A 115343-nucleotide genomic window follows, 5' to 3' on the forward strand; every position below is an offset into this window, starting at 1 on the left:
GCTGAAGGAAACGCTCCAGACGAGCGCTGGAATGCTCCGGTCCTTGGCCTTCGTAGCCGTGAGGGAGAAGCATAACCAAGCTGGACTTCTGCTGCCACTTGGAGCGGCCGGCAGAGATGAATTGATCGATCAGCACTTGCGCTACGTTCGTGAAGTCGCCATATTGCGCTTCCCAGATAACGAGCGTTTCCGGTGCATGAACGTTATAGCCGTATTCGAAGCCAAGCACAGCAGCTTCAGACAGTGGGCTGTTGTGAATAGCGAATGAAGCTTTCGCTTGCGGCAATTGATGCAGCGGGCTGAACGTATTGCCGGTTTCAGCGTCATGCAGCACCAGGTTGCGGTGAGCGAAAGTAGCGCGCTCTACGTCCTGGCCGCTAATCCGGATCGGTTTGCCTTCGGCGAGAATCGTGGCGAAGGCAAGCGTCTCCGCATGGCCCCAATCCAGCTTCTCTCCATCGTTAAGCGCCGTTGCCCGGCGTTCCAATATACGCTGCAGCTTCGGATAGACCGTAAAGTTATCCGGCCAGCGAAGCAGCTCCGTATTAATTTCACGCAGCGTCTCAACGGAAACGGCTTGAACATCCTTGCCGAATTCCTGGTCGCGAGGCAGGGAAGGCGTTTGGTGGACAGGCTCTTTGCCGTCACGGGCCTTAACTTCCTCATAAGCGGCTTTCAGCGTATCGATAACGCTTTGTTTCAGAGCCTCTGCATCGGCTTCAGTAATAGCGCCTGCTGCTACCAGTTTGTCCGCGTAGATGCGGCTAACGGTAGGGTGGGCTTTCACTTTGCGGTAAATAAGCGGTTGAGTCGTTTCCGGATCATCCGTCTCATTATGTCCGTATTTGCGGTAGCCGACCAAGTCGATCAAGAAATCTTTCTTGAAGACCGTCCGGTACTCGGATGCCATCCGTGCCGCAGTGATAACAGCTTCCGGATCGTCGGCATTGACATGCACAATCGGAATTTCATAGCCTTTCGCAACGTCGCTCGCGTAATGCGTCGAGCGGGAGTCGTGGCTTTCCGTTGTGAAGCCGATACGGTTGTTGACGATAATATGAAGCGTACCGCCATGCGAATAGCCTTTCAACTGAGCGATGTTCAGCGTCTCCGCTACGATGCCTTCACCAGGGAAAGCGGCATCGCCGTGCATAATGATCGAAGCAGCCGCTTCGAGATTTTGCTGCGGGTAGCCAGGCTTGCTGCGGTCATCCTGCGCTGCGCGCGTGAAGCCTTCAACGACAGGGTTGACGAACTCCAGGTGACTCGGGTTGTTGGCAAGCGTAATGCGGGTTTCGACCGTCTCGCCGTTTTTGATCGAGCGGTTGGCGCCCAAGTGATATTTAACGTCGCCGGTCCAGCCGTAATTGATGCCGATGGAGCCTTCGGACGGAATAAGTTTTTTGTTAGGCGAATGGTGGAACTCCGAGAAAATTTTGCTGTAAGGCTTGCCAAGGACATGGGCCAGAATGTTCAAGCGGCCGCGATGCGCCATCCCCATCAGAATATGGCTGACACCGTCATTGGAAAGCTCATGAACCATTTCGTCCACGAGAGCAACCAGTACGTCGTTGCCTTCAACGGAGAACCGTTTTTGGCCGACGAAAGTACGCTGCAGGAAGTCTTCAAACTGCTCGGCTTCGTAAAGCTTTTTCAGCAGCTGCTTCTGTTCCTCTGCCTTCATGGAGAAGTCTGGAATTTCTTTCTCTACTTTTTGTTTCAGCCAAAGGCGTTCCTCTTCATTGTGAACGTGGCTGAATTCATAAGCGATGGTGCCGGTGTAGGCTTTGCGAAGCTTCTCAATCGCTTCCAGGCCGTTGGATACGTCGGAAGGAGCTTTCGTCCATACGAGCTCAGCAGGCAATTCTGCGAGATCAGCCGAGGTTAGGCCGTAAGTTGCCGCATCCAGCATATTGGTATTCGATTTCGGACTGATGCCGAGCGGATCTATGTCCGCAGCCAAATGGCCGAAGGCACGTATGTTCCATACGAATTTGCCTGCGGCTACGAGGTTTTGTAACACTTTAGCGTTAATGTTGGAAGTGCCTTGTGAAGCGGCTCCGATTGGAGCGCTTTGTTGTCCGGCGTATTGAGGCGGCTCGCCCCAGCGCGCGAACAGATCGCGGTATTCCGCTACGACCGATTCAGGATTTTGCTTGTACAATTCATATTGTTCTTGCACATAACCAAGATTGGGCCCGTAATAGGATGCCCATGGGTTTTGCGTCTGATCATTACCAGCTGACATCGTCAGATACCTCCGCCTTACGGATTTTGAAGTTCATGGGACGGAATTAGAACATTCATATAAAACCATTATATTATAAACATGCCACATAACTAAAATAACGATTATGTATCATTATTATATTGAAAATAGATTGATTACGCTACCATTCGACAATTCGTCATAGTTCGCGTATCCATTATACCCCAATCACAACCTTTTCTATACCGGCAACGATAGAAATTTACCCCATCTCGAAGGAAAAAGAGCCCCTGTCCGTTTTGGACAGAGGACTATAATGAAGGTGGGAACACAATGACTGCCGGGAGAGGTGACTGCTTATGAACATTTCAATTGGAGGCTATTCGTTCAACAACACGTATTTAGAAGGAAAGATGGACGTATTCGGTTATTTGGAAACGGTTAAATACCGCTATGGGCTGGACGTTGCCGACTTATGGAACGGTTTTTTCATTGACCGGAACAGCAAGCCGGTGATGAAGCTGGCGGATGAAGGATATATTCGGAAAATTAAAGAGGCGCTCGATGAGCGGGAGCTCAGAGTTGTGAATTTCGCGATCGACGGCGCACATTTATGGGACCCGGACCCGGAGATGAGAGAGCATTTGTATGAGAATGCGCTCGTTCATTTGCAGGCTGCAGTTATGCTGGGCGCAGAAACGGTCCGGATTGATACTGGCGGTTCTTATACCGATACCGAGCCGATGGGCGAGGAGCAATTCGAGTTTACCGTGCGGCGTTATCAGCAGTTCTCCGAATTTGCGTCGGATAACGGCTTCCGGATCGGTCCGGAAAATCATATGGGCGCATCGCTGCAGCCAAAGGAATTGAAGCGGCTGGCGGAGGCAGTGGGCCATCCGGCGTTTGGCTTCCTTGTCCATCTGGGACGTTGGCGTGCCGATCGCGAGGAGGGGGACCGGCTTGTTGCGCCTTGGGCGTATCACACGCATTTCGATGCGGAGACGGCAGCATCGCCTGAAGCGATTCAAACGATCCGCACGCTGCGGGAAGCGGGCTATAAAGGCTACTGGGGCATTGAGCATAATGCGCCGGCCGATCAATACGGGGAGACGGCAAGGCTGATCGGACTGGTCAAACAACATCTGGCGAATGAAGCGGATTCGCAAAAGGGAGAGGCTTAAACGATGGAACGGATACGGATCGGCATCATTGGCGTTGGACAAATTGGCAAAATGCATCTGCAGCAGTATCAGGCGATTCCAGGGGCGGAGCTGGTCGCTGTATGCGATGTCAATGAAACGGAAGCGCAGCGGGTTGCTGGCCAGTACGGCATTCCGCATGTATATTCGGACTATCGCAAGCTGCTGGAGCGGGATGATTTGGATGCCGTTGACGTCTGTCTTCATAACAACTTCCACGCCCCGGTAACGATTGATGCGCTGCGGGCAGGCAAGCACGTCTACTGCGAAAAGCCGATTGCCGGCACGTACTACGACGGACAGAGCATGATCGCCGCTGCGGAAGAGAGCGGGAAGAAGCTGCATATCCAATTGGGGCTGCTGTACCGGAAAGAGACGAAAGCGGCCAAGCAGCTTATTGACGGAGGCATGCTGGGCAAGCTGTATCATGCGCGCTCCACCGGCTTCCGCAGACGCAACCGGCCGTTTGTTGACGGCTATGGCACCCCGTATTTTACGAGAAAAGAAACGGCCGCCGGCGGAGCATTGCTGGATATGGGCGTCTATCATATTTCACAGCTGCTGTATCTGCTCGGCAATCCCGGCGTGGAACGTATCTCAGGCAAGCTGTATCAGGAAATGGATATGCTGGCTGAGCGGCAAGCGAGCAGCGGCTTTGACGTGGAGGAGCTGGCTTCCGGACTTATCCGCTTCCGGGACGGGCTGACACTGGATATTATCGAATCTTGGTCGATTCATCTTGGCGGCTTCGAAGGCAGCAGTATTGCGGGCAGCAAGGGCGGCATTCGTCTGCCGAATGAGGGATCGGGGGCAGCGGCGCAGCCGTTCAGCTTCCACAGCACCGTCTGCGATATCGATATGGACAGCACGATTGATCTCGACATGATGGATATCCGCTGGCACCGGCTGAGGGAGAACGAGGATGCTTACGACTCCTCGCAGCATCATTGGGTGGCCGCGCTTCAGGGCAGAGTGGAGCTGCTGCCAACGGCGCAGATCGCATTAAATACGATGCTGATTAGCGAGGGCATGTATAAGTCTGATGAGCTTGGCCGGGAAGTGACGGCAGAGGAAGTGGCGGAAGCGTCGCAGTCAACGGCTGTAAAGCTGTAAGGGCGGCGAGGGCATATGCATCCATCCGCTTCATTGACAGCCGTCAGCTCAGGCTACCGCTCCATAAAGGCGTTTAACTTTTTCGTATATGGAACAATTGCGGTTTACAGCACTTTTTTCGCTTTATATTTGCAGTCGCAAGGAATGTCTACGATTGAAATCGGAGCATTAATGGCTGGTGGCCCGGTCGTATCGCTTATTGCCAATCCGTTCTGGGGCTATCTGAGCGACCGGTTCCGCAACATCCGGCGGATTCTGATCATTATGCTGATCGGCAATTTGCTGGTTATGCAGCTCGTATTTCTCGTTCATACTTATACGCTTATTTATGCGTGCATGCTGTTCTTTTTCTTCTTTCAAATGCCGCTGTTCTCGCAAAGCAACAGCTTGATTCTGAATGCGATAGAAGGGACGGGTCATAAATTTGGCGCCTTTCGGCTGTGGGGATCGCTCGGCTGGGCGCTGCTGGCAGTGGCCTCTGGACCGGTCATTGGCGCAATGGGCATCGAGCGTTTATGGATCGTCTACAGTGTCATGATGCTGCTCGCGATCGGCCTTGCCTTTACGCTTCCGGCTGGCGGAGCGCCGGCTACGTCGTCTCTAGCGGGAACGGCGCCAGCCAGCCGCCGCTCTATGCTCCGCAACTGGCCGTTTGTATTGTTTCTTATCATCGGTCTTGTCCTGTCGATTCCAAACTCTATGAATACGACCTTCGTCGGGCTTTATATCGCAGATTTGGGAGGAAAGACGAGCATAATTGGCTGGTCAGCCTTTTTCTCTTCGATTTTCGAGATTCCGGTATTTTTGCTGCTGGACCGTTATTTGCGTAAAAATGTCCGTGTTATGATGTTGTGCCTTGCGGTAATCAGCGTGCTGTATGCGCTGCGCTGGTCGTTGATGGCGGTTGCCGAGAGTCCGCTGCATATCATTTTCATTCAAGCGCTCCATTGCCTGACCTTCGGAGGCTTCTACTACATCGGGACGCAGCTTACCGCTTTGCTAGTTCCAGCCGAGTTTCGGGCGTCAGGCCAAGCTTGGTATGCCTTAACCTGGGGCGGGCTGTCCGGCATCGTCGCAGGCTTCCTTGGCGGCTGGCTGTTCGACCGCTACGGCCCGCAGCCGATGTATGCCGCAAGCGGGATTATGGCGCTTGCCGGGGTACTTGGTTTTGCACTGCTCTATCGGTTTCTGCGGGAAAAAACCGCAGCACAATAAATGAAGCCGCAATCACCGTTGCCAGGTAACGACGGGGTTGCGGCTTTTTTTAGCTGGAACACCTTTCAATAAAACCGAGTCACTCCCGGGCATTCCATTGTATAATGGTCATATAGGTTTAAACTGGGAGAACGGAAGAAGAGAGGAACAGCGATGACATTAATTAAGCAATTAGCGAGTCAGGACGATTTTACCGGCTATTATTTGTTAAAGGAGCTTGAAGTGAAGCTCACGAATGGAGCGACGCCGAAGGATTATTTCGATATCGTGCTTTGCGACGGAAGCGGGCAAATGTCGGCCAAATTCTGGGACGTGTCGTCTACGGACAAGGAAACCTTTTTCCCGATGGGTCTTGTAAAGGTTCAAGGCGTTGTCCAGACTTACCGCGAGAAGCTGCAGATCAAAATCGTGCGCATGCGGCTTACGACAGAAGAAGACCAAGTAAATTTGACGGATTTCATCCGTTCGGCGCCAATTTCGCCTAATGATCTTATTCATTCCATAAAGCAAGTGCAAAACAGTATTGAGGACGAAGAGATTCGCCGGATCGTCGATTATTGCGTAGCGAAGGTCGATGACAAACTGAGCCATTACCCGGCTGCGAAAACGCATCATCACGCTTATTTTGCCGGCCTCGCCTATCATATTGTCCGAATGCTGGAAATCGGCGAGTTCATCTGCAAGCAAAGACCGTTCTTGAATCCGGATCTCATTAAAGCAGGCATTATTCTGCATGATATTGCGAAGCCTGAGGAAATGATCGCACAGCTTGGCATTGTATCGGACTACAGCCTGCAAGGAAAATTGCTTGGACATATTTCGCTGGCCTCCAATTGGATTACGGAAGCAGCTATTCATAACGGCATCGAGCTGGAATCCGAGAAAGTGATCGGACTGCAGCATCTGGTGCTGTCGCATCATAATTTGGGAGAATGGGGAAGCCCGGTTCAGCCGCAAACGGCAGAAGCGGTTGCGCTTCACCATATCGACGCGATGGATGCAAAGCTGCAAATGGTCGAGGATGCGCTGGATACGACACCGGAGTCCGAGCCATGGACGCCGTTTATCCGCGGCTTGGAGAATAAGCCGATTTACCGGATGAAACTGTAAAATTACGAATTCATGCTGAAATGATAAAAAATTGAGGGGAAGATAGCGGGCAGTAGGCAACAGGGGATTGCCCGGAGCAACCGATGGCAGATACCGAACAACCGACTTTGAAATATTGCGCTCATTGTCATGAGCCAAAGCCGATGAACGAGTTTTTGCGCCGTACCGGCCGGCGCTCCGGCGCACAATCGAGGAGGGGAGCTTGCCGCTCCTGCCGAAAAACACGCCGCGCCGCTGCAGCGCCAGGAGCAGCCGAAGGGAAAGCCGCGGATAAAGCGGCTTCTATTCAAGCTGCGTCAGCAGGGGCTGCTTCCACGGCAACAGCTGCTATAGCGGGACATTCGCCAGGGAAAACGGCCGCCGCTAAGCGAAAGCGAGCCAAAGCAGCAGCCCATACTGGCGAAGTTGTATCCGCAGCGGAAGGCCAAGGCGCAGCCGTACCAAACAACGGAGCTCATCTTAGCACAAGCGAGGGCAAAGCTGTTCCGGCTTCCAGCGGCGGCGCTGACCCGAAGCGCCGGCCGCGCACTAGACCGGCCGGACGCCAAACGAAGCAGCGCCAGCAGCCGAAGCCTTCGAATCATTCGCCCACGGATACGGCTTTTTTGCGGCCGACCCGGCAAGGGACGATCTGGATGCGCGGCAAAACCGATAAAGGCAGACGCTGGTATCAGGAGATCGATATTGAGCTTGCGGTTACACTCGTCAAGGAGCGGGCTGCTGTCGTCGTCAACCGGCATACGATTCGCAGGCTATTCAGCAACAAAGATTTCCGCAAGCATATTTTGACCCGGGATAACTATACCTGCTACTTCTGCGGAGATTACGGCGATACGATCGATCATATGCTGCCTCGGGCGAAAGGCGGGCACACGACGCCCGACAATTGTGTGTGCGCCTGCAATTTCTGCAATCAGTCCAAGGCGGATAAAGATCTCGAAGAATTTATGAAAGAAAACTGATCCGGATGTTGAAGCATTGCCTGATATAGCCGATTTGGCATAACAAAAAAACCGCGCCGCGCTCTTTCAGCAGAACCCCCCGTTCTGTAAAGAGCCGCAAATGGCGCGGTTTTTTTTCGTATCAATTTCCTAAATAGTTGCTGGCTACGTTATAGCTGTAATTGCTGTTGTCATAGCTGTCAACCGAGGCGAAAACGAGGACAAGGATAAGGATAAGGAAGATAAGGGCGTACATTGCCGTCCCAATGATGCTCGTCACAAGACCAGCTATAGCTAGCCCTTTCCCTTGCTCGCCTTTTTTCTTAATTTCGCCGAAGGCCAGCGTTGAAATAATCAAACCGACGATTCCGATAAAGAATCCAAGATAAGGCACGATAATTGAACAAATGCCTAGTACGAGCGCCGCAATTGATTTGCCGTTGGTGCGTGCCGGAGGCGTAGGCATCCAAGGCTGATTCGGATGAGGCGGCGGGTTATAATTTTGAAACTGCGGTCCATTATCAAAATTCGACAAAAGCGACTTCCTCCCAAAAGTTGGTATACCAACATTATACCTGCTGTTCTCCCCATTTTCTATGGAAAAATAAGCTGGAGGCTAGAACAGGCTCCAGTCCATTTGCCTGGATACCGTCTCCAGCAGCTGGACGCCTGCTATGCTGTTCCCTTTTGCATTGAGGGCAGGGCCAACAACGCCAATGCCGTAACGGCCAGGCACCATGGTCAGAATACCGCCGGACACGCCGCTTTTTGCAGGAAGGCCCACCTGAATGGCAAACTCTCCGGAAGCGTTGTACATGCCGCAGGTCGTCATGAACGTTTTGGCGATTTGTACATAACGCCTTGGGATGAGGCTCTCTCCCGTAATAGGATCAGTCCCGTCAAAAGCGAGCACGAGCGCCATGCGCGACAAATCGGCGCAAGTCGCATTAATGGAGCAGTGCTTGAAATAGACGTCGAGCACATCATCCACGCTGCCCTCAAGCACGCCGTTATCTTTAAGCAAATAGCCCATCGAACGGTTCAAATTCGCCGTATCCGACTCGGAGCGGTACACATCGTAATCATAATCAAGCGAATCATTGTGAGCCAGCTTTCGGAAAAATTGAAGCACACGCGACGATTTCTCGTCCGGACTGTCGCCGCCAATAATCGAGGAGACGGCAATCGCTCCGGCATTGATTAACGGATTGAACGGAATACCTGGCCGGACGAGCTCCAGCTTCAGCATGGAGTTGAAGTTGTCGCCAGTCGGCTCCATGCCGACTTTGCTGAACACCTTTTTCTCGCCATTGTCGATGAGTGCTAGTATTAATGTGAACACCTTGGAAATACTTTGCATCGTAAAAGAAAGACTGCTGTCGCCAGCCGTTAAGGCGTGTCCCTGTGCATCGATCAGGTGGATGCCAAGCGCCTCGGCGGGCGCTTTGGACAGCTCAGGAATATATGCGGCTACCCGGCCATGGGCCGAGCAAGGCTGGCTTGCTCTGACCCATTCCGGTAAATGCTGCTGTAATTGCTCGAATTCGAGGTCGCTCATCCTTTTAACCTTTTCAGAAACGCAACGATTGTCAGCAAGCCTTTATCAAAGTTCTCCAGATTGAAATGCTCGTTAGGAGCGTGCAAATTCTCATCTGGAAGACCAAAGCCCATCATTACAACCGGGGCGGACAGCACTCGCGAGAAGGTCTCAACAATCGGAATGGAGCCGCCGTCTTTCGTGAAGATCGCTCTCGTTCCATACACTTCTTCGTAGGCGTCGGCCGCAGTTTGCAGCATTGGATGGTTCGGGTCCATATTAAAGGCACGCGCTTTTTCCCCTGGCGTCACAGTCAGCTTCGCGCCTGTTGGCACATGGGTGTGAAGATGTGCGGAAATGCGCTCTAAAGTGGCGACAGGATCTTGATTGCCGACGAGACGACAGGTGATTTTTGCATGGGCTTCCTTCGGAATGACCGTTTTCGTACCTTCACCCTGAAAGCCGCCGTAAACGCCGTTCAGCTCCAGCGTCGGCCGTGCGCCGGTACGCTCTACGAAAGAATACCCTTCCTCGCCGTACAGCGCATCCAGCCCCAAATGATTTTGCAGCTTCTCTTCATTAAACTGCTGCTTGGCAAACTCTTCGCGCATCGCCGCGGACAGCTCGGGAACGCCCTCGTAGAAGCCTTCTACCGCTATCCGCCCTTTGTCATCATGCAAGGATGCGAGCAGCTCTACTAATGCATGAAGCGCATTCGGAACGCCGCCGCCGTACGTGCCGGAATGGAGATCGGTATTGGCCGTTTGAATGGCAACCTCCAGCGAGCAAAGGCCGCGAAGTCCGGTAGAGATCGCCGGCTTGCCCTTTTCAAGCAGGGAGGTGTCGGAGATAACGACGACGTCAGTCGCCAGTTTTTCCTCATTCGTCTTCATAAAGGCCGGCAGGCTTGGGCTGGAAATCTCCTCTTCGCCCTCGATGCAGAACTTCACATTGACCGGCAGCTCACCTTCTAGGCGAAGCAGCGCTTCAACGGCTTTAATATGTAGGAAAAGCTGTCCCTTGTCATCCGTAGCGCCGCGTGCGTAAAGCTTATCGCCGCGAATAGTCGGCTCGAACGGAGGCGTCTCCCATAGATGAAGCGGGTCAACCGGCTGAACGTCGTAATGTCCGTAGATGAGGACGGTTGGCTTGCCCGGCGCATGCAGATGCTCCGCATAGACAATGGGATGCCCGGACGTCGGATGCACCTCAACGATATCCATGCCGGCTTCCTTCAGCTTTTGCGCAACCCATTGCGCGGCTTCATTCATATCCTGCTTATGCTCGGAGAGAGCGGAAATGCTCGGAATGGTCAGAAATTGCTTCAACTGCTCCAGATGCTGCTCCCTTAATTGTTGAAAATAGCTTTCATAATTCATACAGAACGTACCTCCTCAAATCGTTAATTCTTCTCTATTGTACTACTTTTTCACCGATTTCTATAATCGGTTCTGGAGAAATAATCGGGCTCATTATTGTAATAATCAATAAGGCGAAATGATGCGCTATGCTGGACGAAAGACGGGGGCCTTACTGAACCTGAGACGGAAGCCACGGCGCTTATTATGGCCTATAATGAAGGAAATACAGGAATGAGTCCGGAAGGGGGAGCGCCAGATGCAGCAGATTTTACAGCCGCAGGTTGAAGAAGAGGGCAAGCGCCAGCGTGATGAAGAGGTTGTAAAGAAGAAGTTTTGGAGCAAAATGAAAAAATACGCAAGCAAGGTTCCGTTCGCGAGAGAAGCGGTATCGATGTATTTTTGCGCGATAGACGCCAAAACGCCTCTCTATGCCAAGGGCATCGCATTTGGCGCTCTCGCTTACTTTATCAGCCCGATAGATGCTATTCCCGATGCGCTGCTGGGGCTGGGGTTCACTGATGATGCAACGGTCATTGCGGCGGCAGTCACCGCCATTGGCAAGCATGTGAACGCTGTACACCGTGATAAAGCGGAACGTTTCTTCTACGGCGAGGTTCGAGAGAAGCAGCAGGCGGATGGTTTGGCCGTGTTGCGGACCGAAGGCTGAGCGGCAGGACGGAAATTGGAAAATAGGCGTGTACAGCCTCGGCTGTACGCGCTTTTTTGCGCAGATTAGACTTTGGCAGTTCCTGTTCAGCCGCCCCGCCTGCTTATTAAAATAGCAGGATAGTGTGACTTTTTAGCATCTTTCGGCATTCAACCGTCAAGCCTCCTTCTTTATACTGAAGTTGTCAGATCAACAGCTTACAGGATGAAGATAAATGAAGAAACAGGAGGCTAGCAGAAGATGACAAAATCATTACGCGTGCTTACAGAGGAACAACTGCAAGCGTTTAATACGGAAGGCTATTTAATAGTAAAAGGACTGTTTAATCCCGATCAGGTGGCCGAGATTGAAGAAGCGTTTGATAAAATCAGCCAGCAGGCGATTCCCGGCTATTTTGAGCCTGAGCTTGGAGGAGAAAGCACCGATCCGCTAAAGCGGTATCCGCGTGTTCTGCATCCGCATCGTATTGACGAAACGGCCAGAAAATACATGCTCCACGCTCCGGTGCTGGAAGTATTGGCCGATTTGTACGGCGAAGAGGCGCTGGCCGCCCAAAGCATGTTCTATTACAAGCCGCCGGGCTCGCGCGGTCAAGCGCTGCATCAGGATAACTTCTATCTGAAAGTGGAGCCGGGCAACTGCATTGCGGCATGGACAGCTATCGATGCGGCCGATGAGGAGAACGGCGGTATGCTGATTGTGCCGAAGACGAATACGTATGAGATCGTCTGCCCCGATGAGGCGGATGTCAAAGAATCGTTCTCCGCGCATTATGTGAAGCCTCCGAAAGAGGAGAAGCCGATTCCGGCTATTATGGATAAGGGTGATGTCTTGTTTTTCAACGGCAATCTCATTCACGGCTCATACCGCAACAAATCAAAGGACCGTTTCCGCCGCGCTTTTATTTGTCACTATGCGAATGAATCGGCGACGAAGATCAGCCATTTCTACCGGCCGCTGTACCGGGCTGACGGATCGCAGGTGGAGCTGGAGCTGAACATGGAAGGAGGCCCTTGCGGCATTGAACATGAACTCGTCTACCCGCACTGATACAAATGCTGCCAGTCCGGCGCCCGCGCTGGACGTTCAAATGTCCTGGTGGACGATGAGCGGCCTTGGAGAGGCCGGAAGGGAATGGAGTCTGGAAGAGCGGTTTGCCCGTATTGCCGAGGCTGGCTATGACGGCATTAACGGCTTCCTGCCTGCGAAGGAGGAGGCGGAGCGGTGGAATAGGCTGCTTGAGGAGTATGGTCTAAGCTTCAGCGTCAATGCCTATCCGAGAAACGCAGCGGACTTGCAGGCTTTTCTGCAAGAAGCAAAGGCATATGGGGCTGAGCGGATCCAGTATGTCAATGCGCAGGTGCTCACCCCATTCGTGACTGGAGAGTCTGCACTGGAGCTGCTGCGGGACATTCAAGGCTTGTCCGCCGAGGCTGGCATACCCGTGTTTGTCGAGACGCATCGCGGCACGATTACGCAGGATTTGATCCGTACTGCTGAGTATGTCGGGGCTATCGGCGACTTGAAGCTGACGATCGATTACTCACATTATGTAGTGGCGGGGGAAATGCATCACGTTCCCGATGAAGCGGAAGCGCTGCTGCAGCAGTTGCTGGTGCAGACCTCTAGTATCCATGCCCGGGTATCGAATGGCGAGCAGATCCAGGTCGATGTTGGAGCGCAAGGCGAGCATCCGATGCTGGATCACTACAAGCGCTGGTGGGCGGACGGCATGCGCCAATGGCTGCGGAAGGCAGCGCCGGGGCAAAAGTTCCCGTTCGTCTGCGAGCTGGGGCCGGCCTCCTATGCGATCACGACTGACGAGGCTGCAGGACGAACGAAGGAGATTAGCGACCGCTGGTCGCAATCGCTTTATTTTCAACAACTGGCCCGCAGGTTATGGAATGAGCTTCAGTAAGGAGTTTGTAGTGTTGAGGATCAACACACAGCTAAATCAATCTAACACAGATAAATAACAATTCTCCCGGCAACAACGAAAAGGCCGGAAGCTAGGCAGGAGCAGCGCTCCCCCCAGCTTCCGGCTTTTCTTATTATTTTGTGGAGAAGAGTGATTAGCGCCGAGGGTGATTGCGAATTGCGGATTGGACGCATTTTCCATTGCGAAAGAAGGGTATTGCAGCTGGTGCAGTTTAACCCGGGACGCCTTCCCGTTTGCGGAAGAATGATTTCAGCGCGTTGTAGACCTCGCCTTTTTCGCGGATAACGTAGTACATAAAATGCTGCATATTAATATGCTTGTAGGCAGACATAAGCGTGCTGGAGCGGTTGTACTGGTTAACTTCGCCGTAGCCGAAAAGGTTGGAGCGTTTGAGCAGCTCGCCGATCAGCTTCACGCAGCGCTCGTTGTCGGAAGTCAGGTTGTCGCCGTCGGAGAAATGGAACGGATAGATGTTGTATGCGCTTGGCGAGTAACGGCTGTCAATGATTTCAAGCGCCTTGATATAGGCCGACGAGCAGATCGTACCGCCGCTTTCGCCGCGGGTGAAAAACTCCTCCTCCGTTACTTCCTTAGCCTCGGTATGGTGCGCGATGAACACGATTTCGACCTTCTCGTACTGGTTGCGCAGGAAACGGGTCATCCAGAAGAAGAAGGAGCGCGCCACATACTTTTCGAATGAGCCCATACTTCCAGATGTGTCCATCATCGCGAGAATAACGGCGTTGGATTGCGGACGGACGATCTCTTCCCAGGTTTTATAGCGCAGATCGTCGGGGGAAATACGGTGGATGCCGGGCTGGCCGGAGGTGGCGTTGCGCCGGAGATTTTCCATGATCGTCCGCTTCTTATCGATGTTGGACATGATCCCTTTTTTACGGATGTCGTTAAACCTGATTTCCGTCGTCTCCAGCTGATCCCTGTCCTTTTGCCGGAGAAAAGGCAGCTCCAATTCCTCGAACAGCATGGATTCCAGCTCGGCCAGACTGATTTCTGCCTCTATGACGTCCTCGCCGGGCTGATCGCCAGCGCCTTCGCCTTTTCCGGGGCCTTTGGCCGCCTGCGGGTCGACCCCGAGCACGTCGCCAACCTGGCTGTCGCCGTCGCCTTGCCCGACATGTTTATTTTTATTGTAGTTGTACACGAAACGGAATTCGTCAAGGCTCCGAATCGGCACTTTAATGACCTGCTTGCCGTCTGACATGACGATGCTTTCCTCGGATACGAGATCAGGCAAGTTTTGCTTGATCGCTTCCCGTACTTTTTGCTGATGCCTGGCCTGGTCTTGATAGCCTTTACGATGCAGCGACCAATCCTCCTGAGAAACAACAAACATTCTATGATCCGCTGAACCCATTTCGGAGCACCTCCTTGCGAGAATGTATGGTTATTATTTAATGTATTCAAGTCCTCCCCGGATATGTGAAGCAAAAGTTGCCCAATTCTAGCAATCTCTTTGGCTGAGGAGGTAGACTTAAGAGTCAGTGTTGTGCTGGGACAGATATGCAGACGGACAGACGGATAAAGCGGGACAGGCGGTTTACGAAAACTGATCACACCTTTATTCTCCAAACATCGAAAATGGACTTTTTTATCTGGAGTTGATGAATTATAGGCTGGGATATGAGTGAGTAGTTATAATGACCGGATTGGAATGAGGAATGAGGAATGAGGAATGAGGGACCAGCCGAGAGATTATATCCCAGGCCAAATAAGTGATATTTTTTCTCTATACGGAATTTGTTTTCCCCTGCTATGAACTTTTTGACCTATTAAGGCCATTCAGTCGGAAAGTCAATGATTATAAGGAAAATTGTTCATTAAGAAGGAAAATTTCTTCTGATGGGTGGTATGATACGATGATACGGGTAGCTGCTTAAGGGAGTGAATTATAATAAGAAGATTACTTTTTATCTATTTGTTTATTTCTTTAGTTTTATTTTCTTCAGCTTGCGGAAATCAGAATTCAAATGATGAAACAAATAAGTAATAATGTTATTGAGCAAATCGAAAACAGTCCCTCAGATATCGATTTTAACGTTGATGAGAATTTCTATGGAAAGTGGAAAATAACTGAAGAAATAGCAAGCGGACGGTTACGTCATTAGATAATGAAGAAATAAATTCCTACATAAATTATGAAATAACTTATACGGCGAATGAAGTGAAGACAAAAGAGGCTGCTTTGCAAAATCCTTATTACCAAAAGGAATTAATATCCGCATCCCGATTTTTTCAAGAAAGCTATGTAGAGTTGACCGACCTTGGGGTTCATGAAGATTTCATTACCGTTGTGCATGTGTTTAGCGATGAGTTAAAGAAAAACTATTGGTTAAATGCAGGTGGCACTTTTCTTTTAACGGACGACAGGGATAAGTTAATATTATTTTTGGGAAATGTGTATTTTGCGATGGAGAGAAGTTTGGAGGCAGGTGGAACCTAATTGGACGAAGTAGTAAATCTTATATATAACTTTTTCCCAAAGGGAGTTCCATTCGATGATATAAAATATACAACGAGTGAGGAACATACAAGGTTATACAGGAAGAGAAGCGGGTTTGAGGGGAAAAGCAAGTTTCTAGCGGAGCTTCAGCGAGTTTTGCCTAACCATGCAATTGTTGATTGGACAAACCTAGATGAATATAATTGCATGCAATTTAAAATTTTGACTTTAGAAAATCAACAAATTATGGATGATGATTTAGAATTAATTAAAACTTTAGGCGGGAGTCGAATCGAGCTAGTGTTTTACGTGAGTGTTCTGGGTAATTTTTATTATTATAAATATGTTCAAACAAATTATGAAGATGGGGAATGGACATTCAATAATCCAATTGTATTAAATGATGCAATGATTAATATGAATAGCCGAATTGATTTATTAATGAGCGGCAATGCATATATAAAATTAGATCATAGTATCTGTAAATATGTAGTTTCAGATATAGAAACAGAATTATTGAATTTTGGCGAAGTGACAATTTTTAATTGTCTGTTTACAGAATTAGAGACAGCAGGAACAGCTTAATAGGTACGAGGGGGCCTGATTGAAAAATGAGTATTTCCCACGATTGTCGAAGGGGAGATAAAATTTATGTGATTGAGCAATTTATAGCCAAACCTTATTTTGATGAAGAAGATAATTTTGATATTATGGCCTCTACAAGGTTAGAAGTCGGAGATCCGGTTGAGTATAATGGATTGGTATGATGAATATGTTGGTGATCACTTATACAAAAAAATTCAATATAAACATCATTTAACTGGGGAAGTCCTATCTGCAATAGAAACTTATTTTGTGACGGAAGAAGTTTGGTACGGGCTGCTAGATTACTTTAAGAATAGTAAGGCTTAGCGACTTTTAGCCAAAAGCGTAGAAGGTGTTGCTCGTAAAGGACCGGCAGAGCGAAGCAGCTTCGCTATTTAACGAAGACAATTTCGCTGCAGGAACGCATGCGAGCCTCCACACTTCATATAGCGAACTTAGCTTCGCTGTTCGTGAACCTGAGTTCATGAGTAGCGAAGCCAAGTTCGCTATTTGCTATATAAGCTAGTTATCACTGGATATAGAGAAAGCAGGTTCGCTAATTAGCGAACCTGCTTCGTTATTGGGGAAGGAAGCTCGGATTCTCGCAGTCTCCCGCCCCTCACTAACTTAGCCGAAAATGCAGAAGGTACTGTAACGTACAGTAACGCTCAGTAACGCACAGCGAACCGGCTTCGCAAATTAACGAAGACAATTTCGCTGGAGGAACGCATGCGAGCTCTCACACTTCATAATAGCGAAGCCAGTTTCGCTGTTCGTGAACCTGGGTTCATGAGTAGCGAAGCTAGGTTCGCTATTTGCTATACTAGGCTAGTTTCTACTGGAAATAGAGAAAGCAGGTTCGTTAATCAGCGAACCTGCTTCGTTAACGGGACGGGGACGGAAGGACTAGCCTCCTAGCCCCTAGCCTCCCCTACAACAACTCTCCGCGCTTATTCATATACCGGTACAGCATGACAGCCACGACAGAGCATAGCAGCGCGCAGGCGGCGATAAACCCGTATCCCGCCTGAAGTCCGGCGGCTAGACCTGCATCCGGGCTTGAGCGGAAAAAGCCCTTGAACAGATCGGTGATCGCCCCGATCAGGAAGTTCCCGATGACGCTGGCGACGCCCATCATCGTGACGGTGAACGTGATCGCCGTCTCTGTTCCGTTCGCGTACCGTTTGGCGAGCAGCGCCATCACGGTCGGGTAGATGGGGGCGATGCCGACGCCGGCCAGCGCGAATAGGAAGGCGCCGGATTCGCCGGCAATAATAGCTCCTACTGAACAGAGGCCTGACACCGCTGATAGCACGATAATCGACCGGGTATAGCCGAAACGGTCGGTAAGCGGTCCAAGCAGCAGACGCGCCAGCATGAAGCAGAGGAAGAAGGCGGACAGCATAGCGGCGGAGGCGTCACTGCTCCAGCCGTATACTTTTTCCAAATAGTTGACCAGCCACCCTCCTACCGCTAGCTCTGACACGACCCCGAAGGACAGCATGCCGACAATGAGCCAAGCCGCGCGGTCTTTAATAAACGATTTGAGCGACAGCCGCTCCTCCGGCTGCATCTCGTCTCCCGGAACGCGTGCGAATAGAGCAGGAATCATAGGCAGCACAGACAGTGCAAGCACGAATGCGTACATCCCCCGCCAGCCCAGCTCGGAGCCAAACAGCTGTACGCCCATTAGCGATGCTGCGAGCAGCGGCGCAACCATGGAGCTAAGCCCGTAGAAGAAATGGGAGAGATTCATCATCATGCCGGTATTGCGGGTGAAAATCCGGGCCGCCAGTATCGCAAGCGCGATTTCCAGCAGGCCATTGCCGATGTACATGAAAAAGTAGGACAAGGACAACGCGGTATAGTTTGCCGCCCAGTAAATGAACAGTCCGGATAAAGCCATCGCTGCAAAGGCGATGATCGTTGTCATTTTGACACCGAACCGTTTGGCCAGCGCGCCTGTAAAGGTACAAGCCAGCAGATAGCCGAGCGAGTTGAGCGCCAGCAGCAGTCCGATTTGCATCTCGCTTAACGAGAAATCGGACTGCATGCGCGGGATGGCCGGGCCTTTAATATTTTCCGAGAAGCCGAATATGAGAAAACCGCCGAAAACGACGGCCAGCAGCAGCGAATAGTTGCTTAGAAGCCTGCTTCTGGATTTTGTCTTTGTTTGTTCCACCACCGTAACAATCCTCCGTTATGCGCCTTCATGCCGTCAACTTAATAGATTTGAAGCGTTGAATAATGACTTGAATAAATGTATCGCGGTTTAACGAATTAAGCAACCAATGGATGCAGGGGAAAATATTGCAGGGAGGAGTTGGGCAGCCGCGAGGCGAATAGTGTATTGTTTGAGGGCCGTCTGTGGCCTGGCTTACGGGAAGGATGATAGAATGAAGCTATTTCATACTGCTGACTGGCATTTAGGCAAGCTGGTGCAGGGTGTATATATGACGGAAGACCAGCGGTACGCGCTCCGGCAATTGACGGATGCAGTTGCTGAGGAGAGGCCGGATGCGGTTATCATTGCAGGCGACCTCTATGACCGGGGGGTGCCGCCTACGGAGGCGGTTGAGCTGCTCGATGAGCTGCTGAACAAGCTCGTGATTGAGCTGAATACGCCTGTTCTGGCGATTTCCGGCAATCACGACAGCCCGGACCGGATCGATTTTGGCACGGCAATGATGGCAAGCCGAGGCTTACATATTGCAGGACGCTTGAAGCCGGACATGAATCCGGTCATTATGCAGGACGCATATGGCGAGGTGCATTTTCATCTGGTGCCCTATGCCGATCCGGCGCAAGTCCGCCATGCTTTTGGCGACGAGTCGATTCGTACGCATGACGATGCCATGCGGGAGACGACCAAACGTATTGCGGAGCGAATGAATCCGGCAGCCAGACATGTACTAGTAGGACATGCTTTTGTGACGCCGGGAGGCACTGCTGAGCCGAATACGAGCGAATCGGAGCGTCCGCTGTCGATCGGCGGGGCGGAGCATGTGCGGGCGGATTATTTTGAGCCGTTTCATTATACGGCGCTCGGCCATTTGCACCAGGCGCATTTTGTCCAGCAGGAAAACATCCGCTACGCAGGCTCGCCATTGAAATATTCGATCTCTGAGGAGAACCACAAGAAAGGTTATCTCGTCATTGAATTGAACGAAGCAGGTGTCTGCTCGATTGAAAAAAGAGAGCTGAAGCCGCTTCGCGACATGCGGCGGGTCACCGGTACCATAGAGGAAATCGAATCGCATCCGGTATGCCAAGACTATGTTTTTGTCACGCTGTTGAACGACAACCCGGTGCTTTTCCCGATGGAGAAGGTGCGTGCTATCTATCCGAACGCGCTGCATGTAGAGCGGCGGGTAACCCGTACAGCCGATACTTTGGAGGATGAGGAAGCTTCGACTGCAGGCAAACGAAGAGAGGCAAATCCCGTTGAATTGTTTGCTTCCTTTTATTCGGAAGTGAAAGGCGTGCCGCTGGCAGAGGAGAAGAAGCAATTGTTCGCTGAGACGTTCGAGCAGCTTCTCCGTGAGGAAGGAGGTGCCGTATGAGACCGCTTAAGCTGACGATGACTGCTTTTGGACCTTACCGCGACGCAGAAACGATTGACTTCTCGCAGCTGGAGAATCATCGGCTATTCGTTATCTCGGGCAGTACGGGAGCGGGCAAAACTTCGATTTTTGACGCGATATGCTTCGCGTTATACGGCGCTGCAAGCGGTGAGGACCGCTCGGAGCCCCGCATGCTGCGCAGCCACTTTGCCGATGACGACACGCATACTGCTGTTGATTTCGAATTTGCTGTCGGCAAGCGCAGCTATCGGCTGTTCCGCCAGCTGCCGCACCGCAAGGGCGGCAATAAGAGCGAGACCGGGGGCAAAGCCGAGCTGTACGAAACGACGGAAGGCACGGATGTGCCGGTGGTCGACCGTTTTACAGTAGGCGATGTGAACGCAAAGGTAGAGCAAATTATCGGGCTGACGAAGGAGCAATTCAACCAGATCGTCATGCTGCCGCAAGGTGAATTCCGCAAGCTGCTGACCTCGGACACGGACAATAAAGAGGAAATATTGCGGCGGATTTTCCGGACGGAGCTGTACCAGCGGCTGGAAGGACGGTTTCAGCTGCGCAACCGGGAGCTGGGAGATTCCCTGAAGCAAGCGAAGCTGCGCGCGGAGCTGTATATGAAGCAAGCGGCAGAGACGCTGCCTGTCCGGGAGGAAAGCGTGCTGGCTGCTACGTTAGCCCAGCCTTTCTTCAACGGAGCGCAGCTGGCTGAAGCGCTGGGCCAAGAGCTGGCCTATTACCGCCAGACGGAGCTAGAAGGCGAAGCGGGCAAAGCATCGCTGCAGACAGCGCTGGATGCACAGGAGGCGCGGCTGCGCGATGCGCTTGCGCTTAATGCGCGATTTGCAGAGCTGGATCGCGAGCGCTTGAGCCGCGAACAGCTGGAAGCGCAGCGCGGCGAATATGCTCAGCGCGAGCAGCGGCTGCTGCTGGCCGAACGCGCGGCACAGATCGCTCCGTATGCGGAGCAAGCCGAGCGTGCAGGGCATGACGCAGCGGCGAAGCTTCAACTGCGCGACGGGCGCCGGGCAACCGCGGAAGCGGCGGCGGCAGCTGCAGCGGAAGCGGAAGAGCGATATCGCCGTGAGGAGCAGAGCGAGGCAGAGCGGGAAGCGGCGATGCGAGAGCTGCATACGCTGACAGAGCTTGTACCGGCGGTGCAATCGCTCGCCGAGCTGCGCAGGGCGTATGACCGTCTCCTTGCTGAGGAACGAGACGGGGCTGTTAAGCTGCAGCAAGCTGAAGCGCAAATTGCAGCCGCCAAGGAAATGAGGCAGTCGGCAAGTGCGCAGTTGAAGGAGCTGGAGAGCGAGACGGCGTCTCTGCCGGGCAAGCTGGAGCAGCTGCGGAGCATCGAGCAGCAAGGCAAGCATGTCTCCCGATTATTGGAGCTGGAGAAGGAGCTTGCACAGATTGCTGCGCTTGAAGCGGAACGCCAGCAAGCGTTAGAGGGGATCCGCAAGGAGCATGACCGGCTTGAGCATATATGGATTGAAGGACAAGCGGGCTTGCTCGCCGCTCATTTGCATGACGGCAAGCCTTGTCCGGTATGCGGCAGTCCCGATCATCCGGCCAAAGCGGAATCGTCCGAAACGCTGCCGTCGCGGGAGCAGCTGCAGCAGGCGAAGGAGCGGCTGAGCCACTTCGAGCGCGAGCTGAACGAGGCGAAGCTGCAAAGCGCCGCTACCCGCAGCAGCTGGGCGAGCAGCGCTGCCGAGCTTGCCGAGTTTGGCACGCCGGCCGAGCAATTGGGTGACCAGCAGGCTTCCTTGCGTGCACAGTGGCGGCAATTGAAAGAGGATGCCGACCGGCTGGAGCGGCAAGGCAAGCAAATGCAAGAGCTGAAGCGTACCAGTGAGCTGCTGGAAGAGAAACTGGAGCAGCAGCAGCAAACGAAGGACAAGCTGCAGCAGGAGCAGCAGCGGATTTCGGTCGAACGCGCGACGAAGCAGTCGGTATTGGAAAAGGAACTGGAACGCATCCCCGACTCGCTGCGGTCGCCGGAGCAGCTGCAGCAGCGGCTCAATACGCAGCGAATGTTGGCCGACTCGCTGTCCGCAGCCTGGAAGAAGGCTCAGGAGAATGTACAGCAGACGCGGACAAAAGCGGCCGAGGAGAAAGCTCATTTAGAGCAGCTGGAGCTTCAGCTGACAGAGGCGGAAACAAATGCTCTGCAAACCGCCGAGCGATTCCAGCAGCAGCAGGAGCTTGCAGGATTTTCTAATCCGGAGCAGTATCGCTCAGCCATTCTGAGCCAGCATGACCGCTCGATGCTGAAGGAGCAATTGGACCATTACAAAACCTCGCTGCTCGCGGCAGAGCGCCGTATTGTGGAGTTGGAGCTTGCTTTGTCCGGTATGGAGCCTGCGGATATACAGCGGGTCGAGGAGGAGAAGGCAGCGGTGCGGCAGCAACTGGAAGCTGTTGCTGCTGCGCTTCAGACGGCTTCCCGCTACGCAGCGGAGGCCGATCGGCTGCTGCGCTCGCTGGACGATGCCAATAGCAAGGTTAAGCAGCTGGAATCCGAGCTGGAGCAGGTGCTTGATCTGTATCAGATGCTGAAGGGCGACAACGCGCTGAAAATTTCGTTCGAACGCTACATTTTGATCGAATTTCTGGAACAAATTTTGCAGGCGGCCAACGTCAGATTGCGAAATTTATCCGGCGGTCAGTTCAATCTGCAGCGCAGCGACCGGCTGGAAGTACGGGGCAAACAAAGCGGGCTTGGGCTTGATATCTACGATGCCTATACGGGGCAAAACCGTGATGTCAAAACGATGTCAGGCGGGGAGAAATTCAATGCCTCGCTATGTCTAGCGCTTGGGATGACCGATGTCATCCAGGCTCATCAGGGCGGCGTATCGATCGAAATGATGTTTATTGACGAAGGCTTTGGCTCGCTGGATGAGGACTCGCTTAACAAGGCAGTCGAGGCGCTTATCGATCTGCAGCGGGCGGGACGGCTGATTGGCGTCATTTCGCACGTTCAAGAGCTGAAGCAAGCATTCCCTGCTGCGCTGGAGGTTCATAAGACGAAAGAGGGCTATAGCAAGACGGCAATCACCGTCAAATAACAAAAGCGTGCAGCCGAATGCGAATACACATCCGGCTGCACGCCTTTGCGCGCTGAGGGTTAGACACTGGATGCACCAATTACGACACCCAATACGGTCAAGGCGACGATGCCGACCACAATCAATCCGTTCAGGATGATACCGACGATCGCGAATACTTTGCGGCGGTTTTTGGCAAATGCGCCAACGATGCCAAGGATGAGGCCGACAAAAGCGATACCGGCTCCAGCAATCATGAGAAGACCTGCAATCATAACCGAAGCGAGGGTAGATGGATCATTGTTCTCCAGGTCGCGGATAAGCGCCTGCGGGTCCTCTGAGACACCGGCAGCGAAGGCGACGGATAGAATCATGCCGATAATGCCGAGCAGAATCGCGACCAGAGCAATAATGAAGGAAGCGATTCCGAGTCCGGATTGCTTGAGCTTTTCCGGCTGGGCAGGCAGATCGTGACCAAAGGCAGGCTGCGTTGCGTATGGATTTGTGTAAAATGGATCATTATGTAGCTGTTGCTGCTCGTTATGATCGACAACCTGTTCCCCCTCATTGACTGGTCTGGTTGAATCGTTACGGTTCTCTTCCAAGTGATCGACTCCTTAATTGTAAAGTAAAAGGATAGCAAGCAATGCTTATATAACCCATAATCATGTAAAAGTATACACAAACAGGGAAGGATTGAAAATCAAATGTTGAAAAAATATTTTGCTGTCGGCGCGTTTGGCGCCGCCTTGGCGGTCGCTCTTGGCGCGTTTGGCGCGCATGGATTGAAGGAAGTGCTGTCCGATCGTCTTCTGACCATTTTTGAGACAGGTGTACGCTATCATATGTATCATTCGCTTGGTCTTATGCTGGTTGCCTTGCTTGCGGACCGGCTTGGAGAGAGCAAGCTGCTGCGCACAGGCGCCAACCTGCTCATTGCCGGGGTCGTTATTTTCAGCGGAAGTCTCTATGCTTTGGCGCTTTCTGACGTTTCCGTTCTCGGAGCGATTACACCTGTCGGGGGAGTTGCCTTTTTAAGCGGATGGGGTTGCATTATCGCGGCTGCACTTCGTACTACCAAAAAATAATCCAGCATCCGACAAAATTCGATCTTCATCTACAAGATTCTTGCAATCCTTTAGTAAATATTTCTATACCATATCGTTTATTTCGTTTATAATAGTACCAACACACACTTGACCTGAGCAGAGGAAGGAAGTTGGTGCGTGACGAAACGAATGGATGACTTGCCAGTTAAACAAACGCGGTATGCGGTAGCGCAATCGCTTAATGAACCTTGGAAGGTTGGTTTACTCTTCCTGATCGCTTCGGCGGTCATTGTTATCCTATCGTTTATTTGGGTGTCCAATGCACCCCTTGAATGGGTATCCTCCATTCTATTCGCATGTACGCTAGCGATTACTTCTTTCCTCTACGTCAGGCGCGGACAAGCATCAAGCTTCCAAAACTATCATACCCCAATTGTGGAAACACTCCTTCGATCGGAAGCTGTTCCACTGGCGGTGCTGGACCGGCAAGGGATTATCATCGAGATGAATGAAGCATCAAGCCGGACGTTAGGCTACCACCGGGCTGAATTGCTTGGTAATTCACTTACGCCTCTGGTTGAGCCGAGCAGCCGCCAGCAATTGAATGAATTGCTGGAACAAGCGCTGAACGGCGAAGCCTGCCAAGTCAACGTCAACATTACGCACCGCTCGGGGTTTCCTTTGGAGCTGCAGGTCGTATGCGCGCCAATGATGAAAGGAAACGAAGCAATCGGTACAATTGTTGTGAGCCATGACTTAAGCGACCGCAAGCGCAATATCGAGCGTATTCGCTATATGGCCTATTACGATGATATGACTGGGTTGCCGAACCGGACGCTCTTTCATATCAAACTAAGCGAGAGTCTCGTTAAGGCGCAGGAGGAGAATAAGCTCATTGGCTTATGCTATCTGGATCTTGACCGGTTCAAGCTGGTGAACGCTTCCTTCGGCAGAGAGTTTGGCGACATGCTGCTCATGCAAGTAGCGGAGCGGTTAACCCGCGCAGTTGCGGAGCATGGTCTTGCAGCCCGGATGGAAGGCGATGAATTTGCCCTCCTGTTCACTGAAGCGGAGACGGAAGAGCAGCTTCTGGAGCTTGCACGGGGAATACTGGGCCTAATCGAGGAGCCGTTTGAACTGAAAGGTTTTCCGCTCCATATTACGGCGAGTATCGGTACCGTGACGAACAGAATTGCAGAGGATGACGGCTACACGCTTCTCAAGAAAGCGGACATGGCGCTCGTGCGCGTCAAGGAAAGCGGCAAGAACGATTGTATTCTTTATTCGGAGAGCTGGAGCAATTCCTCTTTGGAGCGTCTGACGCTTCAGCATGAAATGTACCGGGCGATACAGCGCAAGGAGTTCGTTCTTCATTATCAGCCGCAGTATGCTATCGGCTCAGGAACGATGGTTGGTGTAGAGGCTTTGGTAAGATGGAAGCATCCGATCCGGGGGATGATCCCGCCTGGAGAATTCATTCCTCTCGCCGAGGAAAGCGGAATGATCGTACAGATTGGCGATTGGGTATTAGAGGAAGCATGCCGCCAGAACAAAGCTTGGCAGGAAGCGGGCTTGCCGCCGATGCCGGTGTCAGTTAATCTATCGCTTCGTCAATTCGTACAGCATGATCTGGCAGGGAAAGTAGCGAAAGTGCTGGAGAAGACCGGACTAGAGCCGCAATATTTGGATCTGGAAATTACAGAATCGATGACGATGGACGTCGCCCACGTATCACGCTGCCTCATCGCCTTGACGGATATGGGCATCGGAATTAGCGTCGATGATTTCGGAACGGGATACAGCTCCTTTCATTACTTGAAAAACTTCCCGATCGACCGCTTGAAGATCGATCGCTCATTTGTGAGAGATATCCAACAAGATCCTAGCGACGCTGAGATTGTTGCGGCTATTATCGCTATGGCGCATAACTTGAATATTCAGGTCATCGCTGAAGGCGTAGAAACGGAAGGGCAAATGGAGTTTTTGCGCAAACACCGCTGCGATGAAATGCAAGGCTACTACTGGAGCCCTCCAGTACCGAGCACCAACATTGAGGAAATGCTAGGCTCTGCCTATATCCAATAAAAAACAAGCTCCCATCCAACCTGGATGGGAGCTCGTTTTTATGTATGTCTTATTTTCCACTGCATAAAAGCTATTCTTGAAAGTCTTCGATTTCATTTAATCGGAACGTATAGACCTGCTTCTCGTCGACATGGTAAATCGTGACCACGTTTGTCTGGTCGTCGAAATTAATAATCCGGCAAGGGATGCTGAGCTTAACGCCGAAGCCTTTGTTGACGATAAGCCGGATAAGCTTATTGGATTTCATATACTTGCGGATAGAATCAAATCCGTCGGATTGTTCTATTGCAGAGGATGAATCTGCGGCGCTGCCCGCTTGGACAGGTTCAGGGATGGCAACCGGAACAGAAACGAGAGTATCGGCTTCAGCTTTGCGTTCGTCAATAAGTTGTCCGAGCTGGATGCCGCTTAAAATCCGATAGTCCAGCAAAGGCGATTCATTAAGCGCATGTATGATTTTTTCCAGAGCTGCCCCGTTGCTGGAACCTTCAACAAGCAATTCGACCTGGAACACGTAGGATTTAGGAGCGATAGTTTGAGTGGGTTTCATAGTTCCTCCGGACTAGATATGGTGTTATCTCTAATATATCACTTATTCCGTTATCAATGTAGTCCCAATTCTCACTCGAAAATGTGTATCCATCCAGCCAGTTCGTAATTGCACTGCATATAATGATCGTGCAGCTTACTCATTTGTAAAGAGGCTGGCTTAAAGGGGGTGGAACTCGTATGATGCGAATGGTTCCAATTACGCTTGGCAATGGAGCAACGGTGCTGGGCGTGGAAGTGAAATTGCCTAAAACGACGCTTCTTGCCGTAACGACGGACACTGGTTATATAATGTGCGGTGCCCTTGATGTTGGTCTTCTTAATGATAGGCTGAAGGACCGCGGTATTGTAGCCGGGAGAGCAGTCGGCGTGAAAACGCTGGAGGAGCTGCTGGATGCGCCGCTTGAGTCTGTAACCACGACGGCAGAATCGCTAGGTATTGTGGTCGGAATGAGGGGCTGGGACGCTTTAGCCTTGATGGTATGAGGCAAGGCTGCGAGGAAGCCGCCACATCGCTTGCATCAACAGCAAATACAACTAAAAATGCCTGCTGGATGAGCCGTTCTATATCGGCGTCCAGCAGGCATTTTTAGATTAGGCAAACAGGTTTTTCAAGTTAACATCATAAGGCGCTTTGATAATGCCTTTTTCGGTAATGATTGCTGTGACGAGATCGTTTGGCGTCACATCGAAAGCCGGGTTAAATACTTTAATGCCTTGAGGAGCTGTACGTTTGCCGAAGCCTTCTGTAATCTCCTCTGCACTGCGTTCCTCGATCGGAATTTCCGCGCCGGTAGGCGTGTTCAGGTCGATCGTCGACATCGGACATGCGACATAGAACGGAATGCCATGTGCCTTTGCTAATACCGCAACGCTGTAGGTGCCGATTTTGTTCGCAACGTCGCCATTAGCAGCTACACGGTCCGTACCGACGATAACGGCGTCGATCCAGCCCTTCGACATGACCATTCCAGCCATGTTGTCGCAAATGAGCGTAACGTCTACGCCGGCCTGCTGCAGCTCGAATGCGGTCAAACGAGCGCCTTGAAGGACCGGACGGGTCTCGTCAGCAAAGACGCGAAGCGGAATGCCGCGTTCTTGCGCCAGATAGAATGGAGCCAGTGCCGTGCCATATTTCGCAGTAGCGAGGCCGCCGGCATTGCAGTGCGTAAGAACGCCATTGCCTGCTTCAAACAGCGTAAGCGCATGCTCGCCGATGGAACGGTTCGTTTCCTCGTCTTCATTCTGGATCGCAACAGCTTCGTCAAGAAGCGCTTGCTTGGCGGCTTCAAGCGGCAAACCGCTCTCTGCAATAGCTGCAGCGCGGGCCTTCATCCGGTCCAGCGCCCAGAACAAGTTGACGGCTGTCGGTCTTGAAGTAGCGAGATATTCCGCTTCCTTGCGAACCTGCTCCAGCCACTCATCGGTTGTCGAAGCATCGCGGCTGCCGAGGTAAACGCCGTAAGCGGCGGAGATGCCAATTGCCGGCGCACCGCGAACTTTCAGATGGCGGATCGCTTCCCATACATCCTCGGAGGTTGTCAGCGGCAAATATACAATTTCTTCTGGCAAAAGCCGTTGATCCAGCAGGTCGAGCTTATCTCCTGACCAAATTACGGATTGCAGCCCTACATAATCAGTTGTCATGATGCAAATTCCTTTCTGTTGAACCGAATTATTCTATTACTGCTTGGCGGCAGCGGACAATACGATATCGATGGCTTCCTCAATGGAGTCCGCCTTGCGGTTGAATTTAATGAGAGACGTACCAATTTCCAGTGCCAGTCTCTGTGCGCGCTCGCGGTCTACAGCGTCAGGAATCCGGTCGATGTCCGCTACATGGGACAAGCCGACGATACGGCGGACGACCTTGCAGCCTGCGAAGCCGATAGCATCTTGAAGCAAGGATTTCATATACAAATCTTTGTAGCCTGCAGCGGAGTTGAAGAGACGATCGACGCCGTGTTCATCCCATAGCGCACGGAATTTCAACTCGAACTTCGTCCAGATGTCGCGAACGGATTCGATCAGATAGCCGCGGAACTTAGCCAGCTCAGACGGTTCTTGAATCCAATGTCCCTGGCCTGCATAGTTCAGCATCAGGTTGGCGATAACGGCACCGACATCGAAGCCGATCGGGCCATAGTATGCAAATTCCGGATCGATAACCTTCGTCGAATCCTTCGTTACGAACACGCTGCCTGTATGAAGATCACCGTGCAGCAATGCCTGAGCGCTTGTCAGAAACTTTGCCCGGAGCAGAGCGACCTCCAGATGGAGCTCTCCGTCCTGGCGCAAAGCTGCTGCTGCATCCTCGATTGCCGCTTCATAGTTATTGTTGTCCGTTACCGTATACGGATCGTCAAATACGAGATCCTCGGTAATTTTGCACAGGTCCGGATTGACGTAATTTTTAACTAGCAGCTTTTTGTCCTGCTGGTTCATGCCCAGGTCGGAGGTAAAGAACAGCGTCTGTGCCATGAACGTCGTAATGTCCTCGGCAAATTGAGGATAGCTTTCACCCTTGATGAGGCCATGGCGCATAATAATATGATCGCTCAAATCCTCCATAATGGTCAGGGCTAGATCTGCATCGTATTTGTACACGGTTGGGACAAGTCCTGGCGCAAGCCCGTTTTGCAGGATGAGCGCCTCGCTCTCGATCCGGGCACGGTCCAGCGTGAGCGGCCAGGATTCGCCAACGACCTTGGCGTAAGGCACGGCTTGCTTCATTATTAAGCTTTTCCCGCTAGCAGGGTCTGTAATATGAAAAACAAGGTTCAAATTTCCGTCGCCGATCTCACGGGACTGAAGTTCAGCCCCTTCCGGAAAAATGCCTTCGACTGTCCGGGCAATTTCAATCGCTTCTTGCTCCGTTAAAGGATGATAAGCAGACATGGTTGTCCACCTCCGATAGTATAAGATTCATTTAGTCTATAATGCCTACTATTCTACTCCGCTTAGTATAACGGATAATTTTTCGCCTTGGAATACCTACAAATGATATAATGGAATAAGACAAAGGACAAGTTTAGTTTGGAGGGATATTGTTGTCAGAGGCAGCAGAGCGTTTTCCGGTCGCGCTGAAGGAGTGGGCGGTCACGGTTCAAGCGCTGAAAGAAGGCAAGCTGATGCTCGTCATGCGCAAAGGCGGCATTGTGGAGGAGACGAGAGACTTCAGTCTTCGCAGTCCCGGCTTTTATCTGATGCCCGCCTACGAGCATCAGAAGGAGCATCTGCTCAAGGAGGCTCATCAAGGGCAAATTGAGGGGACGCTTGAAGAATGGAAGCAGCATCCGGATACGATGAGGATCGAAGCTTACGCAGAAGCTGTAGAGGATATTGAAATAACCGATCAAGAGACGCTGAACCGGCTGCGTGATTTTCACATCTGGACGGATAATTTCGCTGAAGAGCGGTTGAAGTGGAAGCGTACGAAGCCGCTTCATCTGCTGCTGCTGCGCGTCTTCCAGCTTAATGAACCGATTGAGCTCCCGGTGCGTCCATCGTTTACGGGCTGCAAATCATGGGTACAGCTAGAGGAGGAGACAGCAGCAGCGGAAATTCCCGTACTTCCGGTGCCGTCAATGGAGCAGGTCATTCCAGAGCCGGAACTGCAGGCGAAAATTGCTGAAATCAAAGCGGCAATTGCCGGCTGATTCGACATTCGGCGCATATATTTTTAGCCCGCAGGCCTTCTCGGATTGCTTTATAACAAAACTTATAATAAAATGATTATTGAGAATCATTGAGAATCACTCTACAACTATATAACGTCTTACGAGCATCGTTTTTTGACTCGGCAATCGCTAGTATCTAGCGCTTGGAAGATAAGCGGTATAACCTGCGAAATCGCAGCTTTATCTTTTACTATAAGACCGTTGTTGTTGATTATAGAGTGGCACGAGCCGACTATACCAACCATGGAGGGATAAGCATATTATGGCAACGCAATTTGTCATCGACGGGCTGAAAGCAGCTATCGAAGGAAAAGAAATTTTAAAGGGAATCAACCTTGAGATCAAGGGCGGAGAAATTCACGCAATTATGGGACCAAACGGTACTGGTAAAAGTACGCTGGCGTCCGCACTGATGGGTCACCCGAAGTATGAAGTAACAGAAGGCTCCGCTGTATTGAACGGCGAGGACCTGCTCGAAATGGGCGTTGACGAGCGCGCTCGCGCCGGCCTGTTCCTGGCAATGCAATACCCGAGTGAAATTCCTGGCGTTACGAACTCCGACTTCCTGCGCAGTGCGATCAACGCCCGCCGCGAAGAAGGCAATGAAATTTCGCTGATCAAGTTCATTCGCCAAATGGAAGGCAAAATGAAAGAGTTGGAGATGAACCCTGAGTTCGCGCACCGTTACTTGAACGAAGGCTTCTCCGGCGGCGAGAAAAAACGGAATGAAATCTTGCAAATGACGATGCTGGACCCGAAAATCGTCGTACTTGACGAGATCGATTCCGGTCTTGACATCGACGCTCTGAAAATCGTATCGAACGGCGTTAACGCGATGCGTTCCGAAGATCGCGGTTTCTTGATCATCACTCACTATCAGCGTTTGCTGAACTATATTACGCCTGACTTCGTTCACGTTATGATGCAAGGCCGCATCGTGAAATCGGGCGGTCCTGAACTGGCACAGCGTTTGGAGAACGAAGGTTATGACTGGGTTAAAGAAGAACTGGGCATCGTAGACGAAACGGTCGGCCAGGCTTAAGCGGAGAAGGGGGCATAACGGATGAGTACACAATTATCGACTCCGACTGACCGTCAATCCGCAGAGGCGCTTGCTCGCAGCAAAGGCGAACCGCAATGGCTCGTTGACCTGCGCGGCGAAGCTGCTGAGCTTGCCGGGACGCTGGAATGGCCGAAGCCGGAAAAAATGCGCATTGACCGCTGGAATTTGACGGCGGTTGGCAATTATGAGCAAGGACAAGCGGCGGCATCGGTCGGCGACTTGCCGAGCGTTGTTACGGAACTGGTAGCAGAAGGAACGGAAAGCTTGATCGTACAGCAAAACTCCAGCATTGCCTGGAAGCAGCTGTCGGCCGAACTGGCGGCAAAAGGCGTTATTTTCACCGATCTGGAGACTGCATGCAAAGAGCATGCCGATCTGGTTCAGCCTTATTTGTTCAAAGCAATCGATAAAGGCGACAATAAACTGACCGCGCTTCACGCGGCGCTCTGGAACGGCGGCGTATTCGTATACGTGCCGCGCAACGTAGAGGTTGAACTCCCGCTGCAAGCGATCCTGTACAACAATAAGTCCGAAGCTGCTTTTGCGCCGCATATTCTGATCGTAGCGGAAAGCAACAGCAAAGTGACATACGTTGACTATGTGGTATCCGAGCCAGGTACAACTACAGAACCTTTTGTTCATCATTCGGTTGTGGAAGTGTTCGTGAAATCGGGTGCGCACGTACGTTTTGGCTCGATCCATCATATGGCTGACACAGGCGTTGATCTGACGCTTCGCCGTGCGATTATCGAGAATGACGGACGGATGGAATGGGTAATCGGCGACTTGAACGACGGCTCGACGCTGTCGGACACGACTTCCCACCTGAAGGGCAACGGCTCGAACTCCGACGCGAAAGTTATCAGCATCGGGCAGCATGAGCAAAAAATGAGCTTGACGACGCAAGCCGTTCACTTCGGGCGCAGCTCGGAGAGCGACATGGTTACCCGTGCTGTAATGAAAGACAGCGCAACTTCGATTATCAACGGCATTACGAAGATTGAGAAAGGCGCAACGAAAGCGAACGGCGTGCAGACAGAGAAAGTTCTGATGCTTAGCCCGAAAGCGCGCGGCGACGCCAACCCGATCCTTCTTATTGACGAAGATGATGTAAAAGCGGGTCACGCAGCAAGCGTTGGACAGGTTAACCCGGAGCAGGTTTACTACCTGATGTCCCGCGGTATTACCAAGCAAGACGCTGAACGATTGATTATTTACGGATTTTTGGCGCCTGTCGTATCGGAGATTCCGATTGATGCGGTACGCGAGCAGCTTCAGCGCTTGCTCGAAAGGAAGCTGGAAGGATGAATATAGAGGCGGTACGGGAGCATTTTCCGATACTGCATCAGGAGATAAACGGGCATCCGCTCGTTTATCTGGACAGCGCGGCGTCTTCCCAGAAGCCGCGTTCCGTCATTGATGCGGTAAGTCGTTATTATGAACAAGATCATGCGAACGTGCACCGCGGCGTTCATACGCTCGGTTCGCGCGCGACGGATGCCTATGAAGGGGCACGGGAAAAGGTTGCGAAGTTTCTGAACGCGGCTGCGCCGGAAGAAATTATTTTTACGCGCGGCACGACAACGGCTTTGAACCTGGTTGCTTCCAGCTACGCCCGCTCCGTGTGTAAGGAAGGCGATGAAATCGTCATTACGCCGATGGAGCACCATGCGAATCTTATTCCTTGGCAGCAGGCAGCCAAAGCAACTGGAGCGACATTGAAATATATTCCGCTTCAGCCTGACGGCACGATCTCGCTTGCCGACGTAGAAGCAACGGTAACAGCCAATACGAAAGTTGTCGCTGTTACTTACGTCTCCAACGTGCTGGGCGGTGTCAATCCGATTAAGGAAATTACGGCTATTGCTCATCGCAACGGCGCTGTAATGGTCGTTGACGGGGCGCAAAGCACGCCGCATAAGAAGGTCGACGTACAGGACATCGATTGCGATTTCTATGCGTTGTCCGGACATAAAATGTGCGGCCCGACCGGAATTGGCGCATTATATGGCAAAAAATCGCTGCTCTCCAACATGGAGCCGATCGAATTCGGCGGCGAAATGATTGATACGGTGGATCTCTACGAATCAACGTGGAAGGATATTCCGTACCGGTTCGAGGGCGGTACGCCGATTATTGCTGGCGCTGTCGGACTCGGTGCTGCTATCGATTTTCTGGAGCAGATCGGCATGGACGAAATCGATCAGCATGAGAAGCGGCTTGCCGCATATGCTTATGACAGATTGTCAACGATCGACGGCGTGACGATTTATGGCCCGAAAGAGAACCGGGTAGGCCTAATTACGTTTAACGTAGACGATATTCATCCTCATGACGTCTCGACGGTGTTGGACGCTGAAGGCATTGCGATTCGCGCGGGCCATCATTGCTGCCAGCCGCTGATGCGTTGGCTGAATGTATCCTCCACAGCACGAGCAAGCTTTTATCTATACAATACTGAGGAGGAAATAGACCGTTTGGTGGACGGCCTTCTCAAGACAAAGGAGTTCTTCGGCTATGCAATTGGATGATTTATACCGCAGAGTGATCATGGATCATTATAAAAATCCACGAAACCGCGGGACGCTTGATGCCGAAGCCGTTACGATCAATTTAAACAATCCGACGTGCGGCGATCGCATCTCGCTCCAGCTGCAAGTGGAAGACGGGAAAGTTGTCGACGCGAAGTTCAGCGGGGAAGGCTGCTCCATCAGCCTAAGCTCCGCATCGATGATGACGGAAGCCGTCAAGGGCAGAACGTATGAGGAAGCGATTGGCCTTGCTGAACGTTTCTCTGGCCTGATGAAGGGTGAGCCTGTCGAGTTTGTCGAGAATGAAGACATCGAAGCGTTGTCGGGTGTCAATAAATTTCCTGCCAGAATCAAGTGCGCAACGCTCGCCTGGAATGCTTTACGCAAAGGTATTGAGCAGCAGCACCAGCACGAATAACATCATTATGAATAAGGAGCGTGAATGCAATGGCTAAATCAATGCCCGAAATGGAAGAGTATAAGTATGGTTTCCGCGATGAGCACAAGTCCGTATTCCAATCCGGTAAAGGCCTGACAGAAGAAATCGTCCGCACGATTTCCGAAATGAAGGGCGAGCCGGAATGGATGCTGGAATTCCGCTTGAAATCGCTGGAGCAATTCAACAAAATGCCGATGCCGAAATGGGGCGGCGACCTGGAGGATCTGGATTTCAACGATATCCAGTACTATGTCAAGCCATCCGAGAAGCAAGGCAAAACATGGGAAGAAGTGCCGCAAGAAATCAAGGAAACCTTCGACAAGCTGGGTATTCCTGAGGCGGAGCAAAAGTTCCTTGCCGGCGTATCGGCACAATACGAGTCTGAGGTTGTCTACCACAGCATGCAGGAAGATCTGGAGAAGCAAGGTGTTATCTTTACCGATATGGATACCGCTCTTCGCGAATATCCGGATCTTGTGAAAGAATATTTCAGCACAATCATCCCGCGTACCGACAATAAATTCGCTGCTTTGAACAGCGCGGTGTGGTCGGGCGGCAGCTTTATCTATGTTCCTAAAGGTGTAAAATGCGAAGTTCCGCTGCAAGCTTACTTCCGTATCAACTCCGAGAACATGGGTCAATTCGAGCGTACGCTTATCGTTGCCGACGAAGACAGCTTCGTACATTATGTAGAAGGCTGTACGGCTCCGGTATACAGCACGAACTCGCTGCATAGCGCCGTTGTTGAGATTCTCGTTAAGAAAAACGCGCGTTGCCGTTATACAACAATCCAGAACTGGGCGCCAAACATCTACAACCTCGTTACAAAACGTGCAGTTGCAGAAGAAAACGCGACGATGGAATGGGTTGACGGCAACATCGGCTCCAAGCTGACGATGAAATACCCGGCTGTCGTTCTGAAAGGACGCGGCGCGAAAGGTATGGTATTGTCCATCGCAGTAGCGGGCAAAGGCCAGCATCAGGATGCAGGCGCTAAAATGCATCACCTTGCACCGGATACGACTTCGACAATCGTGTCGAAATCGATCAGTAAGCATGGCGGCAAAGTAACGTACCGCGGTGTTGCATCGTTCGGCCGTAACTCCGAAGGCTCGAAAGCTAACATCAAGTGCGATACGCTCATTCTCGATAACGAGTCGACTTCCGATACGATTCCGTACAATGAGATCATGAACGACAACATTACGCTCGAGCATGAAGCAACGGTATCGAAGGTATCCGAGGATCAGCTGTTCTACCTGATGAGCCGCGGCCTGAGCGAAGCTGAAGCGACGCAAATGATCGTTATGGGCTTCATCGAGCCGTTCACGAAAGAGCTTCCGATGGAATATGCAGTCGAAATGAACCGTCTCATCAAGTTCGAGATGGAAGGTTCGATCGGTTAAGAATTTGCAGATTAAAGTAAAAAAGCCCAATGACCTAAGTAAAAGCGGGTCATTGGGCTTTTTTTACTATTCTTTTGTCGGATCTATCCCGACTTTAGTCTTTGCTTCTAATAACGTTGCTGTACCTTTAAGAATAAAGGCTTGAGACATTTCGTGTTCTTCTTTAAAGTTTTGCATCAGGCTAGGCTGCTGTTCTTCCAGATATTCCATAGCAGACTTAAACGACTTTTCTCTGGTAAAATATCCTGTGGAAAAATTAGTTTTAACAGATTGCAATAATTTTCTAACGTCTTCATGAAGATCATCGTTTATTTTGATTTTACCAATATCAGTACTCATCATTTCTGCAGCTTTTTTAGCATCCGAAGCTGCCGTGTATGCATCCTCGATGCTTACTGTTCCATTTGATAGCCCGTCCATTGCTTTTTGATACCGATCCATTATAGGCTTTATGGACTCTTCAATGGAAAAAACTTCCTTCTCAAATTGAAGAACGGCTTCTTTGTTTTCTTTAGAGTCTAATTCATTATCTGTTGCTTCATTAATTTCTGTTGTATGATTTGAGTTTGCTGATACAGAAAAGTCTGAACTAGCAGAGGTTTGTGGTTCTTGAGTTAATGCTGTAATATTCCCCATTAAGTACATTAAAGAAAAAAAAGAATATACAGCTGCGAGAATTCTCGTTTTTTGACCTAATCTTTTCCACTGTATAAAAATCATTATATACGGGAAGAAAATCCAACCATAAAATTTAAAAAACAACAACAAAATCAACCTCCAAAATGAAATCACTAGCCAATACTATAATAATAGTTACAATTTGGCGAGTTAGATACATCATGCAAAATGAGCAGAACGAGGAAGGCAATTTAAAAAGGAGGCTCGGTTTAAAAAACCGAGGCCTCCTTTTTGCTAGATCAGCACTTCTTTAATCTCGTATTCGCGCTCGATCGTCAAATCGATGAATCGTTCGCCGATCTGGATGAGCGGGCGGAAAAATTCGGTTGGATGCGTCATGATGATGACACCGGTCTCGCCGGATTCCAGAATCGTCTTTTTGCCGATAAAGTTCGGGATCATATGCTTGATGAATGTATGCGTCGTATGGGCATCGAGCTCGGCGAAGCTGAGCTTGTACAGCTCTTTCAGCACGTAGAGCAAATCGCGTTTTTTCTGGTAAACCCGCTCGGATATCATCGCGCTGTAAATATCGACGACGGAAATGATTTTGGCCACGGGGTGAATGCTGTCGCCATCCAGTCCATGAGGATATCCGCTGCCGTCATTCCGTTCATGATGCTGAAGCGCACTAATCGCTAGATAAGGCTCTTCTGCAAACGACTCCAAAATAATGTCATGACCGTATTGGGCATGGTTTTTGATCTCGGCAAACTCTTCATCTGTCAGCCTGGAAGGCTTGTTCAGAATCGAATCCGGAATGCGGCTTTTGCCGATGTCATGCAAAAATCCGGCTTTGCCGATCTGCAGCGCTTCCTCAGCAGAATAGCCGAGCCATGTCGAAAGATAGTAGGACAACATTCCGACTTGTACAGAATGCTGGTATGTATAGTCATCTGTCGTATTAAGCAAAAGCAGCATCGAGACGACGTCGCGTTCCATTTGAAAGTTTTTGAGCAAAGGCTGGAAGGCGGCCTCTACTTCCTCTTCCTTGATAACGCCTTCATTAGTCGCCTTGCTGAACAATTGCTGGAATCCTTTGACAGCGTTTTCGTAATCTGGCTGCACAGTTGGAAGCCATTTCGGACTGACGATCGATTCAAGCGTGCGATCAGGAATAGCGTCCGATTGGCGGTCCTGAATATCAACGTAATCAATATGGTGCTGAAGCAGCTTGGAAATATCTTTATTGTGCAGTACAGTTCCTTTGGAAAGTACGTGTAGTCCGTAGGAATTGAAGGTATCTTTAAGCAGAAGATCGCCTTCTAGTAAATCAGTAACGTGAACCCTCATCACTGCACCCCAATTTGAGTATTTAGTCAACTTTAATAGTAGCAACGAATGATAAGATTGGCAATAAGAGTGTCGTAAAATTATGACTTTTTAACTAGTATTTCGGCATTAATCGCAAGTGGTTTTGTCGATTTTTGTCGTAATATGAAAACGAAAAAAATAGCGTACCGACAAGCTCTTTAATAGTCAGAGAGCGGCTCCGCAGGCTTCCATGGTCCGAGCTGATGGCCCTTCCATTCGGAGCCGTCTTCCCATATTTCTTTTTTCCAGATCGGGACGATTTGCTTTAACCGCTCAATCGCGTAGCGGCTTGCTTCGTAGCAGCTTTCCCGGTGCGGGGACGATACGGCGATGACGACGCTTGTCTCGGCAATGGCGACGCTGCCGATGCGATGGGTAATGGCGCATAGCGTACCAGGCCAGCGTTCAGCCAGCTCATCGCCGATTTGCTCCATCATTTTGACAGCCATAGGCTCATAAGCTTCATAATCCAAACGGACAGTCCGCTTTCCCTGTGTCCATTCACGCGTTGTCCCTACAAAAGCTATTGAGGCACCGTGGTCTGCAGTGATAACTTTGTGAAGCACCTCATCGCTTTGAATGGGTTCGGCTGTAATGACGTAACGCGGTGGAGCCGCTGTCCCCGCTGAGGACGCTTCCTCGCTTGGCTGTCCTCCGGACACCGGCGGCAGAAGCGCAAGCTCGTCTGAGCAGCTTACAGCCGTATCGTCGGATGCGTAAGTCTGGTTGCAGGCAACGAAGGAGATGCGCAGCAGGTCTGCATGATCCGGATAACGTTCGGCCAGCAGCTGTTTCAGCTGTCCGGCGGTCATTTGTTCTGATACAGATTCGAAGCTTATATTCGAAGCGCCAAAGCGCTCGGGAAGACCTGCAAAAAGTTTAATATTCCAGTCAAATTCCATCGATTTCTAACCTCGCAGCACTAGGATAACTACTGCTATAGCATATCATAATAGGGTGAAAAATGTTATGCTAAAGGGACCGGGAAAGGGAGTGAACGGCATGTCACAGTTAATCGATCGATTTGGTCGCATACATGATTATTTGCGGATTTCTGTAACGGACAGATGCAACTTGCGTTGTCTGTACTGCATGCCGGAGGAAGGGATGGAGTTTGCTCCATCTGAACAATTGTTAAGCTATGACCATATTGTCGAGGTAGTCGAAGCGGCAGCTTCTCTAGGTGTTACCAAGCTCCGCATTACGGGCGGCGAGCCTCTTGTCCGGCCGGGGCTGGATGGTCTTATCCGCAGGCTGGCTGCCATTCCGGGCATTGCCGATATTGCGCTAACGACGAATGGCATGCTTCTTGGCAAACAGGCTGAGGCTTTAAAGGCTGCCGGCTTGAACCGGGTCAACATCAGTTTGGATACGCTTGATGCCTCGCGATTCCGGCTTATTGCCCGCAGAGGCGAGCTGAAGCGCGTTATGGAAGGCATTGAGGCTGCTGTTGCTGCTGGTCTTACGCCGATAAAGCTGAACTGCGTATTGCTTAAGGGAATTAATGAAGATGAGATCGCACAATTTCTGAAGCTTGCTTATGAGCATCCGATGCATGTGCGTTTTATTGAATATATGCCGATCGGTCATGCGGACGATAATTGGCGCAGCCATTATTTGTCCTTGTCAAGGGTACTGGAAATTGCGGAGGCAGAAGGCTACCGGATCTCCCGGCGCATGAACGTGCAAGGAAACGGCCCGTCGGATGACTGGCAAATGGAAGGGGCAGCTGGCTCCTTTGGCCTTATTCATCCGATTAGCGACCATTTCTGCAAAAGCTGCAACCGGCTGCGTCTCACATCTGACGGTTCGATCAAGCCTTGTCTTTATTGGGTCGACGAACTGAATGCAAAGGAAGCGCTGGGCGATCCTGAGGCGATGAAGCGATTGCTGTACCGGGCGATGGATGTGAAGCCTGAAAACCATGAAATGGCCGCCAAGCTGGCAAATGAGGCACAGTCGCATGTGCCGACAGAGCGGAGAATGTCGCAGATCGGAGGGTAAGCGGTATGGACAGACAATATGTTGTAATCCTTCACAGCAATGATATTCACAGCCGGCTGGAGAACGCGGCCAAAATCGCAACTTACATCGAACTGGAGCGGGAGCGTCACGGCAGCGGCCGCTTGCTCGCAATCGACATCGGCGATCATATGGACCGGATACGGCTGGAGACAGAGGGCAGCGACGGGAAAGTTAACGTCGCCCTGCTGAACGCCGCAGGCTATGAGGCCATTGCGCTGGGCAACAACGAGGGGCTCACCTACGCCCGGGAAGAGTTGGCCGAAGCATATAGCGATGCTAAGTTTGCTGTTATTGGGGCCAATATGCCGGAGACGTATACGGGTAAGCTTCCTCCGTGGCTTGTGCCAAGCGTCATTATTGAAAAGAACGGAATAAAAATTGGGCTGATTGCCGTTACCGCCCGTTTTACAGACTTTTATTCGCTGCTGGGCTGGGATTTAACCGACCCGCTTGATGCGGTTCGCGAGCAGGCGAAGCTGCTGCGTGGAAAAGCAGATGTCGTTGCTGTTATGTCTCATCTCGGCATTACCCTCGACAAGCAGATGGCCGAGGAAGTAGACGGCATCGATCTCATCATGGGAGCACATACCCATCATTTGCTGGAGGAGCCGCTTGTCATCGGCGGAACAACCATTTGCGCTGCCGGCAAATTCGGCGAGCATGTGGGGCGCGTCGTCGTCGAGCTTGAGCCGGACGACAAGCGCCCGCGGTTCCACGCGGCATGCGTGCCTACGGCCGCATTCGCGGAGCACGCGGAGGCCGCCGCGATCATCGGCGGCTACCGCGAGGCGGGCATGCGCCGCCTGAGCCGGGTCATCGCCCGGCTCGAAGCGCCGCTGCCCGCGCTGGCCGAGCGAGAATCGCCGCTCGGCAACATGCTGGCCGCCGGCCTGCGCCGCCATGCCGATGCCGAGATCGGCATCGTCAATACGGGGCAGCTGCTTGGCGGCCTGCCGGAAGGCGACGTCACAGAGGGCCAGCTTCATGCCCTCTGTCCGTCGCCGATCAACCCTTGCCGGATGAAGCTGACCGGCAAGGCGATCCGCACAGCGCTGGAAGAGGCGCTGCTGCCCGAATTCACCTCGAAGCCGATCAAGGGCTACGGCTTCCGCGGGGAAGTGCTGGGGTCGCTTGCCGTCGATGGCATGACGATTGGGTACGATCCGGATAAGCCGCCATACGAGCGGCTTGTCTCGGTGCTCGTTGGCGGCGAGCCGCTAATTGACGAGCGGGACTATATCGTCGGCTGCATCGATATGTTCACCTTTCATATCGGCTATCTGACGCTGGGAGAAGGACGCGATATCGTCTACTATTTGCCGGAATTCATTCGTGATGTAATTGCAGCGGAGCTGACGGATGATAGAGCGGTGGCTGCGAGCCGCGTTGAACATTGGAGAATAGTGTCGAATAAATGAAAGAAAATGGTTGCGATAACGAATCATTTCCCTTACAGTTAATTTACGAGTGGTTTATTCCGATGTATATAGTAACTGGATATATGCAAATGAAATCGAAGCCATATAGCGCTGTGAGTGAAAATTAACGATAAGGGGAAGGATCGAGAAAATGCGGTTGGTGCCATTATCGCAATGTCAACCGGGTATGAGACTGGCAAAAAAGATTTTCTCCGGTGACGGTCTTGTACTCTTAGGTGAAAATGTTGAACTGACGAGCAGGTTGATTACCCGCTTGGAGCAATGCGGCATTTTTTATTTGTTTATCGTCGATCCAAGGACGGAAGATATCGTCATGCCCGAGCTCATCGGCGAAGAAACAATGCGCCATGCTCTGAAGGAAATCCGGACTAATTTCCGCTATATGATGGATCGGCCGAAGCGCAAGAAAGGGGTCACTTACCCTTATATTGCACAGCCCTTCAAACAGATGATGAGCAATATTATCGATGACTTGTCCAGTCATCAGGATGCGATGATCATGCTGATGAACATGGGCACAGTGGACGATTATTTATATCAGCATTCTTTGAATGTATGCGTCTATACGACGCTGCTCGGCACCGCGTACGGCTATTCCCGCGAAGAGCTTATGACGCTGGGAATGGGCGCGCTGCTGCATGATATAGGCAAGACGCAAATCTCGATGAATGTGCTGAAAAAACCGGATCAGCTTACGGCCGAAGAATTTGGCATGATGAAAAATCATGCGAAGATCGGTTTCGAGCTGCTGAAGGACGAGCCCAATTTGCCGCTCATTGTGGCGCATTGCGCGTTTCAGCATCATGAGCGCCTGGACGGAAGCGGTTATCCGCGCGGAATTAAGGGCAATGAGATTCACGATTATGCCAAGTGGATCGGCCTGGTCGATTCCTATGATGCGATGACGACAAATCGCGTGTACCGGTCGCCGATGCTGCCGCATCAGGCCATTGAGCTGCTGTATGCAGGCACGGGCACGTTGTATGAGCAGCATATGGTTCAGCTGTTCCGGGATAAAGTCGCCATCTATCCCATTGGCATTACGGTTACGCTGCATACGGGGGAGAGCGGTGTCGTAATTGACTTCAATACGGCATACCCGCACCGGCCGATTATTCGAATTCTTAACAACGAGGCCGGCGAAACATTGGCCGTCCCTTACGAGGTTGATTTGTCGAAGCAGCTTTCGACAATGATTGTCGGCGTAAACGGCGAAAAAACCGATGTACAGATTGCATCCGGCATTTGACCGGAAAGGAGGCCAGCAGGATCTAAATTCCGGGCCTTCTTTTTTTGTCTGGAAAATAGCAATCCCCATGGCTGTTTATATAATTTTCCGCTAAAAAATTGACTTCTCTCGTTTGCTTCCTTACTGCTCGGACATTACAATAGAAATAATCATGAAAATTGATAAATCAAGCTTAGTCAGGTGCTGATACGAATGAATACGATGGATTTGCAACATAGAAACGAAGTGCTGCCCGCTTTAACGCCGCAAAATGATCCTTGGGACCCTATACGCTCGCTGCAGAAGTATGGAAGACATAAGCTTACCAGCGTCGAAATGACGGTCTCCAATCTTTGCAATATGCGCTGCGAGCATTGCGCCGTTGGCGATACGCTGGTTATGGCAGAGCCCGCCAAACTGCCGCTGGAGCTTATGCTGAAGCGGCTGGACGAGGTCGAGCATCTGGAGACGATCAGCATTACGGGCGGCGAGCCTAGCTTCTCGGACAAGACAGTCAAAGAATATATGGTTCCGCTGCTGCAATATGCCAGGAGCCGGGGAATCCGCTCCCAGATCAATTCCAATGTAACGCTCCCTTACAGCCGATATGAGCAATTGGCGCCTTATCTTGACGTCATGCATATTTCTTTCAACTACACCAATGCCGACGATTTTCATCAAATCGGCTTTGCCAAAGCGGGACATTCCGTTCCTCGTGAAGCGGCAGTCCGCATGTACGACCGCATGATCGACAACGCACGCAGATTAAGCGATGCCGGCGTTTTGGTCTCGGCGGAGTCGATGATCAATTACCGGACGCATGACAAGATCGATGAAATTCATCGTCTCATTATCGATATGGGCTGCCAGCGACATGAGGTTCACCCGATGTACCCAAGCTCGTTCGCAAAAGATTTGCCGGCCATTACCCGCCTGCAGATGCGGCGCTCGATCGAGAAGCTGCTGGATGCCCGGGACCCGTCGGTCTGGATGCTGTTCGGCACGCTGCCGTTCTACCATTGCAGTGATGATACGGAGGAGCGGGCATTGCTGCAGCGTCTCTCCCGGGAGCCGAATGTAACGGTTCGCAACGATCCGGACGGCCGCAACCGGTTGAATGTTAATTTGTTTACCGGCGAAGTGTTCGTTACCGATTTCTCTGACGTGCCGGCTTTTGGCAATATCGGAGAAGAGAAGCTCGACGATTTGTTTGACAGATGGCTCGGGCACGAGCTTGCTACAAGCGTTAATTGCCATTGTCCTGCAGCATCCTGCTGCGGCCCGAATTTGCTCGTGAAAGATATGTACTATAACGAAGTTGATTTCCACCAGCGGCGAGCAGTGCTGTAAACATCTCAGCGCAACCTGCCATCGGCCAGGCAAAGGAGAGAACGATTCAGGGTGCATACGGAATTCGTATTTGGAGACATCGTGCTTAATTTGCTTCTCGTCTTGTTCCTTGTCCTGCTGAACGGTTTTTTCGTAGCGGCAGAATTTTCTTTCGTCAAAGTGAGGCAGACCCGGCTGACGCAGCTTGCCAATGAAGGCAATTCGCGTGCGGTCACTGCGCTTAAAGTAAACCGGAGACTCGACGCCTATTTATCGGCTACCCAGCTTGGCATCACCCTGGCTTCTCTTGGCCTCGGCTGGGTAGGCGAGCCTGCGATATCGGAGCTGATCGTCGAGCCTCTGCTGCATAAATCTGGTGTAACCGACCCGACGCTGATCTCTACGCTTTCGATCGCCGTCGGGTTTTGCGTCATTACATTTTTACATATCGTTCTAGGCGAATTGGCGCCAAAGTCGCTTGCGATTCAGAAGTCGGAGCAGGCGTCGCTATGGCTTTCCAAGCCGTTGTCATTGTTCTACAAGCTGTTCATGCCGGTTATCTGGCTGTTGAACGGAGCTGCCAATTCCATGCTTCGCTTTCTGCGTATCGAGCCGGCAAGCGAGCATGACGCCGCCCATACGGAAGAGGAGCTCCGGCTGCTCATGAACGAGAGTGCGAAGAGCGGCATTTTGGACAAAGACGAAATGGCGCTATTTGACAATGTTTTCGGATTTTCCGACCGGCTTGCCCGTGAGATCATGCTGCCAAGAACCGATATGGAATGCTTGTACAGCAACCGTTCCTTCGCGGACAATTTGAAGCTGGTCTATGCGACCAAGCATACCCGTTATCCTGTCGGCGTTATCGATAAAGACGAAATTATCGGGTTCGTCCATATTACCGACCTGCTGACGGCGGATCCGGATGAATCGCATGAGCTGGAAGCCTTTTTGCGTCCAATATTAACCGTGCCGGAGTCGATGGAAATTAGCGATGTGCTGAAGCTGATGCAGCTTCAGCACTCTCAGCTTGCGGTCGTTGTCGATGAATACGGAGGTACGGCCGGACTGCTGACGACGGAACGGATATTGGAAGAAATCGTCGGCGAAATTCATGGGGAATTTGATACGGCTCTTCCGAGTATTGTAGTAAAAGGGGACGTGACCTCTGTGGACGGACGGATGCTGATTGAGGAGGTCAACGACCTGCTCGGCACCGACCTTGAGGCAGATGAGATTGATTCCATCGGCGGGTGGATGTTCATCCGGCTGGAGGGCAATCCGGCGAAAGGAAAACGGCTGGAGCACGGCGGTTTTTCGTTCGAGGTGGCAGACTGCAAAAGGCTTCGCGTGACTCGCGTACATATTCGGAAATGCAAGACGAAGCAGCAGGGAGAGGAGGAGTAAGCTTGTCGATCAAAACGTTGGTGATGCTCGCGGTTGGCCTATTGCTGCTGTATTTGTTTTTTACCGCAGGCGCACCGTTTCTGCTGGCCTTGGTCGTAGCGATTTTCATGGAGCCGCTGACGAAGCTGTTCATCCGGAAATTCCGGGTGAACCGGCTCATCGCCTCTACGATTTCCAGCACGCTGTTTACGATTGTGTTGCTCGGTTTAATGGCATTGCTTGGCGTCAAAATCATTACTGAGCTGATCGCATTCGCCCAGCGGGTGCCGAATTATGTGGGAGATGCCAACAGCTATGTAACCCAGCTTATGGATGAAGCGGAGACGCTGTACAATCATCTGTCGCCGGAAGGCGTCGCCCAAGTAGAGAAATGGCTGACCGGACTTGGCAATACGGTAACGGGAATGGTCAAGACGTTATCAAGCTCGGTCATAGCATTCGCATCAGGTATTCCCGGCATGTTCATTTTCTTTATCGTGTTTTTGGTGGCGGTCTATATGTTCGGCTTTAGCTTGAATACGATGAAGGCTTCGGTATTGTCGCTGTTCGAGGAGAAGTCCCGGCCGCAAGTCAATCAAGTGCTGGACAATTTGAAGGGCTCGATCTTCGGCTTTCTCCGCTCGCAAATTATTTTAAGCGCATTAACCTATGCGATATCGATCGTTGGCCTGCTGATTCTGGACGTCAAATATCCGCTTGCAATCGCGCTATTGATCGTTGTCGTCGATATTATGCCGATATTGGGGACGGGCTCGGTGCTCGTGCCATGGGGCACTTATTTGCTCCTGACGGGCGATGTGCCGACCGGCATCGGGTTGTACATTTTATTTCTGTTCATTACCGTATTCCGCCGGATCATCGAGCCGAAAATTTTGGGCGACGCGGTCGGCATCGGTTCGCTTGCCGCCCTCATCAGCTTGTATGTCGGATTTAAGCTGGTCGGCGTCATCGGCGTATTTCTCGGGCCGCTCGTTATCATTATTTATATGGCGGCTCGTAAAGCAGGACTATTCAAAATCAGCATTAAGCTTTAAGGCAAGCGAAATGCAGGAAAAGGGGAAATTTCATCATGGCTACTACTTTCGATCGCCCGGAAGCGATTATTTTTGATATGGATGGCACGCTGTTCGAGACAGAGACTTTGCTGCGCTCGGTACATACAAGATTGTTCGATACCCTTCGCGAGGAGGGGCTTTACACCCTCGAAACGCCGCCAATCGAGAGCGTTCTTGCTTGTCTTGGTATGATACTGGACGATATATGGCGGAAGATTATGCCGGAGAGCACGGAGGCGGCGCGCAAGCGAGCGGATGAGCTGTTTCTGCAATATGAGGTTGAGGAATTGGCAGCGGGAAAAGGAAGGCTCTACCCGGAGACAGCCGAGACGCTGGCTGCGCTTAGGGCAAGCGGAATCAAGCTGTTCGTTGCCAGCAACGGTCTGGAAGCTTATGTGAAGGAAGTCGCCAGATACAAAGGGATCTCAGAGCTGTTCGATGGTCTGTACAGCGCAGGAGAGTACAAGACGGCGAGCAAAGTGGACTTAGTTGCCAAGCTGCTGTCGGATCACGAGCTGAAGTCGGCGTGGATGGTCGGCGACCGTTCCTCTGACGTGGAAGCGGGCAAGCGCAACGGGTTGATCGTAATCGGCTGCGCCTATGCCGGTTATGGCCGGGACGCAGAGCTGGATGGAAGCGATGCTTTGATTAGGAGCATGGCGGAGCTGCTAGGGTTGGCAATCGGATAATGGCAAGTGGCCTAGAAGCACTTCTAGCCGATGTCCTATTGGCCTGATGAGGGTTATCAAAATGCGAATGTGCATTTTGATAACCCCCAATGGCTACAAAATCGCGAACAACATGCAGAATTCGCCATTTCGAAGCATTTTTGAGCAATCAACCTGCATTTTTGCATGTTGATGCGAGAAATCGGCGATAAAAGGACGAACAGCCTGCACTTTTACATTTTGATTTGTACTTCACGCGAAAGTTAAAAAAAATGTCCCGAAGTCATCTGTGACTTCGGGACTGCCCTTATTACTAGGTCAACCTAACCTGCGGTTGGCCTTTTTATTGTCCAATCATGCTGGCTGCCGGGACTCGCTGTCCTCAATCACCGCTATGCTTGAGGCAGCTGGGCATCTGCCCTTAGAATCACAAGCGAAGCTGTGCCGAGGCAGCGTTCAGAGGCTTTTCAAGCCTCCCTCATGGGAGCGGCAGCGGGATTGCTGCCCTTTTCCTCCGCCGCAGCCGTTACAGCGCTGTTGCGCTTCGTTTTTCGCTGCTTCTTTTGCCCATGAAGCCATAATGCATACTCCAGCGGCCTGACGATCGCCTTCCGGTAAGTTTCTTTGTCTCCCGCCTGGACGAACACTTCTCTAGCCGGCTTCGGATTGACCTCCAGCATCCAGATACGGCCCTTCTGGTCGATGGCCAGATCGAGTGCAAGTTCGCATAGTCTGCCGTAACAAAGCTCGAGATATTGGGCGACGCCAACGCCAAACTGCTCGGCTTCGGCAATGACCTCCGTTACCCGCTCCTCGCTGCTCAGCCACTGCTTCAGCAGTGTTTCCATCGGTACGGCATGACCGCCGCCATGCAGATTGGAGGTCACGCTGCCCGCTGCTCCCACCCGGCCTGCGCAGCCAGTAACCTGCCACTGGCCCTCGCCATTCTTCTGCACGAGCATCCGGTAATCATGTACGCGGCCGGTGGGCAGCTTGAGCTGCAGTCCTTGCTGGGCCAGATAGCGATTTCCCTTCAAATCCCAGCCGGACAAATAGCCGCTCAAGGAGGCGGCAGAGATTCGTTTCGGGTTGATGATCCGGCGTGACAAATCCCGGCCTTGAATAAGCAAGCTGCCATCCCGCTTCCGTTCAATGCGCAGGATGCCGCGTCCCCCGGTTCCGTTAATTGGCTTCAGGTACAGGAGCGGGTATTTGCGAAGCATTTCAGAGACGTCCTGGACGCCGTCGACCATCCGGGAGACCGGGAGATAGCTTTTGAACCTGGCATCCTTGTTCAATATCCGGTGGATCGTCATTTTATTGCGCAGCGGTCGGTTTAGAAAGGTGAGATGTCCGTAGCTTTTACGGAATTGGCGCAATTGCTCGAAGCGGTACGTGCGCTGGATGCGGCAGCGGTCGAATATCATGGAGGGGAATGAGGTCCATTTACGCTTCCATTTCCGTTCCTCCGGCTCATAGACGAGCGAATGGATACGGTTTAGCTGATAATTGACGTCCTTAGGTGTAAATACGATGACATTGAGACCAAGCTTGCGCCCGGCGACCGTCATCTTCTGGTAGATATCCCGCTCTTCCAAATGACCATTTTCATTCATATAGAGCGTCAATATTCCGAGTACAGGCTGCGTCATCGTTGATTCTCCTTTCAAAGCGGAGCGTAGGCTTGCCTGTCGGGCCGGTATGCATGGATACAGCGGTCAGTCCTAGACGAAAACAAAGCGCCATACTCGGCACATTGTCGGTCGCGACGTTGCAAGTCAGCTTGCCGAGTCTATCGATCATAGCACGAAGCAGGGCAGAGCCGACTCCGCCGCTTCGCGCTTCCGGATGCACGACGATAAAGCAGCCTCGCTCACCGCCATCCGCTGCGAATGCGAGCCCCGCCAGGCGGCCGCCGCGCCTTGCAAGCACTACGACAGCACGCGGGTGTGCTGCATCCTTAGCGTCCAACATAAACGGATCTAACATCCGCAAGGCATGCAGGGCTGCAACCGTCAGCCGCTTCTCCCCGAACCGTACGGCAAATTCGAGCAGTCTTTTTTTCTCTGACACCCATTGCTCAGGGGTAAGCAGCTGCAGTTCCATCCTTATGCGCCTCCTGCTTTTTCTGACTTCAGTTTGGTTAAATACGAGCTGTATTGAAAAATACGCTCCAGCGATTTTTGCCGGATGTGCGGCTCATCGAATTTCATGGGCTTCGAATTGGCTTCAAAAAACCAGATGTTGCCGGAGCTGTCGATGCCAAGGTCCATGGACATTTCTCCAAGCAGCTGGCCGGAGCCCCGTTCGATCTGCCTGGCGATCATCAGCGAGGTCTGCTTCGTTTTTATTAGTATTTTACGCGCCAGGTCGGCATTAAAAGAACTGACGAGCAGCTTCTCGGGATCTTCAATCATTCCGCCGCGAGGGACGTGGGTCGTAATGCTGGAGGAGCCTGCCAGACGAGCACCGATGCCGGTGACCTCCCATTTGCCGCGCTCATTTTTTTGCACGAGCGCACGCAGATCGAAACGGCGGTCATTGTAAGAGGCGAGCTGGATGCCCTGCTGGGCGATATAGGCCTCGCCTGCACTTTGCTTCTGAATGCGGGTCCAAAGCTTGCCCAGCGTTGCACAGTGGTAAGTGGCGCTTTTGCGGTCCTCTTGTATTTTCAGCAAATAAGGCAGCTGCTTCTCCGGTTGAACCTTGATCGTCATAATGCCTTTTCCCGCTTTTCCGCTTTCCGGCTTCAAGTAAAGATAAGGATGCTTTTGCATCATTTTGCCAAGACCCGATACGGTCATCAGCTTGCGGGTCGTCGGAATGAACGGCTTCGTTGTTTTGGATTGACGGAGCCATTCGAACAAATGCCATTTGTTGAAGAAGGACGGATTAAACAGCTTTACTCGCGGGTCTTTCGTGCAGGCAATGATTTTACTCCGGACTGACTTTTGCATCTCATCCTCACGCAGCGGAATCCGGTTGTAGATAATGTCCGGGAAAGGCATGAGCCGCTGCTGCCAGGCCTCGCTCACCTCATCATATACGTAGCCTTTTAAGCTGGAGCGGCTTAAAAATAAATTTTTGGCAGTCAGCACATAGACGATAAATCCGGACTGCTGTCCGGTCCGGATTAAATCGGCGAAATTGCTGCGGTTGCCTCGAAACAGCTGCAAATCGTCGTCAATCGTCAAGATGGCGAGCACGGGCCGGCCGGCCCGGATTGCGGCTACGCCTTCTTGTTCCGCAGTCAAGCTCTCCATCAGTCATCCCCTCCTTGAAACTTGCTCAAGTACAGGCAGTGCTCAATGATATAGTCGACAGAGGCGCGTCCCTCGGAGCGGAGGGAAGGATGCTTGAAGATTGAGCGTCCCGGCTTGGCATTGGCCTCGAACATCCAGATCTCGCCGTCTTTGTCGATGCCGATGTCAAGGCCAAGCTCGCCCAGCCGATGCGGATAATTGCGCTCAATCGCTTCAGAGAGCCGGATCGCGACTTCTTTCGCCTTTTCCAGTACCTCGCCCGATTTATCGTTAAAGGTCCGATTGAGTGCATGCTCCGGCGTCATGAGCGAACCGCCGTTTTTGACGTGGGTTGTTACGCTGCCCCGGCCGGCTTTTTTGGCGCCGATGCCCACAGGCACCCATTCGTTTTTGCCGTTCTTATGCATATGAAACCGGAAGTCGATTGGACAGCCGTCAATTTCAATCAGCCGGATGCCCTGCTGAACGACGTAGCCGCTCAGTGAGCTGCCATGGCGGGCTTGCAGCATCCGCATTAAGCTGTGAAAGTGAGTAAAACGCAGCAGCACGTTGCGGTCGCCCTTCCGGTAACGGGCGAAATAACCGCGCTTCGGATGGTAGGTCAAGCGGTAAATTCCGATGCCAAGACTGCCGGCAGTAGGCTTGAAATAAAGAAAATGATGCTTCTCCAGCAAGCCTTTTATTTTATCCGAGGTGGGGGCGGAGATTGATTCGGGCAAATGCTGCAGCGCCTCGGGATCATTGTCGAGCAGCTTATAGACATCTGATTTGTTGAAAAAGCTCCAGTTGAAGAATGGGATTTTACGGCGGACGAACCGTTCTCTCAGCGAGCTGATCATCGATGACGTCTCCGCTTTCCGGCTTGGCAGCCGGTTGTATACGACATCCGGGAGCGGGACGGTTTTACGGTACCAGCCGCCCTGCGAGTTCAGAAAATAGCCGTAGACGGTTTCCTGCTGCCAATTGATATCATGGGGCGTAAAGCCGAACATATAGCCGTTCCGTTCGCCTGAGCGGATGACCTGCTTAATAAAACCGGTCCGGCTTCCAAACGGCATGCTGTCCGTGGAGGGGGGGCCGCCGTCGCTTAAGATGCCGACGAGCGGCCCGAGCTGAACTTCGTTCTCGCCGGAATTCAGGACGAGAATTTGCCCCGTCTTCGGAACCCGGATAGACTGCCGGACACCGGCTGACAAGTATATATGGTTGCCCTGACGTTTTACCGTCTTAATGGCTGCGGTTATGACTTCCTTTCCCAGCTTCAAATGGACGGTTTTTTTGCCTGAGAGCTTCAATTCTTTGAGCAGCGGATTGGACAAGTAAATCACTCTGTCCGATTGTTGTGAGAAATGCACGTTGCAAGTTGTCGAACTCATGGATGAACCTCCTGAACGTTGTCTGTCCGAAGCCTTTTATGTTGCTCATCGGTACGGCCTATTGCAGATGCATTGGTTATTAGGGTTGGATACAAGCGTCGCGAAAGTAAGCGCGCGTATTGGAGCGGCCGTTCGATGGACAGCCGTTCGGCCTCCTTGTCGCCCAGCAGCCTCAGCGATGCTCTTCCGGGTCTGGAGTTGACTTCCAGCAGCCAGATTCGCCCGTTAGGCTCGATACCGAAGTCAAAGCCCAGTTCGGCAAGCCTGCCAAATCGCTCTTCCAGCTTTGGGGCAGCGTGCAGGGAAAGCCGTCTAATCTCGTTAAGCAGCTGCTGCGCCTTCTGTTTCCCAAAACAATCGGTCAAATAAGCGGTGGCGTCTGAGGCGCTGCCGCCTCCGTGAAGATTGGAAGTAAGCGAACCGCTTTTCCCGACCCGGACGGCTGTTCCAGTCAAAGCCCAGTGGCCCATGTGATCCTTTTGGATGAGAGCTCTAACGTCGAATGCATGGCCGTTCCTGTCTCTTAGCGCCAGATAAGGCTGACTGATATATGCGGTTTGGCCAACAAATCGTTCTCCCCAGAGAGCAAGAGCGGACCAATCTTCGAATGATTTCGCTATAGGCAGGTTGCGCCTCGTTCTTCCGTCCGCCAGCCATTGCCCCGTCAGCGGGTGGCGCCTGATATGGAGTACACCTTTGCCCTGCATGCCGGCAGCCGGTTTGAGAAACAATCCTTTGCCCTGTGCCTCCAGCTGCGGGAGCAGCTGTTCCAGCCTGTCAATGGGCTGAGTGAGCGGCAAGTGTCCGGCAAGAACGGCGTCCTGTCTCAAATAGCTGTAGATCTCCCATTTCGAGGGCAGGCTGCCGTTTAGTGAAATATACCGTTTCAGCTGACGGATGGCCGACAGCGCCTTGCGGCATTCCATCTGTTCTTCAAAGCTCGCGCAATAGCTTCTGTCGTAGACAATGTCCGGCAAAGCGCATGGCTCTGCCACCCAACGCCTTCCGCTATACCGGAAGCCGGACAGTCTGCCTGTTCGTTCCTCGAATTGGGCGGGAGAGAAGACGAACAATGCAATCCCGATCCGGGCTGCGGCTTCGCTTAACCGTTCGTAGAATCGCCTTTCGGGCATGGCTGCTGCGGTACCGGAGCTGCTTGAGTGAGCGGGCAATCTGACTGCTGCTACCAATATGCCGAGCTGAACGAGCAATGGAATCATGGCGCCCTCCGTTAAAAGCCCGATAGAAACCGGGAATATTGAATAACCATACGCACAGACGGACGGATTTTGTTGTCGGTCAGCGGAGTATTATCGTTTTTCGAAGGCTTGGAGTTGACCTCCAGCAGCCACACGCGCCCGCCAGTGTCAAGCGCAAGATCGATGCCAAGCTCGCCGAAATGGGCAGGAATTTGATTTTCGATCCCTTTGGCGATCAGCAGCGCTGCTTGCTGGAGACGGCTGGAAGCATCCGCTTTGCCAGAGGTTAAATTTGACTTCGCAACCGCTTCGCCCACTTTGCTGAGTGTACCGCCGCGTGCCAGGTTGGAGACGAAATGCTGGCTGCCGGCTGTTCGAGCGACGATAGACGTAATAGACCATTTGCCTGCTTTGTTTTTTTGCACCAGCGCACGGAAGTCGACCGGCCGTTTCTGAATTTCAATCAATTGCAGCCCTTGCTGAATTTGGTAGCGGACCGTTTTCATTTTTGTCGAGATTGTTGCATAAAGCTTGAGTAGGTTCGGAAACTGCTGCCGCCGGGAACCTGCTGTCGTCGCGAATAGTGCTTGATAACCGCTGCCTTCTGCCCGTGAGACGCGAATAATGCCTTTGCCAAGACTTCCTCGGACGGGCTTGAGAAAGACGTTGTCATAACGGGAAGACATGGCTTTCAGCATCGTGTAATTGCGCAGCAGATGCGATTCAGGCAAATAGCGGCTTACTGCAGCGTCCTTTTTGAGCGCGTCGAATACTTCGGTTTTATCCAGAAATTTCTCGTTAAAGACGGTCGTTCCGTGCTTTTGCTTGATTTCTTTCAAAAAATGCTGAACGTTGGCTTTGTTCTCCAGCTTGCGTGAAGTAAGCCGGTTGTTGACGATATCAGGAGCAGGTACGGCCGTTCGCCTCCAGCCGTCTGCATAAACCCAGCCTTCCACAGAATCCGTATTGCTGCCTATATGGTTGGGCGTGAAAAAATAGACATACCCGCCCTGAGCAGCGCAGCCGTCAACGAGTTCCCGGCAAAACATCGTAATTGAGCCAAACGGTTTGTCTGGCGCTCCGGGATAGTCACGGCTGATCAGCACGCCAATCAGCGGGCCGAGCAATAATGACGATGAACTTGATTTGTACTGCAGCCTTAGCGGTGTATTGCCCAAAATGCCCATTTTTTTAGCCAAACCCTGGCTAATGCGCATGCCGTCGTATTTAGCGACAGCAATGACTTTCACATTCTGCCGAAACGCTCCGAATTTTAGAACGACCGGCTGGCCCTCCGGAATTTTCCATTGCTTCAGCCAGGATTCGCCTAGCATAAGCGTATCGTCCGTGAGCATGCCGGGGCTGATCACCTGAACGGCAACTTTCGATTTAAGCATTGTAAATCTCCTTCCAAGCAGGAGGATGGCAGGAAGAAAGCCTGGGTGTTTTACACGAATTCCTTCATCATATGAGGACATCTATTCCTTGGTGATTCGCCGCTGGGCTGAAAATGAAGCGATTGGTGCCTGCGGTCATAATAGCGGGCCGCTGTTCATACAATGGTAGTGCGGACAAGTACAGCGAATTTTTGGAAGCGAACAAGCCGGGGAGTGAGATGGATGAAGGGTAAAGGCCGTCATGTATTATATTTAATAGGCGCAATTGCGATGCTAGTCTACGCGCTGCCGAAGCTCGATTTGGGCGCCCCTTGGGGCTTAACGAGCGCTTTTGGCTTGATTTGGGTAGGTTTTGCACTGATCGTAATCGCCGCCCATTTCAATGCGCTGCTTCTGATCAATGAGGCTAAGCGCAAGGAATTGGAGCGGATCCGCAGAGCGAAGAAGCGGATGTGGGAGCGGCAGCTTCAAAGGGTTGTTATGGGGCGTTCCCGTGACAGAGTCAAGGGCTAATGCTGAAAGCTGACTGGAAACAAGAACGATTGAAAAAGGCATGGATGCTGCCCCCGTGGCGGAGCTGCATCCATGCCTTTTTCATTTTTTCTAACAGCCTTGCGGCGAACTTGACTTGCTATTCAATGTCTTTGAAATGAATCAATTGCTTGACCAGTTTGTAGACGGCTTCTTGTTCCTTAAGGGTAAGCCCGTTCATCTGGTGCGCGATTTTATCGGCATAACTGCTGCCGGCTTCCATCGCTTTGGGAGGCACGCTGTTGACGATAAGCTCAAGCGGGCAGTTCAGCGCTCCTGCGATTTTGCCGAGTACTTCGACCGTCGGGCTTTTTTCGCCGCGTTCAACCTGGCCCATATAAGATGCATTGATTTCGGCGCGAAGGGCGAGCTGCTCCTGGCTGAGTCCTCTTTCTTTACGTAGATTGCGAATGTTTTCTCCGATGTAATGAGCGAATTTGCTCAAAGTCGTCACCTCAGCCTTAAGATAGTCGTTTAAGTGAAGAGCGACAACGTTCTATAGAGTATATAAAAAATAATTACTATAGTCATTGACCAAATTATATGCTTTTTATTATAATTGTGTAAAAAGGTTCTTTCTATTATCATCATTTCCTTAACAGGAACATTTTACAAGGGGATTTCCGATATGGTAGATGAGTTTGAGTTTTTCCGGAAAGTACAAACTTATTATCAGCATGTACCTTTCAACGTTGAGTTTACATATCGCGTGCTGCATAAGACGCATAAGACGGCGCAGGCGCTTGGCCAATTTTGCTGTAGAGTTGATCCGCATCAGCAGATTGTGGAATATAACATCAGTTTGGAATCCGACTATATTTCCAGACCGTTCAGCGAAAAGGTTTCTTTTCTATTCCCGAGCCAATATGCAGAAATTCCGCCGCAGCGTATCGTTATCGACCAGGTGCCAATCTATCAGTTGAGTTATCCTGTACCGATTCTGTACGACTGGAAAACGTTCATCATAGAAGGAGCTAACGAAGCGATAAGCCCGAACCGGCTGCAGCCGATTTTTGACAAGTACAAGCTGACTGGTAAAGACGGGGAATCCGTTGATGCCATGCTTAAGGTCGCCCGAGTTACTATTGACTGGTATAATGTACAGGGATAAATGCCATTCATGAGGGAGGAAACGGGGCGTGGAATCCGGAACAGACACAGGAACGAAGCGAGAGCAAATCTTGCAGCATATACAGGAATTGAAAATCGGAACACGAATATCGGTTCGCGCCATCGCCAGAGAGCTAGGTGTAAGCGAGGGTACTGCCTATAAAGCAATCAAAGAGGCGGAGAACGCCGGACTGGTCAGCACGAAGGAACGGATCGGCACGGTGCGGATCGACCGCAAGCGCAGAGAGGCGCTCGATCAGCTGACCTTCGGTGAAGTGGCTGAAATTGTGGAAGGACATCTATTCGGAGGCGCTTCCGGTCTAGAGAAGACTTTGCATAAGTTTGTGATTGGCGCCATGGAGCTGGACGCCATGCTTCGATATATTGACGAGGGAAGCCTGCTAATCGTGGGCAACCGTTCCAGTGCTCATAAGCGTGCTCTGGAGCAAGGAGCAGGCGTACTGATTACCGGCGGCTTCGAGCCAAGCGACGAGGTGAAGCTGCTGGCTGATGAGAAGGAGCTTCCGATCATCGCTTCCAGGCATGATACGTATACAGTCGCTTCGATGATTAACCGGGCGATGTATGATCGGCTCATTAAGCGTAAAATTATGCTGATCGAGGATCTGATGACGTTCAGCAAGCCGGCAGATGTTATGCGCGCTGACAATACGCTGGCCGATTTCCAGCGGCTTGTCCGGGAGACCGGCTATTCGCGCTTTCCCGTCGTAGATGATCGCGGGCGGGTTATTGGCATGATGACGGCCAAGGATGCTTACGGTTCACCGGATACGTATACGGTGGACAAATTAATGACCCGCCACCCGATAACTGCGGCTCCCAACATTACGGTGACGTCCGCGGCGCATACGATGGCGGCGGAAGGCATTGATCTGCTGCCGGTTGTTGACCGGCATCGCAAGCTGCTCGGTGTCATTACGAGGCAGGAAGTGCTTGATGCGATGCGTTTCGCCGGCAAGCAGCCGGAATCGGGCGAGACGTTCGAGGATTTGATGTGGACCGGGTTTATTGCCGGTGAGGATGCGGAAGGCGTACCTCACTACCGCGGCGTCATTACGCCGCAAATGTCGGGGCCTCTCGGCATGGTGTCGGAGGGTGTACTTGTTACGCTTATGACACAGGCGGGACGCCGCATGATCCGGGATACCGGCAAGCGCGATTTTTTGGTCGACGCGATGACGGCATATTTCGTTCGGCCGGTGCCCATAGACGGCGAGATTACGATTGTGCCGAGCGCCATGGAGCTAAGCCGCAAGTCGACGAAGCTGGAAATCGAGGTGCTGGATGCGAACGGGCTCGCTGCTAAAGCGATGATGACGGCGCAGATGATTGATCCTTATTAGAGTGGTTGGGCTGCCGAGGTTTCTCGGCAGCTTTTTTGTTGTGCGTAGCCACCGGGTCCAGTCGAGGGCGAGGTCGGGGGCGGGGAGCTGCGCCGAAGCCCGGGGTCGCTGCGCGTGTTGGTTCGTACGCCGAAGCCCGGGAACGCTGCGCGTTTTGGTCCGTGCTGCCGTTCTTGATTCCACTGTTATATCGCTTTTACGATAGAATGGATAGAACCTGCGAAAAGTCATCCCGAACTCAAAACGCTCCGCTCTCCCTGATTGCGCGATGAAAGCAGAGACCCCGCTGAGTACAATACATCGGAGCAACCCCAGTAAAAAGAAACCTACCAACCCTCGAACCCGTACTAGTACCATCACCCGCATACTCAGCACAGTGAACGAGGGAATGGTACTTTCAAATAGCTGTGGCAGAAGGAAGCTGCATTTCCGGTTGAGAATGCTGTAGCTGAACGGATCAAAATGTAAAAGTGCAGTTTGTTTGATGATTTTTCGCCGATTTAGCCCGTCAAAATGTAAAAGTGCAGTTTGATTGGCTGGAAAAACATAAATATAGCGATTTAGAAGGTTTTCAAATGTACTTTTGCATTTTGAAGGCTGTTTTGGTTAGTTTTAGGCTTATCAAAATGCACTTTTGCATTTTGATTGTTACTTGGGCACGGAAAGCGAGCGTATGGCGATCATTTGGCAGCTAGGCGGGGCACTGCGAAATTCGAAGATCGCATTCAAAATGTAAAAGTGCAGTTTGTTTGATGATTTTTCGGCGATTTAGCCCGTCAAAATGCAAAAGTGCAGTTTGATTGGCTGGAAAAGCATAAATATAGCGATTTAGAAGGTTTTCAAATGTATTTTTGCATTTTGAAGGCTGTTTTGGTTAGTTTTGGGCTTATCAAAATGCACTTTTGCATTTTGATTGCTAGTGGGCGCGGAAAGAGAGCCTATGGAGTTCATTGGCAGCTATGCGTCACTGCGAGATTGCGAGATCGAAGTCAAAGTCAAAGTGTACGTTGATATAGCCTCAGCAGCAACCTGGCCGAAATCGTAGCATCGTTCTGCAGTAGTTTTTAAAAGTAAATTTTCTTCCCTGTACCGTGCTGAAAGTGCTGATTTTAGTGTTGGTGCTCGCGCTTTCAGATGTGTTCTTGAAGTGTGTTGCATTTAACGAACTGCCTTGTACTTTATCGCATAATTGAGGGAGAGCGGAGCGTTTTGAGTTCGGGCTGATTTTTCGCAGGTTCAATCCATTTTTCATCGTGAAAGCGATGATCACAATGGAATCAAGAATGGCAGCACGAACCAAAACGCGCAGCGACCCCGGGCTCAACAGCGACTGACTATACTAACCAAAATTCCAAGTCATCCTGAACCACCCAGCCGGAATCCGGCTGGGTGGTTCAGGATGACTATTGCTGCATCGTGCGGTAGATGCTGTGGTTGCGGAGGCCTGCGAATAGGTTGAACAGGCCGAGCACGAGGAAGATCGAGCCGATAACGATGCGGGCAGTTGATTCATTGGACAAAAACAGCTGAACGGCGGCGATGAATATGAGCATGATGCCCATGCTTATATTCATTCGGGAAGCGTTTAAGCCGCGTGCACGCGCATCCGGCGAGCGGCGCGAGCGAAAGCTGAACAGGACGGTTAGCGCAAGCGAGATAATGATGCAAGGCGCGAACACGAATTGAATAATGGAATTCATTGCGGCGAGACAGCTCCTTAACTGGTTATTGACGCTATTGTAGCATGAATTGCCAAATAAGGAGAAATGGGCTGTCCCCGGCTAACTGGGCGGCCGGTCATACAATCGCACCTTTACCCACACCTGGAGCACGTTGTCGACGACAAGCATCGTGTTGATTGTGACGGTATAGTTTTTTTCAAGCACGTCGGAATATATTTTTTGGCTAAGCAGCTTGCGGGCGAACTGAGCGTCTGAATCAATTTCATAGATGCTTTGTCCAATAAAGACGGACAAGTCCTTTTTAATCCGCAGCAGCAGCTCGGCCTCGGTCACTTTGTCGAGTACGGGCTTTTTTTTGTCCCCAGCCTCTTCCTCAATACGGGGCACGACGCTTTTGATGACGGTATGCTGCTTGCTCAGTTTTTTCCATTGCTTGATGTCGGATTCGTATTGATCCAGCTTCATTTCCAGATCGCTCTTCAAGCTGATGAGCGCTTCGAATTGAGCGTGATAGATGGAGCTGTAGACGGCAGCGCCAATGATCATCCCCGCCAGCAGCAAGCCAAGCCCCCGCATCGCACCTACATATTTATCGAACTGTGGAACGCGCATTCCTTATGTCGCTCCTTTGCATATCAGCTTAATCAGCTCCGTTCCGATATGCGCTCCGAGAAAAGCGGCACCGATGTAGCCGATTTGCAGGACGGCTGGGGACAGATGGCCCTCGACAAAGTTGCTTTCAATGACCCTCATCGGATCGATAGAGCCGCCGACGGCGGCGACGATTGCCCATATTTTCAAATTGACCGCGGTGTTGACCATCATTGTCGTCGGGGGTGTGAGTAAGAAAACCGAGCCGACGCCTGCCAGCATGGAGCCGCCAATGACGACGCCGAAGGCGATAAAGAAATCGAGTCCTGCTTTCGTTAAAAAGTAATTCAAGTGCGCACACCTGCCTTTTTCATATCAAACCGAAGTGATGCCTGTCCGGCCCTTTATCCCATTCTATGGGCGGTACTGCGGGTATTATGATAAAATAGAAGAATAGAATAGCGAGCGGTAGGGGAGGGTTCGGGATGAACGGCAACGAAAGCGGTCAACACTCATCATTTGTACACTTGCATGTCCATAGCGAATACAGCTTGCTCGACGGTGCCGCCCGTATCCGCGATTTGGCGGCCACTGCGGCCAGCCTGGGCATGAAGGCGCTCGCGCTGACGGATCACGGGGTTATGTACGGGGCTATTCCGTTTTACCGGGCATGCGTGGAGCGGGGAATCAAGCCGATTATCGGCTGCGAAATGTATTTTACAGCGGGCTCGCGTAAGGAAAAAGGAACCCGCAAGGAAAATCCGATTTATCATTTAATTTTGCTGGCCCGGAATGAGACCGGTTATAAAAATCTGATGAAGCTGTGTTCAATCGGCCATTTGGAGGGCTTTCACTATAAGCCGCGCATCGATCTGGAGACGCTTGCTGCCCATTCGGAGGGGCTGGTATGCCTGAGCTCCTGTCTGCATGGCGAAATCTCGCAGCATCTGCTGCATGACCGGACGGATGAGGCGCGCGCAGCAGCACTTCGCTATAGAGCCATATTTGGCGACGATTTCTATCTGGAGCTGCAGGATCACGGCATGCTGGAGCAAAAGAAAGTCGCAATGGCGATGATCGAGCTTGCACGGGATACCGGCATTAAGCTGGCAGCGACGAATGATGTCCATTATTTGACGCAAGCGGACGCCGAAGTGCAGGATGTGCTGCTCTGCATCGGAACCGGCAAAACGGTCGAGGATACAGACCGCATGCGGATGGGAACGAATCAGCTTTATATGAAAAGCGGAGAAGAGATGGAGCTCTTGTTCCGCCATGTGCCGGAGGCGATTGCCAACACAGCGGAAATCGCCGATAAATGCGGCTTTGAGCTGACGTTTGGACGTGCCGAGCTGCCGGTGTTCCGGCCGGTGCCAGGCGGCATGTCTTCTGCTGATTATTTGGCGAAGCTTTGCCAGGATGGTCTTCACGCCAGATACGCCGGTCTTCCGGAGTGGACAGACGGCTCGGATACTCGCAAGCAGGCCGAAGAGAGGCTCGCTTACGAGCTGTCCGTTATCGATAAAATGGGCTTTAACGATTACTTCCTGATCGTATGGGATTTCATCCGTTTTGCCCATGAGCAAGGTATCCGAACCGGCCCGGGCCGGGGCTCGTCAGCGGGCAGTCTCGTTGCATATACACTGCGTATTACCGACGTTGATCCGCTGAAATACAAGCTGTTGTTCGAGCGGTTTCTCAATCCGGAGCGGATTACGATGCCCGATATCGATATCGACTTCAACGATGAGCGGCGCGACGAGGTTATTGCTTATGTCACTGCCAAATATGGCGACGATCATGTCGCGCAGATTATTACGTTCGGTACGATGGCTGCTAAAGCTGCGGTTCGCGACGTCGGAAGAGCTATGAACGTGCCGTTCGGCGAGGTAGACCGCGCCGCCAAGCTGATCCCGAATCAGCTCGGCATTACGCTGGAGGAGGCGCTGCGGCAAAGCGACGGGCTGCGTGACGCATGTGAGCGCCAGCCGAAGACGGATGCGATGCTGAAAATGGCGCTGAAGGTGGAGGGGATGCCGCGGCATGCCTCTACTCATGCGGCCGGCGTTATACTGGCCGGCGGACCTTTAACCGATTATGTGCCTCTCCAGTCAGGCGGCGAGAATGCCGTGCTGACGCAATATTCAATGGAGCATCTGGAGGCGATCGGCCTTCTGAAAATGGATTTTCTCGGGCTGCGCACGCTGTCGATTTTGGAGCGTACGCTGGGCTGGGTTAAGCAGCAGTACGGCAAAAGCATCGATTTCCGTCACATCCGGGACGATGACCCGGCAACTTATGAGATGCTGGGGCGCGGCGAGACGATGGGGATTTTCCAATTGGAGTCCACTGGCGTCCGCCGGGTGCTGCGGGAGATGAAGCCGTCCGGGTTCGAGGATATGATCTCGGTGCTGGCGCTTTACCGTCCGGGTCCGATGGAATTCATTCCGAAATATATACAAGGCAAACACGGCACGGTAGAAGTGACGTATCCGCATCCTTCGCTGGAGCCGATTTTGGCCGATACGTACGGCATTATCGTTTATCAGGAGCAAATTATGCAGATCGCCTCAACGATGGCGGGCTTCTCGCTTGGTGAAGCGGATTTGCTGCGCCGCGCCGTATCGAAGAAGAAGCGCGAGGTGCTGGATGAGCAGCGCGCCCATTTCGTTCAAGGCAGTCTCGGACAGGGCTACTCCGAAGACGATGCGAACTTGGTCTACGATATGATCGTCCGTTTTGCCGACTATGGCTTTCCGCGCGCCCATGCGGCTGCGTATGGCGTTCTGGCCTTTCAGACGGCCTGGCTGAAAGCTAATTATCCGGTTCCGTTTATGGCGGCGATGCTGGCCTCGGTAACAGGTAATCAGCGGAAAACCGCAGAGTATGTGGATGAATGCCGCCGGATGGGCATTGGAGTGCTTCCGCCGGACGTCAACGAAAGCGGCGTTACCTTTACACCGGTAGAGGGAGCGGTCCGGTTCGGGCTGGCTGCCGTTAAGAACGTCGGCACGCAAGCGATCGAAGCGCTGGAGCGGGAACGTACCGGCCGGCCGTTCGAAAGCCTGCTGGATCTTTGCCGCCGAGTTGATTTGCGCGTCGTTAACAAACGGGTGCTGGAATCACTTATTCAAGCCGGAGCGCTTGATTCGGTGCCGGGCCACCGTGCGCAGCAGCTCGCCGTACTGGAAGAGACGGTAGAGGCGGCGTTGAAATGGCGCAAGGAGCGGGAAGAGCTGCAAATCGAGCTGTTCGGGTTCGACGAAGTGCAGAACTGGGATATCGAGATGCCGGATATTCGTCCTTACACAGCGGGAGAACAGCTGGAGCTGGAGCGTGAGCTGCTGGGACTGTATTTGTCCGGCCATCCGCTCGATGCTGTACAAGAACAGCTTGAACCGCTGGGACTGGAGCGCATGGTAGACTTGAGCGAATTAGCGGAGGGAGCATCTGCAATTGTAGGTGCCAGAATTGTTTCGCTGAAGCCGTTCATGAACAAGAAAGGCAATGCAATGGGTTTCCTGGAGTTGGAGGATCGCATCGTGCGGGTGGAGGCTGTCGTCTTTCCTGCGGTATGGAAACGATGCTCAGATCGGCTGGAAAAAGGCGGACTCGCTATCGTCTCAGCAACCGTACAGCATCAGGACGATGAAGTGAAGCTCATCGTCGAGGATGTTCTGCCGATTGAACGGGTCGGCGATCAGGCCCAAAGCATGGCTGAACAAGTGCGTGTCATGCGCCGTCAAGCGGCTTCCCGCGCATCTCGAATGGCCGCTGGGGCTGGCCGTGCGCCTGCTGCCCAGACTGCTCCGGCGCAGCAGGCGCGGCCAACTGCTGTCCAGACTGCTACGGTGCCGCAGGCAGCAACAAGGCAATCAGAAGGTAAGGCAGCTGCTCCGGTCGGGGAGCATCCGGCCGAGCCGGTCCGTACCTCAGCGGAGCCGCGCAAGCGCCAGCAGCAGCGCGTCTATATTAAAATCAGTGCAGCCAGTGAACAGACTGGAGCGCTGGGCAAGCTGCAAAGCTTGCTGGCAGGCCATAACGGGCCGCTGGACACGGTGCTTTTTTACGAGCGGAGCCAGAAGTCGATTGCACTAAACGACAGCTACCGGGTGAAGCCGTCTCCTCAGCTGTTCACCGCTATTGAACAGCTGCTTGGTCCGGGATCGGTGGCGGTTAAATAGACGGCCGCTCGTCCGAAATATTTTCGAGTACGGGCAATTCTCATGCACAACCGGCCGGCCTCCCGCATACATTTAGAGATACAAGCGGCAATAAGGGCGGGTGCAGCGTCAGGCGCCACTACTTGCGGTCCGGTGCTGAAACGCCTGCCTTTTTTGCCCGCAGCTTGCGTCGCGCCATGACGTACAAGCATTTGCGGGAGGAATCGACATGACATCCGGAATTGAGAATTGGCTATTGAAGCGCGGAGTAAGCGTGGACGACATTGCGGAAATCGTATATTCGCTGCAGCGCCCCTATAACCCGGATCTGAATATCGCGGAATGTGCGGAGAGCGTCCGGGCTGTGCTGGGCAAGCGGGAGGTGCAGTATGTGCTGTTTACAGGCATTGCGCTGGATGAGCTTGCCGAGCGGCGATTGCTGCCCGAGCCGTTGCAGGCAATTATGGAAACCGATGAATCTTTATATGGCGTTGATGAGACGCTGGCGCTCGGAATTACGAATGTTTATGGCATGATTGGCTTGACGAGCTTCGGATATTTGGATAAAGTAAAGCCCGGCATTATTCGCCAGCTCAACTTGAAAGGCGAGAAAATTCACGTCTTTCTTGACGATCTTGTGGCCGGACTTGCGGCCGCCGCATCGGCGAGAATTGCCCACCAGGACCCGAAGGCGCACCGATATGATTTGCCGGATTCCCCATGACTATGGTATCATTGTGACATCATATGGCCTGTTGCCGACGCTTGCAGGCAGGAGCTTACGTCTGAGAGGTCGGCGCAACGTTTTTCAGGGGGTACCATAATGTGGACGGTCATTTACATCGCACCCACCGCAAAAATCGCGGATAACATCAAGAAGCGGCTTACGGAAGAAGGATTTCTCGTAAAGGTCCGTCCTGTTAATCTGTCTAAACAGCAATATGAGATTTTGGTCCCGTCAGGCGAGCTGGAGGAAGTACAGGAAGTTTTTAATTCCATCATCCAGCCGTAATGGACAACCATATACTATTGCGCCTTGAGAGGTGTCACTACTGTGCAAATTAAGGACTTATTTTCGAAAAAGAAATACGCGACCATTCCTTCGGGATCGGCCTCGGCGCCTGAACGCCCGAAGCGTGACATTCCGGAAGGCCTAATGAATAAGTGCTCCAAATGCGGCAATATTCAGTATAGCAAAGAATTGGATAAAAATTTAAAAGTATGCTCGTCATGCGGGCATCATTACCGTCTGAGCGCTTGGGAACGGATCGGAATGACGCTTGATGACGGGCGTTTGCATGAGTACGATGCCGATATGGTATCGGTCGATCCGCTTGAATTTCCGGGTTATGCCGGCAAGCTTAAGCAGCAATATGAGAAAAATCCGAACTTAAATGAAGCCGTTGTCACGGGCGAAGGCACGATCGGCGGATTTCCAATCGTCGTCTGCGTCATGAGCTTCGACTTTTTCAGCGGCAGCATGGGCTCGGTCGTCGGGGAGAAGATTACCCGGGCGATTGAGACCGCACATGCCAAGCAGCTTCCGCTGCTCATTTTCTCCACCTCAGGCGGGGCACGGATGCAGGAAAGCATTCTCAGCCTGATGCAAATGGCCAAGACGAGCGCTGCGCTCTCCAAGTTCCAAGGAGCCGGCGGACTGTTCATCTCGGTGTTTACCGATCCGACGATGGGCGGGGTTTCGGCTAGTTTTGCGAGCCTTGGCGATTACAATTTGGCCGAGCCTGGAGCACTTGTCGGGTTTGCCGGCCGAATCGTAATTGAACAGACGATCCGCCAGAAGCTGCCTGACAACTTCCAAACGGCTGAATTCAATATGCAGCATGGCCAGCTTGATATGGTCGTGCACCGCAAGGATATGAAGCATACGTTAACGAAGCTGCTTGATATGCATATCGTAAGGGAGGACTTGTCACATGCCGAGTGAACAAAAGCTTCCGTTCGAGAAGCCGCTCAGTGATTTGCGGGACAAGATTGCGACGCTGAAGAAGCTTGCCGAGAATAACGGCATGGACTTCACGGAAGAAATCTTGCGGCTTGAAGAGAAATGCAAGCAGATGGAAGAAGAGCTGTACAGCGAAATGACGGCCGCGCAAAAAATGCATGTTGCCCGTCATCACCAGCGTCCAACCTCGCTTGATTTCATTCAGGCGATATTTACGGATTTCATGGAGCTGCACGGCGACCGTCTGTTTGCAGATGATCTTGCGATTGTCGGCGGTTTAGCCAAGCTTAACGGCTTGCCGGTAACGGTTGTCGGCCATCAGCGCGGCAAGGATACACGCGACAATATCGCACGTTTCTTCGGCAGTCCCCATCCGGAAGGCTTCCGCAAGGCGCTTCGTCTTATGCAGCAAGCGAATAAATTTAATCGCCCAATCATTACCTTTATTGATACGAAAGGCGCTTACCCCGGCAATACGGCGGAGGAGCGCGGCCAATCTGAAGCGATTGCGCGTAACTTGAGGGAAATGGCGGGCTTCGGCGTGCCGATTATTTGTGTTGTAATCGGCGAAGGCGGAAGCGGCGGCGCGCTGGCGCTTGGCGTCGGCAACCGGGTGATCATGCTGGAGAACGCGATTTATTCTGCAATCTCGCCTAACGGTGCTGCATCGATTCTTTGGAAGGATGCTTCCAAAGCGGACGTAGCAGCTGAGGCGATGAAGATTACAGCTAAAGATTTGCTGGAATTCGAGATTATTGAGGATATCGTAGCCGAGCCGCAGGGCGGAGCCCATCGCGATCTGGTGTTTACCGCTGATCAATTGAAGGAGAAGCTGTGGCTTCATCTGCAGCAACTGCTTCAACTGACACCGGAAGAGCTCATCGAGGACCGTTACCAGAAATTCCGCAAAATCGGTGAATTCAGCATCGTTGAACGGGCTGAGCAAGTCCCTGGAGCCGCTGAGCTGCAGCAGGAAATTGCTCCGTCTGCAGAAGGCGAGCAGGAGCCGGCTTCGGGAATTGAAGCGGAATCGGCGCAAGTATAAAAAGCAACGGGCGGCATTTACAGCATTTTCACTGTACAAGCCGCCCGTAATATTGTAATTTTATTAATGACCAGTAGGCCCTTAAACGGAGGAAACTTAACAATGCGCAAAACTAAAATCGTATGTACGATCGGACCATCCAGTGAATCGCTGGAAAACACGAAAAAGCTGATTAATGCCGGCATGAACGTAGCCCGCCTTAACTTTTCCCACGGCGATTTCGAAGAGCACGGCAACCGTATTAAAAACATTCGCCTGGCGAACCAAGAACTCGGTACTTCGGTAGCGGTACTTCTTGATACAAAAGGACCAGAAATTCGTCTCGGCAAACTGAAAAAAGAGCCGATCGAACTCGTTCAAGGCGACACAATCGCATTGACGACGGAAGAAATTCTGGGAGACCGCACACGTATCCCGGTTACTTATGACAACTTGCCGAATGACGTAACGGTCGGTTCGACAATTCTGATTGATGACGGCCTGATCGGCCTGACTGTTGAAGAAGTGAAAGGCACAGAAATCATCTGCCGCATCGTCAACAACGGCCCGATTAAGAGCAAAAAAGGCGTTAACGTTCCAGGCGTGAACATCTCGCTGCCAGGCATTACGGAGAAGGATGCGAATGACATCATCTTCGGTATCGGACAAGGCATCGACTTCATCGCGGCTTCGTTCGTCCGCAAAGCAAGCGACGTATTGGAAATTCGCGAGCTGCTTGAGCGTCACAATGCAAGCCACATTCAAATCATCTCCAAAATCGAGAACCAGCAAGGCGTAGACAACCTCGACGAAATTCTTGAAGTGTCTGACGGCTTGATGGTTGCCCGCGGCGACCTTGGCGTAGAAATTCCGGCTGAGGAAGTGCCTTTGGTACAAAAATCGATGATCGCAAAATGTAATCGTGCAGGCAAGCCGGTTATTACGGCGACACAAATGCTGGATTCGATGCAGCGCAACCCGCGCCCAACTCGCGCTGAAGCGAGTGACGTAGCGAACGCTATTTTCGACGGCACGGATGCAATTATGCTTTCCGGTGAGACAGCTGCCGGCAAATATCCGACAGAATCGGTTCAAACGATGGCTCGTATTGCTGAGCGCGCGGAAGCGGCTCTTGAATATCGTGAAATCTTCAAAAAACAAGCAAACGCGCAACAGACGACAGTTACGGAAGCGATCAGCCAAGCGGTTGCCAATTCCGCACTTGATCTGAACGCGAAAGCGATTGTAACTTCGACGCAAAGCGGCTTTACAGCTCGCATGGTATCGAAATACCGTCCGAAATCGCCAATCATCGCGGTTACTAACGATGAGAAAGTGATGAAGAGACTGGCACTGATCTGGGGCGTAACACCAGTTCTTGGCGCTGATGCTCAAACAACAGACGAAATGGTTGAGATCGCAGTTGAAGGCGCGCAAAGCACCGGCTTGATCGCTCTTGGCGATACGATCGTCATTACGGCAGGCGTACCGGTTGGCCGCGCTGGCACAACGAACTTGATCAAAGTTCATCATATCGGCGAATTGCTTGCACAAGGACAAGGCATTGGCAGTCAGACGGCTACTGGCAAAGTTGTTGTAGCACGTACGCCGGAAGAAGCAAATGCTAAAGTTGCAAAAGGTGACATTCTCGTTACCGTATCGACGGACCGTGAATTTATGCCTGCTTTTGAAAAAGCAGCAGCTGTTATTACAGAGCAAGGCGGCATTACCAGCCATGCTGCGGTATGCGGCATCAACCTGGGCATTCCTGTTATTCTCGGAATCGCAGGAGCAACTGAATTGCTTCAAGACGGATTGGAAGTTACGCTTTACGGCGAAACTGGCTTTATCTACTCCGGACAATCTAAAGTGATGTAATTTCATAGTCTCTACAATTTGTAGGGAATAACAGAAGCGAGGGTGCGATAAGCACCGTCGCTTTTGTTCAAAATAAGGGCTGCAGGGCGGTACTGTCATGAAGGAAGGATGTCGAATAATGGCGGACAATCAATGGTTCGTTCATCCGCTTCGGGTCCGGTATCAGGAAACCGATCAGATGGGCGTCGTTTTTCACGGCAACTATGTTACGTGGTTTGAAATTGGCCGGACGGAGCTCATCCGAGCAGCTGGCTATGACTATAGATCGATTGAACAACAAGGTCTATTGCTTCCTGTCGTTGATCTGCAATGCCGATATGAGCAGCCGGCGCGCTATGATGATCAGGTGCTGGTCTGTACGAGGATTGCAGACTTTTCTCCGATAAGGCTTGCTTTCGAATCGCAGGTGCGCCGCGTGGATACGGAGCAGTGGCATGCGGGAAGCTATGGATCAGAGGAGGAATTGCCTGGTGAACGGCTCGTAAGCGGAGGAACCCGGCATGTGTGGGTGAATGCCAGCTGGCGGCCTGCCCGCCTCGACAAAGGGCTGCCGGAGTTATATGAATTGCTGCGCGCTTGGCCGCGTAGTGAGCAAGGGGAGGGCATGTAATTGGCAAAATGGATCATTGCAGCCGTCATTCTTATTCCTGCTGCGGAGTTTTGGGGCATTGTGCAGGTTGGCAACCGTATCGGCGGTTGGAACACCTTTTTTCTCATCTTGCTAATCAGCTTGCTTGGCGCTTATTTGGCTCAGATGGAAGGGCGCAAAGTATGGTTTGAAGCACAGCGTCTTATGCAAGAAGGGCAGATACCAGGTGTTATGCTGCTTGACGGTTTATGTGTATTGGCGGGCGGACTGCTGTTATTTATCCCCGGTTTCTTCAGCGATATATTTGGTATTACGCTGCTTCTTCCGCTAACCAGACCGTGGTACAGGAAGCTGCTGCTTGGCTGGCTGGAGAAAAGAATGCGAAATGGTAATTTTACGATAGGAAGATGGTAGGATTTACTTCATATTTACAATTCATTAACATACCAATAATAGTCATCCTGCATAATAGAGACATAACAGGGGAGGAGTCTGTTCATGAGTAAACAATTGTCCCACTATGTCAATAGGGATTTAAGTTGGATGGAGTTCAATCGAAGAGTGCTCCAAGAAGCGCAGGATGTCAACAATCCGCTGTTAGAGCGGGTGAAGTTTCTGGCGATCGTATCCAGCAATTTGGATGAGTTTATGAGCGTACGGGTAGCGGGCATTCAAGATCAGATTCGCGCCGGTTATACGCGGACAGACTTTACGGGCTATACGCCTGCCGGTCTATGGAAGCGGCTGATTAAACGCTCCACTCAGATGGTGCAGGACCAGTACAAAACCTACCGGGAAGTATTCCGGGCGCTCGGCCGCGAAGGCATTTCCATCCGTTCGATTGATGAATTGACCATATCGCAAAATAAAGCGGTATCCGAATATTTTCATGAAATTGTATTTCCGGTTCTCACACCGATGGCAGTTGATCAGAGCCGGCCATTTCCGCTGTTACATACGAAAGAGCTATATTTATCTGTATTGCTAAGCAAAAATAATGAGCCAGAAGATGAAGAACCGTTGTTTGCAATCGTTCAAGTGCCTTCGATTTTACCGCGCTTTGTTCCTTTGCCGGGACGGATGAACAGTAAAAAGACGGAGTTTGTGCTGCTGGAGGATATTATCGAGCAATACATCGATACGATGTTCAATGGCTATACGCCAATTGCCGTCCATCCATTCCGTTTGACTCGGAACGCTGACCTTTCGCTGAATGAGGATGATGCGGAAGATTTGCTCGCGGAAATTGAGAAGGAATTGCGCCGGAGACGGTGGGGGGTACCGGTTCGTCTGGAGGTTGATAAGGGCATGCATCCGTATGCGCTTGAGCTGCTGAAGGAAGAACTGGAGATCGAGGACAATATAATTGAAATCGATGGACCGCTTGACTTGAGCTTTCTAATGAAATTCTCGTTGACGATTCCGGGTCATGACAATTTGCGCTATGAGCGGCTGGAGCCTGTCTATCCTCAGGAGTTTGAGGAAACCGACGATATGTTCGAGGTTGTCAGACAACGGGATGTGCTGATGTATCATCCATATGAATCTTTTGATGCGGTTAACGATTTCGTGCTGCAAGCGGCCTATGATGATGATGTATTGGCGATCAAAATGACGCTTTACCGTGTGAGCGGTCATTCCGCGCTCGTTCAAGCGCTGGCCAAGGCTGCAGAGTCAGGCAAGCAGGTAACCGTCGTCGTTGAGCTGAAGGCAAGATTCGACGAGGAGCGCAATATCGCATGGGCAAGACAGCTTGAGAAAGCTGGCTGCCATGTCGTATATGGCCTTGTAGGCTTGAAGACGCATGCCAAAATTATGCTTGTCGTCCGCCGCGAGCAAGGCACGCTTCGCCGGTATGTGCATGTCGGCACCGGCAATTACAATGACAGCACAGCGACATTATATACCGATATCGGTTTATTTACCTCGCATCCGATCATCGGCGGTGATGCTTCCGCCTTGTTCAATGAGGTGACTGGCTATTCTTCGCCTTATGACTGGAAAGCGTTTGGCGTGGCGCCAACTGATTTGAAAGAAAAGCTGTTCAGACTTATAGATCGCGAGCGGGACAATGCCCTCGCAGGAAAACCGGCACGGATTATAGCGAAGATGAATTCGCTCTCCAATCAGGAGATGATCGATAAGCTGTATGAGGCTTCTGCGGCAGGTGTCTCTATTGTATTGATCGTAAGGGGCGTATGCTGCTTGCGGCCGGGGGTGCCGGGACGGAGTGACAATATTAAAGTCATCAGCATCGTTGACCGGTTCCTGGAGCATGCGAGAGTGATGTATTTCAACAACGGCGGGGATGAGGAAGTGTACCTGTCGAGTGCAGACTGGATGACGCGTAATTTAACGCGGAGAATCGAGCTGATGTGCCCGGTATTTGATCCTGAGCTTCGGAGAACGCTCATTAATATGCTGCAGCTCAACTTGAATGACAATGTCAAAGCAAGAGAACTGCAGCCTAACGGTTCGTATTCGCATGTCGTTAATGAGCTGCTGCCTTTCCGCAGCCAGTTTGCCGCTCGTGCTATCCCGCAATGGAAGAGCTACGTGTAATCCATCTCATCCAATAGCGGAGTTACGCCCCATAATTTTTTGAAGTCGGAAGACAGTTCGTCGACTTCCTGACTTTCTAATGTAAGCGATCCGCTGAAACGTACGGGCCGCAGAAGAAGCTGGCCGCCGGGGGCATATTCGATTTCCAGCCTGCCGATGGCCTGCGTTTCGCTGCGATCCAGCGCAGCGGCCAGCTGCAGCAGCGTTCCTAGCTTATAGACCGCATCGAAGTCGGTTTCATTCAGCAGTTCTTTGTAATCATTGAGCTGCTGACGAACGCGGTTCTTGCTTTTATAAGAGGCAATGGCGCCGATCATCAAGATTTCACGATGGGACAATCCGTTGAGATGCGAGTTGACGATTAAATAAAACGTATGCTTGGCGTACTCATAGTAATCGATGGACCCGCCGATGCGGAACAGGCTTGAAGCAGTGTCCAGCAGTATGCGCTCTCGGCCTGCAAGCAGATGAGACGGATGCAGCTCATCAAATAGCTGCAGAGCGAGTCTATTCACTTGCATGACATGCTGCTGCGGTACCGCAGGGTGAAGGGCGCTTAAATTGTGCACGCTGAAGGCCAGCGGATTTTGGTGCTTTGGACGACCGGGAAAGCGGGTATCGTGGAACAGGCCGTCACGCAGTCCGGAACCGCAAATCCGGTAATGCGAAGCTTTAATTGTCCGGTACAAAAGCCTCATGACAGCGAGGCCAGGTACGATTACATCGACCCGGTCTTTGGACAAGCCCGGAAATTTGCGGCGTTTATCCAGCGGGGTGCGGTACAGTTCATTGAAGAGCTCGTCTACCGCCACGCCGGTCATCGGGTAGTTATGAGTTTGTGTGAACGGATATTTGACAGCCGCTTGGTGAACCTTGCCTAGTGCGCGGGCTGTTCCTCCTACGCCGATTAGAGGCAGGGAAGGATGCTTCACCAGCCAAGGCACAGCTGCAACAGCTTCTGCGACATAGCTCTCCAGAGCCTGCAAGCCTTCATCCGTCAGCATGCCGCCTTTAGCTGCAAATTTCCGGTGAAGATTGACGCAGCCAAATGGAAAAGAAAATGATTGAACGAACTCACGGCCTTGGAAGAGCGATACCTCGGTGCTTCCGCCGCCAATATCAACAAGAAAGCCGTCTTGGACGTCCATCGCATTGATCATGCCGAGAAAGCCGTAATTTGCTTCATCCTCGCCCGACAGCAATTCAATGGCGATGCCGCTTTCCGACTCGATGGTCTCAAGCACTTCGTCCCGGTTCGCAGCATTGCGAATGGCGGCTGTCGCAACGGCTCTAATATGGCCGACCCGGTTATGCGCGCAGATCAGGCGGAAATGGTTCAAAGTGCCGAGTAATTCACGCAAGGCTTCTTTCGTTAAGTTGCCGTTGTCGTCGATGCGCTCGCTTAGGCGAGCCGGCCGCTTGCTGCCGTCGATGACTCTATGCGCTCCGTTTGCCGTCCGCTCGTAGATAACGAGCCGGACGGAGTTGGAGCCTATATCGATGATGCCGATTCGTTGTTCCGTCATGTTAGGCCCTCCGCCACTATGAAAATAGAGTTGGTCGTCTTTTGATTTATTCATTCTAACATAATTGGCAGAGGCGGGCGATGAAAGGATATTAATGATTAATCCGGTATCGAATAGGGTAAAATGCAGCAGAGTATGCATGTCGTGAATAAGTGATAAAAAATCATTTATGGCGTCGATAAAGCAATTTTATGTGCGGATTTGTTCACTTCATACGCGAAATCATTTATGATTAATAGCGTGAAGACTGACTCGAATCCTAACATTTCGGTTATATTTCCAGTTAAAGGAGAGAAAACGATGACAGCCACTAAAGGTCTTGAAGGCATTGTCGCCGCTTCGTCGTCCATCAGCTCCATAATTGATGGCGTACTGACATATCGCGGTATTAATATCGATGATCTTGCAGAACATGCAACTTTTGAAGAGGTAGCTTATCTGCTGTGGTATGGCAAGCTTCCTAACCGCGCGGAACTGGATGAACTGCAAGCGAAGCTGGATGAGCACGCCGCTATCCCAGCGCAAGTCATTCAACAAATTAAATTGTATCCGCAAAATTCCAATTCGATGGCTGCTCTTCGTACAGCTGTATCGAGCCTGGGACTTTACGACCCAACCGCGAACGACATGTCGCCGGAAGCAAACCAGCTGAAAGCAATCAAGCTGCAAGCTCAGCTTCCGACTGTAATCGCGGCTTTTGCACGTATTCGCGAAGGCAAGGAACCGGTAGCTCCGAAGAAAGGCGTATCCATTGCCTACAACTTCTTGTATATGCTGACAGGCAACGAGCCGGATCAAGTTGCGGTTAAAGCACTGGATCAAGCGCTTGTGCTGCATGCCGATCACGAGCTGAATGCTTCTACGTTCGCAGGCCGTGTTACCGTAGCTACGCTGTCGGACATCTACTCCGGCGTAACTTCTGCAATCGGCGCTTTGAAAGGCCCGCTTCACGGCGGCGCGAACGAGGCCGTTATGGTGATGCTGGAAGAAATCGGCTCCATCGGCAACGTTGAAAGCTATATCAACAATGCGCTTGCGAGCAAGCAGAAAATTATGGGCTTCGGCCACCGCGTCTACAAAGACGGAGATCCGCGCGCGAAGCATCTGCAGCATATGTCCCGTGAGCTCGGCAAATTGACGGGCAACATGGAGCTGTACGATATGTCGATTAAAATTGAAGAAATGGTAACCGGCCAAAAAGGCTTGAAGCCAAATGTCGATTTCTACTCGGCTTCCGTGTACACAAACCTGAACATTCCTCGTGATTTGTTCACCCCGATCTTTGCAATCAGCCGCGTTTCGGGCTGGAGCGCACATATCTTGGAGCAATACCAAGACAACCGTCTTATCCGTCCGCGTGCCGACTATGTCGGTCCGGTCAACGCCAAGTACATTCCGATCGAACAGCGTTAATTATTATTCCGTCCGGGCCATCGCGCCCAAGAGAGCAGGGAACGGACAGGCGTTCGTTCTCCTTTTCCGCGGCCTTCGGGCCGCAGCCAGTTTTTCATACCAAACATTCTAGGAGGAATACTAATCATGGCACAATTCGAAAAATACGCACTTCCTACTGAAGGCGACCAAATTACGATTGACAACGGCGTACTGCAAGTTCCTAACAACCCGATCATCCCTTTTATCGAGGGCGACGGAACAGGCCGCGACATCTGGCGCGCATCCAAACGCGTTCTTGACGCAGCAGTTGACAAAGCATACGGCGGCAGCAAAAAAATCGCTTGGTACGAAGTTTTTGCAGGTGAAAAAGCGTTCAACGAATATGGCGAGTGGCTGCCAGCTGACACGCTGACTGCGATCCGCGAATACATCGTGGCAATCAAAGGTCCTTTGACTACGCCAATCGGCGGCGGCATCCGTTCCCTGAACGTTGCGCTTCGTCAAGAGCTTGATCTGTACGTTTGCCTGCGTCCAGTGCGTTACTTCGACGGCGTACCTTCCCCGGTTAAACGTCCTGAGCTCGTAGACATGGTTATCTTCCGTGAGAACACAGAGGATATCTATGCGGGTATCGAGTACCAAGAAGGTTCCGCTGAAGTGAAGAAAGTAATCGAGTTCCTGCAAAACGAAATGGGCGTTAACAAAATCCGTTTCCCTGAAACTTCCGGTATCGGCATCAAGCCAGTATCCGCAGAAGGCTCGAAACGTCTGGCTCGCGCTGCGATCGAGTATGCGATCAAGCACGGCAAAAAAACAGTTACACTCGTACACAAAGGCAACATCATGAAATTTACAGAAGGCGCGTTCAAAAACTGGGGCTACGAAGTGGCTGAGCAAGAGTTTGCTGAACAAACTTTCACTTGGGGTCAATATGACCGCATTAAAGAAGCAGAAGGCACTGACGCAGCAAACAAAGCACAAGCTGAAGCTGAAGCAGCTGGCAAAATCGTCGTAAAAGACGCTATTGCCGATATCGCTCTGCAACAAGTTCTGACTCGTCCAACTGACTTTGACGTTATCGCTACGCTGAACCTGAACGGCGACTACCTGTCCGACGCTCTGGCAGCTCAAGTAGGCGGCATCGGCATCGCTCCGGGCGCGAACATCAACTACCTGACTGGCCACGCGATCTTCGAAGCGACTCACGGCACAGCTCCTAAATATGCAGACAAAGACGTTGTAAACCCTGGTTCGGTTATCCTCTCCGGCGTTATGATGCTTGAGCACCTGGGCTGGCAAGAAGCGGCTGACCTGATCTACAAAGGCATGGAAGCTTCCATCAACAACAAAACCGTTACTTATGACTTTGCCCGTTTGATGGATGGCGCAACTGAAGTGAAATGCTCCGCGTTCGCTGACGAAGTTATTAAAAACATGTAGTTCTGATTTCTGACTTTTGACTTTTGACATCTATAGAGGAGGTTATATCTGAAATGGCTATCAAACGAAGAAAAATTACGGTCGTGGGCGCAGGCTTCACTGGTGCGACTACAGCTTTAATGGCTGCGCAAAAAGAGCTGGGCGACGTGGTTCTCGTTGACATTCCGCAGCTGGAGAACCCTACAAAGGGCAAAGCTCTCGACATGCTGGAATCTACGCCGGTTCAAGGTATTGACTCCAACATCATTGGCACGTCCAATTATGAAGATACAAAAGATTCCGATATCGTCATCATTACGGCAGGGATTGCCCGCAAGCCTGGCATGAGCCGGGACGATCTTGTAAATACAAATGCGGGTATTGTGAAATCGGTGTGCGAGAACGTAAAAGCTACCAGCCCAAATGCTTACGTTATTATTCTGAGCAACCCGGTTGATGCGATGACCTACGTCGCTTACCAAACGCTTGGTTTTCCCAAAAACCGCGTTATCGGCCAGTCCGGCGTACTGGATACAGCACGCTATTGCACGTTCATCGCACAAGAGCTTAATGTATCCGTCGAAGACGTTCGCGGCTTCGTGCTTGGCGGCCATGGCGACGATATGGTTCCGCTCGTTCGCTATTCCAACGTTGGCGGCATTCCGATCGAGAAGCTCATACCGGCTGACCGGATTGAAGCAATCGTACAGCGTGCGCGCGTAGGCGGCGGCGAAATTGTCAGCTTGCTAGGCAACGGCAGCGCTTATTATGCTCCTGCAGCTGCGCTCGTTCAAATGACGGAAGCGATACTGAAGGACAAGAAACGGATTCTGCCGGTTATTGCTTTGCTGGAAGGCGAATACGGCTATGACGATCTGTTCATGGGCGTGCCTGCCATAATCGGCGGCGACGGCATCGAGAAAGTCTTCGAACTGGAGCTGACGGCAGACGAGAAAGCGGCGCTTGATAAATCCGCTGCTTCCGTCCGCAGTGTCATCGAGATCGTAACGGCTTAATCGACGCATTAGCTTGTGAGTCTCATAAAGCAAGTTCGGGAGGACCCTGACAGTTAACTGCAGGGTCCTCTTTTACTGTTTAGTCAAACAAACGGAGGGATGAGAATGCTGCAGCAGGCAAAGGAAGAGCTGAAAAGAGTATATGGCTACGATACGTTCCGGCCGGGGCAGGAAGATATTATTTCGGGCATTATGCAGGGCAAAGATACGCTTGCTATACTGCCGACCGGGGGAGGGAAATCGGTCTGCTATCAAATACCTTCGCTGCTTTTGCCGGGTACGACGCTTGTCATTTCCCCGCTTATTTCATTGATGAAGGATCAGGTTGATACGCTTAACCGGATCGGTGTTCCTGCGGCTTTTTTGAACAGCTCGCTTAGCGCCAGTGAATACCGGGACGTACTGCACCGGGCAATGAACGGTGATTACAAGCTGCTCTATGTCGCACCGGAGCGGCTCGATGCACCGATGTTCGACAGCTTGTCTGCACAGATGAACATTCCGCTCATCGCCATTGACGAAGCGCATTGCGTCTCGCAGTGGGGCCATGATTTCCGACCAAGCTATAGACAGCTTGCCGGCTGGATCGGACGGCTGTCGAACCGTCCGCTTGTAGCGGCTTTTACCGCTACAGCAACGACAGAGGTTGCGGAGGATATTTCCGCAATGCTCGGTTTGCGGCAGCCGAATGTTTTCGTTACGGGCTTTGCTAGACCCAACCTGTCTCTCTCCGTCGTCAGCGGCGGGGACAAAAAGCAGTTTCTGCAAAAGTTTCTCGCTGAGCGCGAGGAGCAATCGGGCATCATCTACACGGCAACGCGCAAGGAAGCGGAGCAAGTGGAGGAGCTGCTGATCCGGAAAGGAATTGCCGCGGGCAAATATCATGGCGGAATGTCTGACACAGAACGGGCTTCGGCTCAAGAGCGGTTCCGCTTCGACGAGCTTCGCGTCATGGTGGCAACAAATGCCTTCGGTATGGGGATCGACAAGCCGAATGTGCGGTTCGTCGTTCATTGGCAAATGCCCGGCGATATCGAGTCTTATTACCAAGAGGCAGGCCGGGCCGGACGTGACGGCGAGGAGAGCGAATGCGTGCTGCTGTTCGAACCGCAGGATGTGCAGGTGCAGCGGTTTTTGATTGAGCAAGGCACCGGTGACACGGACCGCAAATCAGTGCAGCAAAGCAAGCTGTATACGATGATGAATTACAGCCGTACACAGCGCTGCTTGCAGCAGTTTATCGTCGATTATTTCGGCGAGAAGGGCGTCGAGCCTTGCGGCAAATGCAGCAGCTGCCTGGATAAAAGCGAGCTTGTTGACCGGACATCGGAGGCGCAAAAGGCGCTATCCTGCGTGGGCAGGATGAGGGGCCGCTTTGGCGTTACGATGGCGGCTAAAGTGCTGAAGGGCTCCAGAGACAAGCGTCTGCTGGAATTTGGGCTTGATCGGCTTTCTACCTATGGCTTGTTTAACAACTGGCCGGAGAAGGAAATTGCCGATTGGCTGTACTGGCTTGTTGCGGAAGGCTATTTGCGCATGAGCGACGGGCAATATCCAACCGTGTCGCTGGCGGCAAGCGCGCTGCCGGTTCTCGAGGGCAAAGAGACTGTCATGCAGCGTCTGCGAATGACCGTGAAGCGAAGCGCTTCGTCAAGCGGAGCAATGTCATCGCCATTATTCGATGCGCTGAAGCAATGGCGCAAGGAGACGGCGGCGAGGGAAAATGTGCCTCCGTTTATGCTGTTCTTTGACGCGACGCTGAAGGAACTGACTGATGTGCAGCCGCTGACTGAAGCCCAGCTGCTTCAGGTGAAAGGGATCGGTGCGGCAAAAGCAGGCAAATACGGCGAAGAGCTTCTCGCTATTATTGGGCAGTTTGCAGGTGAGCCGGGAATGGCTGCGTCTTCTGCCTCTGCTGCTGCAAAGAGCGGAGTCCGGCGTACTGCCGAACGGCCTGCATCCTCAGGCGGAACAGAGGGCTCGCCAAGCCATGTCCAATCGCTGGAGATGTTTAACGCTGGTCTATCTACACAAGAGGTTGCTTCCGAACGGGGAATGAGCCGGGTGACGATTGAGGGGCATATTATCCGCTGTGCCGAGGAAGGCATGGAGCTCGATTGGAGCCGTGTAATCCCCGAGCAGTACGAGCAGCAAATTATCGATGCTGTTCGCGAGCTGAGCGCGGATAAGCTGCGCCCGATTAAGGATGCGCTGCCGGACGAAGTCGACTATTTTGCCATCCACGGAGTCATTTGCAAATACGGCTTCAAATCGGAATAGATGCAGCGCTTTCTTTTGTAATTGTTACAATCATTTAGTATACTAGTTGGTAGATTAATTAATGATGTAGGAGGCAGTTTAATGTTAAACACGATGTTATTTTTGCATGTGCTTGGAGCGGTCGGAATGGGCTTTTATGTCGTTTTGCCGTTTATGGTCGGCAGAGCTTCCAAGCTTAACGGCGGCGGACAAGGCGGTCTTGCCGACGGTCTCGTTACGGCAAACCGGATTGCCCAGTATTTCTTGATCGTACAGCTGCTTACAGGCGGCTATCTGATGTCGCAAAATGATTACACAGTCGTCTGGATGATTATCGTTACGCTGCTGTTCCTTGCAATCGCTGCGATTTCGGGCATTATGACAAAGCCGCTTAAGCGTATCGTTTCTTCTATTCAGGACGGCCAAAGCGCAACGGCTTATATTGCCAAGGCTCGCGTATTCAGTCTGATCGTGCTTGTGCTTTATGTCGTTGTTATCTACTTTATGAAATTCCCGTTCTACAAATTATAAATGCAATTGAGCTTCAGTCATATAGGGGGAGAATAGCGTGCATCAGACATCACCGGACATCATTACTTTTGGGGAATCGATGGCATTATTCATGCCGCCGGAGCATAAGGCGCTGGAGCGGGCAACTGTGCTGGAGCAAGGCTTTGGCGGTGCCGAGAGCAATGTGGCAATCGGCGTAGCGAGGCTGGGAGGCTCGGCAGGCTGGTTCGGCGTACTGGGCGATGATCCGTTTGGCAAAATGATTCTGAAGACGCTTCGCGGCGAAGGCGTCGATGTGTCCCGCTCCATATTGAGCAGCGATGCACCCACCGGGATGATGTTCCGCGAGCATGTGGCCGGCCGGACAGCCGTGCATTACTACCGCAAGCATTCCGCTGCCAGCCGCATGGAGCCGGAGCAGCTGGACGAGCAGTACATTCGCGGTGCGAAGCTGCTTCATGTGACAGGTATTACGACGGCGCTAAGCGACAGCAGCCGCCGGACGGTTCTGAGGGCAATTGAAATTGCCAAGGAAGCGGGCGTCAAAGTATGCTTCGACCCGAATTTGCGCTTGAAGCTCTGGTCAATCGAGGAAGCGCGTGAGACGCTGCTGCCGATTGCGGAGCAGGCCGACTATTTCCTCCCAGGCTGGGACGAGCTCAAGCTGCTCTACAATACAGACAGCTTTGAAGAAGTGAAGGCGAAGCTGCTTCAGTTGAACGCTGTGACCATTGTGAAGGGCTTTGGCGATACGACGCTCGTGCTGGACAATGGTAAGGAGACGGCTGTTCCCTTCTATCCGGCGGAGAAGGTCATCGATACAGTTGGCGCAGGTGATGGCTTCTGTGCAGGCTTCTTGGCCGGCATTATGCGCGGAATGACGCCAGCACAGGCCGTTGGACTAGCCAGCATTAACGGCTCGCTGGTTGTCCAGATGCGCGGGGACTGGGAGGCGCTTCCAGAATGGAGCGCTGTAGAGCAGCGTATGTCTGATAAAGTGTGGGTGGAGCGTTAATCATGGCAGATATGGGCGTGACCGCATCGAAGGGCCAGCGCCGCCGGGAAGCGATACTTCAAGTGCTGAAGCAGCAGGGGCGCATTACCATACAGGAAATGGTGGAACGGTTTGACTGCTCCGAAGCGACGGCTAGACGGGATCTGGAGCAGATGGAGTCGCTGTACCCGATCATTCGCACGATCGGAGGCGCGATGTACGACGGCATGAATGCGGTTCGCGATCTTGGCTTTGCCGAGCGGGAAGGGCTGTCGATTTACGAGAAAGAACGTATCGCAGCCAAAGCGGCTTCCTTGATCGAAGAGGGGGATGTCGTTGGCCTTTCGGGAGGTACAACGAATTATCTGATCGCCAAGCAGCTGAAATTCCGAAGCGGCATTACAGTGGTGACCAATGCGGTCAACATTGCAATGGAGCTGGCAGGCAGCGCGATCCAAGTGGTCGTCACAGGCGGCATTATGCGTCATAACAGCTTCGAGCTATGCGGCCCGCTGGGTGAAGGGATGGTCTCCCATCTGAACATCGGCAAAATGTTCATCGGAGTCGACGGCATTTCCGCTACAGGCGGCATTACGACGTACTCCGAGCAGGAAGCGCAAATCGCGAAGGCGCTGATCAAGCGCTCACATGTGACCTATGCCGTCTTCGATCAGACGAAGATAGGCAAGGTGTCGCTGTTCTCGATTGCAGCGCTTTCCGAGCTGCAAGCCTTCATTACTGATGTACCGATTGGTCCAGAGCTACAAGAGGCCGCTCAGCAGCATGGGATCAGCCTCTATGTGGCAGACGAGAAATAGAAAGCAAATAAGGCAGCGGCCGGATCCTTGTGAGGACTCGGCCGCTGCCTTATTTTTTGTGAAGCGGGACTGGACTAGCGGATGGAAGGTTTGCCGTCGGCATTCATCTTGCCGCCATCTTCACACCGCGCTAGGAGCTGCGTGCGGTGAAGCTCCACCTAACCTGCGTTCGATCTGCTTGACCATCTGATTTGGAATGTTACATCGAAACAAACTTCGCTAATTATTGCAAAATTTTCTCTAATTTCTCTCTGATTAGCTCTTTTCAGGTCGTTTCCATCAGATAGGGTTGGTTTTTTCTCTATAAAGAAATCAAATTCCGCTCTAGTGAACTTTGTTACGTTACACTCGTATAATCGACGTTTGCGCAGTTAAATAGGGAAATAAGATACCGAGTAGAGAAATAATAGCCATTAATATGTACTTTCCTGCGTTGCCCCTTATTACCCCGTTATTTATGATGCTCATACGAGGTGACGCAGATCATATACCTGTAATTATCACATTTAGCGGATGAAGTAAATTAAACTAAAATAAACATAGCATTGGCAACCGTCATGCAACGCCACACCGCACGCTTGGAGCTGCGAACTAAATTCAGCCCTTGTTAGCTAGCTATAGTAACGATATTAATCTAGCTCGTACGCGCTTTGAAAAGCTTTAAGTTACGCAAGCGTTGGAGCAGCCAGTAAACGCCATAGCTTTGCAAAATAATAAAAGCGGGCATGATATCAAGCCGGTACCGGGCTTGGATTTCAATGGCCAAATGAATGGCTGCATAACCAAGCAGAAGAACAAGAAACAGCGTTGACCGGGAAACTGTTTTCCTTCTTAGTAGTGCAATGAGCGCGAGAACACCAAACAGGCTCATCGCTGTGTAGGAGGCTCCGTCGATACGCTCCACACTAATCTGCAGAACAGGCAGATTCATTTCCCCCAGGCTCCACATCGCAGCATCATCCTTAGCTCCCCAGAAGAATACGAATTTTCTAGCAAACAAGGCAGCGACGGCGGCTTTATCCTGCAGCCTCTCTTTCACAACGGCAAGCTCCGCAGCATCCCTCTCCTCGCCAAGCTTGAATTGGAGCACATACTTGCCATCCTCCAGCGACCATTTCCCGTCCGTAGCAGCATTGAGTCCGACCATGAATTTCCAATACGGTTCGCGGTTGGATAGTGGATATTCGGTATAGCCGGCCTGCATGAACAGCGAGCTTACGAGCAGTTGAATCGCGTAAAAAACAGCAATGACGCCGGCCAGCTTGAACACAGACGCAAGGAGTTTCCGGCGGCTGAATTGAGGCAGCAGATGGCAGAGGAGCAAATAGACAGCCAGACCTGCGATAAAGATGCCGCCAATCGGCCGGAACAATTGCCCTAGGCCAAAACAAACCCCGATTACAAGCCACTGGCTGCGGGAGGTTTGCCACCGTTTTGCGACTGCAGCCAAGCAGCCCATCATAAAGAATAGGGTGGAAAAATGCTGATTGCTCGATACCGAGCACATCATAATATTGGGTATGTAGAATGCGTAAGCAAAACCGGCAATCCGGCCGGACCGTTCATTGAACACCGAGGAGGCTGCTTTGTACACGACCCATACGGTGACGGTGGTTACGCATACGTTGATGAGTTTAAGGATCAGCATCGGTTCGTTGAATAAGGAAATGATAAGAGCTTCATACATCGTAAATCCCATTTGATAGACCCATGCTGAGAAATATTCCGTATCATTGAATGAAAAATCGCCAACGGCTGCGCTTGAAGCCGCATTATACATAAATAAAAAGTCGGATGCCGGCGGCGTATCAATCCAGAGCACCCAGAGAAGTCTGGCAGCAAAAGCGGTGATAACAAGACCTATCGTAAACCACATTCTGGACCCAATCCGATTAAGTCCATACGCGGCAGCCAGCATAACAATGATTGCTGTTGCGATAGCTCCTGCTGCATAAAGGGGAGGGGCTATGTAAAATGCATATAAGGCAGAGGATATAAAGGCGGTTGCGAATAATAAGCAGCCCAGTATGAGCAACCCGCGTGAAGCGAGAAGGCTGCTTTTCCGTACGATTTCCATTTTTTCTCCTTTCTTCTAGTCGAATGACATCCTTATATAGTAGCCCATCTCTATTAGATTTGCTAGCAATCTCCGTTTTTTTCCCAATTTTCATATGAAAAAAGACCTGCCGCCGGCAGGCCTTGCATAAGAGCGTCTAGTTTTGTTGAAAGACAAGCTTGCCATTCACCCAAGTTTTTGATACATGGTGAAAAGCTTGCTCCGCCAGCACGAGATCGGCGCGTTTGCCGACCGCTATCGAGCCGGTTGTCTCGTATAGGCCAAGCTGTCTGGCCGCATTGCCGCTGGCAGTCCGGCTGACCTCCGTAACAGATAAGGAGGTGTTCTCCAGCATGAACCGGAAAGCGTTGATCATCGTCAGGCTGCTGCCTGCCAAATTGCCTTCCTTCAGACGTGCAACGCCGTCTTTGACGAAGACCGGAAGGCCTCCTAAATCATAAAGTCCATCAGGCATCCCGGCTGCAGACATGGCGTCAGATACGAGGATGAGCTTGTCAGCAGGCTTTGCGGCGGCGAGCAGCCGTATAGCTCCAGGATGAACATGGAAGCCGTCGGCAATCAGCTCGGCGCAAATCCGGTCGTCTGACAATACGGCACCAACGGTACCCGGTTCGCGGTGATGCAGCGGACGCATGGCGTTATAAGTGTGTACCGCATGCGTCAAACCGTGATCCGCTGCATTCTGCATAACTTCATAGGTGGCATCCGTATGACCGCATGCGGCAACGATCCCATGTTCCGAAAGCCAGCGGATCGCTTCCATTGCGCCTTCGTTCTCCGGAGCAAGCGTCACGAGCTTGACGAGTCCAGGAAAGCGAAGCTCCCAGTCTTCCAGCCAATCGATTCGCGGCAGCGACAGAAAAGCCGGATTTTGCGCGCCGATCCACTTCAAGCACAGGAATGGCCCCTCTAGATGAACGCCGTAAAGCGCTGTATAGGGCATACCTTCCGCTTGGAAACGGCTGACAGCTTGCAGTACCGAATCAATCGCTTCCTTCGAAGCCGTCATCGTTGTAGCCAGCATGCCTGTCGTGCCTTGCGATGCGTGAAAACGAGTAATCGCCTCATAGCTCTCCTGGCTGGCGTCCATAAAATCACCGCCGGCTCCGCCGTGAATATGAACGTCGATAAACCCGGGAAGCAGCCACTGTCCGCCGCCGTCAATCCGCTGAACAGCTTGTGGAACTTCCTCGTAGTCAGAAGTTTCTTCAATAATAGCAGCAATCGTGCCGTCTTTAACATGGACAGCTCCATGTGCGACACGGTCTTCCAAAACGATGCTTACATTGTAAATCAGCCATTCGCTAGGGAATGTCATGATTACGCCAACTTCCTTCCGGCTTCGCGGTCGAGCAGCACGGTTACTCTAGGATGCGTCTGCAGCAGCGATGCCGGTACGTCCGTTGTAATAGGGCCGGTCAGCGCTCGCTTGACGATATCCGCCTTATCCGCGCCGCGAACCACGAGTAGAATATGGTTCGCCTTTAATATGGAGCCCACGCCCATCGTAATCGCCAGCTCCGGCACTTCATCCATGGAAGCGAAGAAACGGGCGTTCGCCTCACGGGTTTCTTGCTCCAGCTTGACAGCATGCGTGCCGCCGGTCAATGCTTCTGCAGGCTCATTGAATCCGATATGGCCGTTATGGCCGAGTCCCAGCAGTTGAAGATCAACAGGCTGCTCTTGCAGCATGCTGTCGTAGCGGGCGCATTCCGCGTCCAAATTCTCAGCCATGCCGTTAGGCAAGAACGTCCGGTCAGATGGGATATCGATATGGGCAAAAAAATGACTCTTCATATAATAGGCGTAGCTTTGATCGTTATCCGGCGTCAAGCCGACATATTCGTCCAAGTTAAAAGAGGTAACATGTTCGAACGAAATGTTTTGACGACGATGCATTTCTACTATTTTGGCATAGATCCCGAGCGGTGTCGACCCTGTAGCCAGGCCCAGAACGGGGGCTGGTTTGTTCTGTACGGTACTTACGATCAGATCGGCTGCGAATGCATCCAGTTCCTGTGCGCTGTCGAAAATTTTAATATCCATTTATATAGGCCTCCCGGAGGTTGCGCCTTGCGAACGTTGCAAGCATGCAACCTAGCTAATATCGTCTTATGATTCTATTTTAAGACATAATCATCATATTAACAATAAAAATGATTGTAAACTTCATAAAAATGATTAATACGTTCATTTTATTGAATTCAATTGGAGCAATGTTGCCCGGCGGTTAAAAACTGCGTTATGATGGACGGAGCATAGTAAACGAGACCCAGGAGGTTCACGATGAGTGATCATACGATAGCGGCGAGCGCAGCAGAGGCTGCTGCAACCGCGAAAAGAAAGGGAGAGCATATCCGCATCTGCCTTCAGGAGGAGGTCGCGGGTTCAGGGATCGAGACCGGGCTGCACAAGCTGCGGTTTCGCCACAATGCGCTTCCAGAGCTTTCTTTTGAAGAGATCAGGCTAAATACACAGTGGCTGGGCCGCTCCATGCAAGCGCCGCTGCTGGTTAGTTCCATGACTGGGGGAACGGATGAAGCGGGCTCGATCAACCGGCGTTTGGCGGAAGCGGCGGAGCATTGCGGATGGGCGATTGGACTTGGTTCCATGCGGGCAGCTATTGAACGGGAAGATCTTGCCGCATCCTTCTTTATCCGCAAAGAGGCGCCTTCCGTTCCGGTAATCGCCAATCTTGGGGCGGTCCAGTTGAACTACGGGTTTGGCGCCGAGGCATGCCAGAGAGCCGTGGACATTGCTGAGGCCGATGCGCTCGTGCTTCATTTGAACAGCATGCAAGAGGTGTTCCAGCCCGAGGGGAATACGGATTTCCGGGGACTGCTTGCAGGGATCGAGCAGGTATGCCGCAAGCTTGCCGTTCCGGTAGGCATCAAAGAGGTTGGCTGGGGCATTGATGCAGATACGGCAGCTCGGCTGGCCGATATTGGCGTTTCCTTTATAGATGTAGCAGGAGCTGGCGGCACATCCTGGAGCCAAGTGGAGAAGCACCGGCTCAAAGACGAGCTTAGGAAGCAGGCGGCGGAGGCTTTTGCAGACTGGGGCATTCCGACTGCGGACAGCATTCGGGAAGTAAGCGGCAGAGTGCCGGATATGACGCTCATCGCCAGCGGAGGACTCCGCAATGGCGTTGATGCCGCCAAGTCGATCGCGCTGGGCGCAAGCGTTGCAGGCTTCGGCCGGGTGCTGCTGCCTCGTGCGGCGCAGTCGGATAATCGCGTTTCGGTGGAGCAGCTCGTCGAACAATTCCGACGGATCGAATTTGAACTGCGGTCGACGATGTTCGGAATCGGCGCAGCTACGATTGAAGATTTGACCAATACGGAGAGGCTGTACGCCATCTCCTAGACGGCTATGGCAACGATGATTAGGATATCGTTGCCTCGTTTTATTTTCGAAAGGGGAATTCGGTTTCATGGAGCAAGAAGAGCAGCAGGTGGAGACAGCGCAATGGAATGACGGTTGGATTCAGGTAAAGGTACCGCTTCCGTTTTCATTGAAATGGGTAAACAGCTATTTGATTCCGGAGCCGGATCGCAGCGGCTATACGGTTATCGATCCCGGCTTGCGAACGGATGAAGCTCTGGCAGCCTGGAACGAGGCGATGCAGAGGCATGGAATAGCTATTGAAGAGATCAAACGGATTATCGTGACACATCAGCATCCTGACCATTACGGACTGGCCGGTTATTTTCAAGGGCTAAGCGGAGCGCCGGTATATATGTCCCGCAGATCGCATGCTTACACCGCAAGGTTATGGACGGAAGAAAGCCGGTTTGCTGAAGAGCTTGGACAGCTTTTTGCTCAGCATGGCATGCCGGATGAGCTTACGTCCGCGATAGCAGCTAATCTTGAATTGTTCGAGGAGAGGGTGTCGCCCCAGCCGTCCGTTACTTATATGGAAGCAGGGGAGACCATCCGGTTTGGCGGCTTTGACTGGCAGCTTATTGATGCACCCGGTCATGCGTATGGACAGCTGCTGCTCTACGAGCCGCATAATGGCTGGATGTTTTGCGGCGATCAGGTGCTGCCGCGGATAACGCCGAACATAAGCGTTGTGCCAGGGGAAGAAACGGACCCGTTGCATGATTTTTTGACGAATTTGGATGAATTGCTGAACTATGAGGTGAGCTTTGCTTTTCCGGGACACCGTGATCCGTTCGCCGGATTTGCTGCCCGGATCGAAGAGCTGAAGCAGCATCATATACGGAGATTGGATAGAATGAAGCGCATGCTGGAGGAGCCGTTGTCCGCTTTCGAGCTGTCCGAGCGGCTGTTCGGCATAAACTTGCGCAGTAATCCGCATAATTTGCGGTTTGCGATGGCGGAGACGCTGGCTCATCTCTATTATTTGGAGCATAGGGGTTCAATAGAGCGGCTGGAAGGCGCCGGAAGAACGATAAAATTTATTTTTCCGTATTGACGTGGAAAGATTTGCATCATAAAATTTAGAAGACAACTGCATGACACATGAACAGCACTAGTGCTGTGAGCAAACCACGCGAAAGCGCGGGACGCAAAGTCAGGAGTCTTCTGTGCAATTTATTATTGTACAATGATCGTCCGATTGCCATGAATGAATCATTCAGGTAGTCGGATTTTTTTATTGCCATAATAAGCGCGGGGAGGACATGAATTTGTTCAAAAAACAAATGAAGACGGCTTTTATGCTAACGATGTCGGCAATCGTGATTTTCGGAGCGGGACTGCATGCGATTGTGAGCGCGGCGGCTTCGCCTGGATCGTCATTGCTGGGCACGGCAGGGTCTTATAATATTTTTGTATTGGGCAGCGTGTCGCTAATGAATACCGACTCCGAGGGACCTGTTGCGGCAGGCGGAGCTGCGAATTTTACTAATTACTCGGTGAACAGCAAAGAAAAAGTGATTGATAACGCATTGGTCGTTGGCGGTTCACTGGTTTTTAACAATGGAACGGTTAAGGGCGGAAATGCCAAATACGGCGGTTCCTATACGGGGAATGTAACGGTTACGAATGGGACCTCTCCCAAGCAAGGAAATCCGATCGATTTTAACGCCGAAGCGACCTATCTGAAGGAAGTTTCTGCGAAGCTGGCTGCACTGCCTGCGAACGGGACAGCGAGCAACGCTTACGGAACGCTGACATTAGCGGGAACAGACAACAATTTAAATGTGTTTGAAATCGATCAAAACTACGGCGAGCTGGTCATTCAGGTGCCGAATGGATCGACCGTCATTGTAAATGTAAAAGGTAAATCTAGAAGCTTTGGCACAGCAGGAACCTTTATGCCGGATAAGAATAACACGCTTAGCGAGAATTCGAATCCAGCTGCCGTACGCAGATTGCTGTTCAACTTTCCAGAAGCTACCGATATTACAATCGGTTCTTCCGGTCAAAGAGGCACGTTGCTGGCTCCTTATGCTAGTGTAAAGACCACATATAGCAACATCGCAGGCAATATTATAGCGGCTTCGCTGGATGGGCATGTCGAGGCTCATTATTATCCGTTCGATGGCACGGTTTCAGAGCCGGAGCCTACTCCGACAGCGACACCAACGGCCACGCCGACAGCAACACCAACGGCTACGCCGACAGCGACGCCAGAGTCGACACCAACGGCAACGCCAGAAGTGACGCCGACAGCAACGCCAGAGTCGACACCGACGGCAACGCCGGAATCGACGCCAGAAGCAACGCCGACAGCGACACCAGAGTCGACACCAACAGCGACACCAGAGTCGACACCAACGGCAACGCCAGAGTCGACGCCGACAGCGACGCCCGTAGCTACACCAACGGTAACGCCCGTAGCGACACCAACGGTAACGCCAGAAGTGACGCCGACGGCGACGCCAGAAGCAACGCCGACAGCGACACCAGAGTCGACACCAACGGCAACGCCGGAGTCGACACCAACGGCAACGCCAGAGTCGACGCCGACAGCGACGCCCGTAGCGACACCAACGGTAACGCCCGTAGCGACACCAACGGTAACGCCAGAAGTGACGCCGACGTCAACACCAGAGTCGACGCCAACAGCGACACCAGAGTCGACACCGACACCGACGGCAACGTCAACGCCAGAGTCGACACCGACGGCAACGCCAGAGGTAACGCCAACAGCGACACCAGTGTCGACGCCAGAGGTAACACCGACAGCGACACCAGAATCGACGCCAACGGCCACACCAGGTCCGACACCAAGCGGTGGTTCTGAAGCAACACCAAGTCCGACTCCTATTGGCGGACCAGAGGCAACACCATCATCGACTCCGTCTGCGAGCCCTTCTGCAACGCCTGACGAGGAGATCGTTATTACGCCGGAAGAGCCTCCACTAGGTCCAGTGGAAGGCGATCCGGAAGCAACACCAACGTCTTCTGCGAGCCCGTCTGTTGGTTCTGAGGATGATGAGATTGTGATCGACGAAGAAACGCCGCCGCTCGGCAGCGTTAACGTTGATCAACTGCCTAAAACAGGTGAATCCAGCTCAATTCCTTATTACGCAGCAGGTCTTCTGCTAGCAGCAGCTGGTCTTACTATTCGATTGAAACAACGGAAGTAACAATAATAACGAAATCATTTCTTATGCCGGGAGCTAAAAAGCTCACCGGCTTTTTTTTGTAATGCTTGTTATTTTTCAGTCGTTACAGCCGTCTACTAGTAAAGTTCATTCGCAGCAAGGGAGATATATTATGAGAAGGAATCAGCTTGTTTATTTTGCAGCATTTATTGTCGTAGTGGCTGCACTGTTTGCAGCACCATTTCCAGATTCGGGGCGTCTGACGGAGAACAAAGAAATCGGACAAATCGTCGAAAAGTCGATTAGCGGTCTGGGTGACAAGGAACTTGTCAGTTTTACACTTCAGGACGCTGATGAGGTCTACGTCATTCCTCCCTACGTAATGGAGACTGAGCTGGCTTCTGCAACAAAACTGCATCCCAAAGCAATCGTTAAGTTAACGCGACTGGCGACCGCATACGAGAACTATTTTATCGTCGTTCATCGGGCAGGCGGACCTCCAAGCTACGTGATGCTGGATGGCAAATACGGAACGAATACCGATCATATTATCGTCTACTCGAACAAAGAGCCTGTCCAACTGACCAAGGAAGCGGGCAGCAATCATTATCGCCCCTATCGATTTTTGTAGTATTTTTCCGACAGTCTATGATGCAGATTCAGCTCCATATGCTCGCCGTCCTATGCTAGACGAGAAACAAAATGCAAAAGTGCATTTTGTTTAGGCTCAAAAGCTTCAAAAACGCCATCAAAATGCAAAAGTGCATTTGAAATCGCCCGATTTCACTCTAAAGGGGCTTTTTAGCCCAATCAACCTGCACTTTTGCATTTTGATGCAAGAATTCGTCGGAAAATCGGCTAACAACCTGCACTTTTACATTTTGATTCGTTGGGGCCACTCGTAAGGTACCGCCCTTATTTATTCACTTCACGCAAATAGACAGCCAGTAAGTCAGGCGAGTACTGCTTGGGACCGGGATGATCCCTTACTTGCTTCCATAACTGCGCAGCGACAGTCATCTGGTCATCGATTGCCTTTGTTTGCGGGTCTTTATTAAGTCTTTTACGAAGTTGTTCCACTGATAGGTTTTTTCCTCTGAGGTGACAAGGCTCGTCTTGCCTTCATAGACTTCAATTAAATCGGCTATGGTCATCTCCATATCTCCGCGGCGTTTCGCTTCTCTAAGCAGCGCTGCCATTTCCTTGGTGAAGGAAAATTTCTGTTTCTTATAATAGCTGGCGAAAAAATTTCGAGCCTGCTGATTAAATTTAAATCCATCTGGAATCAGCTTTGTCGACAGCGTAAGCTCCTTGTGAGACTCCTGTTTCTTTTTCCTTAACGCTGTGCCCGCCTGCCGGTGATCCGTCATCTCCTCGCCAGCCAGCCACTTCTTAATTCGTTCCTCCAGCTCGGCCTTTGTTCCCGATGCGGGGATGTTATGCGTCTTGCATACGTTTATCAATTCATTCTTATACCAATAATGCAGCTCAAATTGCTGGACGGTAAGCGCCTTGGAAAATGGGGGCCGTTCATGACCAGTCATACTTACATCCCTGCCTATTTTTTATTGTCATTCCAACGCTATTCCTGCAGATCAATGTGCGTCTTATCGGTTACGTCGAAAATGAATGGTTAAATTTTAATATATTAATCATAGCAGGATTAATGGCAGGCTGCTCTGCTAGTCATCTTGAGATCGTGCAGGATTTGACTACACGCTAGATTTACATTTAATCAGCTTAAAATAAAAAGCCTGCCGCAATCGAATGCGGCAGGCTCTTCCTATTGTCAGTCCAAAGGCAGATCCGTGCTTGCCTCGCGTTCCGCTTGCTTGCGGTGTGCGATACGGCTTGCAGCTGATGCGGCAATCGCGCCGACGATGTCGTCGAGAAACGTATGCGTATGCTCGCCATTTTTCTCATTCAGCTTTTTCAATATGCCGGGCTTCAGCTTGTCGATGTAACCGAAGTTCGTAAAGCCGATGCTGCCGTATACGTTGACGATGGAGAGCGCAAGCACCTCGTCGCAGCCATACAGTCCTTCATCGTTTTTAATCATTTCCTGAAGCGGGGAGATGAGCTTACCTTCTTCGGCCAGCACGTCGAGCTGAATGCCGGTCAGCACCGCATTTTGCACCTCGCGTTTGGACAATACCGCATCAACATGCACGATGCATTCGTCCAGCGACAGGTCAGGGAAATAGTCTTTTTGTAGAAAATGGACAAGTTGTCCGATTTGCGTTTTGGATACGCCGCGTTTCGTCAGCCACTCATCTGTAGCCTCTGCGACCTTGCGGCTGTTCAAGCTATAAGGATTAGGTGTAAACACCGTATTACCCCCTCATCATTTTGTGGACAAAACTGGTCTAAATCAGGGAAGGGCTCGTATACATAGTACTACAAATAAGCAAATGTAAAAAGCCGCGAGGCAATAATCGATTGGGGAGGAAAGGTTAATATGGTTCAAACAAGATGGATTCGCCGCGCCGCAATCGGCGGTTTACTGGTAATGCCGCTTGTCATGACAGGCTGCGGGTTGTTTTCGAAAAAAACGAATGGGGAAATTGATCCCCCCCGGACGAACGAAACGAGCAACGTAGACGGTACTAACACCGGACAGGCTCAGCAGCCTGGCCAAGGCGACGCAACTCAGATGACGGTCTATTTGAAGGACCGGAATGGATACTTGGCACCGGTAGCGCTGCAAACGACGTTTGGCAAAAACGAGCAGCCAGGGCAAAAAGCGCTGGAAATGATGGTTGACGGCGGGTCATATGCCAGCCAGCTTCCGGAAGACTTCAAGGCCGTTCTCCCGCAAGGAACGCAAGTGAAATCATTCAAAGTTGAAAACAAGCTGGCGATCGTTGATTTCTCCGAAGCTTTCAACAGCTACACCAATACGGAAGAGCGCTCCATCGTAGAGGCGATTACATGGACTCTCACGGCTATGCCGGGCATCGAAGGCGTTGAATTGTTGTCGGAGGGTGAAAAGCTGCAAGAAATGCCGGTTGACGGCTTCCCGTTAGACGAGCCATTGACACGAGCAGTGGGGATTAACCTCGAAGCTGCTGATGGCGTCAACTATGCCAACTCGACTCCGGTCACACTGTATTTCTCTTCGCAAACCTCGCATGACGAGCAATATTATGTGCCAGTAACGCGCTTGATCGCTCGTCCTGAGAAGCTGGCCGACGCTGCCATGGAACAGCTTATTTCCGGGCCGCTCAACAAAAAAGAGCTGACCAGCGTCATCACCAATGACGTCAAGGTTAATAGTATTGTGCAAAAGGACGACACGGTAACCGTCGATCTCCAAGATCCTGCTTACGAAGAAGGCCAAGCTGCACCGGAAGAGATGCTGCAAGCGGTCGTTCTGTCACTCACGGAAAATACGAAAGCATCTAAAGTGCAAATTTTGCTTAACGGTGAATCCAACATCATTGACGACAAGAATAATTCCTACACCGAGCCGGTTACACGTCCGCATCATGTGAATGCGATTAAGAGCTAATTGAACAGGAACAGCATACAAGCGGGGAGGGCTGTAAGAGCTCTCTCCTTTTTTTATGGACTAGCAGCGGGCCAATACGCGATTTGAAAAATTGTTAAGGGTGCTTTTCGTATGAGCCTTTGGTAAAATAGGAAGGATTGTAACGACAGGCTGCGAACCTTACATAGTAAGCGATGCGATCGCGGACAGAAGAACGAAAGATTCAGGAGGATGTAACAATGAGAACCGAAGGCCGCCAACCAAGCGAGCTGCGTCCGGTGAAAATTACAACCGGCGTTAACAAATATGCGGAAGGCTCCGTACTTATTGAAGTGGGAGAGACGAAAGTCATTTGTACGGCAAGTGTCGAGGAGCGGGTTCCGCCCTTTATGAAAGGCCAAGGCAAGGGCTGGATTACAGCGGAATATTCTATGCTGCCGCGCGCAACGCATTCCCGCAATCAGCGGGAATCGGCAAGAGGCAAGCTGACGGGCCGTACGATGGAAATTCAGCGGCTGATTGGCCGCGCATTGCGCTCTGTTGTAGATCTTCAAGCGCTCGGCGAGCGGACGATTACGCTGGATTGCGACGTGATTCAAGCAGATGGCGGTACGAGAACGACTTCGATTACCGGATCATTTGTAGCTTTGTGTCTGGCTGTTAATAAGCTGGCGAAGACGACAACGTTTGCTAAATACCCGATCACCGACTATTTGGCATCGGTCAGCGTGGGCGTTATCCAGGAAAGAGCCTTGCTGGATCTGAATTATGATGAGGATTCAAAAGCGAAGGTCGATATGAACGTCGTCATGACTGGCAACGGCAAGTTTGTCGAGGTGCAGGGTACGGGAGAAGAGGAGCCGTTCTCGCGCAGCGAGCTTAACGAGCTGCTGGAGCTGGCGGAAGGCGGTATCGGGCGTCTGATCGAGCGCCAGCGTGAAGCGTTGGGCGAAGATGCGGGCCGTATCGGGGGAGGCGCGTAGCATGAAGGAGCTGTCCGACAAACGTATTCTGATCGCGACGAAAAACGAAGGCAAAGTGAAGGAATTCGCACATGCGCTCAGCAAGCTGGGCAAGGAAGTGGCAAGCCTTAATGATTATCCGGCTTTTCCCGATATCGTGGAGGATGGAGATACATTTGCAGCCAACGCCCGCATTAAGGCGAAAGCGGCAGGCGATGCCTTCCAGGTTCCTGTGCTTGCCGATGATTCAGGATTGCGTGTCAAATCGCTAGGCGGTGCTCCTGGGGTTTATTCGGCCAGATATGCAGGCGAAGGCGCGGCTGACAGCGACAATAACGCCAAGCTGCTGACAGAGCTGAGTAAGCTGGACGGTGCGGACGCGGCTGAACCGCTGGCAGACGGGACAAGACTGCTTAGCGAAGCGCAATTCGTATGCGTGCTGGCGCTGTATGACCCTTCTACAGGCGAGTTTGTGGAAGCGGAAGGTACAGTAGACGGCTATATTGCGGATCGTCCGCGCGGTGAGGGCGGCTTCGGCTATGATCCGTTGTTTTGGCTGCCGCAGCTTGATCGTGCGATGGCCGAGCTGTCCAAGGAAGAGAAGCAGCGCATTAGCCATCGCGGCCACGCTCTAGAGCAATTGCTGGATAAGCTGAAGTAACATTAAGGGAGTCTCGCTCTATTTCTGAAAAAGAGGCCGGCCGCAGTTATAAGCTGCGGTCAGCCTCTTTTTTATTTTACTTAATGGAAACGCCGTATTCCTTGAGCCAGAGGTTGACCTGATACAAATAAGCAAATAGCTGCGGGCCGGACATTAATTGTCCAAACCACGGAATATTTGAGCTTGCAGTTGAGGAATCGGCAATTTCCCGTACTTTGGATACGTTGATTAGAGGCAAAATTGGCGAGGACGGATCATTCAACACATCAAGCAGAAGTCCTTTGACAGCGGCCAAATAGTTCGGATTATGCGTTTTTGGATAAGGGCTTTTTTTGCGTGTCAGCACATCATCCGGAAGGACGCCTTTCAGCGCTTTGCGCAAAATGCCTTTCTCGCGGTCGCCAGCTGCTTTAATCTCCCAAGGGATATTCCATACGTATTGCACGAGACGGTGGTCGCAGAACGGAACGCGAACCTCAAGCCCGGCAGCCATGCTCATCCGGTCTTTCCGGTCCAGCAGCGTCGGCATGAAGCGGGTAATGTTCAAATAAGACATTTGCCGCATGCGCCGTACTTGCTCGGATTCGCCATCCAGATGCGGCACTTCGGCGATCGCTTGCGAATAACGGTCCCCGATATAGTCGAGGGGCTTAATCCAGTCCGCTACGTCCGGTGCGAGCAGCTCGGCACGCATGGAGGAGGCGAGCGACCAGGGGAAGGTAGAGGCGTTCAGCGCTTCCTCACGGTGAAACCACGGGTAGCCGCCAAATATTTCATCAGCTGCTTCACCTGATATGGCTACGGTTGCTCCTTTTTTGATCTCACGGCAAAAGAGCAGCAAAGAAGCATCGACATCCGCCATACCCGGCAAATCGCGGGCCAGTGTCGCATCACGCAGCGCTGCGACGAGCTCCGGCGTGTCGAATTGAATCGGATGATGAATGGTGCCTAGATGAGTCGTCATTCGTTCGATCCATGGCGCGTCGCTGTTCGGCTGGAATGCATGCGCCTTAAAATGCTTGTCGTTGTCCTGATAATCAACCGAATAGGTATGAACGCTGCCTTGGCCGGTCTGCTCATAATAGCGTACGGCCAGCGTTGTCAGGGCACTGGAATCCAATCCGCCGGAGAGCAGCGTGCACACTGGCACGTCCGATACGAGCTGCCGCTCCGTTGTATCTTTTAGAAGCTCGCGAACATGCTCAGCCGTAGCTGCAACATCCTCGTCATGGGGATGGCTCTCCAAGCTCCAATATTTCGTTTTCCGAAGTCCTTCCCGGTTGACGGTCATGCACTGACCCGGGAGCAGCTCCGTCAGCTGCTTATACACGCCTTGGCCAGGCGTCCGTGCAGGCCCAAGGATGAATACCTCCGCTAAGCCCTCTGCTCCAACCTCTGCTTTTACGGCAGGATGGGCAAGAATTGCCTTCGGCTCGGAACCGAACAGGAACAGGCCCTCTGCCGTGCTGTAGAACAGCGGCTTGACGCCCAGCCGGTCGCGGGCGAGGAATAGCTCTTGCTCTGTAACATCCCAGATGGCGAAAGCAAAAATACCGTTAAAACGCTCCACGCAAGCTTTTCCCCATTCGATAAAGGCGATGAGCAGCACCTCTGTATCGCAGGTCGTGGTGAAGCTGCGTCCTCTGCTTTCTAGTTCCTTGCGCAATTCCAGCGCATTATATAGCTCTCCGTTATAGACGACTACGTACGTGTCATCCCCTGAATGCCTGATCATAGGCTGGGCGCCGTTCTCCGGGTCAATGACGCTGAGACGCCGATGACCAAGCGCGCAATGGGCCGATATCCAAGTGCCTGATGCGTCCGGTCCCCGCAAGGACAACGTCTCCGTCATACGCTCCAGACTATTGCTGTCTTGGGTTAGATCACGAGTCCAGTCGATCCAGCCTGTTATTCCGCACATTATGTTCTCATTCCTTTCTATTCTGCTGGGGCCAATAGCGATAATAACAGGTATATGCTGAAAAAAGGGATAAAATGTCTGTCCGAAAGGGAAGCTAACGGTGGTATTCCCTCGGTTCGAAATAGACAATATCGGGAACAAGGAGATGACAAAATATATGTATGACGGAGACAACACAGAGGAAGCACGCAAAACATTTTACGTATCCGTGCAGGCCGGACAAGTGTTGACGGACCCTGAGGCTGCAGCTTACGAGCTAGTCATTACGGCAAGCGAAGAAGAAGCGGATCAATTGAAACAGCTGTTCAGCGATTTATCCAGTATGGATGAGGCGCAAACGTCGCATTTTCTGCAGATGGCGATTGCGATGAATGATGATTCCGTTATGAACGGCGGTTATGACGAAATTCTACAGCAGATTTACCGTTTTCTGTACGAGCGCGGGACGGATGAAACGAAGCATGTGATTGAGGGTATGGGGATTCTGTAGTTCGGGAGAGTATATTTGCAATAACATACTGGTATTAGAGATAAATTAACATGTGTTTGTTTGGGAAGCACGTATAATTTCTAAGAAAAATCAATAATCAAGATAAAGCCCGCTGACCTATAGGCTAGCGGGCTTTATCTTGATTAATATTTAGGTTGTAATAGTAAAGTTATACGGGGCAGTAGTAGAAAATTGACTATATGTATGTCCACGGACTTGAAAATAAACAGTTTCCCCTGGAGCGATATTACCGGCTATCGTTACTTTAACCCAACCACCTGGGGTATCACTCGAAAAATAAGAAGTAGACCCTCCAACAATCATAGCAAAATCATAAATTAATCCAGGGGGACTTTGTAATTTAGCAGAAAGTCCATGTGGACTACCCGTATTATTAGTATAACTGTACCAATCGACATCAGTAGCTGAATTTAGTACTATCGATACTCCTAGAACTGGGAACTGAAATTGGTAAGCCGTTTGTTTGGAATCTGCCCATCCATCATAGGCAAAAGCAGATGATGCACCTGTTAATGATAAGACTAAAGTGAGCACAACAATGAGAAATTTCTTCTTCAACAAAAAAATTCCACCCTTCAAATAAAATTGTAAATACGTTACAAATATACCTTATCATTAATTTTGGAAATTGAAAATAAAAATTTCATAGATTTGGAAAAATAGAGTTAAGGATGTTACGATTGGATCCACGTATTATTAAGGTATCTGCGTTCTTTGTTGAAAACAAAATCAAAAGGCACTTAGTATTTTGAAAGAACAATAATTATTTTTTCTTATCGAAAGAGCATATTAAATTTCAGTCATTAGCCAGAACATTTTATTGAAAAAAAGAAAAGCCTTCAACCTTAGTGGTTCGCAGGCTTTTACTTTTTTTGAAGTTTAATAGTGTATTCATTGTGTACTACCAACTATCTTCATTGTAAAAATGTTACAATATAAAACCTTTGGAATTTAATTTGTACGTATTGTATCGCTTTCTTTATAGTATAAAACCATAAAGAAAACCCCTAGAACCTTGATATCATCAGGTTTTAGGGGTTTCATATTTATTAAATCTTTACATTTTAAACGAGATGGCGTCCCAGGAGGGATTCGAACCCCCGACCGACGCCTTAGAAGGGCGTTGCTCTATCCAGCTGAGCTACTGGGACACATAAGAAAGATTATAGCACGCGTTTTCTTGGTTTGGCAATAGTTAATTCCGAAAAACTTTGGAGCGGGTGATGGGAATCGAACCCACGCCTCAAGCTTGGGAAGCTGGCATTCTGCCATTGAACTACACCCGCAAGAAAAATGCGCTTGGTAAATATAGCATATGACAAATAAAAAAATCAAGTTAAAACTTTAGCCGGTATCCGGCCGATATAAATATTAGGTTCGTTGATATCCGTGTCGGCCTTTTGCCTCGCCGTTTCTTAATTGGGCTTGAACGTGGTATAATCGGACGCAGGGCATCGACTGACGATGGAAAAGGCTGGACCGATAAGGCGGTGGTACCATAACGACACGTAACGATATACATAATGATAGTAAAGACAACGTCTACCTCTTTCCGAAGATGCTGGATCATTACCAAATTCAGCTGACGCGCATGCTGGAATCCGAGCAGTACGGAGAAGCGAAGCGGCTGCTTCGTTTTCTGCTTCAATGCAAGGGGGAAGATGCACGGCACTATGAAGAATGGGGCAGTCTGCTCACTTGGCTGGAGATGGCTTTCCCTGAGGATGGGGACGGGAGCGATTCGGCCGGAGCCGCCAATTCGGAAGATGCCGAAGAGGAGCGGGTGCTCCGCGAGCAAATGCTGAATCCGCCGGGCCAGGATGAAGCCTACATTAAACAGGTTCTTTATATTATGGAGCATCATCCGATGCTGGATCAGCAAGTGTTGGCGCTTGAGAGGGCAGCCTACATCCAGGATCCTGAAGTGGATACGGCCATCGTAAACTGGCTTTCTAATACGACAGACCTGCATCCCATTCTGCAGTTCAAAGCGTTGCAATGCCTCCGCAAGCGTGAGGCTACGGGCATGCTGCTGTTGAACCGGATGGGCGAGATGGTGGAGCTGGATATTGAATCTACCCCGCTTTCCATAGACGATTTTCCGCAGCCGATTGGCCGCATTTTGGAGCGTGTAGAGCAGGTAACGGAGTCAGAGGACCCGACGCTGCCGCATTTTGCCAGGGAGCTGTGGAAGGAAAGCCTGCAGTTTCTGTATGGAACGTCGGCATATACTTGGATGCTCCGCGAGGAAGACGATACGGTCGATTGCTGCGCGGCGGCCCTGCATCTGACGCTGTTGCTGACGGTTTACGGGACTGCGAACGACGACGATATCCGGGAAGTTTATGGCATTACGGAGTCGCTCCGGTTCAGATACGAGCAAGCCTGCAGAGCGCTTCGGCAGGTTGCGGTTTTGCAGCGCTCGGATGAAGATAATCCCCAGCCTTGAAATGGGGGCTCATCTTGTTTATAATAGAATGGTTTATGAAACGTGAAAATTTAGGACGCAACCGTATTTTGGAGGGGAAAGCATAAAATGAAAGCAACTTGGGAAAAAATAGACAAGAACGTCGTTTCCATCGACGTTGAGGTCGGAGCAGAGCGTGTCGCTGTTGCACTGGACCAAGCATTCAAAAAAGTAGTACAGAAGGTCAACGTACCAGGCTTCCGTAAAGGCAAAGTGCCGCGCGGTATTTTCGAATCCCGTTTCGGCGTGGAGAGCTTGTACCAAGACGCTATTGACATCCTGCTTCCGGACGCTTATTCCGAAGCAGTTAGCGAGAACAACCTGCAGCCTGTCGACCGTCCGGAAATCGACGTGGAGCAGTTCGCTAAAGGCCAAACGTTCAAGTTTAAAGCGAAAGTAATCGTTCGTCCTGAAGTTCAGCTTGGCGAGTACAAAGGTCTGGAAGTACCGTCCACTGAAGTAACGATCGGCGACGAAGAAGTGAATGCAGAGCTGGAGCGTCTGCAACAACGTCATGCGGAGCTTTCCGTAGTAGACGAAGGCGCTGCAGAAACTGGCGACATCACTGTTATCGATTTCGACGGCTATGTTGACGGCGAGCAATTTGAAGGCGGCCAAAGCGAAGGTTATTCGCTGGAGCTCGGTTCAGGCTCGTTCATCCCAGGCTTCGAAGAGCAAATCATCGGTATGCAAATCGGCGACTTCAAGGACGTAGAAGTTACGTTCCCTGAAGCGTACCACGCAGAAAACCTGGCCGGCAAAGCTGCTGTGTTCAAAGTGAAGCTGCATGAAATCAAGCGCAAAACATTGCCGGCTCTTGACGACGAGTTCGCCAAAGACGTTAGCGAGTTCGACACGCTTGAAGAGTACAAGCAGGACCTGATCGTTAAGCTGAAAGAAAGCAAGTCCAAAGAAGCAGAGCAAGCTCGCGAGAACGCGGTCGTTGCAAAAGCTTCCGAGCTGGCTGAAGTAGAAATTCCTGAACCGATGATCGTAACGGAAGTTGACTTCATGCTGAAAGACTTCGAAAACCGTCTTCGCATGCAAGGCATGAACATGGACCTGTACTACCAGTTCTCCGGCCAAGACGAGTCCGTACTGCGTGAGCAAATGCGTTCCGACGCTGAGAAACGCGTTCGCAACAACCTCGTTCTGAGCGCAATCGCGAAAGCGGAAGGCATCGAAGCGACAGATGCTGACGTAACGGAAGAGCTTGAAAACCTGTCGACAGCTTACAACCGCCCTGCGGAAGAGCTGCGTACGATTTTCGCTCAAAACGGCAGCCTTGACAGCTTGAAAGAAGATGTTGAACTGCGCAAAACAATCAAATTGCTGCTCGATAACAGCAAAACAGCTTAAGTCAAATTAGGCTTAAAGCTTAACTGAATATAAGTTTTAAAGAGGATAAGGCACGTGATCGGTATAAGATTCGTGCCTTATTTTCACCCTACATAACATATTGTGGTTGAAATGGAGATTGTTCTCCGTACATATCGAGCGGGCAGTGCCGTATACTGTAGTATTGGAAAAATGACATTGCCTCTCCAACGTGTTACAATAGCTTTGTTTAAAAAGTCATAAAACGAAAAGAGGTTGGTCGCATGAATCTGGTACCGATCGTAGTCGAACAAACAAATCGCGGGGAACGGTCATACGATATTTACTCGCGTCTGTTGAAGGACCGCATTATTTTTCTCGGGAGCGCCATTGATGATGACGTAGCAAACTCCATTATCGCGCAGCTGCTTTTCCTGGCGGCCGACGATCCAGAGAAAGACATTCATCTGTACATTAATTCCCCGGGCGGCAGTGTAACAGCCGGCATGGGCATTTTTGATACGATGCAATATATTAAGCCGGATGTGTCGACGATTTGCATGGGCATGGCGGCAAGCATGGGCTCCCTGCTGTTGACTGCAGGCGCCAAAGGCAAACGTTTTGCGCTTCCGAACGCGGAAGTTATGATTCACCAGCCGCTCGGCGGCGTTCGCGGTCAAGCGTCGGATATTAAAATCCACGCCGACTGGATTTTGAAAACGAAAGAAAAGCTGAACCAGATTTACGTAGAACGTACCGGCCAGCCGTACGAAAAAATCGAACGCGATACCGATCGCGACAATTTTTTGAGCGCAGAGGAAGCGTTGAATTACGGTTTGATCGACAAGGTGATTACATCTCCGGTATCGATTTAATTGAAGGGGTGATACCATGTTTAAATTCAATGACGAAAAGGGCCAATTGAAATGCTCGTTCTGCGGCAAATCGCAGGAGCAAGTACGCAAGTTGGTTGCCGGTCCCGGCGTATATATATGCGATGAATGTATCGAGCTTTGCACGGAAATCGTGGAAGAGGAGCTCGGCCATGAGGAAGAGCTTGATCTGAAAGATATTCCTAAACCGAAGGACATCCGTGCCATTCTGGATTCGTATGTAATCGGTCAGGAATTTGCGAAGAAGTCGCTGTCCGTAGCGGTATATAACCACTACAAACGCGTTAACTCCGGCAGCAAAATTGAAGATGTTGAGCTTCAAAAGAGCAACATCCTGCTCGTAGGTCCTACGGGCTCCGGCAAGACGCTGCTTGCACAGACGATGGCCAAAATTTTGAACGTGCCGTTTGCGATTGCAGACGCGACGTCGCTCACGGAAGCCGGTTATGTCGGCGAGGATGTAGAGAACATTTTGCTCAAGCTGATCCAAGCTGCTGATTATGATGTGGAGAAAGCGGAACGCGGCATTATTTATATTGACGAGATCGATAAAGTAGCCCGCAAATCCGAAAACCCTTCGATTACCCGCGACGTTTCGGGCGAAGGCGTGCAGCAAGCGCTGCTCAAAATTCTCGAAGGTACGGTTGCCTCGGTTCCGCCGCAAGGCGGGCGCAAGCATCCGCATCAAGAGTTTATCCAAATCGATACGACGAACATTTTGTTCATCTGCGGCGGCGCGTTCGACGGGCTGGAGCAGCTGATCAAACGCCGTATCGGCAAAAAAGTGATCGGCTTTAGCTCGAACGGCGAGTTGACGAAAGATCTGAAGCCAGGTGAATACCTGTCGATGGTACTGCCTGAGGACCTGCTGAAATTCGGCCTCATTCCGGAATTCGTCGGCCGTCTTCCAGTTATCTCTACGCTGGAGCCGCTTGATGAGGAAGCGCTCATGCGCATTCTCTCCGAGCCGAAAAACGCGCTCGTGAAGCAATATCAAAAACTGCTGGAGATGGACAACGTCAAGCTTGATTTCGAGCCTGCCGCGCTTGAAGCGATCGCGAAAGAAGCGATTAAGCGGAACACCGGCGCTCGCGGCTTGCGTGCGATCATCGAGGGCATTATGCTTGAAGTGATGTACGAGGTGCCTTCCCGCGATGACGTGAGCACTTGTCTCATTACTGAGAAATCGGTACAAGACAAAATCATGCCTGAGCTATCCGCCAAAAAAGGCAAGAAGAAGGAAGAAAGCGCCTAATCTACAATCATTACCGTCAAAAGTCCACCCTAGGCGCGCGGCATCTGCCGCATGTAATTTAACGCTGTAGGGTGGAATTTGACGTTCATGGGAGAGATCATTGATGTATACGCGTAAAGACACGGTGCCGGTCAAAGTCGGTAACTTGACCATTGGCGGCAGCGACGAAGTCATCATCCAGAGCATGTGTACGACCAAGACCGCTGACGTTGAGGCAACGGTCGCCGAAATTCTTCGTCTTGAGGAAGCCGGCTGCCAGATTGTCCGGGTAACAGTGAACAACAAGGAAGCAGCGGAAGCCATTAAGGAAATTAAGAAACGGATTCATATCCCGCTCGTTGCGGACATTCATTTCGATTACCGGCTTGCTCTTGCCGCCATTGAGAACGGCATCGATAAAGTGCGTATCAATCCCGGCAACATCGGCCGCCGCGAGAAGGTCGAAGCAGTTGTTAAGGCGTGTAAGGAACGCGGCATTCCGATTCGGATCGGCGTAAACGCAGGCTCGCTGGAAAACCATTTGCTGGAGAAATACGGTTATCCGACTCCGGAAGCTATGGTAGAGAGCGCATTGTTCCATATTGGTATCCTTGAGGAGCTGGACTTCCACGATATTATCGTGTCACTGAAAGCTTCCGACGTACCGATGGCGATTGCGGCTTACAGCATGGCTGCCAAGCAGATCAAGTATCCGCTTCACCTAGGTATCACGGAAGCCGGCACACTTCATACCGGTACGATCAAGAGCTCGGCAGGCATCGGCGCGCTGCTGGCGCTTGGTATCGGCAACACCGTCCGGATTAGTCTCAGTGCCGATCCGGTTGAGGAAGTTAAGGTCGCGCGCGAACTGCTTAAGACGTTTGGACTGATCACGAATGCGGCAACGCTCGTTTCTTGTCCAACCTGCGGCCGTCTGGATATTGATCTGTTCTCGATCGCCAATGAGGTCGAAGAATACATCTCCAAGATCAAGGTGCCTATCAAGGTTTCTGTTCTTGGCTGTGCGGTTAACGGCCCTGGCGAAGCCCGGGAGGCCGACATCGGCATCGCCGGTGCACGTGGCGAGGGTATGCTTTTCCGTTACGGAGAAATGATTCGTAAAGTGCCGGAAGCGGAGCTGCTTAACGAATTGAAAAAAGAAATCGATGAGATTGTGCGCGTGTTTGAGGAAACAGGCGAAATTCCTGGCCGCAAGCATCATACGCACGCTTAATCCATAAGAGAGGCGTTCTGCTGTCATCTTCGGATGAAGGAGGGCGTCTCTTTTTTGCAAATTCAAGTTATTCGTTTTCATAAAAGGAAAAAATGGCGTTGGCGGTTATTCCCGGATAGAGGAGGCAATACTAGCAATTACGAACTCTATTGCCGTCGTGCACAGGAAAGCTTTTTTATGAGGAGCGGATAACCGATGAATTTAAGTATTGTATTGATGTTGATTCAAGTTTTTTTTGCTGTCGTTATTGGGCTTTATTTCTGGAATTTGCTGCGCAACCAGAAGACGAACCGTTCAGCGGTCGACCGGGAATCGCGCAAGGAGATGGATAAGCTGAGAAAGCTGCGCTCCATCTCGCTGACCAAGCCGCTTGCCGAGAAAACTCGTCCGCAAGCGATGCAGGATATCGTCGGACAAGTGGACGGCTTGCGCGCGCTTAAGGCTGCGCTGTGCAGCGCCAATCCGCAGCATGTCATTATATACGGGCCTCCGGGCGTCGGGAAGACGGCAGCGGCTCGCGTTGTGCTGGAGGAAGCGAAGAAGAACCCAACTTCTCCGTTTCTGCAGGAAGCGAAGTTTACCGAAATCGATGCGACGACAGCACGCTTTGACGAGCGGGGCATTGCCGATCCGCTAATCGGTTCTGTTCATGATCCGATCTATCAGGGAGCCGGGGCGATGGGCGTTGCAGGCATCCCGCAGCCGAAGCCGGGTGCGGTGACGAAGGCGCATGGCGGCATTCTCTTTATTGATGAAATCGGGGAATTGCATCCGGTGCAAATGAATAAGCTGTTAAAAGTGCTGGAGGATCGCAAAGTATTTCTGGAGAGCGCTTATTACAACTCGGAAGATGCGAATATTCCGATCTATATTCACGATATTTTTCAAAACGGCTTGCCTGCCGATTTCCGGCTTGTAGGCGCAACGACTAGATCGCCTCAAGATTTGCCGCCAGCGATCCGCTCGCGCTGCATGGAGGTATTTTTCCGCCCGCTTCTGCCAGGAGAGATTTCGATGATCGCTCAGAATGCGGTCAAGAAAATCGGCTTTGCGCCTTGCCCGGAAGCGGTTGAGGTTGTAGAGCGCTATGCGACAAACGGGCGGGAAGCTGTAAACGTTATTCAGCTAGCAGCTGGTGTAGCCCTGTCTGAGAAGAGGGATTCCATCACAGCGGCCGATGTGGAATGGGTTGTCAACAGCAGCCAGATTCCTCCGCGTCCTGACCGCAAAGTGCCAAATGCGCCGCAGATCGGCTTCGTCAATGGCCTTGCTGTCTACGGGCCGAATATGGGGACGCTGCTTGAAATCGAGGTAAGCGCAATCGCTGCTCCTTCCGGTCGCGGCCAATTTACGATAACCGGTGTCGTTGATGAAGAAGAGCTGGGCGGAGGCGCAAGAACGCTGCGCCGGAAAAGCATGGCGAAAGGCTCGGTAGAGAATGTGCTGACGATGCTGCGCCGTTACGGCCTCAAGCCGCAGGATTATGATCTGCATATCAACTTCCCGGGCGGTACGCCGATAGACGGGCCTTCCGCTGGTGTTGCGATGGCAACGGCTATTGCATCTGCGATCCGGGAAATTCCGATTGACAATAAGCTGGCGATGACCGGTGAGGTTGGCATCCATGGCAATGTGAAGCCGGTTGGCGGCGTATTGGCGAAAGTAGAGGCTGCCTTCCAGGCTGGAGCCAATACGGTCATTATTCCGCGAGAGAACTGGCAGGCGATTTTCGCTGATCTGCAAGGCTTGAAGGTCATTCCGGTTGATCGTGTGGATGAAGTGTTCAACTACGTATTCCCGGTAGGAGAGACAGCCGTCGAAGATGTAGAAGGGCATGTTGCAACAGACCTTTTTATCCCGACGGGTGTTCCCTATTTGCAGGCGGATTCCGCGGAATGATAAAATAGGGTAGACAGAATTTTTGGAGGTGCTGGTTTGGGATCCGCTAAAACGAAAACCCGTCGACTGCCCTTGCTCCCATTAAGGGGATTGCTCGTATATCCCAGCATGGTGCTCCATCTGGATGTAGGCAGAGATAAATCGGTGCGGGCGCTGGAAAAGTCGATGATTGACGATCATATGATTTTGCTCTGCTCGCAATCCGAAGTCAATATCGAGGAGCCAACCGAGGAGGATATTTACCGAATCGGAACGATAGCCCGCGTGCGTCAAATGTTGAAGCTGCCAAACGGTACAATCCGGGTGCTGGTAGAAGGGGTAAGCCGCGCAGAGATCGTCGATTATGTTGCGAATGACGAATTTTACGAGGTGTCGGTCAAAGAATTGCCGGAGCAGGAGACGGATGATCCGGAAGTGGATGCGCTCATGCGCTCCGTGCTCAGCCAATTCGAGCATTATATTTCGTTATCGAAGAAGGTTACGCCGGAGACGCATGCTGCCGTATCCGATATCGACGAGCCGGGCCGTTTGGCCGACGTCATTACGAGCCATTTATCCTTAAAGATTAAAGATAAACAGGATATTTTGGAGACGGTTGACGTTCGCGAACGGCTGGAGCGGCTGCTCGATCTGCTGAACAACGAACGCGAGGTGCTGGAGCTTGAACGCAAGATCAGCCAGCGTGTGAAGAAGCAGATGGAGAAGACGCAGAAGGAATATTATTTGCGTGAACAGATGAAGGCGATTCAGAAAGAGCTTGGCGAGAAGGAAGGAAGAGCCGGAGAAGTCGAGGAGCTGAGAAACCAGCTGGCAGAAGCGGGCGTTCCGGAGTCTGTAAAGGAGAAGATCGAGAAAGAAATCGATCGGCTGGAAAAGATGCCGGCAAGCTCCGCGGAAGGCGGCGTCATCCGCAACTACATCGACTGGCTGCTTGCTTTGCCTTGGAACAAGCTGACGGAGGATGACCTCAGTCTCGCCAAAGCGGAAGAGATTCTGAACGACGATCATTACGGCTTGGAAAAGCCGAAGGAACGCGTGCTGGAATATTTGGCGGTACAGCAGCTTGTCCGCAAAATGAAAGGCCCGATCCTTTGTCTTGTTGGCCCGCCGGGGGTCGGCAAAACCTCGCTAGCCCGTTCGATTGCGAAATCGCTTGACCGCAAGTTTGTCCGGATTTCTCTGGGCGGCGTGCGCGATGAAGCGGAAATTCGCGGACATCGCAGAACCTATGTCGGCGCAATGCCGGGCCGCATTATTCAAGGAATGAAAACGGCAGGCTCGCTGAATCCGGTCTTCTTGCTCGATGAGATCGACAAGATGGCGATGGATTTCCGCGGCGACCCGTCTTCCGCACTGCTTGAGGTGCTGGACCCTGAGCAGAACAGCACGTTCAGCGATCATTTTGTCGAAGTGCCTTTTGACTTATCCAACGTTATGTTTATTACGACGGCCAATGTGATGCAGAACATTCCGCGTCCTCTGCTGGACCGGATGGAAGTGCTCTATATTCCCGGCTACACGGAACTCGAAAAGCTTCAAATCGCCAGCCGCTACTTGCTGCCTAAGCAGAAGAAGGAGCACGGCTTGGCGGAAGCTCAGCTCGAAGTTGGCGAAGATGTGCTGCTGCAGCTGATACGCGAGTATACGAGGGAGTCCGGCGTGCGGAATTTGGAGCAGCAGATCGCAGCGCTTTGCCGTAAGGCAGCCAAGCACATCGTTGCTTCAAATGACAGCCAGGAACGTTCAACAGCTGCCGGAGCTGAAGCAGACGGGGCTGCTCAGCTTGAGCAGGATGATCCGACGTTGAATACGCTCGAAGCGGCATTCGGTTCCTCTCAGGGAGAGGAAGCCGCAGCACCGGCATTGAAGCCAGCTCTCGTCGTTGATGAGGATTTGCTCAAGGAATGGCTTGGACCAGCGAGATTCCGGTACGGAATGGCTGAGCTCGAGGATCAGGTAGGCGCAGTAACAGGGCTTGCTTGGACTGAGGTTGGCGGCGATACGCTCGTCATCGAGGTTACGGTCATGCCGGGCAGCGGCAAGCTGACGCTGACAGGCAAGCTGGGTGATGTAATGAAGGAATCGGCGCAAGCCGCATTCAGTTTTACCCGCTCGAAATCGCTGGAGCTGAATATCGATCCGAGCTTCCACGAGAAGAACGACATTCATATTCATATCCCTGAGGGAGCGATTCCGAAGGATGGCCCTTCGGCAGGCATTACGATGGCAACGGCGCTAATTTCCGCTTTAACTGGCCGCCGGGTATCGAAGGAAGTCGCGATGACGGGCGAAATTACGCTTCGCGGCCGTGTGCTGCCGATTGGCGGTTTGAAGGAAAAGTCGCTTGCAGCGCATCGCGCAGGCATTACTAAAGTGCTGATGCCAAAAGAAAATGAGCGGGATCTGCGCGATATTCCGGACAGCGTGCGAAGCGAGCTGACTTTTGTGCCAGTTGCCCATATGGACGAAGTGCTCCAGCATGCATTGCTGCCGGCTACTACGGAAGAGAAAGCAGGATCACCGATATTATGAAGATTACACAAGCAGATTTTATTATAAGTGCAGTACAGCCTCATCAATACCCCGATGACGCCTTGCCGGAGATCGCTCTGGCAGGGCGTTCCAATGTCGGGAAATCGTCGCTGATCAATAAAATGATTATGCGCAAAAACTTGGCCAGGACGAGCTCGCAGCCGGGCAAAACCCAGCAGCTTAACTACTACCGCGTGAATGACATGGTCTATTTTGTCGATTTTCCGGGCTATGGCTATGCTAAAGTATCCAAGACGCAGCGCGAGCAGTTTGGTCAAATGATTGAGACTTATATTCGCGACCGCGAGCAGTTGAAGCTTCAATTGCTCATTATCGACATCCGCCATGCGCCGTCTAAGGATGATGTGCTGATGTACCATTGGCTGAAGCACTTTAACATTCCGACTTGCATCGTAGCGACCAAGGCTGATAAAATTCCGAAAAGCAAATGGGACAAGCATTTGAAAGTGATCAGGGAAACGCTTGAGGTCGATCCGCGTGACCGCTTCGTCAAATTCTCCTCGGAGACAGGGCTTGGCCGGGACGAGCTTTGGGCCGTCATTACGGAAGCAACTGGCACATCAGGAAGCTAACGCAGCATCTTCAAGCTTAATATTGAGAATTTATTAAAAAAGGTTAGCCACGTCGTGGAATGCTTCGGTTTTTTCACAAATATGCGGGAATATCAGGGCTGAAGAGCAGGAATAAAACGCACTAATCACGTATACTATACTTAAGCAAACTTAAACGCCCTTCCCGTCCCTGGGTGGACTTTGAAGTTGTGCACTTCAAAGAATTGAGGAGATTTGTATGGCTCAGCGGCTAGCCACGGAGTATGTAAACGCCAAACTGCAGCTAACGATGGATGAGATGTCCCGGTTTGTCCGTTTTTTCGATGATCAACAGCTTGAGCTTCAAGTGCTGGTGCTCGATAACGGCAATCAGGAGATGGTTCTCGAAGACGTAGCAGGGAGGGAAAAGGTATGGTTGACGTTCGAGCGTCAACAAGACCGTTACGTGTGTGAGCTTTCCTGCCGCCTTGTTCATCCTAAGCTGACCAATGCCATGCGCAAAGCTGTAGCGGCTTTCCATGGCGACGCAATTGTCAATCGCATTTATAGTCATTATACGATGATCTACCACTATACGAATGGCAATGTCCGCCGCATATTGGAGACTAGCGCCTCCGGCACCAGAGTCGTGTTCGAGTACAAGGATACGATCGGCCAGCTGGAGAGGGTGTATCGCAGCCGTTTAATTGAGCGGGATATCGAGATCGTTCAGAACGCCATTAACGAGCTGCTTGACCTGCGCAACCAGGCTAGTGATCCGGTGCAAATCGCCGCCATCGACGAGCGGCTGCAGGAGCAGACACGCAAGCTGTTTGTTCTGGAAGCCTAATAAATTGAAGAGAAGGGCCGCATAGGATGCGGCTCTTTTTTTTATGGCTGCGTCCGGACAAGCCCTGTTTCATTTTCCACGATGTGGACAATTATATAATAGAGAGAACTGCAACCTTTTGCGAAGAAAAGCAGTCCAATCTCATGACAGTGTCACGCTGCCGATGAAGCAAATACAACTTAGAATTTTAAAGGAGATGCAGCAGATGGACAAACAGGCTCGGAACTATACAAGAAAATTGGCGATTTTTGGAGGGACTGCCGTATTGGCATTAGCTTTGTCAGCATGCAGCGGCAATAACAGTACAGGCAGCGCGGGAAATCAGCCAACGAACGCACCAGGCGATTCCGCAACTCAGCCGCCAGTATCACAGGTGACTTCACCTCCAGCCAACAACAGCAATAATACGAATAACGGCGGGAATGGTGTACACACGGGAAGCAAGCCGACGAGCAAGCCGCAAAGCGGTCAACAAAATGGCGGAAAAGACGAGTCCAAGCTTGCGGTGGGCAAAATTTTTGAATTAGCGAAGGAAGGGAAGGTGCCTGGCTGCAGCTACGCGGCTCATACCTCGCTATATGACGATATTGAGAAAGTATGGGGCAAGGCAGACCACAATGACTCCGCTGGAAAAGGCATGTATGCAGAGTATAAGAAACGGGGCATCACATTTGGATACAACAAAGGCATGGTCGTGTTCGACGTCAGATCCTATTCGAAGGATCTGCACAGCCTCACGCTGAAAAATATCGAATCCGCCCTCGGCAAAGCGGACGAAACAACAGTGAACGGCGATGACCATATTTACACGTACAACGTAAACAAGCAATATCAGCTGAAATTTGTTATCCCGGCATCGACAAACAAGGTCGACCACATCTCCGTGTACAGCCCGGATGATACGAAAAATTTAATGGCTGGCTAATACCGGATCCGGGTACCGATCCGCCCCGGTCCTCATACGTTATATACGGGCATCGGGGCGGCAATATCCAAATCAATCCTGATCTAAAAAAGCAGTTGCTTTTCCGCCTAATAGATGTTACTTTTAATCTCGTCGAAAACACTGTTCTAGTCAAATTAGGAACCAGGATTCACTCAGGACATGTTTATGTTGCGAGAGAGTATTCCCTCGGGAAGTGAATGACGTAGGTCCTAGCGGATGAAATTTTTAAACATTTTATTCCTAGGAAGGGGGACCGGAAGATGGAATATTCAACTTTCGGAAGACACGTTGCTGTTGACGCTTGGGGTGTAGATTTTGATCTGCTGAACAACGCTGAATTTTTGCAAGCCCAAATGGTGGAGGCTGCTGATGCATGCGGCGCTACTGTAATGTCTGTGCAATCGAAGCAATTTGAACCTCAAGGCGCAACGGTGCTCGTACTGTTGTCGGAGAGCCATCTCTCCATTCACACGTATCCTGAGAGAGGATTTGCCGCTCTTGACTGTTATACCTGCGGTGAAACCGTGGATCCGCAGCTTGCAATTGATTATATGATCGCAGTGCTGAAACCGACGAAGACGCATGCCAAGAAGCTTGTTCGCGGCATGGGCGAATTGCAAGTGGAAGAACCGGCAATGAAACAAACCGAGCTAGTCTAATAGCCCGCAATGATTGATATCAAATAACCATAGACGATTCTGCGCGTTAAGCGGCGGGAGCGTCCATGGTTATTTCTTTGTGTGAAATGGGAATAATGAGAATCAGTTTTTCAAACATTATTCATAAATGCATCCAATATGGTTGTCGAACTATGCTATAATTACGATTGACAAACGATGCGTTAATGAAATTTGCTTATTATTCGTATGATATATAAAAGGAAAGGCAGGTGATCGCGCATGCACATTATCGTAGTCGGACTGAACTATCGGACGGCTCCCGTAGAAGTAAGGGAGAGATTCGCCATCGCGGAAAAAGAAATGCAACAAGCGTTGAAGCAGCTGAAGCAGACTAGCAGCATTATGGAATGTGTCATTGTGGCGACCTGCAATCGTACCGAGCTGTATGCAGTAGTCGATCGCCATCATTTATGCGGCCATTATATCCGCAGCTTTATGGAGCAATGGTTCAAGCTGCCAAGACAGCAGTTCACGAACCATCTCTATATGTATGAGGACGATAAGGCCATCGAGCATCTGTTCCGGGTAACGAGCGGACTAGACTCCATGGTAATCGGAGAGACGCAAATTCTCGGTCAGGTTAAGGATGCGTTTGCGCTTGCCCAGCAAGAGAAGACGACGGGCACGCTTTTTAATATGCTGTTCAAGCAATCGATTACGATGGCGAAAAAAGCGCATTCGGTCACGACAATCGGCGAATCGGCTGTCTCGGTAAGTTATGCGGCTGTGGAGCTGGGCAAACGGATCTTCGGGCAGTTCAACAAGAAGACCGTCATGATTATCGGGGCGGGCGAGACCGGCGAGCTGACGGCTAAGCATCTGTACGCCAACGGCGCTACTCAGGTTATTGTCGCCAACCGCACCTTTGAGCGTGCGGCCCAATTGGCGGACAAGTTCAATGGCGTTCCTTACTCGATAGAGGAAGCAGCAGCCAAGCTGCATGAGGCGGATATCGTAATCAGCTCTACCGGAGCTGAAGGCTACGTACTGGACCGTGCTGCGGTAGCTGCTGCAATGAAGCGCCGCAAGTCGAAGCCGCTGTTTATGATTGATATTGCGGTGCCTCGAGACTTAGATCCGGCGATTGCTGCAGTTGAAAATGTATTCTTGTACGATATCGACGATTTGGAGGGCATCGTGGAGAGCAACCTGGAGCATCGCCGTGCGGAAGCAGCGAAGATCGAGCCGATGATTGAGTTCGAGATTGAAGTTTTCGCTCAATGGTACCGTACGCTTGGTGTCGTTCCGCTCATCCGTGCCCTGCAGACGAAAGCTGCCGATATTCATGAGGATACCATGGCAAGCATGCGGAACAAACTGCCTGACCTCGATGAGCATGAGCTGAAGGTCATCGGCAAGCTGACGAAAAGCATCGTCAATCAAATGATGCAGGATCCGATCTTACGGATTAAAGAGATGGCCGGAGAGAAGCATGCGGACGAAGCGATGGATATGTTCGTAAAAATATTTGCGCTCGAGGAGCAGCTTGCTCAGAAGCAAGCGGAGCTTCAAGCGGCGAACGATACGATAGCCGCGGCCGAAGCGCTGAAGAACAAAGCGCCTGTACGCGGGGCAGCGCCATCGCTGGCGTCCGTCACTAGGTAGAGCGCTCCTCACTTTAAAAGGAGCGCAGCGTGGAGGCGCTTATGGGAACGCAAAATTGGCTGTATGACACGATACTTTATATGTACGCCCTGAGCCTTTTGTTTTACTTCTCCGATTTCATGGATGCGAACCGGAGAGCGAAACGGATCGGAACAGGGCTCCTTATTTTTGTGTGGATATTACAAACTGTCTTTCTTGTTATTCGGATTTTTACCCATCTTGAGATGACGTCTATCTCAACCTTTGAATATTGGCTGGGATTTTCATGGCTGCTCGTCACCATATCGCTTGTTATCAGCCGGTTTTTCAAAATCGAGTTTATCGTCTTTTTAGTCAATATTGTCGGTTTCGCCGTATTGGCGCTTAATATGTACAGCCGTCCCGGGGAAGAATCACGCATGGCATTGTCCTCGACGATGCGCGAGCTGCTGTTCGTTCATATCAGCCTTATCCTATGCGCATATGCGGCGCTTACAGTAGGATCGATTTTTGCCGGGATGTACCTGTTTCTTCATCAGCAGCTGAAGGACAAGCGATGGTCGAAATATGTGCGGCGCTTTCCAAGTCTGGATACGATCGAGCGGTATTCCGACCGTGCGATCATTATCGGGGTGCCGCTGCTGGCGATGTCTTTATCCGTAGCGGTAACGCTGCTGCTGATCGAAGGCCAGACATCTCTGCTGCTGGACTGGAAGGTTGTCTCATCGTTCGCTGCGCTCGTCATGTATATTATTTACGTTGTTCAGCGTGCGATGCTGAATCGTCCGGGCACTCAGCTTGCCCGGCTGCATGTGCTGGCTTTCTTCGTCCTTATTCTTAATTTATTGTCCAACTTTATATCTGCTTTTCATTAAAGCAAAAGATAAATGCCTGTCGACATAGATAGAGGGGGCTTGTCATGTACCCGGTGATGCTGCAGCTTCGCGGAGAGAAAGTCGTGATCGTAGGCGGCGGACGTATTGCAGAACGCAAGACGCTAGCGCTGCTGGAGGCTGGTGCCGATAGCGTCGTACTGATAAGTCCGGTCTTGACGCCGCGTCTGCAAGCTCTTGCTAAGGACGGTATCATTCAAGCGTCTGCAAGGCCTTATCAAGCCGAGGACGCCAGAGGGGCACGGCTGCTATTCGCTGCAACGGATGACGCCTTGTTGAATCAAGCCGCCGCTGAGGATGGCCGGCGTGCCGGAGCATGGGCGAATATTGCCGATGATGCGGCCGGCTCTGATTTTGCCAATCCCGCTGTTGTACGCCGGGGAGACTTATTGCTTGCCGTATCGGCAAGCGGCGCAAGTCCTGCGCTTGCTGCAAGAATAAGGGGCGAGCTGGAGCAAGCCTATGGAGATGAATATGAGGCTGCAGTTCAAAGGCTTCGCGGGTTGAGAGAACGGGCCAAGGCGGCTGTAGAAGACCCGCAAGAGAGGCATGAGCTGCTGCGGCTCGCTGCGGCAGAA

The 115343-nt window shown here is 51.5% G+C and carries 100 protein-coding genes, 2 tRNA genes and 1 riboswitch (2 of these 103 only partly in view); of the genes, 69 read left to right on the plus strand and 33 right to left on the minus strand.

Features of this window, described 5'->3' with window-relative positions:
- Positions 1 to 2248, minus strand: partial view of a 2-oxoglutarate dehydrogenase E1 component gene (locus tag ACFVVF_RS15590; RefSeq protein ID WP_387811082.1) — the 5' portion only. 632 nt of this gene lie to the left of the window's left edge; only the first 2248 of its 2880 coding nucleotides appear in the window; its start codon is at positions 2246 to 2248; its stop codon lies beyond the left edge, outside the window.
- A 320-nt stretch (positions 2249 to 2568) separates the two neighbouring features.
- Between ACFVVF_RS15590 and ACFVVF_RS15595 the strand changes: the two genes are divergently transcribed.
- From ACFVVF_RS15595 to ACFVVF_RS15615, 5 genes are all read left to right on the plus strand, one after another.
- The gene (locus tag ACFVVF_RS15595) at positions 2569 to 3390 is read left to right on the plus strand and encodes a sugar phosphate isomerase/epimerase family protein (RefSeq protein WP_387811085.1); all 822 of its coding nucleotides are present in this window, start codon (positions 2569 to 2571) and stop codon (positions 3388 to 3390) included.
- Positions 3391 to 3393: 3 nt separating this feature from the next.
- Entirely contained in the window at positions 3394 to 4521 is a 1128-nt protein-coding gene (locus ACFVVF_RS15600; RefSeq protein WP_387811088.1) for a Gfo/Idh/MocA family protein, read from the plus strand.
- A 15-nt stretch (positions 4522 to 4536) separates the two neighbouring features.
- On the plus strand, positions 4537 to 5736 hold the full coding sequence (locus ACFVVF_RS15605) for an MFS transporter (RefSeq protein ID WP_387811091.1): 1200 nt from the start codon (positions 4537 to 4539) through the stop codon (positions 5734 to 5736).
- Between the two features lie 153 nt (positions 5737 to 5889).
- On the plus strand, positions 5890 to 6846 hold the full coding sequence (locus ACFVVF_RS15610) for a 3'-5' exoribonuclease YhaM family protein (protein WP_387811093.1): 957 nt from the start codon (positions 5890 to 5892) through the stop codon (positions 6844 to 6846).
- Between the two features lie 143 nt (positions 6847 to 6989).
- Positions 6990 to 7808 (plus strand): HNH endonuclease, encoded by an 819-nt coding sequence (locus ACFVVF_RS15615; RefSeq protein WP_387811096.1) that lies wholly within the window; start codon positions 6990 to 6992, stop codon positions 7806 to 7808.
- A 121-nt stretch (positions 7809 to 7929) separates the two neighbouring features.
- On the opposite strand, the gene ACFVVF_RS15620 is transcribed toward ACFVVF_RS15615, so the two are convergent.
- The 3 genes from ACFVVF_RS15620 to ACFVVF_RS15630 form a co-directional block, all read right to left on the minus strand.
- Positions 7930 to 8322 carry a DUF4190 domain-containing protein gene (locus ACFVVF_RS15620; RefSeq protein ID WP_387811099.1) on the minus strand — a complete coding sequence of 131 codons (393 nt, stop codon included), beginning with the start codon at positions 8320 to 8322 and terminating at the stop codon, positions 7930 to 7932.
- An 81-nt stretch (positions 8323 to 8403) separates the two neighbouring features.
- Positions 8404 to 9345, minus strand: coding sequence for a glutaminase A (gene glsA / locus ACFVVF_RS15625; RefSeq protein ID WP_387811102.1), 942 nt, complete (start codon positions 9343 to 9345; stop codon positions 8404 to 8406).
- Entirely contained in the window at positions 9342 to 10703 is a 1362-nt protein-coding gene (locus ACFVVF_RS15630; RefSeq protein ID WP_387811105.1) for a dipeptidase, read from the minus strand. Before ACFVVF_RS15630 ends, glsA begins: the two co-directional genes overlap by 4 nt.
- A 238-nt stretch (positions 10704 to 10941) precedes the next feature.
- On the opposite strand from ACFVVF_RS15630, the gene ACFVVF_RS15635 reads away from it, so the two are divergent.
- The 3 genes from ACFVVF_RS15635 to ACFVVF_RS15645 all read left to right on the plus strand — a co-directional run bounded on the left by ACFVVF_RS15635 (position 10942) and on the right by ACFVVF_RS15645 (position 13270).
- A complete protein-coding gene (locus ACFVVF_RS15635; RefSeq protein WP_387811108.1) occupies positions 10942 to 11352 on the plus strand; it encodes a YkvA family protein in 411 nt (136 codons plus the stop codon).
- 240 nt (positions 11353 to 11592) lie between these two features.
- A complete protein-coding gene (locus ACFVVF_RS15640; RefSeq protein ID WP_387811111.1) occupies positions 11593 to 12402 on the plus strand; it encodes a phytanoyl-CoA dioxygenase family protein in 810 nt (269 codons plus the stop codon).
- Entirely contained in the window at positions 12380 to 13270 is an 891-nt protein-coding gene (locus ACFVVF_RS15645) for a sugar phosphate isomerase/epimerase family protein (RefSeq protein ID WP_387811519.1), read from the plus strand. Before ACFVVF_RS15640 ends, ACFVVF_RS15645 begins: the two co-directional genes overlap by 23 nt.
- 232 nt (positions 13271 to 13502) lie before the next feature.
- Here ACFVVF_RS15645 and yhbH read toward each other — a convergent pair whose 3' ends face one another.
- A complete protein-coding gene (yhbH, locus tag ACFVVF_RS15650; RefSeq protein ID WP_387811114.1) occupies positions 13503 to 14666 on the minus strand; it encodes a sporulation protein YhbH in 1164 nt (387 codons plus the stop codon).
- 807 nt (positions 14667 to 15473) lie between these two features.
- Here yhbH and ACFVVF_RS15655 point away from each other — a divergent pair.
- Both ACFVVF_RS15655 and ACFVVF_RS15660 read left to right on the plus strand, forming a co-directional pair.
- On the plus strand, positions 15474 to 15752 hold the full coding sequence (locus tag ACFVVF_RS15655) for a hypothetical protein (RefSeq protein ID WP_387811117.1): 279 nt from the start codon (positions 15474 to 15476) through the stop codon (positions 15750 to 15752).
- Entirely contained in the window at positions 15753 to 16337 is a 585-nt protein-coding gene (locus ACFVVF_RS15660) for a hypothetical protein (protein WP_387811120.1), read from the plus strand.
- Positions 16338 to 17268: 931 nt separating this feature from the next.
- Here ACFVVF_RS15660 and ACFVVF_RS15665 read toward each other — a convergent pair.
- A complete protein-coding gene (locus ACFVVF_RS15665) occupies positions 17269 to 18522 on the minus strand; it encodes an MFS transporter (RefSeq protein WP_387811122.1) in 1254 nt (417 codons plus the stop codon).
- Positions 18523 to 18733: 211 nt separating this feature from the next.
- On the opposite strand from ACFVVF_RS15665, the gene ACFVVF_RS15670 reads away from it, so the two are divergent.
- Positions 18734 to 19900, plus strand: coding sequence for an exonuclease SbcCD subunit D (locus ACFVVF_RS15670; protein WP_387811125.1), 1167 nt, complete (start codon positions 18734 to 18736; stop codon positions 19898 to 19900).
- Positions 19897 to 22989, plus strand: coding sequence for an AAA family ATPase (locus tag ACFVVF_RS15675; protein WP_387811128.1), 3093 nt, complete (start codon positions 19897 to 19899; stop codon positions 22987 to 22989). Before ACFVVF_RS15670 ends, ACFVVF_RS15675 begins: the two co-directional genes overlap by 4 nt.
- A gap of 59 nt (positions 22990 to 23048) precedes the next feature.
- On the opposite strand, the gene ACFVVF_RS15680 is transcribed toward ACFVVF_RS15675, so the two are convergent.
- Positions 23049 to 23573 carry a tetraspanin family protein gene (locus tag ACFVVF_RS15680; protein WP_387811131.1) on the minus strand — a complete coding sequence of 175 codons (525 nt, stop codon included), beginning with the start codon at positions 23571 to 23573 and terminating at the stop codon, positions 23049 to 23051.
- A gap of 102 nt (positions 23574 to 23675) precedes the next feature.
- Between ACFVVF_RS15680 and ACFVVF_RS15685 the strand changes: the two genes are divergently transcribed.
- Both ACFVVF_RS15685 and ACFVVF_RS15690 read left to right on the plus strand, forming a co-directional pair.
- Positions 23676 to 24056 carry a DUF423 domain-containing protein gene (locus tag ACFVVF_RS15685; RefSeq protein WP_387811134.1) on the plus strand — a complete coding sequence of 127 codons (381 nt, stop codon included), beginning with the start codon at positions 23676 to 23678 and terminating at the stop codon, positions 24054 to 24056.
- A gap of 138 nt (positions 24057 to 24194) precedes the next feature.
- Positions 24195 to 26102, plus strand: a complete 1908-nt coding sequence (locus ACFVVF_RS15690) for a putative bifunctional diguanylate cyclase/phosphodiesterase (protein WP_387811136.1) — start codon at positions 24195 to 24197, stop codon at positions 26100 to 26102.
- Between the two features lie 70 nt (positions 26103 to 26172).
- On the opposite strand, the gene ACFVVF_RS15695 is transcribed toward ACFVVF_RS15690, so the two are convergent.
- Positions 26173 to 26652: a hypothetical protein gene (locus ACFVVF_RS15695; RefSeq protein WP_387811139.1), complete on the minus strand. Its 480-nt coding sequence runs from the start codon at positions 26650 to 26652 to the stop codon at positions 26173 to 26175.
- A 179-nt stretch (positions 26653 to 26831) separates the two neighbouring features.
- On the opposite strand from ACFVVF_RS15695, the gene ACFVVF_RS15700 reads away from it, so the two are divergent.
- Positions 26832 to 27137, plus strand: coding sequence for a YunC family protein (locus tag ACFVVF_RS15700; RefSeq protein ID WP_387811141.1), 306 nt, complete (start codon positions 26832 to 26834; stop codon positions 27135 to 27137).
- 108 nt (positions 27138 to 27245) lie between these two features.
- Here ACFVVF_RS15700 and mtnA read toward each other — a convergent pair whose 3' ends face one another.
- Positions 27246 to 28298, minus strand: a complete 1053-nt coding sequence (mtnA, locus tag ACFVVF_RS15705; protein WP_387811144.1) for an S-methyl-5-thioribose-1-phosphate isomerase — start codon at positions 28296 to 28298, stop codon at positions 27246 to 27248.
- Between the two features lie 36 nt (positions 28299 to 28334).
- On the minus strand, positions 28335 to 29549 hold the full coding sequence (gene mtnK, locus ACFVVF_RS15710; RefSeq protein ID WP_387811146.1) for an S-methyl-5-thioribose kinase: 1215 nt from the start codon (positions 29547 to 29549) through the stop codon (positions 28335 to 28337).
- Between the two features lie 152 nt (positions 29550 to 29701).
- Here mtnK and ACFVVF_RS15715 point away from each other — a divergent pair, with 152 nt between their 5' ends.
- The 6 genes from ACFVVF_RS15715 to sufB all read left to right on the plus strand — a co-directional run bounded on the left by ACFVVF_RS15715 (position 29702) and on the right by sufB (position 35770).
- On the plus strand, positions 29702 to 30310 hold the full coding sequence (locus tag ACFVVF_RS15715) for a DUF1802 family protein (RefSeq protein ID WP_387811149.1): 609 nt from the start codon (positions 29702 to 29704) through the stop codon (positions 30308 to 30310).
- 283 nt (positions 30311 to 30593) lie between these two features.
- On the plus strand, positions 30594 to 31373 hold the full coding sequence (gene sufC, locus ACFVVF_RS15720) for a Fe-S cluster assembly ATPase SufC (RefSeq protein ID WP_387811152.1): 780 nt from the start codon (positions 30594 to 30596) through the stop codon (positions 31371 to 31373).
- A 21-nt stretch (positions 31374 to 31394) separates the two neighbouring features.
- Complete coding sequence (sufD, locus tag ACFVVF_RS15725) at positions 31395 to 32702, plus strand: Fe-S cluster assembly protein SufD (protein WP_387811154.1); 1308 nt, start codon at positions 31395 to 31397, stop codon at positions 32700 to 32702.
- Entirely contained in the window at positions 32699 to 33925 is a 1227-nt protein-coding gene (locus tag ACFVVF_RS15730; RefSeq protein ID WP_387811156.1) for a cysteine desulfurase, read from the plus strand. The genes sufD and ACFVVF_RS15730 overlap by 4 nt, the downstream gene beginning before the upstream one ends.
- Positions 33912 to 34343, plus strand: a complete 432-nt coding sequence (sufU, locus tag ACFVVF_RS15735; protein ID WP_042165057.1) for a Fe-S cluster assembly sulfur transfer protein SufU — start codon at positions 33912 to 33914, stop codon at positions 34341 to 34343. The genes ACFVVF_RS15730 and sufU overlap by 14 nt, the downstream gene beginning before the upstream one ends.
- Before the next feature lie 29 nt (positions 34344 to 34372).
- The gene (gene sufB, locus ACFVVF_RS15740) at positions 34373 to 35770 is read left to right on the plus strand and encodes a Fe-S cluster assembly protein SufB (protein ID WP_387811159.1); all 1398 of its coding nucleotides are present in this window, start codon (positions 34373 to 34375) and stop codon (positions 35768 to 35770) included.
- Positions 35771 to 35836: 66 nt separating this feature from the next.
- Here the strand turns inward: sufB and ACFVVF_RS15745 are convergent, their stop codons facing one another.
- From ACFVVF_RS15745 to ACFVVF_RS15755, 3 genes are all read right to left on the minus strand, one after another.
- A complete protein-coding gene (locus ACFVVF_RS15745; protein ID WP_387811162.1) occupies positions 35837 to 36535 on the minus strand; it encodes a hypothetical protein in 699 nt (232 codons plus the stop codon).
- Between the two features lie 147 nt (positions 36536 to 36682).
- On the minus strand, positions 36683 to 37741 hold the full coding sequence (locus ACFVVF_RS15750; RefSeq protein WP_387811165.1) for an HD-GYP domain-containing protein: 1059 nt from the start codon (positions 37739 to 37741) through the stop codon (positions 36683 to 36685).
- Between the two features lie 179 nt (positions 37742 to 37920).
- Positions 37921 to 38664: a molybdenum cofactor biosynthesis protein gene (locus ACFVVF_RS15755; RefSeq protein WP_387811167.1), complete on the minus strand. Its 744-nt coding sequence runs from the start codon at positions 38662 to 38664 to the stop codon at positions 37921 to 37923.
- Positions 38665 to 38764: 100 nt separating this feature from the next.
- On the opposite strand from ACFVVF_RS15755, the gene moaA reads away from it, so the two are divergent.
- The 7 genes from moaA (at position 38765) to ACFVVF_RS15790 (ending at position 46934) form a co-directional block, all read left to right on the plus strand.
- Entirely contained in the window at positions 38765 to 39766 is a 1002-nt protein-coding gene (gene moaA / locus ACFVVF_RS15760; protein WP_387811170.1) for a GTP 3',8-cyclase MoaA, read from the plus strand.
- 5 nt (positions 39767 to 39771) lie between these two features.
- Positions 39772 to 41205 carry a bifunctional metallophosphatase/5'-nucleotidase gene (locus tag ACFVVF_RS15765; protein WP_387811171.1) on the plus strand — a complete coding sequence of 478 codons (1434 nt, stop codon included), beginning with the start codon at positions 39772 to 39774 and terminating at the stop codon, positions 41203 to 41205.
- Positions 41206 to 41356: 151 nt separating this feature from the next.
- Complete coding sequence (locus ACFVVF_RS15770; RefSeq protein WP_387811174.1) at positions 41357 to 42475, plus strand: HD-GYP domain-containing protein; 1119 nt, start codon at positions 41357 to 41359, stop codon at positions 42473 to 42475.
- A 201-nt stretch (positions 42476 to 42676) separates the two neighbouring features.
- Complete coding sequence (gene yfkAB, locus ACFVVF_RS15775; RefSeq protein WP_387811176.1) at positions 42677 to 43804, plus strand: radical SAM/CxCxxxxC motif protein YfkAB; 1128 nt, start codon at positions 42677 to 42679, stop codon at positions 43802 to 43804.
- A gap of 51 nt (positions 43805 to 43855) precedes the next feature.
- On the plus strand, positions 43856 to 45190 hold the full coding sequence (locus ACFVVF_RS15780) for a hemolysin family protein (RefSeq protein WP_387811179.1): 1335 nt from the start codon (positions 43856 to 43858) through the stop codon (positions 45188 to 45190).
- A 2-nt stretch (positions 45191 to 45192) separates the two neighbouring features.
- Entirely contained in the window at positions 45193 to 46224 is a 1032-nt protein-coding gene (ytvI, locus tag ACFVVF_RS15785) for a sporulation integral membrane protein YtvI (protein ID WP_387811181.1), read from the plus strand.
- A gap of 35 nt (positions 46225 to 46259) precedes the next feature.
- Positions 46260 to 46934: an HAD family hydrolase gene (locus ACFVVF_RS15790; RefSeq protein WP_387811184.1), complete on the plus strand. Its 675-nt coding sequence runs from the start codon at positions 46260 to 46262 to the stop codon at positions 46932 to 46934.
- A 446-nt stretch (positions 46935 to 47380) separates the two neighbouring features.
- Here the strand turns inward: ACFVVF_RS15790 and ACFVVF_RS15795 are convergent, their stop codons facing one another.
- The 6 genes from ACFVVF_RS15795 to ACFVVF_RS15820 are packed head-to-tail and all read right to left on the minus strand — an operon-like array spanning position 47381 to position 54148.
- Positions 47381 to 48565 (minus strand): YheC/YheD family endospore coat-associated protein, encoded by a 1185-nt coding sequence (locus ACFVVF_RS15795; protein ID WP_387811186.1) that lies wholly within the window; start codon positions 48563 to 48565, stop codon positions 47381 to 47383.
- Positions 48522 to 49019 carry a GNAT family N-acetyltransferase gene (locus tag ACFVVF_RS15800; RefSeq protein ID WP_387811189.1) on the minus strand — a complete coding sequence of 166 codons (498 nt, stop codon included), beginning with the start codon at positions 49017 to 49019 and terminating at the stop codon, positions 48522 to 48524. The genes ACFVVF_RS15795 and ACFVVF_RS15800 overlap by 44 nt, the downstream gene beginning before the upstream one ends.
- A gap of 2 nt (positions 49020 to 49021) precedes the next feature.
- Positions 49022 to 50176: a YheC/YheD family endospore coat-associated protein gene (locus ACFVVF_RS15805; protein ID WP_387811192.1), complete on the minus strand. Its 1155-nt coding sequence runs from the start codon at positions 50174 to 50176 to the stop codon at positions 49022 to 49024.
- Positions 50176 to 51552: a YheC/YheD family endospore coat-associated protein gene (locus ACFVVF_RS15810; protein WP_387811195.1), complete on the minus strand. Its 1377-nt coding sequence runs from the start codon at positions 51550 to 51552 to the stop codon at positions 50176 to 50178. The genes ACFVVF_RS15805 and ACFVVF_RS15810 overlap by 1 nt, the downstream gene beginning before the upstream one ends.
- Positions 51549 to 52772, minus strand: a complete 1224-nt coding sequence (locus tag ACFVVF_RS15815) for a YheC/YheD family endospore coat-associated protein (RefSeq protein ID WP_387811197.1) — start codon at positions 52770 to 52772, stop codon at positions 51549 to 51551. Before ACFVVF_RS15815 ends, ACFVVF_RS15810 begins: the two co-directional genes overlap by 4 nt.
- An 11-nt stretch (positions 52773 to 52783) precedes the next feature.
- Positions 52784 to 54148, minus strand: coding sequence for a YheC/YheD family endospore coat-associated protein (locus tag ACFVVF_RS15820; protein WP_387811200.1), 1365 nt, complete (start codon positions 54146 to 54148; stop codon positions 52784 to 52786).
- A 222-nt stretch (positions 54149 to 54370) separates the two neighbouring features.
- Here ACFVVF_RS15820 and ACFVVF_RS15825 point away from each other — a divergent pair, with 222 nt between their 5' ends.
- Positions 54371 to 54661, plus strand: coding sequence for a hypothetical protein (locus ACFVVF_RS15825; protein ID WP_387811203.1), 291 nt, complete (start codon positions 54371 to 54373; stop codon positions 54659 to 54661).
- Between the two features lie 118 nt (positions 54662 to 54779).
- On the opposite strand, the gene ACFVVF_RS15830 is transcribed toward ACFVVF_RS15825, so the two are convergent.
- Positions 54780 to 55124: a helix-turn-helix domain-containing protein gene (locus tag ACFVVF_RS15830; protein WP_042165010.1), complete on the minus strand. Its 345-nt coding sequence runs from the start codon at positions 55122 to 55124 to the stop codon at positions 54780 to 54782.
- Positions 55125 to 55307: 183 nt separating this feature from the next.
- Here ACFVVF_RS15830 and ACFVVF_RS15835 point away from each other — a divergent pair, with 183 nt between their 5' ends.
- Both ACFVVF_RS15835 and ACFVVF_RS15840 read left to right on the plus strand, forming a co-directional pair.
- Positions 55308 to 55790 (plus strand): hypothetical protein, encoded by a 483-nt coding sequence (locus ACFVVF_RS15835; RefSeq protein ID WP_387811206.1) that lies wholly within the window; start codon positions 55308 to 55310, stop codon positions 55788 to 55790.
- A gap of 28 nt (positions 55791 to 55818) precedes the next feature.
- Entirely contained in the window at positions 55819 to 57153 is a 1335-nt protein-coding gene (locus ACFVVF_RS15840; protein ID WP_387811209.1) for a DRTGG domain-containing protein, read from the plus strand.
- Between the two features lie 1403 nt (positions 57154 to 58556).
- Here ACFVVF_RS15840 and ACFVVF_RS15845 read toward each other — a convergent pair.
- The 3 genes from ACFVVF_RS15845 to ACFVVF_RS15855 all read right to left on the minus strand — a co-directional run bounded on the left by ACFVVF_RS15845 (position 58557) and on the right by ACFVVF_RS15855 (position 59777).
- The gene (locus ACFVVF_RS15845; RefSeq protein ID WP_387811211.1) at positions 58557 to 58853 is read right to left on the minus strand and encodes a YtpI family protein; all 297 of its coding nucleotides are present in this window, start codon (positions 58851 to 58853) and stop codon (positions 58557 to 58559) included.
- 81 nt (positions 58854 to 58934) lie between these two features.
- Positions 58935 to 59447 carry a sporulation membrane protein YtrI gene (locus ACFVVF_RS15850; RefSeq protein ID WP_387811214.1) on the minus strand — a complete coding sequence of 171 codons (513 nt, stop codon included), beginning with the start codon at positions 59445 to 59447 and terminating at the stop codon, positions 58935 to 58937.
- A 3-nt stretch (positions 59448 to 59450) separates the two neighbouring features.
- The gene (locus tag ACFVVF_RS15855) at positions 59451 to 59777 is read right to left on the minus strand and encodes a YtrH family sporulation protein (protein ID WP_042164994.1); all 327 of its coding nucleotides are present in this window, start codon (positions 59775 to 59777) and stop codon (positions 59451 to 59453) included.
- A 134-nt stretch (positions 59778 to 59911) separates the two neighbouring features.
- Between ACFVVF_RS15855 and ACFVVF_RS15860 the strand changes: the two genes are divergently transcribed.
- The 9 genes from ACFVVF_RS15860 (at position 59912) to ppk1 (ending at position 71605) form a co-directional block, all read left to right on the plus strand.
- Positions 59912 to 63610 carry a DNA polymerase III subunit alpha gene (locus ACFVVF_RS15860; RefSeq protein WP_387811217.1) on the plus strand — a complete coding sequence of 1233 codons (3699 nt, stop codon included), beginning with the start codon at positions 59912 to 59914 and terminating at the stop codon, positions 63608 to 63610.
- A 208-nt stretch (positions 63611 to 63818) separates the two neighbouring features.
- On the plus strand, positions 63819 to 64313 hold the full coding sequence (locus ACFVVF_RS15865; protein ID WP_387811219.1) for a phosphatidylglycerophosphatase A family protein: 495 nt from the start codon (positions 63819 to 63821) through the stop codon (positions 64311 to 64313).
- Between the two features lie 99 nt (positions 64314 to 64412).
- A complete protein-coding gene (locus ACFVVF_RS15870; protein ID WP_042164979.1) occupies positions 64413 to 64601 on the plus strand; it encodes a hypothetical protein in 189 nt (62 codons plus the stop codon).
- A 42-nt stretch (positions 64602 to 64643) separates the two neighbouring features.
- A complete protein-coding gene (gene accD / locus ACFVVF_RS15875) occupies positions 64644 to 65534 on the plus strand; it encodes an acetyl-CoA carboxylase, carboxyltransferase subunit beta (RefSeq protein ID WP_387811222.1) in 891 nt (296 codons plus the stop codon).
- The gene (accA, locus tag ACFVVF_RS15880; RefSeq protein WP_387811225.1) at positions 65524 to 66597 is read left to right on the plus strand and encodes an acetyl-CoA carboxylase carboxyl transferase subunit alpha; all 1074 of its coding nucleotides are present in this window, start codon (positions 65524 to 65526) and stop codon (positions 66595 to 66597) included. Before accD ends, accA begins: the two co-directional genes overlap by 11 nt.
- Positions 66598 to 66699: 102 nt before the next feature.
- Positions 66700 to 68454 (plus strand): pyruvate kinase, encoded by a 1755-nt coding sequence (gene pyk / locus ACFVVF_RS15885; protein ID WP_387811228.1) that lies wholly within the window; start codon positions 66700 to 66702, stop codon positions 68452 to 68454.
- Between the two features lie 118 nt (positions 68455 to 68572).
- Positions 68573 to 69064 (plus strand): acyl-CoA thioesterase, encoded by a 492-nt coding sequence (locus ACFVVF_RS15890; protein WP_387811231.1) that lies wholly within the window; start codon positions 68573 to 68575, stop codon positions 69062 to 69064.
- Positions 69065 to 69457, plus strand: a complete 393-nt coding sequence (locus ACFVVF_RS15895; RefSeq protein ID WP_387811234.1) for an FxsA family protein — start codon at positions 69065 to 69067, stop codon at positions 69455 to 69457. It abuts the gene before it with no gap.
- Between the two features lie 84 nt (positions 69458 to 69541).
- Positions 69542 to 71605, plus strand: a complete 2064-nt coding sequence (gene ppk1, locus ACFVVF_RS15900) for a polyphosphate kinase 1 (protein WP_387811237.1) — start codon at positions 69542 to 69544, stop codon at positions 71603 to 71605.
- Here the strand turns inward: ppk1 and ACFVVF_RS15905 are convergent.
- Positions 71596 to 73131 carry a Ppx/GppA phosphatase family protein gene (locus ACFVVF_RS15905; RefSeq protein WP_387811240.1) on the minus strand — a complete coding sequence of 512 codons (1536 nt, stop codon included), beginning with the start codon at positions 73129 to 73131 and terminating at the stop codon, positions 71596 to 71598. The genes ppk1 and ACFVVF_RS15905 overlap by 10 nt on opposite strands.
- Before the next feature lie 300 nt (positions 73132 to 73431).
- On the opposite strand from ACFVVF_RS15905, the gene citZ reads away from it, so the two are divergent.
- The 7 genes from citZ to ACFVVF_RS15940 all read left to right on the plus strand — a co-directional run bounded on the left by citZ (position 73432) and on the right by ACFVVF_RS15940 (position 81542).
- Positions 73432 to 74544, plus strand: a complete 1113-nt coding sequence (gene citZ, locus ACFVVF_RS15910; RefSeq protein ID WP_387811243.1) for a citrate synthase — start codon at positions 73432 to 73434, stop codon at positions 74542 to 74544.
- 126 nt (positions 74545 to 74670) lie between these two features.
- The gene (gene icd / locus ACFVVF_RS15915; protein ID WP_387811246.1) at positions 74671 to 75966 is read left to right on the plus strand and encodes an NADP-dependent isocitrate dehydrogenase; all 1296 of its coding nucleotides are present in this window, start codon (positions 74671 to 74673) and stop codon (positions 75964 to 75966) included.
- Positions 75967 to 76019: 53 nt separating this feature from the next.
- On the plus strand, positions 76020 to 76961 hold the full coding sequence (mdh, locus tag ACFVVF_RS15920) for a malate dehydrogenase (RefSeq protein WP_387811249.1): 942 nt from the start codon (positions 76020 to 76022) through the stop codon (positions 76959 to 76961).
- 105 nt (positions 76962 to 77066) lie between these two features.
- Positions 77067 to 79241, plus strand: a complete 2175-nt coding sequence (recQ, locus tag ACFVVF_RS15925) for a DNA helicase RecQ (protein ID WP_387811252.1) — start codon at positions 77067 to 77069, stop codon at positions 79239 to 79241.
- Between the two features lie 81 nt (positions 79242 to 79322).
- Positions 79323 to 79751 (plus strand): hypothetical protein, encoded by a 429-nt coding sequence (locus ACFVVF_RS15930; protein ID WP_387811255.1) that lies wholly within the window; start codon positions 79323 to 79325, stop codon positions 79749 to 79751.
- 37 nt (positions 79752 to 79788) lie between these two features.
- A complete protein-coding gene (locus ACFVVF_RS15935; protein WP_387811258.1) occupies positions 79789 to 80745 on the plus strand; it encodes a sugar kinase in 957 nt (318 codons plus the stop codon).
- Positions 80746 to 80756: 11 nt separating this feature from the next.
- Entirely contained in the window at positions 80757 to 81542 is a 786-nt protein-coding gene (locus ACFVVF_RS15940) for a DeoR/GlpR family DNA-binding transcription regulator (RefSeq protein WP_387811522.1), read from the plus strand.
- 634 nt (positions 81543 to 82176) lie between these two features.
- Here the strand turns inward: ACFVVF_RS15940 and ACFVVF_RS15945 are convergent.
- The 3 genes from ACFVVF_RS15945 to nagB all read right to left on the minus strand — a co-directional run bounded on the left by ACFVVF_RS15945 (position 82177) and on the right by nagB (position 85665).
- Entirely contained in the window at positions 82177 to 83619 is a 1443-nt protein-coding gene (locus tag ACFVVF_RS15945) for a glycosyltransferase family 39 protein (protein ID WP_387811260.1), read from the minus strand.
- 136 nt (positions 83620 to 83755) lie between these two features.
- On the minus strand, positions 83756 to 84937 hold the full coding sequence (gene nagA / locus ACFVVF_RS15950; protein ID WP_387811263.1) for an N-acetylglucosamine-6-phosphate deacetylase: 1182 nt from the start codon (positions 84935 to 84937) through the stop codon (positions 83756 to 83758).
- A 2-nt stretch (positions 84938 to 84939) separates the two neighbouring features.
- Positions 84940 to 85665, minus strand: coding sequence for a glucosamine-6-phosphate deaminase (nagB, locus tag ACFVVF_RS15955; RefSeq protein ID WP_387811266.1), 726 nt, complete (start codon positions 85663 to 85665; stop codon positions 84940 to 84942).
- A 240-nt stretch (positions 85666 to 85905) separates the two neighbouring features.
- On the opposite strand from nagB, the gene fni reads away from it, so the two are divergent.
- The 4 genes from fni to ACFVVF_RS15975 all read left to right on the plus strand — a co-directional run bounded on the left by fni (position 85906) and on the right by ACFVVF_RS15975 (position 90771).
- Entirely contained in the window at positions 85906 to 86985 is a 1080-nt protein-coding gene (gene fni, locus ACFVVF_RS15960; protein ID WP_387811269.1) for a type 2 isopentenyl-diphosphate Delta-isomerase, read from the plus strand.
- 67 nt (positions 86986 to 87052) lie between these two features.
- The gene (locus ACFVVF_RS15965) at positions 87053 to 88060 is read left to right on the plus strand and encodes an MBL fold metallo-hydrolase (protein WP_387811272.1); all 1008 of its coding nucleotides are present in this window, start codon (positions 87053 to 87055) and stop codon (positions 88058 to 88060) included.
- A gap of 58 nt (positions 88061 to 88118) precedes the next feature.
- Positions 88119 to 88212: riboswitch (cyclic di-GMP riboswitch) on the plus strand.
- Between the two features lie 62 nt (positions 88213 to 88274).
- A complete protein-coding gene (locus ACFVVF_RS15970; RefSeq protein ID WP_387811274.1) occupies positions 88275 to 90182 on the plus strand; it encodes a choice-of-anchor A family protein in 1908 nt (635 codons plus the stop codon).
- Between the two features lie 130 nt (positions 90183 to 90312).
- Entirely contained in the window at positions 90313 to 90771 is a 459-nt protein-coding gene (locus tag ACFVVF_RS15975; protein ID WP_387811277.1) for a hypothetical protein, read from the plus strand.
- Between the two features lie 385 nt (positions 90772 to 91156).
- On the opposite strand, the gene ACFVVF_RS15980 is transcribed toward ACFVVF_RS15975, so the two are convergent.
- Both ACFVVF_RS15980 and ACFVVF_RS15985 read right to left on the minus strand, forming a co-directional pair.
- Positions 91157 to 91684 carry an SAP domain-containing protein gene (locus ACFVVF_RS15980; RefSeq protein ID WP_387811280.1) on the minus strand — a complete coding sequence of 176 codons (528 nt, stop codon included), beginning with the start codon at positions 91682 to 91684 and terminating at the stop codon, positions 91157 to 91159.
- Between the two features lie 245 nt (positions 91685 to 91929).
- Positions 91930 to 92469 (minus strand): phosphatidylglycerophosphatase A family protein, encoded by a 540-nt coding sequence (locus ACFVVF_RS15985; protein ID WP_387811283.1) that lies wholly within the window; start codon positions 92467 to 92469, stop codon positions 91930 to 91932.
- 129 nt (positions 92470 to 92598) lie between these two features.
- Here ACFVVF_RS15985 and ACFVVF_RS15990 point away from each other — a divergent pair, with 129 nt between their 5' ends.
- The 3 genes from ACFVVF_RS15990 (at position 92599) to ACFVVF_RS16000 (ending at position 95253) form a co-directional block, all read left to right on the plus strand.
- Positions 92599 to 93651 (plus strand): GerMN domain-containing protein, encoded by a 1053-nt coding sequence (locus tag ACFVVF_RS15990; RefSeq protein ID WP_387811286.1) that lies wholly within the window; start codon positions 92599 to 92601, stop codon positions 93649 to 93651.
- A 218-nt stretch (positions 93652 to 93869) separates the two neighbouring features.
- Positions 93870 to 94613 carry a ribonuclease PH gene (gene rph, locus ACFVVF_RS15995; RefSeq protein ID WP_387811288.1) on the plus strand — a complete coding sequence of 248 codons (744 nt, stop codon included), beginning with the start codon at positions 93870 to 93872 and terminating at the stop codon, positions 94611 to 94613.
- Position 94614: 1 nt separating this feature from the next.
- On the plus strand, positions 94615 to 95253 hold the full coding sequence (locus ACFVVF_RS16000) for an XTP/dITP diphosphatase (protein WP_387811291.1): 639 nt from the start codon (positions 94615 to 94617) through the stop codon (positions 95251 to 95253).
- 76 nt (positions 95254 to 95329) lie between these two features.
- Here the strand turns inward: ACFVVF_RS16000 and asnB are convergent, their stop codons facing one another.
- On the minus strand, positions 95330 to 97174 hold the full coding sequence (gene asnB, locus ACFVVF_RS16005) for an asparagine synthase (glutamine-hydrolyzing) (protein ID WP_387811293.1): 1845 nt from the start codon (positions 97172 to 97174) through the stop codon (positions 95330 to 95332).
- Positions 97175 to 97319: 145 nt separating this feature from the next.
- Here asnB and ACFVVF_RS16010 point away from each other — a divergent pair, with 145 nt between their 5' ends.
- Positions 97320 to 97664, plus strand: coding sequence for a hypothetical protein (locus tag ACFVVF_RS16010; protein WP_387811296.1), 345 nt, complete (start codon positions 97320 to 97322; stop codon positions 97662 to 97664).
- Positions 97665 to 97814: 150 nt separating this feature from the next.
- On the opposite strand, the gene ACFVVF_RS16015 is transcribed toward ACFVVF_RS16010, so the two are convergent.
- The 3 genes from ACFVVF_RS16015 to ACFVVF_RS16025 form a co-directional block, all read right to left on the minus strand.
- On the minus strand, positions 97815 to 98243 hold the full coding sequence (locus ACFVVF_RS16015; RefSeq protein WP_387811299.1) for a hypothetical protein: 429 nt from the start codon (positions 98241 to 98243) through the stop codon (positions 97815 to 97817).
- Between the two features lie 516 nt (positions 98244 to 98759).
- Positions 98760 to 98836: transfer RNA gene (locus ACFVVF_RS16020), tRNA-Arg, on the minus strand.
- Positions 98837 to 98897: 61 nt separating this feature from the next.
- Positions 98898 to 98971: transfer RNA gene (locus ACFVVF_RS16025), tRNA-Gly, on the minus strand.
- Positions 98972 to 99243: 272 nt separating this feature from the next.
- Here ACFVVF_RS16025 and ACFVVF_RS16030 point away from each other — a divergent pair.
- From ACFVVF_RS16030 to ACFVVF_RS16095, 14 genes are all read left to right on the plus strand, one after another.
- The gene (locus ACFVVF_RS16030; RefSeq protein WP_387811301.1) at positions 99244 to 100134 is read left to right on the plus strand and encodes a hypothetical protein; all 891 of its coding nucleotides are present in this window, start codon (positions 99244 to 99246) and stop codon (positions 100132 to 100134) included.
- Positions 100135 to 100221: 87 nt separating this feature from the next.
- Complete coding sequence (gene tig / locus ACFVVF_RS16035) at positions 100222 to 101511, plus strand: trigger factor (protein ID WP_387811304.1); 1290 nt, start codon at positions 100222 to 100224, stop codon at positions 101509 to 101511.
- A 242-nt stretch (positions 101512 to 101753) separates the two neighbouring features.
- Positions 101754 to 102344, plus strand: a complete 591-nt coding sequence (clpP, locus tag ACFVVF_RS16040) for an ATP-dependent Clp endopeptidase proteolytic subunit ClpP (RefSeq protein WP_042164887.1) — start codon at positions 101754 to 101756, stop codon at positions 102342 to 102344.
- Positions 102345 to 102360: 16 nt separating this feature from the next.
- Positions 102361 to 103617, plus strand: coding sequence for an ATP-dependent protease ATP-binding subunit ClpX (gene clpX / locus ACFVVF_RS16045; protein ID WP_042164885.1), 1257 nt, complete (start codon positions 102361 to 102363; stop codon positions 103615 to 103617).
- A 103-nt stretch (positions 103618 to 103720) separates the two neighbouring features.
- Entirely contained in the window at positions 103721 to 104830 is a 1110-nt protein-coding gene (gene ispG, locus ACFVVF_RS16050; RefSeq protein ID WP_042164884.1) for a flavodoxin-dependent (E)-4-hydroxy-3-methylbut-2-enyl-diphosphate synthase, read from the plus strand.
- Between the two features lie 195 nt (positions 104831 to 105025).
- Positions 105026 to 106729 carry an ATP-dependent protease LonB gene (lonB, locus tag ACFVVF_RS16055; RefSeq protein WP_387811309.1) on the plus strand — a complete coding sequence of 568 codons (1704 nt, stop codon included), beginning with the start codon at positions 105026 to 105028 and terminating at the stop codon, positions 106727 to 106729.
- A 36-nt stretch (positions 106730 to 106765) separates the two neighbouring features.
- On the plus strand, positions 106766 to 109261 hold the full coding sequence (lon, locus tag ACFVVF_RS16060) for an endopeptidase La (RefSeq protein ID WP_387811312.1): 2496 nt from the start codon (positions 106766 to 106768) through the stop codon (positions 109259 to 109261).
- Positions 109258 to 109854, plus strand: a complete 597-nt coding sequence (yihA, locus tag ACFVVF_RS16065) for a ribosome biogenesis GTP-binding protein YihA/YsxC (protein WP_387811315.1) — start codon at positions 109258 to 109260, stop codon at positions 109852 to 109854. The genes lon and yihA overlap by 4 nt, the downstream gene beginning before the upstream one ends.
- A gap of 217 nt (positions 109855 to 110071) precedes the next feature.
- Positions 110072 to 110662: a non-ribosomal peptide synthetase module gene (locus ACFVVF_RS16070; RefSeq protein ID WP_387811318.1), complete on the plus strand. Its 591-nt coding sequence runs from the start codon at positions 110072 to 110074 to the stop codon at positions 110660 to 110662.
- Between the two features lie 205 nt (positions 110663 to 110867).
- Positions 110868 to 111587, plus strand: a complete 720-nt coding sequence (locus ACFVVF_RS16075) for a YjgB family protein (protein ID WP_387811321.1) — start codon at positions 110868 to 110870, stop codon at positions 111585 to 111587.
- A 281-nt stretch (positions 111588 to 111868) separates the two neighbouring features.
- A complete protein-coding gene (speD, locus tag ACFVVF_RS16080; RefSeq protein ID WP_042164783.1) occupies positions 111869 to 112267 on the plus strand; it encodes an adenosylmethionine decarboxylase in 399 nt (132 codons plus the stop codon).
- Between the two features lie 240 nt (positions 112268 to 112507).
- Positions 112508 to 113893: a glutamyl-tRNA reductase gene (hemA, locus tag ACFVVF_RS16085; protein ID WP_387811325.1), complete on the plus strand. Its 1386-nt coding sequence runs from the start codon at positions 112508 to 112510 to the stop codon at positions 113891 to 113893.
- Positions 113894 to 113934: 41 nt separating this feature from the next.
- Entirely contained in the window at positions 113935 to 114747 is an 813-nt protein-coding gene (locus tag ACFVVF_RS16090) for a cytochrome C assembly family protein (protein WP_387811328.1), read from the plus strand.
- Positions 114748 to 114791: 44 nt separating this feature from the next.
- Positions 114792 to 115343 carry the 5' portion of a precorrin-2 dehydrogenase/sirohydrochlorin ferrochelatase family protein gene (locus ACFVVF_RS16095; protein WP_387811330.1) on the plus strand. Its footprint extends 99 nt past the window's final position, so the window shows 552 of its 651 coding nt (coding positions 1-552); the start codon lies at positions 114792 to 114794; its stop codon lies beyond the right edge, outside the window.

Source organism: Paenibacillus sp. NPDC058174, assembly GCF_042883865.1.
Lineage (GTDB): Bacteria > Bacillota > Bacilli > Paenibacillales > Paenibacillaceae > Pristimantibacillus.

Coding starts and splice junctions, on each gene's coding strand:
- ACFVVF_RS15595 (WP_387811085.1), top strand. CDS start 2,569: ATGAACATTTCAATTGGAGGCTATTCGTTCAACAACACGTATTTAGAA.
- ACFVVF_RS15600 (WP_387811088.1), top strand. CDS start 3,394: ATGGAACGGATACGGATCGGCATCATTGGCGTTGGACAAATTGGCAAA.
- ACFVVF_RS15605 (WP_387811091.1), top strand. CDS start 4,537: ATGCATCCATCCGCTTCATTGACAGCCGTCAGCTCAGGCTACCGCTCC.
- ACFVVF_RS15610 (WP_387811093.1), top strand. CDS start 5,890: ATGACATTAATTAAGCAATTAGCGAGTCAGGACGATTTTACCGGCTAT.
- ACFVVF_RS15615 (WP_387811096.1), top strand. CDS start 6,990: ATGAACGAGTTTTTGCGCCGTACCGGCCGGCGCTCCGGCGCACAATCG.
- glsA (WP_387811102.1), bottom strand. CDS start 9,345: ATGAGCGACCTCGAATTCGAGCAATTACAGCAGCATTTACCGGAATGG.
- ACFVVF_RS15630 (WP_387811105.1), bottom strand. CDS start 10,703: ATGAATTATGAAAGCTATTTTCAACAATTAAGGGAGCAGCATCTGGAG.
- ACFVVF_RS15635 (WP_387811108.1), top strand. CDS start 10,942: ATGCAGCAGATTTTACAGCCGCAGGTTGAAGAAGAGGGCAAGCGCCAG.
- ACFVVF_RS15640 (WP_387811111.1), top strand. CDS start 11,593: ATGACAAAATCATTACGCGTGCTTACAGAGGAACAACTGCAAGCGTTT.
- ACFVVF_RS15645 (WP_387811519.1), top strand. CDS start 12,380: ATGAACTCGTCTACCCGCACTGATACAAATGCTGCCAGTCCGGCGCCC.
- yhbH (WP_387811114.1), bottom strand. CDS start 14,666: ATGGGTTCAGCGGATCATAGAATGTTTGTTGTTTCTCAGGAGGATTGG.
- ACFVVF_RS15670 (WP_387811125.1), top strand. CDS start 18,734: ATGAAGCTATTTCATACTGCTGACTGGCATTTAGGCAAGCTGGTGCAG.
- ACFVVF_RS15675 (WP_387811128.1), top strand. CDS start 19,897: ATGAGACCGCTTAAGCTGACGATGACTGCTTTTGGACCTTACCGCGAC.
- ACFVVF_RS15685 (WP_387811134.1), top strand. CDS start 23,676: ATGTTGAAAAAATATTTTGCTGTCGGCGCGTTTGGCGCCGCCTTGGCG.
- ACFVVF_RS15695 (WP_387811139.1), bottom strand. CDS start 26,652: ATGAAACCCACTCAAACTATCGCTCCTAAATCCTACGTGTTCCAGGTC.
- ACFVVF_RS15700 (WP_387811141.1), top strand. CDS start 26,832: ATGATGCGAATGGTTCCAATTACGCTTGGCAATGGAGCAACGGTGCTG.
- mtnA (WP_387811144.1), bottom strand. CDS start 28,298: ATGACAACTGATTATGTAGGGCTGCAATCCGTAATTTGGTCAGGAGAT.
- mtnK (WP_387811146.1), bottom strand. CDS start 29,549: ATGTCTGCTTATCATCCTTTAACGGAGCAAGAAGCGATTGAAATTGCC.
- sufC (WP_387811152.1), top strand. CDS start 30,594: ATGGCAACGCAATTTGTCATCGACGGGCTGAAAGCAGCTATCGAAGGA.
- sufD (WP_387811154.1), top strand. CDS start 31,395: ATGAGTACACAATTATCGACTCCGACTGACCGTCAATCCGCAGAGGCG.
- ACFVVF_RS15730 (WP_387811156.1), top strand. CDS start 32,699: ATGAATATAGAGGCGGTACGGGAGCATTTTCCGATACTGCATCAGGAG.
- sufU (WP_042165057.1), top strand. CDS start 33,912: ATGCAATTGGATGATTTATACCGCAGAGTGATCATGGATCATTATAAA.
- sufB (WP_387811159.1), top strand. CDS start 34,373: ATGGCTAAATCAATGCCCGAAATGGAAGAGTATAAGTATGGTTTCCGC.
- ACFVVF_RS15750 (WP_387811165.1), bottom strand. CDS start 37,741: ATGAGGGTTCACGTTACTGATTTACTAGAAGGCGATCTTCTGCTTAAA.
- ACFVVF_RS15755 (WP_387811167.1), bottom strand. CDS start 38,664: ATGGAATTTGACTGGAATATTAAACTTTTTGCAGGTCTTCCCGAGCGC.
- moaA (WP_387811170.1), top strand. CDS start 38,765: ATGTCACAGTTAATCGATCGATTTGGTCGCATACATGATTATTTGCGG.
- ACFVVF_RS15765 (WP_387811171.1), top strand. CDS start 39,772: ATGGACAGACAATATGTTGTAATCCTTCACAGCAATGATATTCACAGC.
- ACFVVF_RS15770 (WP_387811174.1), top strand. CDS start 41,357: ATGCGGTTGGTGCCATTATCGCAATGTCAACCGGGTATGAGACTGGCA.
- yfkAB (WP_387811176.1), top strand. CDS start 42,677: ATGGATTTGCAACATAGAAACGAAGTGCTGCCCGCTTTAACGCCGCAA.
- ACFVVF_RS15790 (WP_387811184.1), top strand. CDS start 46,260: ATGGCTACTACTTTCGATCGCCCGGAAGCGATTATTTTTGATATGGAT.
- ACFVVF_RS15795 (WP_387811186.1), bottom strand. CDS start 48,565: ATGACGCAGCCTGTACTCGGAATATTGACGCTCTATATGAATGAAAAT.
- ACFVVF_RS15800 (WP_387811189.1), bottom strand. CDS start 49,019: ATGGAACTGCAGCTGCTTACCCCTGAGCAATGGGTGTCAGAGAAAAAA.
- ACFVVF_RS15805 (WP_387811192.1), bottom strand. CDS start 50,176: ATGGAGAGCTTGACTGCGGAACAAGAAGGCGTAGCCGCAATCCGGGCC.
- ACFVVF_RS15810 (WP_387811195.1), bottom strand. CDS start 51,552: ATGAGTTCGACAACTTGCAACGTGCATTTCTCACAACAATCGGACAGA.
- ACFVVF_RS15815 (WP_387811197.1), bottom strand. CDS start 52,772: ATGATTCCATTGCTCGTTCAGCTCGGCATATTGGTAGCAGCAGTCAGA.
- ACFVVF_RS15820 (WP_387811200.1), bottom strand. CDS start 54,148: ATGCTTAAATCGAAAGTTGCCGTTCAGGTGATCAGCCCCGGCATGCTC.
- ACFVVF_RS15825 (WP_387811203.1), top strand. CDS start 54,371: ATGAAGGGTAAAGGCCGTCATGTATTATATTTAATAGGCGCAATTGCG.
- ACFVVF_RS15835 (WP_387811206.1), top strand. CDS start 55,308: ATGGTAGATGAGTTTGAGTTTTTCCGGAAAGTACAAACTTATTATCAG.
- ACFVVF_RS15845 (WP_387811211.1), bottom strand. CDS start 58,853: ATGAATTCCATTATTCAATTCGTGTTCGCGCCTTGCATCATTATCTCG.
- ACFVVF_RS15850 (WP_387811214.1), bottom strand. CDS start 59,447: ATGCGCGTTCCACAGTTCGATAAATATGTAGGTGCGATGCGGGGGCTT.
- ACFVVF_RS15860 (WP_387811217.1), top strand. CDS start 59,912: ATGAACGGCAACGAAAGCGGTCAACACTCATCATTTGTACACTTGCAT.
- ACFVVF_RS15865 (WP_387811219.1), top strand. CDS start 63,819: ATGACATCCGGAATTGAGAATTGGCTATTGAAGCGCGGAGTAAGCGTG.
- ACFVVF_RS15870 (WP_042164979.1), top strand. CDS start 64,413: ATGTGGACGGTCATTTACATCGCACCCACCGCAAAAATCGCGGATAAC.
- accA (WP_387811225.1), top strand. CDS start 65,524: ATGCCGAGTGAACAAAAGCTTCCGTTCGAGAAGCCGCTCAGTGATTTG.
- pyk (WP_387811228.1), top strand. CDS start 66,700: ATGCGCAAAACTAAAATCGTATGTACGATCGGACCATCCAGTGAATCG.
- ACFVVF_RS15890 (WP_387811231.1), top strand. CDS start 68,573: ATGGCGGACAATCAATGGTTCGTTCATCCGCTTCGGGTCCGGTATCAG.
- ppk1 (WP_387811237.1), top strand. CDS start 69,542: ATGAGTAAACAATTGTCCCACTATGTCAATAGGGATTTAAGTTGGATG.
- ACFVVF_RS15905 (WP_387811240.1), bottom strand. CDS start 73,131: ATGACGGAACAACGAATCGGCATCATCGATATAGGCTCCAACTCCGTC.
- citZ (WP_387811243.1), top strand. CDS start 73,432: ATGACAGCCACTAAAGGTCTTGAAGGCATTGTCGCCGCTTCGTCGTCC.
- icd (WP_387811246.1), top strand. CDS start 74,671: ATGGCACAATTCGAAAAATACGCACTTCCTACTGAAGGCGACCAAATT.
- mdh (WP_387811249.1), top strand. CDS start 76,020: ATGGCTATCAAACGAAGAAAAATTACGGTCGTGGGCGCAGGCTTCACT.
- recQ (WP_387811252.1), top strand. CDS start 77,067: ATGCTGCAGCAGGCAAAGGAAGAGCTGAAAAGAGTATATGGCTACGAT.
- ACFVVF_RS15930 (WP_387811255.1), top strand. CDS start 79,323: ATGTTAAACACGATGTTATTTTTGCATGTGCTTGGAGCGGTCGGAATG.
- ACFVVF_RS15940 (WP_387811522.1), top strand. CDS start 80,757: ATGGGCGTGACCGCATCGAAGGGCCAGCGCCGCCGGGAAGCGATACTT.
- ACFVVF_RS15945 (WP_387811260.1), bottom strand. CDS start 83,619: ATGGAAATCGTACGGAAAAGCAGCCTTCTCGCTTCACGCGGGTTGCTC.
- nagA (WP_387811263.1), bottom strand. CDS start 84,937: ATGACATTCCCTAGCGAATGGCTGATTTACAATGTAAGCATCGTTTTG.
- nagB (WP_387811266.1), bottom strand. CDS start 85,665: ATGGATATTAAAATTTTCGACAGCGCACAGGAACTGGATGCATTCGCA.
- fni (WP_387811269.1), top strand. CDS start 85,906: ATGAGTGATCATACGATAGCGGCGAGCGCAGCAGAGGCTGCTGCAACC.
- ACFVVF_RS15965 (WP_387811272.1), top strand. CDS start 87,053: ATGGAGCAAGAAGAGCAGCAGGTGGAGACAGCGCAATGGAATGACGGT.
- ACFVVF_RS15975 (WP_387811277.1), top strand. CDS start 90,313: ATGAGAAGGAATCAGCTTGTTTATTTTGCAGCATTTATTGTCGTAGTG.
- ACFVVF_RS15980 (WP_387811280.1), bottom strand. CDS start 91,684: ATGACTGGTCATGAACGGCCCCCATTTTCCAAGGCGCTTACCGTCCAG.
- ACFVVF_RS15990 (WP_387811286.1), top strand. CDS start 92,599: ATGGTTCAAACAAGATGGATTCGCCGCGCCGCAATCGGCGGTTTACTG.
- rph (WP_387811288.1), top strand. CDS start 93,870: ATGAGAACCGAAGGCCGCCAACCAAGCGAGCTGCGTCCGGTGAAAATT.
- ACFVVF_RS16000 (WP_387811291.1), top strand. CDS start 94,615: ATGAAGGAGCTGTCCGACAAACGTATTCTGATCGCGACGAAAAACGAA.
- asnB (WP_387811293.1), bottom strand. CDS start 97,174: ATGTGCGGAATAACAGGCTGGATCGACTGGACTCGTGATCTAACCCAA.
- ACFVVF_RS16010 (WP_387811296.1), top strand. CDS start 97,320: ATGACAAAATATATGTATGACGGAGACAACACAGAGGAAGCACGCAAA.
- ACFVVF_RS16030 (WP_387811301.1), top strand. CDS start 99,244: ATGCTGGATCATTACCAAATTCAGCTGACGCGCATGCTGGAATCCGAG.
- tig (WP_387811304.1), top strand. CDS start 100,222: ATGAAAGCAACTTGGGAAAAAATAGACAAGAACGTCGTTTCCATCGAC.
- clpP (WP_042164887.1), top strand. CDS start 101,754: ATGAATCTGGTACCGATCGTAGTCGAACAAACAAATCGCGGGGAACGG.
- clpX (WP_042164885.1), top strand. CDS start 102,361: ATGTTTAAATTCAATGACGAAAAGGGCCAATTGAAATGCTCGTTCTGC.
- ispG (WP_042164884.1), top strand. CDS start 103,721: ATGTATACGCGTAAAGACACGGTGCCGGTCAAAGTCGGTAACTTGACC.
- lonB (WP_387811309.1), top strand. CDS start 105,026: ATGAATTTAAGTATTGTATTGATGTTGATTCAAGTTTTTTTTGCTGTC.
- yihA (WP_387811315.1), top strand. CDS start 109,258: ATGAAGATTACACAAGCAGATTTTATTATAAGTGCAGTACAGCCTCAT.
- ACFVVF_RS16070 (WP_387811318.1), top strand. CDS start 110,072: ATGGCTCAGCGGCTAGCCACGGAGTATGTAAACGCCAAACTGCAGCTA.
- ACFVVF_RS16075 (WP_387811321.1), top strand. CDS start 110,868: ATGGACAAACAGGCTCGGAACTATACAAGAAAATTGGCGATTTTTGGA.
- speD (WP_042164783.1), top strand. CDS start 111,869: ATGGAATATTCAACTTTCGGAAGACACGTTGCTGTTGACGCTTGGGGT.
- hemA (WP_387811325.1), top strand. CDS start 112,508: ATGCACATTATCGTAGTCGGACTGAACTATCGGACGGCTCCCGTAGAA.
- ACFVVF_RS16090 (WP_387811328.1), top strand. CDS start 113,935: ATGGGAACGCAAAATTGGCTGTATGACACGATACTTTATATGTACGCC.